Here is a 91,619-nt window from a genome sequence, read left to right as displayed (position 1 = left end):
TGGCGAGGTCGATCGCCAAAATATGCACGTCTGACATAGTGTCCTCCTTCGAATGTGCCGCAGCGGCGAAGATGGCATCATACGACGCCGCTCGAAGGGGCATCCACCGCATCAGTTCACCATCACCGCGAGCCGAGAACCACAGCCATGCAAATGTGGAGTGAGATCACTTTCCTACGAACCGCGCAACCGAAAGAAGAGGGCGAAGCCCTTCACCCGTATTCGTTGAGTTGCAACGCAGTCTGGACCTATGCCGGAGCGATGGCCTCTGAGGAGAAGAGATAGCCGTCGAATTCCGGATCATCGACGTCAGAGAGCGCCATAAGAGTGAGGCGGACGTTCTCCAGATGCTGCCACATTGCCTGACGCGCCGCCGGGGCGTCCTTCATCTGCAGGGCATTCAGGATCGCGTGGTGATCCGACAGCCAGTTGGAACGGTAGGTCTTATCGAAAATTCGATTGTGCAGCCGCGCCCACATCCGGCTTTGCGCGCGTTTGCGCCACAGCTCCTCGACCATGTCGACGAGAACGGCGTTCTGGGTAGCTTCGGCAATCAGTCGATGAAAAAGTTCATCACCAGAATAATCGTCGTCGCCAGCTTCAATGGCCTTGTTCTCTAAAGCGAGCGCCTGCCGCATCTGCATGATGTCCGCCTTGGTGACGGTGACGGCGGCAAGCGCTGCGATGCTGCTTTCCAATAGCTGGCGGGCTTGCAGCAGTTCAAAGGGGCCAAAGTCGACCGCCGTTTCATTAGGGCACGCATGGGGCAGGCGCGCCAGATAGATGCCGGAGCCCTTGCGTACCTCGACCAGCCCTTCGATCTCCAGCATGATGACGGCTTCGCGGACGACGGAACGGCTGACGCCCATGTCTTCGGAAATCTGGCGTTCCGTGCGCAGGCGGTCGCCCACCGCACAGCCGCGCGCGACGATGTCCTGCTTCAGTGCTTCGGCCACATCCTGATAGCGTCGTTTGGCCGTTGCAGCCATTTCTAGTCCTCCTCGCGTTCTCCGGCTGCCAGCTCATGATACCAGGCCGCCAGAATGGAAAACGCCTCCTTGCGCGTTTCCTTGTCCGCGTGGATCAGCCCTTTCCGGTTGAAGCCAGCCTGATAGATATTCTGCCGCCGCTCAATGCGGAAATCATAGAGTATCCACGGGGATATGCCCTTCACATAGGGAAGGCGACGCAGCATCGCGATCTGGTCGCGATAGACGTCAGCCATGTAGCTTTCGCTGAAGAAGCCCTTCTTCGGCGCCCCTTCGCCGATGGCAGCATCGGCGCCTGTCTCGGAAATGACAACCGGACGGTCGGGCGCGGAGTTGCGGCCGATCACTTCCAGGTCGTCGATATTCTCATCGTACCAGCCGTAATATTCGTTGATGCCGATCACGTCGATGTGGTCGGCGAGGCGATCCTCGATCTTGCGCCTGGCGTGATTGATGAGGCAGGCCGCGGAAGTGAGGCGCGTCGGATCTGCCTCCTTGGCGGTCTCGGCGAGCCGGCGCATGAAGGACAGCCGCGCATCGGTGTCGGGGTTCTCATTGCCGACCGACCAGATGATGACGCTGGCGCGGTTGCGGTCGCGCTTGATCAGTTCGAGAAGTTGGTTCTGCGCATCCTTGAAGGTTGCTGGGTTCTCGAAATCGATTGCCCAGTAGACGGGGATCTCCTCCCAGAGCATGAAGCCGAGCTCGTCGGCCATCTGTGCTGCGCGCTCGTGATGGGGATAATGCGCAAGGCGCAGATAGTTGCAGCCCAGTTCACGCGCATGTTCGAAACGGCGGCGCAGGTCGTCCTCACCCGTCACCTTGCCGTGCTTCAGATCATCTTCGTGTACGGAGATGCCGCGCAGGAAAACCGGCTTTCCGTTGAGCAGGATGTCGGTTCCGCTGCGCTCGATGCGCCGGAAGCCCACACGGTCCTGGACGAGGTCACCGCCCGCTTCCAGCGTCACATCGTAGAGACGGGGCGAGGCGGGCGACCAGAGTTCCGGTCGGGCGTCGAGAAGCGCGTGGAAACGGCTATCCTGAATTGGCAGGGTCGCATCAATGCCGAGTGCGGGAATGGTCAGCCGCGCGCTTTGGGCGTTGCCATCGACGTCGCCCGACACCTCGATGCGTTCGTAACCCGCGTCGCCGGCAAGGCGCACGAACAGGTCGCGAATGACGGTCTTCGGCGTTTCGTAGAGCTCCACTTCGCGGTAGATGCCGCCATAGTTGAACCAGTCGGTGTTGCGCATCGGTACGCGGTCCAGCGTACGGGTGTTGTTGACGCAGAACATCAGCCAGTTGCGGCCTTCGCGCAGATGACCGGTCAGTTCCAGGAAAAAGGGTGTCGATCCACCGTAATGATTGCCGAGGAATTCGCCGTTGAGGAACACCTTGCAGTCGTATTGTGCCGCGCCGACGCGCAGGAAGTAACGGCGATCGGCGCTCAGCTCTTCCATGTCGAGCGGGCGCGTGTACCAGGCGCTGCCCTCAAAGAAGTACCACTTCTCCTTGAGCATTGCCCAGCATGAGGGAACCGGAACCGTCTCGCCCTCATAGGGATCGTAATCCCAGGGCTCGGTTTTTTCCTCCTGGGGCTGCGGCAGCATGGAAAACCATTTCTGCCGCAGCCCCGTGTCGAGGAGATCGACGCAGAAATTATACGCGCCGTCGAGCGAGCGCGCCTGCCGCCCACCGGTGAAGATCATGGTGGTGTGGTTCAGCGATTGCGTATTGAAGGGGACGTCATAGTCCTCGTCATGCAGCGCTGTCAGCGCGTTTTCGGCAAGGTGAGATCGCTCGAGCACGTCTTTTCTCCGTCGGTCGGGTGTGGCTTATTCGCCGGCGGCCTTGATGCGGTCGATCAGGTCGGAGACCTTCTCGGACTTCGCGGCGGTTTCCTCGTGCATCGGCGCGACGGCTTCTGCGAAGGCAGCCTTGTCGACCTCGTGGAACTCGACATTGAGCTCCTTCTTGGCCTGCTCGATGGAGGCTTCGCTGGCCTTGTTCCACTGTTCGCGGTGGAACTGGGCGGATTCGGTCGCAGCCTGCTTGAGCGCCTTCTGCTGCTCTTCGCTCAGTTCGTCCCAGACCTTGGTGGAGATCACGACAATCGACGGGATCATGGTGTGCTCGTCGAAGGAGAAGTGCTTGGAGACTTCGCCGTGCCGGGCGCTCGTGAGCGCGGTCGGGTTGTTTTCCGCACCGTCGACGACGCCCTGCTGCAGCGCGCTGTAGAGCTCGCCCCAGCTGATCGGGGTCGGGTTGCCGCCAAGGAGCTCGACCATCCGGATCGCCGACGGGCTCGGCTGGACGCGAACCTTCATTCCCTTCAGGTCGGCCGGCGTCTTGACCGGCTTGTTGGCGTAGAAGGAGCGTGCGCCCTCGGTGTAGTAGGTCAGGCCGATGAAACCCTTGTCGCGCGACGCCATCAAAACCTCGTCGCCGATCTCGCCGAGCAGAACGTCGAAGAGATGATCTTCATCCTTGAAGATGTAGGGCAGGTTCAGCGCGCTGTAGGAGTCCTCGAAAGCCTCGAGCTCGCTGGCATTGGACTTGGCCATGTCGAGCTGGCCGTTCTGCACGAGCTCCATGGATTCGCGCTGGGTGCCGAGCTGGGCGTTGGCGTAGACCCGGATCTTGATCTCGCCGTCGGTCAGTTCTTCGACCCGGTCACCCATGAACTCCATGCTCTTGTGGAGCGGATGGTCGTCCGGGTTGTTGTGGTTGAGCTTGAGCGTCTTGGCATAAGCGGTCCCGGCCATGAGCATGGCGATTGCACCAGCAAGCGCGCCGATAGCGGACATCTTCTTCATCGAGGAAACCCTCCCTGTTGAAATTAGGTACGCAAGGGAGCAGCCGGCAAAATGGTGCGCCAATAGTTCTCCCTGGTCGCAAACTTTCCAAATTGGGCGACCAAAAGTCAATCCATAACTGAAATTTGGTTGACCAATTTTGCAAAACAGGGAATCCTGACCGGAAATGCGCCGCCGAGGCGCCGAAACTGTCGGGGAGGATTCATGAACGAGTCCGCTGGAAGGCCGGCCAGGACTGGTGGCCTGGAACGGATGCACCTTGTCGTCGACGCATCGCTGCGCGCGATCATCGGCATCATCTTTGCCGTTCTGGTCGTCTGTGTGGTCTGGCAGGTGGTCAGCCGCTACGTGTTCGGTACACCAAGCACGGTGACCGACGAACTGGCGCGGTTTCTGTTCATGTGGCTGGCGCTGATCGGCGGGGCTTACACGCTTGGCCTGAAACGGCATCTCGCCATCGACCTTCTGCCGCTCAGTCTGAAGGGCGCTGCGGAGCGCAACCTGCGCCTGGTGATCGTCGGCATGGTTGCCGCCTTCGCGGGGCTGGTCATGGTCTATGGCGGCGGGCAGCTTCTCCTGGGTGTGCTGCAGACGGGGCAGGTTTCGCCGGTGCTGCGGGTGCAGATGGGCTACGTCTATGGCGCCATACCCTTCTCCGGCCTGGTCATGCTGTTCTATTGCGCGCTGTCGGCGCGCGACATCCTGATGGGGCACGATGTTGCCCCGCTGATGGGCGACTAGGAGAGGATCATGGAAGACTATTTCAACGCCATCGTCCTGTTCGGTTCCTTCGCCTTCTTCATGGTGCTGGGCGTGCCCATTGCCTTTGCCATCGGCCTTGCGTCTGTGGTGACGTTCATGACGTTCATGACCTTCAACCAGTCGGTCTTCATCGTCGCCCAGCAGATCGCCTCGGGTCTAGACAGTTTCACGCTTCTGGCCATTCCCTTCTTTATCCTGGCGGGGCACATCATGAATCGCGGCGGCATTGCCATGCGACTCATCGATTTCGCCAAGGTGCTGGGCGGGCGGCTGCCCGGCGCGCTGGCACACTGCAATGTCCTGGCCAACATGATGTTCGGTTCGATCTCCGGCTCCGCCGTCGCGTCGGCTGCCGCCGTGGGCGGCGTCATGGCGCCGCTGCAGGAGAAGGAGGGTTATGACAAGTCGTTTTCGGCGGCGGTGAACATCGCCTCCTGCCCGACCGGCCTTCTGATTCCGCCAAGCGCGACCTTCATCGTCTATTCGCTGATCACCGGCGGCACGTCGATCGCCGCTCTCTTCGTGGCCGGCTATGTGCCCGGCATTCTGATGGGCCTTTCCCTGATGCTGGTTGCCGGCATCATCGCCAAGCGGCGGGGGTATCCGGTGGCCGAGCGGTCGTCCTGGCGCGAAGTCGTCGATACGGGGCTGCGCGCGCTTCCGCCGCTCGGACTTATCGTGATCGTCATGGGCGGCATCATCGCCGGCATCTTCACCGCCACGGAAGCGTCCGCCATCGCGGTCGTCTACACGCTGTTCCTGGCGCTGTTCTGGTATCGCGAAATCACCATTCGCGACCTGCCGTCCGTGCTCATCGAGGCGGCCGTCACCACCTCGATCGTCCTTTTGATGATTGGCGCGTCGATTGCCATGTCCAAGGCCATGGCCTTTGCCGACATTCCCTACATGATCTCGGATGCGCTTCTGGCGCTTTCGGAAAACCCGATCGTCATTCTGCTCATCATCAACCTGGCTCTGCTCGTCATCGGAACCTTCATGGACATGACGCCGGCACTGTTGATCTTCACGCCGATCTTCCTGCCGGTGGTGAAGGATCTCGGCATGGACCCGGTGCATTTCGGTGTGATGATGACCTTCAACCTGTGCATCGGCATCTGTACGCCGCCGGTCGGTTCGGCGCTTTTCGTCGGCTGCTCCGTCGGCAAGACGTCGATCGCCTCGGTGCTGCGGCCTCTTCTGCCCTTCTATGCCGTGCTTTTCGCCCTGCTGCTTGCCGTTACCTACATTCCCGCGCTCAGCCTGTGGCTGCCGCGTCTGCTTCTGAATTATTGAGCTCGCAAAGATGAAGACGCTGAAAAACTGGTCCTTCATCGAACGGAGTGAAACCGGCCTGACGCTTCTTGTCGATGGCCGGCATCACTTCAGGGTCGATGTGCTGGAAGAGGCGCTGTTCAGGATTTCGCTCAAGCGCGATGGCGGCTGGCGGCTCGACCGGAGCTGGAGCATCGCGCCCGGGGGCAAGGCCCCGTGGGAAGGGCGCAGACGCGATGATCTCTCCGGTTTCACTTGTCCGGGCTTCGTTTTCGAGGAGCGTGGAACAAGTCTGGTTCTCACCACGCCGCAACTGCGCCTGACCATTCGCCGGCCGCTGGCGCTGGAGTGGGAGGCGAGCGACGGGGCGGGCGGTTATCGCCCGCTTGCTGCCGATCGCGCCACCAGCGCCTACATGGCCGGTGTGCGTGACAGTCGCAACGCGCATTTCCTGGCCTACCGGCCGGAAGATCTCGTCTACGGCCTCGGCGAGAAGGCGGGTGACCTGAAGCGCAATGGACGCCGTTTCGAGATGCGCAATCTCGATGCCATGGGCTATGATGCCAAGAGTACGGATCCGCTTTACAAGGTTCTGCCCTTTACAGTGACACGCACGCCGGAGGCCGGTTCCTACGGTCTGTTCTATGACAATCTGGCGGGCAGCTGGTTCGACATTGGCAATGAGTACGACAATTACCATGGTCGCTTCCGCGCCTACCGCGCTCTTGATGGCGATCTGGATTTCTATTTTAGCTGGGCACCGACCGTCCTCGACGTGGTCAAGACGCAGAACTGGCTGACCGGTGGCACGGCGTTTCCGCCGCGCTGGACGCTTGGCTATTCCGGGTCGACCATGTCCTATACGGATGCCGAGAATGCGCAGGAGCAGCTTCAGGGGTTCGTGGACCTGTGCGCTGAACACGAGATCCCCTGCGATAGTTTCCAGATGTCATCCGGCTACACGGCCATTGGTCACAAGCGCTACGTGTTCAACTGGAATCATGACCGCGTGCCCGAGCCGAAACGGCTTTCGAAACATTTCCGCGATGCGGGCATGCACTTGGCGGCCAACATCAAGCCGTGTCTTCTTCAGGATCACCCGCTTTACGAGGATGTCGCCGCCCGCGGACTGTTCATCCGCGACAGCGAAAGCGATGCGCCGGAGCGCTCCAGCTTCTGGGACGACGAGGGCTCGCATCTCGATTTCACCAACCCGGCGACCATCGACTGGTGGAAGGAAAACGTCACCACAAAACTGCTCGACCAGGGCATCGAATGCACCTGGAACGACAACAACGAATACGAAATCTGGGACGATGAAGCGCGCTGCCACGGTTTTGGTGAACCGATACCGGTCGGTCTGATCCGCCCGCTCTTTTCACTTCTGATGACGCGCGCTTCTTTCGAGGCCCAGCTTGAACACAGGCCGCACGAGCGCCCCTATCTTATTTGCCGGGCCGGCGCTCCGGGCCTGCAGCGTTACGCGCAGACCTGGTCGGGTGACAATTACACATCCTGGGAGACGCTGCGCTACAACATCTCCATGGGACTCGGCATGAGCCTTAGCGGGTTCTACAATATCGGTCACGATGTGGGCGGTTTTGCCGGCCCGCGGCCCGAACCCGAACTGTTCGTGCGCTGGGTCCAGAACGGCATCTTCCATCCGCGTTTCACGATCCATTCGTGGAATGACGATGGCACCGTCAACGAGCCGTGGATGTACCCTGAGGTTACACCGCTCATTCGCGCGGCGATCCGTTTTCGCTATCGGCTTTTGCCTTATCTTTACACGCTGTTGCGTGCGGCGGTGGCATTGCGCGAACCGATCATCCGGCCAACCTTTCTCGACCATGAACACGATGCACGCTGCTTTGAGGAGACGTCCGATTTCATGCTCGGACGCGATCTTCTCGTTGCAGGCGTGGTAGAGCCGGGCGCGTGCGAACGCTGCATCTACCTGCCGGACAATGGCGCTGGCTGGTGGGATTTCTGGACCGGAAACTGGCATGCGGGCGGGCAGGAAATCACCATTCCCGTAACACTGGAAAGCATGCCGCTCTTCGTGCGCGCCGGATGCGTTCTTCCGCTCGGCGATGCCGTCGACCGCGCCGACGCCGCCAGCGACACGGCGCGAACGCTGGCTGTTTTTCCGTCGAGGGGCGAGGGGGAAGGCGAAAGCTGCGAATATGAGGATGACGGTATTGGCATCGACGCGGCGCAAAACGCCTTCCGTATCAGCACCTACCGGCTGAAATGCACCGGGGCGCAGATCGCGCTTTCCATAAGCAGCGAAGGTGCTTTCGAGCCCCATTATGACAGGCTGCGCATAACATTGCCCGCGGGCGAGACGCGCCCGCTTACGGTGAATGGCAGACCGTTCGCCCCGGGCGACTATCTGGAGAAAGACTGACGCATGGCCGAAATCGTTCGTGAACGCTACGCCTACGACCGTTCGAAGCTGAAGCCGCGTGTGCTTCATATCGGCTTTGGCGCGTTCTCGCGGGCGCACACGCTGCGCTATCTCGATGACGCGCTGGACACGGCGGGCGGTGACTTCGGCGCGGTGGTCGCGCGTCTCAATTCCGGCGCCGACGAACTCAGCGAACTCGACGCGCAGGGCCGCGAATATCTGGTTATCGAGGCCGATGACACAGCTATGCGCGCACGCACTATCGGTTGTGTCGTGGGTACGTTGAACCCGCAGCGCGACGGTGTAGACGCGGTACCGGACCTGATCGCCAGCGCGGCGCTCTGCCTCGTGACGCTCACCATCACCGAGAAGGGCTATTGCCTGCGCAACGGACAGCTTGACCGGAGCAATCCAGCCATCAGCGTCGATCTGGAGAATGCGCGCGCCCCGCGTTCGGCAATTGGTGTTCTGGTGGAAGGTCTGCGGCGCAGGCGCGAGGCGGGAGCTGGCGGGCTGACTCTGATGGCCTGCGATAACCTTCCGGAAAACGGGACGGCCCTGCGCGCAGCCGTCATTGCCTACGCCGGGGCGGTCGAGAACGATCTGGCGGACTGGATCGTCGGCAATGTTGCATTCCCCTCCACCATGGTGGATCGCATCGTGCCGGCGCTCGACGCTGCGGGGCGGGAACTGGTGACGAAAGCTGCCGGGGATGAGAACGCGATGGGCATCGTTTGCGAGCCCTTCCGCCAGTGGGTGATTGAAAACAGTTTTTCTGCCGCCCATCCCGATTTTGCTGCGGCCGGTGCGATGCTGGTCGAGGATGTGCGGCCCTATGAGGAAATGAAGCTGCGCATGCTCAATGGCAGCCATTCCTTTCTCGCCTATCTCGGTGCGCTTGCCGGGCACGAGACCGTGGCCGACTGCATGGCGGACCCCGTGTTCGGCCGTGCTGCACAGATGCTGATGCTGCAGGAGCAGGCACCGACCCTGTCGGTGCCTGCCGATGTAGATCTTGGCGCTTATGCGAAGGCGTTGATGCAGCGTTTCTCCAATTCGCGCCTTGGCCATCGCACGCAGCAGATCGCCATGGACGGCAGCCAAAAGCTGCCGCAGCGTCTTCTCGCGCCCATCGCCGCGCACCTGCAAACAGGCGCGCCATGGCCTCTGTCGGCGCTCGGCGTTGCCGGCTGGATGGCCTATCTGCGCGGCAAAAGCGAAACGGGCGAAGCGCTGTCGCTTTCAGATCCGCTTGCCGGGCGTCTCCTGGAAATCGCTGGCGGCGAAGACGGCGCGGCCTATGTCGACGCTCTTCTCGGCGTGGAGGCGGTTTTCCCGCAGCCACTGGCGAAAGATCCACGTTTCAGACAGGCGATCCATGAAGCGTACCGCGCCCTTCGCGGAACAGGTGTCCGCGCTGCCATCGGCGCGGCTTGCGACAGACACGATCTGGCCAACGGGTAAAACGGGTAGAAAAATGCAGCCTTTTCTCGGACCGGACTTCCTGCTGCCGAACGAGCCGGCGCGGCGGCTTTATCACGAAGTGGCGGCGGATCTTCCGATCATCGATTATCACAATCATCTGCCGCCGCAGGAGATTGCGGAGAACCGCACCTGGGACAATATCGGCGAGCTCTGGCTCGGACATGACCACTACAAGTGGCGGCTCATGCGCTGGGCGGGCATTGAGGAAGAGCGCATCACGGGCAAGGCCGGATGGCGCGCAAAGTTTGATGCGTTCGCCGAAACCATGCCGCAATGCATCGGCAACCCGATGTACCACTGGTCGCACCTGGAGCTCTGGCGCTATTTCGGCCTTGAGGGCACGGTGTTTTCGCCCGCCACTGCAGATGAATGCTGGGAAGCGGCCAATGCGCAGCTTTCGAGGCCCGCGTTTTCGGCGCGCGGTCTTCTGGAGCGGATGAAGGTCGAACTGGTCGGCACCACCGACGACCCGACCGACACGCTGGAACATCACGAGGCGATGCTCGACGCGGGATTGCCTTTCAAGGTGGTTCCGAGCTTTCGTCCCGACAGGGCAATCAAGATCGAGGCGGAAGGCTTTGCGACCTATGTCGAAAAGCTGGCCACCGTGAGCGGGACGCCGGTAAGGCGCTTTGACGATCTCGTGGGCGCGCTGAACAATCGGCTCACGCGTTTCGTGGCGCTTGGTTGCCGCGCGAGCGATCACGGGCTTGAGGTTTTGCGGGCCGGACAGTGCGCGACGGCCGCACGTCTCGACGCCATCCTGCGGAAGCGCCTGGATGGCGGAACCCTGGATGAGGATGAGATTGCCGATTTCCAGACCGCGCTGCTCGTTGAGCTTGGCCGTGCCTATGCGAAGCACGACCTTGTGATGCAGCTCCACATCGGACCGTTGCGCAACACGCGCACGCGTCTGTTCGACGCGCTGGGGGCGGATTCGGGCGGCGATTCCATGAACGATCTGGCCGTTGCTGGCGCTCTCAACGCGTTTCTTGACCGGCTCGACCGGACGGATGAGCTGCCGCGCACCATCCTCTACTGCCTCGACCCCACGAAAAACGCGATGATCGCCGCGACTGCCGGCAATTTTCAGGACGGCAGCACGGCGGGCAAGGTGCAGGCGGGCGCGGCCTGGTGGTTCAACGATCAGCTGGACGGCATGGAGCATCAGCTGACGCAGCTCGCACAGATGGGCCTTCTGTCGCGTTTTGTCGGAATGCTGACAGACAGCCGCTCCTTCCTGTCTTTTCCACGGCACGAATACTACCGGCGGCTTGTCTGCCGCATGGTGGGCGGCTGGATGGAAGAGGGGGCCATGCCCCCGGACCATGACCTCGCCGCGGGGATCATTGAAGACATCTGTTACCGCAATGCGCGGCGGTGGTTTCTCTAGAGCTCTTCCCGAGCATTGATCGGTTTTCCGGCGGGAATTGCGTGAACAAGAACTCCTGGATCGCTTCACCGCATGCGTGAAACGATGAAGCGGTCCAGCATTTGCATGCGGCGCTCCACTGGCGCTGCGACAGGGTGACGAGGATAGTATGCGACAGACATGGCGATGGTTCGGGCCGAATGATCTGGTTTCGACGGACGACATGCTACAGGCCGGGGTGGAGGGCGTGGTTTCCGCGCTCCATCAGGTGCCGACCGGTGACGTCTGGACCCCCGAGGCCATTGCCGCGCGGCAAGGGGAGATCGGAACGCGCCGTGACGGCTCTCCGTCCGGCCTGTGCTGGGAGGTCGTGGAAAGTCTGCCGGTCTCCGAGGCCATCAAGAAGCGGAAGGGCGACTGGCGCCAGCATATCGAGAACTACAGGCAGAGCCTGCGCCATCTGGCCGGGGCCGGCATCGAGATCGTCTGCTACAATTTCATGCCGATCCTTGACTGGACGCGCACCGATCTCGCCTACCGGGTGTCTCATGGCGGCACCTGCATGCGTTTCGACATCGTGGATTTCGCGGCTTTCGACATCCACATCCTGAGGCGCCCGGGCGCGGTTGAAGACTTTCCGGAAGACGTGGTCGCCGCTGCGGCAGAGCGCTTTTCCGGTATGGGCGCGAAGCGGCGGGAAGAGCTGACCCGCAATGTGATTTCGGGTCTTCCCGGCGCAACGGAGAGTTTGACGCTGGACGGTCTCCAGGCGCACCTCGACGAATACGGGACGATCTCGCCGGATGAGCTTCGCGGCAATTTCATTGCATTTCTGGAAGAAGTCGTGCCGCTGGCGCAGGAGTTGGGTATCCGCATGTGTTGTCATCCGGACGATCCGCCGTTCCCTCTGCTCGGCCTGCCGCGGATCATGTCGACGGAAGCTGATTACAAGGCGATGATGGATGCGGTGGATGTACCGGAAAACGGCATCACCCTTTGCTCTGGTTCGCTCGGTGTCAGACCAGATAACGACCTGCCCGGCATGATGCGCCGGCTCGGCGAGCGGGTGCACTTCCTGCATCTGCGCAATGTGCAGCGTGAGAGCGACCAGGTCGCCTGTTCTTTCCATGAGGCCGAACATCTTGGCGGGTGCACGGACATGGTCGATCTTGTCGCTGCCGTGGTGGAGGAAGAAGCGCGCCGCCGGGCCGCCGGGCGCACGGATGTGTCTATTCCGTTCCGTCCCGATCACGGGCAGGACATTCTCGACGATCTCGGACGTCGCTCCCAGCCGGGGTACCCGGCAATCGGTCGCCTGAAGGGGCTGGCGGAGCTGCGCGGCATCATCGCCACGCTGGAGCACCGCACGCATGGTCTGGGGGCAAGCTAAACGGGGCATTGTAAACTGACCTGCTCCCCGGAAAGCGGACACTGACGTAAGCTGCGATTTGTTGTCTGCTGGTCTTCGAGAACAGGAGATCAGAGATGCAGAAACGCAAGCAGCGCTCGCCGGAATTTACGGCGACAGTCGCTCTTGAAGCGTTGAAGGGCGAGATGAACCTCGCCCTGATGCGTCAGACCGATCAACAGCTTCAGGAGACGCCGTTTTTCGATGTGCGCAGATGATTTTGCACCTGAAGAACGAAGGTCATCCGGTGAACGAGAAGCGGATAGGGCGAGTGATGCCAGCCTGCCATAGGCCCAATGCAAGCAAGCCTGCCAAGGGGCAGAAGATCTGGCCATAAGTGCTCAAGGATTGGCGGCCGTCGGCGCAGGAAACCTATGTCCCGATGAACCAAAGACCGGTCATGCACGAACAATCAAACTGGGCCACTCATGTGGTGCTGATCACTCGGCAATTGAAAACAGCATCACAATTCCATCTGCATTCACACGCCCATTGCCTGACATGATGTCATCGCACATCGATGGATCCTTAAAATGGATCCATGCACCAGAGTCATCCTACTAATCGTACTGCGGTGGAACCGGGGCTATCACAGGTTTCTCGAATGTTCGATGCAGCTTGCCCCAGCCGGGCTCGTGCATGTGGTCTTGCAGTCCCGCCCGCTCGACCAGTGCGCGGGCTTCCTTTTCGCCTTCATCGAGCGCCGACTGCACATCTGCCGTCAGAACGCGGCCACCTTCCATGAGCACTTTTCCATCCACGATCACCGTGTCCACATCACTGCCCAGAACCTGATGAGCCAGTCTGTGGACGGGCATCCAGTTGGGTGTGAGATGCGGCTTGCGCATGTCGATCACGGCAATATCGGCTTTCTTGCCGATCTCCAGCGAGCCAATTTCATGATCCATGCCGATGGCGCGCGCGGCATCGATGGTAATCATCTCGAACAATTTGCCGGGTGGCAGCAGATAGCGGTCGTGATTATGCAATATGTGCTGGGTCTGCTGCGCAATGCGCGCCACCTGGAACATATCGAAATGGCGGCTGGGCGCTGCGCCGTCCGAGGTGATTGCGACCGGCACCCCGCGCGCCATCATGTCCATGATCGGGGTGGAGCGTCCGGGCGGTGCGTGGGTGACGAAGGTTCCCGTCTCCGCCAGAATGTCGATCTCTTCATGCGAAATACCCCAGCAGTGCTGCAGGTGGACGTCTGGTCCCAGAAGCGCGTTCTCCTTGTCTTGAAACGCCATCCGTATTTGCCCTGCGAAAGCGTCTGAATGAATGCGAACGCCCCATTTCCGGGCTGTTTCGCGAACGCGTCGCGCTTGCATGCGGTCGTCCGCCGTCAGGTTGACAGCCATGTCGGGGGACGATGCGTTGGAGGGCTCGACCGAGGGCACGATCGTGAATGGCGTGAGAAAGACGTTGATGCGACCGTCTCCGCTGCCATTGACTGCGTCGATGACGGCCTCGGCTCCTTCGATCATTTCCTCAAAGGAGATCTGGCGTCGTTCCGGCTGGCCGCTCTCCCAGCGCGTAACGGTTTGCGGCCAGGGCAATCCCGCCGGGCCGACACAAACGATCTCCCGAAGGCCGATTTCATCATAGGCGCGCGCATGATTGATGGCGAAGGCCGGATCGTCGCTGCGCGGCATGGAGGTGATGATGCTCGCTCCTGTCGTCACGCCGGCGCGCAGTCGCTCAAGGCCGGAAACGAGCCCGTCCGCATACCAGTAGTCGCGTGTCACATAATGATAATAGGCAGGTGTGACGATGCGCATCCACAAGGCGTTGGTGTCGGCGCCGATGCTGCGGATCAGCGCATGACCGGCATGGCCATGCGCGTCGATCAGGCCGGGGACCAGCATCTTGCCCTTGCAGTCCAGCACCTTCTTGCCTTCGTGTCGCTGCGCCAGCTCGTCGGCGGCGCCGATGTCGACGATTCTGTCGTCAACAATGGCGAGGCCGCCATCCTCGATGATGCGGCGGGTTCCGTCGACGGTGACGATTGTCCCGTGCAGTAGAAGAAGCTCACTCATATCTCACTCCCGGCTTGGTTGCGCGGCAATCTACCCGCCGCATTGGCTGACATTTTTTACAATAATTGCCGACAATATAATTGACAATTGCTGTTTTGGCCGTGAGTGTTCCATCAACTCGTTCCTGAAAGCGACCAAGCGGGAGGCATCAGCATGCGCTTCAAACGAACAATCCTATCGGCCTTGATGGTGACGGCGCTTGCGCTGCCCGCCGGTGCGGCAACCCTTAAATGGGGCAGCCGCGCCGACATCTATTCGCTCGACCCCGTCTCGGTGGCGTCGACATCGAACCTTGCATTTCTCAATCACATTTATGAAGGGCTGGTCCGCTATGGTCCGGACTTCCAGATCGAGCCGGCACTTGCGACCAAGTGGGAGCTCATTGACGATAAATACTGGCGCTTCACGCTCCGCGAAGGTGTGAAATTCCATGACGGAGACGCGTTCAATGCGGATGATGTGATCGCTTCGCTCAAGCGCGTGAGCGATCCGGAATCGCCCCTGCGCGGCAACATCCCGCTTTATGCTGGCATCAAGAAAGTCGACGATTACACGGTTGATATCGAAGTCTCTGCGCCGACATCCCTGTTCCTGAACGACATGACGAACATCTTCATGTTCAGTGGCGAATGGCTGAAGGAGCATAATAGCGAAAAGCCCACGAACCTCGCATCCAATGTCGAAGGTTATGCCACGCACAACACAAATGGCACGGGGCCGTTCAAACTGGAAAGCCGGGTGCCGGACAGCCAGACGATCCTGGTCGTCAACGATCAGTGGTGGGATGAGAAGAAGCACAATCTCGACCGCATCGAGTTCATGCCCATTGCATCGCCGGCCACCCGAGTTGCCGCGCTCCTTTCGGGTGAGGTCGATCTGGTCGATTCTGCACCAATCCAGGATCTGCCGCGTCTTGAGGCTGCGCCGGACATTCAGGTTAACAAGCGAACCGAGCTGCGCACCGTTTTTGTCGGGTTCAACCGCCGCGAAACGCTGGAAGATGGCCGCCCGAACCCGTTCAACGACATCCGCGTCCGTCAGGCTGTGGAAGCGGCAATCGATCGTGACCTGATTAATGCCAAGGTGATGCGAAAGCTGGCGCGTCCTTCCGGTTCCCTGATCGCACCGGAGGTCGCTGGCTATGCCAAGGCGCTCGATGTTTACGAGCCGGCAGACCCGGAAAAGGCGAAGGCGCTTCTTGCCGAAGCGGGGCAGGAAGGACTGTCGTTCAACTATATGTGCATGAACGATGAGAGCATCAACGAAGAGGAATTCTGCACCGGCATCGCGAATATGCTGGAGCGCGTGGGGTTCAAGCCGACCATTGATATGGGGCCGCGTGCGGTGCAGTCTCCCAAAAGAACCAACGGCAAGGCGGACATGTTCAATATGAGTTGGGCAAACGAGCCGACGCTGGATGCCTACTCCTTGCTTTCTCAGATTCTTTCCACGCGTAGCGAGTCGACCGGCGTATCTAACTACGGTGGCTGGAGCTATCCCGAGATCGACGAGCTGGTCGGTAAGGCGGCACAGGAACCGGACAATGAGAAACGTCTCGCCTTGGAAGAGGCAGCTTTGAAGATCGCAAAGGATGATACTCTTCTCATACCGCTTCATCAGCAGCCCATCGCCTGGGCCATGATGGACACGGTGCAGGACGTCGACTTCCGGGCCGACAACAAAGCGCGCCATTGGCTGACACGCATGGCCGAGTAACGGCCCCAGGCACAGCGCAAGAAGAAGGGCGTTTCATCTCTCCGATGAAGCGCCCTTCTTCTTGCGCTGTGCCGCCCGGCTTCGAGGGTTTGGTTGCATGTTTGTCGACATTTTCAATCTTAGATTCGGGAAAAATTGTAGACAATATAGTTGACACAATTCTGGCCTCCTCCATAATGCCTATGGGTCTGACGGGAGGCAATGCGTTCAGACGGGAGAGTAACGTGGCGGCCGCAGAAGAGGCCCCCCAAGTGGGGTTTTCTGGACTGCCGGGGCGTTCAACCGGTCGCATGCGCGGCAGTCGCTTCCTGAAATTCCTGTCCTGCCGGATTGCGCTTTCGCAATCGTGAGACGCATCCCTCGTGGTTGGCCACGATTTCCGGTGGGTTGAAGCGAAGCAGACCTCCGTCAAGGAGGCGCAACTCTCTAGGAGTGGAACAAACCAATGTTGAAGCAAATCGGAGTGGCGGCGACCATTGCCCTGGGCTTGAGCGGAGCCTTGACCGGAGTGGCGTCGGCGGAGACCCTGAAATGGGGCGCCGCGCGGGATATCTATTCGCTGGACCCATATTCCTATGGCGACAGCTACACGCTTTCCTTTCTGAATCACGTATATGAGGGGCTGGTTCGCTACGACGCCGATCTTCAGATCGAGCCCGCACTGGCCGCGTCCTGGGAGCAGGTTTCGGACACGGTTTGGCGTTTTCATCTGCGCGAGGGCGTGACATTTCACGATGGCGCTGAATTCACGGCCGACGACGTTCTGGCCTCGCTGAAGCGTGTCAGTGATCCGGTTTCGCCGCTGCGCGGAAATCTGCCAGCCTATAAGTCGTCGAAAAAGGTGGACGATTACACGGTCGATATCGAAATGACCGGCCCGTATCCGCTCCTGCTCAACGACCTGACAAACATTCACATCTTCGATGCGGGCTGGCTGGTCGACAACGATTCCGAAAAGCCAACGGATGTCGGCGCACAGATCGAGGGCTACGCCACTTATCATACCAACGGCACCGGTCCCTTCAGGCTGGAAAGCCGTGTTCCGGATAGCAAAACGGTCCTTCTCGTGAACGAAAACTGGTGGGATGAGGCGGCCCACAACATCGATCGCATCGAGTTCGTGCCGATCACCTCTGCCGCGACCCGCGTGGCCGCACTTCTCTCCGGCGAGATCGACTTCAGCGAGGAAGCGCCGGCGCAGGATGTGCCGCGCCTTTCCGCGCAGCCCGAACTGAAGGTCATGGAGCGCACAAACCTTCGCACGGTCATGCTCGGCTTCAACCGCAAGCCGACCCTGGACAATGGTTCGGAGAACAAGTTCAACGACCTGCGCGTGCGCCAGGCGTTCGCCCACGCGCTTGATCCGAAACTCATCCAGCAGCGCATCATGCGCGGCAAGTCGCGGACTGCCGGAACGATCGTAGCGCCGGACATTCCTGGTTACTCCACTGAACTGGACACGCCCTACCTGTATGATCCAGAGCAATCCCGCAGGCTCCTGCAGGAGGCCGGTGCAGCCGATTACCCGTTCACGCTGGTTTGCACGACCGACGCCTACGTTAACGAGGAAGAGCTTTGCCAGGGCATTGTCAACATGCTCAGCCGTGGCGGGTTCAAGCCTCAGCTCGACATCGCACCGACCGCCGCTCAGGCGCCGAAGCGTACCGGTGGCAAGGCTGATGTCTATCTGATCGGCTGGGCCAATGAGCCGATGCTGGACAGCTATTCGATCCTCGTTCAGATGATCAAGTCCAGGTCTGACACCGCCGGCGTGTTCAACTGGGGCGGCTGGAGCTACCCGGAAATCGATAGCCTGATCGAACAGGCATCGACTGAAATGGATCGGGAAAAGCGGCTTGATCTACAGACCCGCGCGCTTGAATTGGTCAAGGAAGAGATCGTTATGCTCCCGCTGCACCAGCAGCCCATGGCGTGGGTGATGGACAAGAAGATCGACAAGATCGCGCAGGCTGCGGACAACAAGGTCCGCCACTGGCTGACGCACGTCTCCGAGTAACAGCCACGACAGCTGGCCCGGAGCAAGCCTCCGGGCCGCGATCTAGCCAAAGGTTACCTGAATGCTGGTTTTTATCATCAAGCGCACGGCCAACGCCATCATGGTCATGCTTGCCGTCGCCATGCTCGCCTTCCTCATCTTCCGGCTGGCGGGCGACCCGGTCGAGATGATGGCCAACGAACAGATGACCCAGGCCGACCGGGACGAACTGCGCGAGCGGCTTGGCCTCAACGACGGCGTCCTGACGCAATACACACGCTTTGTGGTCAACGCGGCACAGGGCAATTTCGGCATTTCCTACCGCAACGGGCAGGATGTCCTGAAGCTCATTGCCGAACGCTTTCCGGCCACGCTCGAACTCGTTTTTCTTGCGACGCTGATTTCCCTGCTCGTGGGCATACCCCTTGGCGTTTTGACGGCGATCAAACGCGGGCAATGGTATTCGGAGAGTTTGCAGTTCGTGTCCATCATCGGGGTGTCGTTGCCAAGCTTCGTGGTTGGCATCGTCCTGATCCTGGTGTTCTCGGTCGTTCTTGGCTGGCTGCCCGCCTTCGGGCGCGGCGAGGTTGTGCAGATCGGGTGGTGGTCCACGGGCCTGCTCACGCCTTCGGGCCGTGCCGCGCTGTTGCTGCCGGCGCTTTCCCTTTCGCTTTATCAGGTCACACTGGTGATGCGCCTCGTGCGCGCCGAAATGCTGGAAGTGCTGCGCTCCGACTATGTCAAATTCGCCCGCGCCCGCGGCATTCCACGCTGGCGCATCTATTTTCGCCACGCGCTGCGCAATTGCCTGATGCCAGTGGTGACGATGACGGCCATGAACATCGGTTCGCTGATCGCTTTCGCGCTCATCACCGAGACTGTCTTCCAGTGGCCGGGAATGGGGCTCCTGTTCATCCAGGCGGTGACATTCCTCGATATCCCCGTGATGGCCGCGTATCTGTGCATCATCGCCTTCATCTTTGTCCTCCTGAACACCGCAGTGGACATTGCCTATGCGGTAATCGACCCACGCCTGCGCACCGCGCAGTGAACGAACGAAGAGATGAGTTCGATGTCCACACAGCAGATTTCCGAAGTATCGAAACCAGTGGCGCCGGTTAAGACAGCGCGACGCTCAATGTTCTCGCGCATGCGTGACAGCGCGGTCTGGTGGTCCTTCACTCACAGCAAGGCGGCTATGGTCAGCGCCGCGCTTCTGGCGATCCTTGTGCTGACGGCCGTTTTCGCGCCGCTCATCGCGCCGCAGAACCCCTATGATGGTGCCCAGCTCGACATGTGGAAAGCAGAGCTTCCGCCGATCTGGGAGGCGGGCAGCGAGTGGCCCTACCTTCTCGGAACGGATACGCAGGGGCGCGACATGCTCTCGGCGATCCTTTACGGAACGCGCATCTCGATCATCATCGGCGTCGGCTCCGTTGCGCTGTCGCTCCTGATCGGAATGAGCGCTGGTCTGATTTCCGGCTATTTCGGTGGCTTCATCGACAATCTGCTGATGCGGTTCGGCGACATAACGCTTTCGCTGCCCACAATCCTGGTCGCCATTCTGGTCTCGGCCGTGATCCGGCAGATGTTGCCGCTTTCTCTGCGCGAGATCGGCGCGTCTGCGGTGCTCATCTTCGCAATCGCACTGTCCGCCTGGGTACAGTATGCGCGCACGGCGCGCGCTCAGGCCATCGTCGAGGCGGGCAAGGATTATGTGCAGGCGGCCAGGCTGATCGGTGTTCCCGCCCGCCGCATCATGGTCAAACACATCCTGCCCAACACACTTACCCCCATTCTGGTCGCGGCGACGCTTAACTTCGGCATGGCGATCCTGACCGAAGCGACTCTTTCTTTCCTCGGCATCGGCATGCCACCCAGCCAGCCTTCGCTGGGCACACTGATCCGTATCGGCAACCAGTACCTGTTCTCCGGTTCCTGGTGGATCGTGCTGTTCCCCGTGGTCCAGCTCTGTCTTCTGGTCGTCTCGGTCAACGTGCTCGGCGACTGGCTCCGTGACGCCCTCAATCCAAAACTCAGGTAGCATCCATGACCAACCTTCTCCTTCGCAATGTTCGCCCGCTGGCTGACGAAGCGTGCGACATCCTCATCGAGAACGGCAGGATCGCCGGTTTCGGCCAGTTCGAGCCTGTGGCCGGGATGCCTGTAGAAGAGGGTGGCGGCGCCATCGTCATTCCGGGACTGATCGATGCGCACACCCATCTGGACAAGACCACATGGGGCATGCCCTGGCACGTCAACAACCGCGCCGCCATCCTGCGCGAGCGCATCGATTTCGAGCGGGAAAACCGCAAGGAAATCGGCATCGACCCCCATCGCCAGTCAATGCGCCATGCAATTGGCCTTGTCGCGCACGGCAGCACGCACATCCGTAGCCATGTGGACATTGACCCAACCCACGGCCTGTCTCTGGTCGAGGGCATCTGGGAGACCCGTGAGAAGCTCCGCGGCGTGATTGACATCGAAGTGGTCGCTTTCCCGCAATCGGGGCTCATGGTCATGCCGGGAACGGCCGAACTGCTCGACGAAGCCCTGAAGCAGGGTTGCGAAGTGCTGGGCGGGATCGATCCCTGCGGCATCGACCGCGACCCGAAAGGGCAGCTTGATCTTCTTTTCGCACTCGCCGTCAGACATGGGGTGCCAATCGACATCCATCTGCACGAAGCCGGAGAGCTCGGCGCTTTCACCATGGAGCTTATTTTCGAACGGGTACGCGCCAACGGCATGGAAGGCCAGGTTGCGATCAGCCACGCCTTCGCACTGGGCATGAACGATCATCTGCGCGTCGGCCGCCTGATAGAGGAGATCGCAGCGCTCGATGTCGCCATCGTCACCACCGGCGCGCCATCCGCCACGGTGCCCTCAATTCGTCAGCTCAAGGCGGCCGGGGTGCGCGTTGCCGCCGGTTGCGACGGCATTCGCGACACCTGGGGGCCATGGGGGCAACCCGACATGATGGACCGCGCGCGGGTGATCGGCATGAAAAACGGCGTGCGCTCCGACATTGAACTGGAGCATGTACTGCACATCGTCTCGCAGGGCGGGGCCGATGTGATGGGCATCGACGGGTATGGCCTTGCCGAAGGCTGCGTTGCGGATTTCACGCTCGTTGCCGGCGAAACGCTCGCTCATGCGGTTGTGGAAACCGCGCCGCGCCCGATGGTGGTGAAAGGCGGTCGCGTAACCGCGCGTGATGGTAAAGCGCTGGTGGAGATGCCTTGATGAGCCCCACGTCTCAAGAACGGCCTGAAGGTCTGCCCCAGGATTTGCCGTTGGGCCACCGGCCTGAAGGTCCAACGCTTCTCACCGCGCGGTGGGTCGTCGGGCACAGGGATGGTAGCCACCGTCTTCTGCGCGATGGCGAAGTGGTGATCGAAGGCGGCAAGATACTCTTTGTCGGGCATGGATTTCCCGGTACGGTCGCCCGCCGGATCGATTTCGGCGAGGCGCTCATCAGCCCTGGTTTCATCGATCTCGATGCGCTTTCGGATCTCGACACGACGATCCTGGGCATCGATCATCATCCCGGCTGGGCAAAGGGCCGCGTCTGGCCTCGGTCCTATGTGGAAGCCGGGCCTTATGAGATGTACTCAGCCGAAGAACTGGCGTTTCAGAAGCGCTTTGCATTCGGGCAGCTTCTCCAGAACGGCATAACCACGGCTGCACCCATCGCCTCGCTCTTCTACCGTGAATGGGGCGAGACCGTCGCCGAGTTCGATGCCGCGGCAGACGCCGCCGGCGATCTTGGCATGCGCGTCTATCTGAGCCCCGCATATCGCTCCGGCGGCATGGTTCTTGAAAGCCCGGACAAGATCGTTCCCGTCTTCGACGAGGAGCGCGGCTTTCAGGGACTGCGCGACGCAATCGCCTATATCGAACGCCAGAACGGGCGTCATGGCGATCTGGTTCGCGGCATGCTTGCGCCTGATCGCGTGGAAACCTGCACACTCGACCTGTTGAAGCGGACGGATGCTGCCGCACGCGATCTGGATTGCCGGTTCCGCCTGCACATGGCGCAGGGCACGATGGAGGTCGACACGGTGCGGGCGCTGCATGGCAGCACGGCGCCGGTCTGGCTGGCGAAGGTCGGTCTCTTGAGTGAAAGAATGATCGCACCGCATGCCACAAACGCCACCGATGAGGATCTGGCGCTCTACACGGACAACGGCGTTTCCATCGTCCATTGCCCGCTGGTTTCCGGCCGCAGCGGTGGCGCGCTCAACTCATTCTCGAAGTGCCGCGCGCGCGGCATCAACATCGCCATGGGAACCGACACTGCCCCGCCCGACATGCTGATGAATCTCCTGGTCGGCCTCATCACCTGCCGAATGAGTGACGGTGCGCCTGATCGGGTGCGCTGCGCGGACCTTTTCGACGCTGCGACACTCGGCGGTGCAAAAGCGCTTGGCCGCGACGACATCGGGCATCTCTCGGCCGGCGCACGCGCGGATATCGCCGTCTTCCGGCTTGACGACACGGCCATGGCGCCCTCGGTCGACCCGATCACAACCCTTGTGACCGGCGGTTCGGGCAAGGTCACGCAGGCGGTCTTCGTGGACGGGCGTGTCTCCATGTGGAACCGCGCCGTTGCCGGGATCGACATGCAGGCGGCGCGCGCCCGTGCGCAGGCGCAGTACGACGGGCTCATCGCCAAATATCCGGAGCGAAGCTGGGGGCATCCAGCGGTCTCCGAGATATTTCCCCCTAGCTATCCGATAGAGGTGGAAGATCATGGGTGAAGCGGACAAACCAGTCATCGATGTTCGCGAGTTGCGGGTCGAGTTTCCTGGCCGCCGGGGAAGCGTAACCGCATTGTCGGACGTTTCGCTTTCCATCAAGGCGGGTGAGATATTGGGCGTGGTCGGTGAATCGGGTGCCGGCAAGTCCATGACGGGCCTGGCGATCCAGGGGCTGCTGGAACGTCCCGGTCATATTTCCGGCGGGGAAATCTGGCTCGCAGGACGGCGCATTGATCAGTTGAACGACCAGGCGATGGAGCAGATACGCGGCCGTGAAATCGGTGCGATCTTCCAGGATCCCCTGACCTCGCTCAACCCGCTGTTCACCGTTGGCGCGCAACTGGGGGAGACGATCCGCCAGCATCTGCCTGTTTCGAAGCGTGAGGCGAAACTGCGTGCAATCCAGCTTCTGCGGGATGTCGGCATCCCCTCACCGGAAGAGCGGGTCAAGCAGTATCCGCATCAGTTCTCCGGGGGCATGCGGCAGCGTGTCGTTATTGCGCTTGCATTGGCGGCGTCGCCGAAGCTGGTGATCGCCGATGAGCCGACGACGGCGCTCGATGTTTCCATCCAGGCGCAGGTGATTTCCCTTTTGCGCAAGCTCTGCAAGGAGAAGCAGACGGCCGTGATGCTCGTGACCCATGATATGGGCGTCATCGCCGAGGCGGCAGACCGTGTTGCGGTCATGTATGCCGGGCGTCTCATCGAGCTTGGCCCGGTGGAGCAGGTGCTCCACGCTCCGCGTCACCCTTATACGCAGGGCCTGATGGCGTCGATCCCCTCTCTTGACGGTCGCGTGGAGAAACTGAGCCAGATCGACGGCTCCATGCCGCGTCTGGATGCGATCCCGATCGGCTGTGCCTTCAGCCCGCGCTGCAGCCATGCCGGCCCGCGTTGCCTGAAGGAACGGCCCGAACTCACTTTTGCAGGCGAAGGCGCAAGCGCCTGCTGGCTCAACGCGGGAGGAACCGCATGACGATGCAAACGGGCGAAACGGCCGCACTGACGGTCTCGCGGCTGACCAAAACCTTCGATGTTTCGGCTCCCTGGCTCAACCGGGTTGTGGAGCGCAAGCCACGGCAATTGCTACAGGCGGTCGATGATGTGAGTTTCAGTGTGCCCGCCGGCGGCTGCCTTGCGATTGTTGGCGAAAGCGGGTGCGGAAAGTCGACGGTCGCCCGTCTGGTCACCGGTCTTTACAGACCGAGCGCCGGCGATCTGAACTTTGCCAATGGGCGCGATGGAAAGACCCTCAGAGCGCAGATGATCTTTCAGGATCCCTACGCCTCGCTCAATCCACGCTGGTCGGTGAAGAACATCATTGCGGAGCCGTTGCGGGAACTGAAGCTGCGCACCGGCGCTGCGGAAATCACCGAGCGTGTTGAGGAACTCCTGCGGATTGTCGGTCTTTCACCGTCGGATGGCGAAAAGTACCCGCATGAGTTTTCCGGCGGCCAGCGGCAGCGCATCTCCATTGCACGTGCGCTTGCAAGTGAGCCCGAATTTCTGGTCTGCGACGAGCCGACATCGGCACTCGATGTTTCGGTGCAGGCGCAGGTTCTGAACCTGATGCGCGAGTTGCAGGATCGGCTGGGGCTGACTTACCTGTTCATCAGCCACGATATGAGTGTGGTCCATCATATGTCCGACCGGGTGGCCGTGATGTATCTGGGGCGCATCGTGGAGGAGGGCGATACGGAAGAAATTTTCGCGCGCCCCCTGCATCCCTACACGCAGCTTCTGTTGCAGACGATCCCGAACGTGCGAACCCCGAACCGGGATCGCGAGCCGGCCAATGGCGAGGTGCCAAGCCCTCTCAACCCGCCGTCCGGCTGCACGTTTCACCCGCGCTGCCCGCTTGCGACCGCCCGGTGCTCAAGCGAGGCCCCGAAGATCAGGACCTCTTCGAGCGGAGCGCGCATAGCCTGCCATATGGTCGATGTTGAGGAGTAGAGGGGAAGCCCCTGCTGCGCGGTCCGCGGGAGCAGGGCGATCCGTGCGGTGAATTATGAAAGGGCAGCTTTCAGATCGTGTGACAGGTCGCGGATCTCAGTCAGGTCGAGTTCGGATTCGACGTGTTCCAGATGATGCCCCATCAGGTCAGAGGCCTTGCGGGTGTCACCTTTCGAAATGGCCTTCACGATCTCGATATGTTCGTCCGGGCCGCAATTGAAACGGGAGGTGTTGCGGTAGACGGCAGTTATCAGCGAGGACCGAGCAATGAGGTCCCGCATGGTCGTGAAGAGAAAGTCAGAGCCGGTGATTTCGGCAAGCAGCAAGTGAAAGCCGCCAGACAGTTTGATGATATCCGTCGTCTGGTCCTTTGCATTCGCTTCGCGCTCCAGGGCGACGTGGTCGCGCAGGCGCTTGGTGTCGGCCTTGCTGATGTGGCTGCAAAGCCGTTCGACGATCCGGTGCTCGACGGTGCGGCGTATGAAGAAGACGTCTTTGGCTTCGTCTACGGTCGGTTTGTAGACGAACGCCCCCCGGTTGGGGATGATCGTCACAAGCCCGTCACGCTCCAGAAGCGTCAACGCCTGGCGAATGCGGGCACGGCTTACGCTGAAGATCGAAGCCAGTTGACCTTCTTTCAACTGAACGCCGGGCCGCAGTCTGCGCTCGGCGATCGACAGCCAGATCCGTTCAACGATCTGATGCGTCGATACTCCAGTCTGCTCACTCATGCCGCTCCCTCCATTGTGCGGGTAGACAAGCGTGATGCGGAGCAAAAAGTCAACTTGTGAGCGTGTTTTTCATTGCAATATTGTCAACAATGTTGGATGATATTGTAGATTATAATGACACCCATCGAGAACGGTATGGAATTTGATTTCGAGCAGTTGGAGCCGCAGAGCCGTTACCGGCTGCTGACGAATTTCATTGGGCCGCGACCGATCGCGCTGGTCTCGACCCGCTCTGAAACGGGGCGCAACAATGCCGCTCCCATGAGCTTCTTCAATGTCTTCTCGCACGATCCGGCCATTGTCGTGCTGGGCATTCAGCCGCGCCTTGGCGGGGCGGAGAAGGACACGATGGTCAACATCCGCCGCACCGGCGCTTTTGCTGTCAATATGGTGGATATGGCCATTTCCCGGCAGATGCTGGTCTGTGGCCTGGGCTTTGAAAGCGGGGTGGATGAGCTGGAGGTCTCCGGGCTTACGGCGGTTGAATGCCGCAAGGTGGAGGCGAGCTACGCGCAGGAGGCGCCGTGCGTTTTCGAATGCCGGGTGGAGCGTCTGATCGACTATCCCCGGCGTACGCTCGTTCTGGGCGAGGTTGTTCACATGCATGTGCGCCAGGACTGTCTCGACGCCGAAAGCCGCTATGTGGACCCGGAACGATATCAACCCATCGCCCGCCTCCATGCCGATAATTACATCGTTTCCGATCGTCAGTTCGTTTTGAAGGCGCCAGACATTGACGACTTTTCAAAACCGCCTTGCGATTAATCCCTTCCGAAGGTTGCCGTAATGCATATTCGCATCATCAATCCAAACTCCACGGCGTCGATGACCAGACAGGCTCTGGAGCGCGCGCTGGTCGTCAAGAATGCGGATACGCAGGTTTCCGCCGTCAACCCGCTCGATACGCCATTGAGCATCGAGGGCGGCGCCGACGAGGCCATGGCCGTTCCCGGTCTGCTGTCCGAAATTATCAGGGGCGAGGCTTTGGGGGTGGATGCCTACATAATCGCCTGTTTCGACGATCCGGGCCTGCATGCAGCCCGTGAAGTTGCGCGAGGCCCGGTCCTGGGCATCTGTCAGGCTGCGGTGCAGGTCGCGATGACCATCAGCAGGCGCTTCTCGGTCATCACCACTTTGCCGCGCTCAGTTCCCATTATTGAGGAACTGGTCAGCGCATACGGTGCTGATCGCCATTGCCGCAAGGTGCGATCCATAAACTTGCCGGTCCTGAGCCTGGAGGAAAGTCCGGTTGAGGCAGAAGCGCTGCTCCTCCGGGAGATTGAGCGATCCACCCTGGAGGATGGTGCCGAAGCGGTTATCCTGGGTTGTGCTGGCATGAGCACACTTTGTGACCGGCTGACGGAGGTATCGGGCGTGCCCGTGATCGATGGTGTGACGGCGGCAATGAAGCTTGCCGAAGCGCTTGTCGTTGCAGGTTACACGACGTCGAAAGTGAATTCCTACAACTACCCTCGCGAAAAGAGTGCCGGCTGCGTGGTTTGCGCCTGAAGACAGCGGAGTTTGTCGGCTTCCACCTGCGTGTTTGGCGATGCCTCCCGTGTTCTTAATACGGTGTTGTCATGTCTGGATGGCGCCGTTGGGCAGTGCTACCTGTTCGGCGGTTCGCCCCCGAGGTCTTCTCGCCACCGAAGTTGGACCTCGTGGCCTGATACTGCGGCACGGTTATTCCTCTTTTCTCACGACAACTGGAATTCCATTCCTAGGCCTCCCCGGTATGCGGTGCGATAAGCACGGGGCAAGTTGTCATGCCGCAGCAGGCAAGGGTTTGATCAGGTGAATGTAAAGATGCTAATGCGGTGCCAAACCGTCCGAATGTGGACTTTGAGCTGACTTACCGGCGCTTGTGCGTCGTCTCCGCATGTGCGGCATTCACCACAGAGAATTAAATGACCTACCCGCTCACACCCCGTGAAGCTTCCCTGCGAGGCCTCCGATGAACCGCGTCGCCCCCCCTCAGACTCCGGTTGCCGTTCCCATGGTCACGTTCGAGAACGTCATCAAGCGCTTCGGCGGAACGGGGAAGCAGCCCGAATTTACCGCGCTTGACGGCGTGAACATGGTTGCCCCCCGTGGCGCGATCACCGGCATCATCGGCAGGTCGGGCGCTGGCAAGTCGACGCTTATCCGGCTGGTCAATGGTCTGGAGAAAACGACTTCGGGACGGGTCGTCGTTGACGGCGTCGACGTGGGCGATCTTCCCGAAACGGGCCTGCGCGATCTGCGCCGCCAGGTTGGAATGATCTTCCAGCACTTCAATCTTCTCTCGTCGCGTACCGCCTTCGACAATGTGTCGCTGCCGCTCGAGATCGCGGGGATGGACCGCAAGACGATCCGCAATCGCGTCGCACCGCTGCTCGACCTCGTCGGTCTTGGTGACAAATCCGACCGCTATCCGGCAGAGCTTTCCGGTGGACAGAAACAGCGTATCGGAATTGCCCGGGCGCTCGCGACGGAACCGAAGCTCCTGCTGTCGGATGAGGCAACATCAGCTCTCGACCCGGAGACGACGCAGTCGATCCTCGAGCTCCTCAAGACAATCAATCGTGACCTCGGCCTCACCGTTCTCCTCATCACACATGAGATGGAGGTGGTGAAGACGATTGCCTCGCAGGTCGCGGTGATCGACAAGGGCAAGATTGTCGAAAATGGCAGCACATTCGACGTGTTCACCGCGCCCAAACACGAGACCACCCGTTCGCTCCTGTCGGCTGTGATCGGCGCCAAGCTGCCGGAATGGATCAGCGCCGATCTGAAGCAGGCGCCGGCTGAAGGTGCGCGCGCGCTGGTGCGGCTGGTCTTCTTCGGGGACACGGCCTTCCAGCCGCTGACCGCGCGTCTGGTGGCCGAGATCGGACCGGACGTGAACATCCTGGCCGGCGCGATCGACGAGATCGCCGGTGAGCCCTACGGATCTCTTGTCGTTTCCTATCCCGCCGATCCGGATACGCTCAGAAGGGCCGACGACTTCTATCGGCAGACCGGACTTTACACGGAGGTGCTCGGCTATGGCGCCTGACATGCTCGTTTCCCTTCTCTGGAAGGCTTTCCTGCAGACCATGTACATGGTGGCTGCTGCGGGTTTCATCGGTTCGCTCATTGGCCTGCCGATCGGCATCTTCCTCGCGACCAGCGGGAAGGGCGAATTGTTCCCTGCGCCGACCGTCAACAAGATCGTCGGCGCGACCGTCAACGCTGCACGGTCCACGCCGTTCATTATTCTCGTTGTGGCGATCATTCCCTTCACGCGACTGATCGCCGGGACCTCGATCGGAACCGCTGCAGCAATCGTGCCGCTGACGATTGCGACCATTCCCTTCGTCGCGCGGCTGATCGAAACCTCGATCCGCGAAGTCGACAAGGGCTTGATCGAGGCGGCAAGGGCCATGGGCGCGACGCCGTTCCAGATCGTCACAAAGGTCCTTTTGGCGGAAGCTCGCCCGGGAATTATCCTCGGCCTTACGCTGACGCTCGTAAGCCTTGTGGGCTATTCCGCCATGGTCGGTGCGGTTGGCGGTGGTGGTCTCGGTGACCTCGGCATCCGCTACGGTTACCAGCGCTTCATGCCGGAAGTCATGCTTGCTGTCGTGGTCGTGCTGATCGTGGTCGTCCAGGCGATCCAGAGCGCAGGCGACATGCTCGCACGCCACTTCGACAAACGGACCCGCAAAAACTGAATTTCGTGTACTTTGAGAAGGAAAGAACCATGAAGAAGATCATACTTGCGGCTGCGCTCACAGTCTTTGCCGCCGGCTCAGCGCTTGCAGAGGACATCAAGGTCGGCGTCACCCCCGGCCCGCATGCCCAGATCATGGAGAAGGTCAAGGAAATCGCCGCGACCAAGGGTCTGAACATCGAGATCCTCGAATTTTCCGACTATGTCGTGCCGAACCAGGCCCTGGCCGATGGCGACCTCCACGCCAATTCCTTCCAGCACCAGCCCTATCTCGACAATCAGGTCACTGATCGCGGCTTCGGCATCGTCAGCGTCGCCTCGAACGTCAATTTCCCGATGGGCATCTATTCCAAGAAGGTGAAGAGCCTCGACGAACTTGAGGATGGCGCCTCAGTCGCCATTCCGAACGACCCGACGAACGGTGGGCGCGCGCTGCTGCTGCTCGCGGACAAGGGGCTCATCAAGGTCGACGAGGCCAAGGGCGTTAAGGTCACCATTGCCGACGTGACCGAAAACCCCAAGAACATCCAGATCATCGAACTGGACGCCGCCCAACTGCCGCGCTCTCTCGATGATGTCGACGCGTCTGCCATCAACACCAACTACGCCATCGAAGCCGGGATGAACCCGAAGACGGACTCGATTGCGCTGGAAGGCGAGAAGGCTCCCTACGTGAACGTCATCGCCGTTCGCCTGGAAGACCAGGATACCGAGTGGCTGAAGACGCTGATCGCTTCCTACCACAATGACGACGTGAAGGCCTTCATCGCCGAAGAGTTCAAGGGCGCTGTGATCCCCAGTTGGTGATACCTGCTGAGGAAATTTAAAGGAGGCCGCGTTCCCTGAGCGCGGCCTTATGGCCTTGTCGGGTGTCAGGTCGGCAACGATCTTCCTCACCCGGTTGTTCTCATCCTAAAGCTGACCCAGGCGTTTGACCTCCGACGGTGTCAACCCGCCATAACGCTTGCGCCAGTTGTAGAAGGTCGCGTCACTGATGTCCGCCTTTCGGCACACCTCCGCGACCGACGCGCCTTCATCCGCCTGACGCAGAATGAAAGCGATCGGCGCCTCCGAAAACTTCGACTTCTTCATGGAACTCTCCTTCTCCCAGAGCAGGGATCATAATTGGAAAATTCCAGATCAGAACGCTCCGAAAATCGGGGAGCAGCTCAGACCCTACGCGCCGTCAACATTCGAAGGCCGGGCGGAAATCGCAAGCACAGGCAAACGGCGTGGGGCATGCCCCAGAATTGAGCAGGGATGCCGCCACACCACTTTCCGATCGAAATCGTAGTCCGGGCGTGCGGCATCCGCCGGAGGACGGGAGCCTGACGCCGGCAGGAGAGCGGATCGATCCATTCAAGACTCCAATCTTGAAGATGGTTAGAACCGTTTGCCGACTTTCAGCCCGAACGTGTGATCCTGGCGCGCATTTCCGAAGGCGGTTCGATAGTCGAAGCCAAGCGTCCACGCCTGCGGAAGCTCCGCATCGAGTGACAGGCCCAGCGTCACGTAACTCCTGTTGGAGGCTTCGACGTCGAGCCAGTAGGGCAGGTGATCCAGGTCGATATAGCCCAGGTGCGCCCGGCTCGACCCGGCGAAGTCGTGAGTGTATTCGACCCGCGCTCCTGGTGTCAGCGTGCCCCAGCTCCTTTTGAACGCATATTCTGCACGAAGACCGATCACGCCGGAAACCGTGTCGATGGTCTGGTCTCCGTAGCGTAGGCCGAAAGCGCCTCCGCCTTCCTCAGCGAAGCCGTCGAGCCATGTCCGGGACATCTCGATGCGGCCGTAGGGCGAAAGGAGCCATGTTTCGTCGCGTAACTCGTAAGCTGCGCTCAACGATCCGAAGACCTGTTGCCCTGACCTGCTGCCGGTGGCGAAATCGCCGGTGGCGGTGACATAGCGTTGGCTGTCGAAGTCGAGCCAGCTTGCACCGATGAGCCCGTCGATGAAAAAATTGTTGGCAGGCTTGTAGCTTCCATAGAGTGCGGCGCTGTAGGCGAGCCCCGTATTTTCGGTGCCGTTTCCGCCGATATCGGTATGATCACGGCCGAACCCGACCCCGAACCCGGCGATGAACCTGTCGGAAAAGCGGTAATCGATGCCGGCGCTCACCCCAACGAGCGTGCCGTCGAGATCAATGCCGCCCTTGTCGCTTTGGCTGAAATCGACGAAGCCGCCGGTCCAGATTGCATAGGGTCCGAGATCCATGCCACGGCCATCCGAAGCGCCCGGTCCATTCGACTGGCCCTTGGCCAGCGCCCCATTGCCAGACCCGCCGGAAGATTGCGGAGTATAGCCGAGAAGACCGGGCACATCGGCTCCTGCCTCGTTCAGTGCGCGGGCCGCTTGGTCGCCGCGCTGCCCGTTTTCATTATAGCCCAACCGCACGTTCAGGCTGTTCCTGCGACGGTCGCCTTCGTCGTGCAACTGCTCGAGCCGGCCGTTGAAATTATGTGTCTGCACCCGCGCGAAGCGCTTCGCGGTATCGGTCTGCGCCCTCAGCAGCCCGAGGACTTCCGCGTCCAGCGTGGGGTCGGGCCGTGCAAGAACGGTGAAGGAGATCGTTCCGGGAGCCGAAGTGCCGTGTACGCTTGAAAGTGTGAACCGGATGTCTGCGCCACCCGAAAAGGTCGGGCTGGATGCGAAGACGAGCAGGAAACTCTGCCCGTTCTGTTCGATATGCGCGGAACCGGCGCTGCTGTCGGATATGTCGATCATCGCCGCGCCGGTAAACGGACCTCCGGTCGCGCCGTCCGTGAGTTCGACGGACGCCGTCTGGCCCGCGTTGATCGCGACGGTGCGGGACATCACGGTCGGGGCAGAAGACGCCCGCGTGACCGTGACCGTATAGGTGCGTGTGGTTGTGCCGTCCTGTGCCATGACCACGACAGGTATCGCTGTTGCTCCGACTGCGAGGGCGAGCGGCTGGCTGGTGCTGCCGGATGCAACCGTCGTGCCGTTAACGGTGATCGTCGCATTGGCGTTGTCGGCGGTCGGGGTCAGGGTGAGGTTGGTAACGGAATTGGCGACCGCAACGGCATAGTCGAACGTGGCCGCATCGAAAGCGGGATCGAGGGCGCCGGCGCTCGGCGCAAGGCCGGCCAGCGACGCGTTGGAGGATCCGCTGCGCACCCAGGGCGTTCCGGCGGCGTAGGCTGCGGTCAGCGGATTGCCGGGTGTATCGGTGATCGACCCGTCCGCCAGAACATCGAGCCGCAACGAGCCGGTTCCGGAAATACCGGTGACGCTGACCGTATATGTCACGTTGTCCGAGGTGGCGACGCCAGAAATCGCACCCATGGCGCTCCCCGTGGTCGTCAGGACGAAATCCGATGAGTCGACGCCATTCACCGGCTTCGAGAATGTCACCAGGAAATCAATGGCGACCGCATCCGGCGCCGGACTGGCGCTCACAGCGCTGGAGGTTACCGTTGGCGCTATTGTGTCAACGAGGACACCGGTGGTGCTGCCTACGCCGTTGAGAGCCGGGTCGGCAGGCGTGCTGAAGGCGTTTGTAATTATGCCGCCGTTGAGACCGATGGCACTGCCGACCTGAATGCCGTTCAGGTCCAGATCGCCCGGATTGACGGCATATTGGAAGACAAGCGCATTCGATCCGCTTCCGGACACATAGCCGGCATCGACCGTTGCTGCACCGATCACCACCGGAAGACCCGGTGAACCGCCAGATGTGTCGACCAGAACGGTTTCATTGAAGTTGACAGTGAAGGAAAGAACCTCCCCCGCGCGATAATATCCGTTGGCGGGAACACTCACGGAACCGACCACCGGCGGAGCAACGGCGCTTATCTGAAACGAATAGGCCTGGCTGTCGCTGTAGGGGCCGCTGCCAGTGCTGCTATCGGTGGCGGTGACGGTGAAGTTGAATGTTCCGTTTACCGTCGGCGAGCCGGAGAGCACACCAGAGCTGCTCAGGTTGATTCCTGAAGGCAAGGCACCGGCGGTAGTCGAGTAAGTATAAGGCGCGGTGCCGCCGCTGGCGGTTATGGTCTGGGCGTAGGGGACGCCCTGGGTGGCGGGTGGCAGCGTGGCGGGGCTCAATGCGATGACGGGCGCGGCAACGGTAAGCGTATAGGCCCTGCTTCCGCTGTATGGCCCGGTTCCGCCGCTGCTGTCGGTGGCGCTGATGGTGAAATTGAACGTGCCCTCATCCGTTGGCGTTCCGGAAAGCACGCCTGAAGAAGTCAACGTCAGGCCGTCAGGCAACACGCCGGCGGTGGCGGCATAGGTGTATGGACCCGTCCCGCCGCTGGCGGTCAGGGTTTCACTATAGGACGCCCCGACTGTTGTCGCGGAAAGGCTGGCAGGAGCCAGGGTGACCGTGGGTACGGGGTCGTCGTTGACGATGGTGCCCACGCCCTGGCCATCGCCCAAGATAGCGTTTGTTACGTTGGTGATGCTGACGAAAAACCACTCATTGGGTTCGTTGGACGTATCACCGTAGACATTAACAGAGAAGAAATAAGTGCTCTCCCCTGGCGCGATGGTGGCGCCCACGATGCTTTTCGCTTGATAGTCCTCGCCTGCCGTCGATGTGCCATTGGCGGTTGCGATGTCGAACGTTACACCACCGGGTCCGGCAGGCTGGCTGAGCGATATTGTGAACGATATCGCTTGAGTTCCGGAGCCACCCTCGGGAAAGGTGACGTCGTTGATCGTCAGAACCCCAAGGTCGTCGTTCAGGATGGTGCCCGTGGCAGAGGAAGGCACACCGATGGTATAGCCTGAGCCGCTCTGTATGCTAACGATTACAGTCTCGTCCGCCTCCACGGTGACATCGGCAGACGGGTTTATCTCCACGATGCCGCTGGTCGAGCCGGACGGAATGGTCACGGTCAAGGTCTCACCGGTATAGTCGCTGGCATCCGCGCTGCCCGTGTAACCGAGATTGACGATCGTGGATGACGACAGGTTCTGGCTGCGCGTGACCGTGTAAACCAAATTGCCTGCGCTGTCCTCACTCATCGAGGCCGGGCTGACGCTGATGGACACCGACGGTGCGGCGAAAGCCGTCGCTGGCCAGACCAGCACGCCGATCAGAAGCGCAAGACCTGACAGGATGAGCCGGCTCACGGCGAACATCCGCGTAAACCAAGTTTGAGCCTTGGTCCGTAGATGCTGCCATCGAAAATGATCGGGGCGGGTGGGCAGTTTGGAACTGGTGCCGAGCGCCGTCTTCTGGATCACGGCCAAAAGGACGAGCAGGGAAGAGCCTACGAACAGACCTAATCGATACACCAATAGCGTAAAATCTGCCATCGCGGGTTTTCCCCTCGTCTGGCGAATGCATCCATTTGGATACTATCGCTCTGCATTATCCCCCGCCCGTTTGGAAGGGGGCATCTATCCAACCCTTCCTCTAATAAAGAAAGTTGTGCAGTAGATTCCATCATTCAATTCTGATGAATTCTGACGGTTCTTGTGAAAATATTCGAATAGGCGACATGCATCGTTCCGCTGGGCGGGTTTCAGCTCGAACTATTCCGTGAGTGATGGGGCCGGGTTGTTGGCAAAGCCGGCTTGGCAATTACGCTTCATGTGAGCCATTTCGATGCCAGCCAGAGTGACGGTGGCCGAACAGAATGCCTTGAAATCCAGCATCGTCCGCACCCTCCGTGTGATGCGGCGATGATCCTGCCCGGTTCGCTTGGTAAGGTATTGGCTCTTACCGATATGGATCGCCTTCACTGCTCGGCGGGACTGATCCTTAAAGAGGTTCTCGGCGTTGCAGCAAGCGAAAAGTTTGCAACAGAACCGACCAGATATGAGGTCAACGCCACTGCCGCTTACACGGATCAGAGCGCCCAAATAGCCTGGCAATACCGGCCTCTCACGACAAGGCCCCATAGGAGAATGAAAAAAGGGGCGGGAATATCCCGCCCCCTCTGCCTTGAAGAGCCTACTGCCAGGAGGCGACGAGCTCGTCATAAGAGACGGTCTTGGGCGCTTCGCGCTCGTTCTCGATAGCCGGCTTCGGCGCGCCTTCTGCCGCAATCCAATCCGCAGCGTCGGTTTCTTCGTTCATGACCGGGCCAAGGTCGCCCTGGATGCCAGCGCGTTCCAGACGCTCCATCACACGCTCCATATCGGCACAGAGGCTGTCGAGCGCATCTTGAGCCGACTTCGCGCCGGACATGGCATCACCGATGTTCTGCCACCACAGCTGAGCGAGCTTCGGGTAATCCGGGACATTGGTGCCTGTGGGCGACCAACGCACACGGTCCGGGGAGCGGTAGAACTCGACGAGACCGCCAAGTTTCGGCGCACGATCCGTAAAGCTCTCATGCTGGATGGAGGATTCTCGGGTGAACGTCAGGCCAACGTGGGATTTCTTCACGTCGACGGTCTTGGAACCCACGAATTGCGCGTAGAGCCAGGCGGCTTTGGCGCGGTCCTCTGGGGTGGATTTCATCAGCGTCCAGGAGCCCACATCCTGATAGCCGACCTTCATGCCATCTTCCCAGTAAACCCCATGCGGGCTGGGTGCGAGACGCCATTTCGGCGTGCCGTCCTCGTTCATCACCGCCGGGCTGTCGACCAGAGGCGCCACGAAGGTGGTATACATGAACATCTGCTGAGCGATGTTGCCCTGACCCGGAACCGGGCCAGCCTCGGAGAAGGTCATGCCCATGGCGGATGGCGGGGAGTATTTGTTCAGCCAGTCGATGGCTTTCTCCACCGCATAGACTGCCGCCGGAGAGTTCGCCGCCCCGCCACGCGCCATGCAGGCGCCGACCGGCTGGGAGTTCTCGTTCACGCGGATGCCCCATTCATCAACCGGAAGGCCGTTGGGTTCGCCCTTGTCGCCCATACCCGCCATGGACATCCATGCGTCGGTGTAACGCCAGCCGAGCGAGGGGTCTTTCTTGCCGTAATCCATCGAACCGTAGACTTTGACACCGTCGATCTCGCGCCCGGTGAAAAATTCGGCGATGTCCTCATAGGCCGACCAGTTGACCGGAACACCGAGATCGTACCCGTATTTCTCTTTGAACTCGGCCATGATCGCGGGATCGTTGAACCAGTCGTAGCGGAACCAGTATAGGTTCGCGAACTGCTGGTCGGGAAGCTGATAGAGCTTGCCATCGGGCGCGGTGGTGAACTGGGTGCCAATGTAATCATCGAGATCGAGACCAGGATTGGTCACATCCGCACCTTCGTTCGCCATAAAGTCAGTCAGGTTGCGCACCTGTTGATAGCGCCAGTGCGTGCCGATCAGGTCGGAGTCGTTGACATAGGCGTCATAAATATTCTCGCCCGACTGCATCTGGGTCTGAAGCTTCTCGACGACGTCGCCTTCGCCGATCAGATCGTGCGTGATCTTGATGCCGGTGATGGCCTCGAACGCCGGCGCAAGCACCTGAGATTCATATTCATGCGTGGTGATGGTCTCGGAGACCACTTTGATCTCCATGCCCGCAAAGGGCTGGGCCGCGTCGATGAACCACTGCATTTCGGCTTCTTGATCAGCGCGAGACAGCGCGGACATATCGCCGATTTCAGCATCCAGGAAGGCCTTCGCGGCATCCATGTCGGCAGAAGCCGGCGCCGACCAAAGGCCGAGGCACAGCGCCAGTGCGGTGGTTGTCTTGAGACGTTGGTTCATTGGTTTCCTCCCTAAGTGAACCTCTGGTTTTGGGTTTCGATCAGTCGCGGGGCCTCCTCAGACCCAGCGAAATACGACGGCTGCAAAAATCAGGCAGACGACAAGCGCGAGCGCCTGGTTCGCGCTGACCAGGCCGAGCCACGCAAGATTGATGAAGGCTGAGCCAAGAAGGGTGATGAACAAACGATCCCCCCGCGTGGTCTCAATGCCCAGAACACCAACCCGCGGCGTTTCGGGGAATTTGATCGCCAGAATGGTGAAGATCACCAAAAGCGTTGCAATGGTTCCGAAAAAGGCGGCAGTCGGCCACGTCCATGCCATCCAGTCCATGTCTAGATCCTCCTGTCAGACCCGGCCGAGCGCGAAGCCCTTGGCGATGTAGTTGCGCACGAAGTAGATAACGAGCGCGCCCGGTACGATGGTGAGCACGCCTGCGGCGGCCAACACGCCCCAGTCCACACCTGCCGCACCCACCGTGCGGGTCATGGTGGCGGCGATGGGCTTGGCTTCCACAGAGGTCAGCGTACGTGACAGCAAGAGCTCGACCCACGAAAACATGAAGCAAAAGAATGCGGCCACACCGATCCCGCTGGCGATCAGCGGCATGAAGATTTTCACGAAAAAATGCCCAAAGCTGTAGCCGTCGATATAGGCGGTCTCGTCGATCTCTTTCGGCACACCACGCATGAAACCTTCGAGGATCCAAACGGCGAGCGGCACGTTGAAGAGACAATGCGCCAATGCCACGGCGATATGCGTGTCAAAGAGCCCGATCGAGGAGTAGAGCTGAAAGAATGGCAGCGCGAATACCGCAGGCGGCGCCATTCGGTTGGTCAAAAGCCAGAAGAAAAGATGCTTGTCGCCCAGGAAGTTGTAGCGCGAAAACGCATAGGCGGCAGGCAAAGCCACGGCGAGCGAGATCACCGTGTTCATCACCACGTAGATCATCGAATTGACATAGCCCATATACCACGCCTCATCGGTGAGGATCGTGATGTAGTTGGCAAATGTCAGATCGCGCGGCCAAAGCGAGAAGCCCCCAAGAATTTCTGCGTTGGTCTTGAGGCTCATGCTCAACAGCCAGTAGATCGGCAACATGAGGAACAGAAGATAGAGCGTCATCACCACGGTGCCGCCCTTCACCCTCGGGAAGCTGCGGGATTTGACGGCGGCGGGGGACTGTGCGGCTGCATCCGTCATCTCAGGCGCCCTTTTTGTCGAGGTTGACCATCACGGTGTAGAAGACCCAGGAGATCGACAGGATCACGAGGAAGTACATCAGCGAGAAGGCCGCAGCTGGTCCAAGATCGAACTGGCCCAGAGCCATCTTCACGAGGTCGATGGACAAAAGCGTCGTCGCATTTCCCGGACCACCGCCCGTCACCACGAAGGGTTCGGTATAGATCATGAAACTGTCCATGAAGCGCAGCAAGATCGCGATCATCAACACGCCCGTCATCTTGGGCAGTTCGATGAACCGGAACACTTTCCAGCGGCTGGCCTGATCGATCCGAGCGGCCTGATAATAGGCGTCGGGGATGGATTTAAGACCGGCAAAGGCCAAGAGCGCTACAAGCGAGGTCCAGTGCCAGACATCCATCACGATGATGGTGATCCACGCAGAAATCGTGTCCTGGGTGTAATTGTAATGAATGCCCAGCGCGTCGAGCGTGTAGCCCAGAAGACCGATGTCGACGCGACCGAATATCTGCCAGATCGTGCCGACCACGTTCCAGGGGATCAGCAGAGGCAGGGACATGACCACGAGGCAGAAAGAGGACCAAAAGCCCGATTTCGGCATGTTCAGAGCCACGAGAATGCCCAGCGGAATTTCGATGGCAAGGATGATGCCTGAGAACATCAACTGACGTTGCAGCGCATTCCACATGCGCTCGTCGGAGAGCATTTCCTCGAACCACTCGAGCCCCGCCCAGAAGAACTGGTTGTTGCCGAACGTGTCCTGTACAGAATAGTTGACCACCGTCATGAGCGGGATCACGGCCGAAAAGGCAACGAGCACCAGCATCGGCAGCACAAGGAACCATGCTTTGTGATTGGTTGTTTTCTGTTGCATCACGCGGCCTCTGCGCTTTCGGGCGCCACGCGCCAATCATTCGCATAGACATTCACCCGCGATGGGTCGAAGGTGATGCGTGTCATGTCCGCGCGCACCGGATCGTCCTCGTCCGCGATGATGTTGATGTCCTGTCCAAAGAACTCGGCGCGTATGATCTTGTGACGCCCCGCATCCTCTACGCGGCGCACTCTCACAGGAAGGCCGTCCGTCTCGCTAAGCCGCGCGAACTCGGGTCGCACGCCGATCTCCACCTTGCCGTCCATGGGCGCATAACCTGCGCCAAGCGCGATTTCGCAGCCGTTGATATAGGCTTTCGCGCCCTCGACCTTGGCCGGGATGACATTCATGCCTGGCGAGCCGATGAAATAGCCCACAAAGGTATGCGCGGGACGTTCGAACAGCTCCTCTGGCGTGCCGATCTGAACCACGCGGCCGTCATACATCACCACCACTTTGTCAGCGAAGGTCAGCGCCTCCGTCTGGTCATGGGTCACGTAAATCATGGTGTGACCGAAATCGTGATGCAGTTTCTTCAGCTGGGTGCGCAGCTCCCACTTCATATGGGGGTCGATGACGGTCAGAGGCTCATCGAACAAGAGTGCGTTCACGTCCTTGCGCACCATGCCGCGGCCCAGAGAAATCTTTTGCTTGGCGTCAGCGCCAAGTCCCCGTGCCTTTTTGCGCAGCATGTCCTCCATGCCGATCATCCGCGCGATTTCCTGTACGCGCTCTGCAACATAGGTCTCATTATGGCCCCGATTCCTGAGCGGAAAGGCCAGATTGTCATGCACGGTCATCGTGTCGTAGACCACCGGGAACTGGAAAACCTGCGCGATGTTGCGCTCTGCCGTGGGGGCGCCGGTGACGTCGATGCCATCGAACAAGATACGCCCCTGTGACGGCATCAACAGACCCGAAATGATATTGAGAAGCGTGGACTTGCCGCAGCCCGACGAGCCCAGAAGCGCATAGGCCGCGCCGTCTTCCCATTCGTAATTGAGTTCCTTGAGCGCATAGTCACGTTCCGAAGCGGCATTCGGATTGTAGGAATGCGCAAGGTTATCGAGTGTAATCCTGGCCATGATCGCGCCTCCTCACGCCGCCGCTGCGTAGGCAGCAGGCGCAACAAGCCCGCCGTCTTCGCTGAATACATAGACATGACGGGGATCAAGCCAGACATCGAGCGCGGCGCCGATCTCAAGATCATGCACGCCGTGAATCAACCCCACCCAACGCGCGCGATCGTGGTCGAGATGGACAAAGGTTTCCGAACCGGTCAGCTCTGTCACATGCAGCTGTGTGGTGAATTTCATCGCGTTTTCGGAATGCTGCACGATTTCGAGATGGTTGGGACGGAATCCCGCCGTGTAACGCCCATCCGCCAGTTCAGCGAGCTTGCCGGTCGCAACGGCGCTTTGTCCGTCGCCGAACATCAATCGATCACCGGTCTTGGAGATCTGCAGGAAATTCATCGGTGGATCGGAGAAAACCCGCGCCGTTGTCGCATCGACTGGCTTGCGATAGACCTCGGGCGTTGGCCCAAATTGGGTGATTTGGCCCTCCCAAAGCGTCGCAGTGTTGCCCCCCAGCAAGAGCGCTTCTTCGGGTTCCGTCGTCGCATAGACGAAGATCGATCCGGACGCCGCGAAAATCTTCGGGATCTCCACCCGCAGCTCTTCGCGCAGTTTGTAGTCAAGGTTCGCCAAAGGCTCATCCAGCAGCACAAGCCCGGCGTTCTTGACCAAAGCCCGTGCCAGAGCACAGCGCTGTTGCTGCCCGCCCGAGAGTTCCAGAGGCTTGCGGTCCAGCATCGGCGTCAGCTTCATCAACTCCGCCGTTTCCCGCACCCGGCGGTCGATCTCCGCCTTGTCCACTCCCATGAGCTTTATCGGAGAGGCGATGTTTTCATAAACGCTCATCGACGGGTAGTTGATGAATTGCTGGTACACCATCGCGACCTTGCGATCCTGCACCCGCATCCCGGTCACGTCTTTGCTGTCCCAGAAAATCCGCCCTGTGCTCGGTTGATCGAGCCCTGCCATCAGACGCATCAGCGAGGTCTTGCCCGACAGGGTCGGCCCCAGCAGAACGTTCATGGTCGCCTTTTCGAGCGTCAGATCGGTCGTGGCAATATGGGTCTGCCCCTCCACGATCTTCGACACGCCCTTCAGTTCCAGCGTCATAAGGTCCTCCTCCCCGCGCTTTATTGAATTTGGCCACTGGCTTTATTCAGCTGCGGTATTCTCCCGCACGGTGGTTGTTCATCCAGTCACCCAGGCGCAGCCTGCCATAGAACCGTTTCGAAGAGAAAGAAGGGGACGCAAACGCAAGGTCGCCCTTTTCAGCAAACGTTACGAAATGGCCGCATCCCGTTGTGTCATGCACAATCCGGCAGCCATGGATGCCGCCGCCGGTCGCAAAAAGAGCGACCGGATAAACACTCTCGTTTCCGCGCACAGACAACCTCCCGAGTTATCGTCCCAACGTAAAAACGAAACAAAGCGAAAATCAAGCGAATTATGTTCGAATATTCAAAATCAGTGACTTAGCCTGCGATTTTCTGCCGCTTTGGAAAAATGCTCACGACACAAGAACGGTAATCGCGATAATTATTCAGGATTTGACGCGTGTTTTGGTGTTTTTCGGGGGGGCGCGAAAAAACGAAGAAAACCGAACATCGTGACCAACACCTTTTCGTCGCGCCCGTGTCTGAACTGGTCGAGAGGGGCGTCTGGAGCGGGTTGCGGATTGGTCGGGACGTTGGCCGCAGAGGCCATTCGTAAGTTCAAATTCGATCTGGCCGTGATCGGCTGTTCCGCGCTCGAGCGCGACGACGACCTGCTCGATTTCGACACTCAGGAAGTCTGCGTGAGTGATGAGATACTGGATCAATCCCGCAAGACGTTTCTCACTGCGGATCACACCAAGTCCTCCCTCAGGGCTATTCCAGGTCCGCGCTGAATGCCGGACTGAGCCGGGTTGAAGAAAATCCAACCCTCGCACACCTGCTGCTGGTGAACATCAAGGACGGACTGAAGATGACTTCGGTCATTCTGCCGACCGGTGTGTCGGTTGGCCTGCTCGGTCTTCTGCTCAGTGCGTATACGCCTGTCTTCGATTGGCTGGGCATGATTTTCTACCCGCTGCTTGCCGTTCTGCAGGTGCCAGAGGCGATGCTGACGGCCAAAGCCATGGCGGCAGCGCTTGCCGAGATGTTCTTTCCTACCGGCATGCTGGGCGATGCGCCGATGCTATCCCGCTACATCTTCGGTGTAACATCGGTCTCGGGTGTCTTGTTCTTTGCAGGTTCCATCCCCTGCATTCTGGCCACCGAGATCCCGGTGAAAGTTCCGCATCTGGTGCTCATCTGGATCATCCGCGTTCTTCTGAGCATCCCACTTGCAGTACTGGTGGCTCATCTCGGACAAATTGTCTGAACGTCAGAGGCAGGGCCCGCCAAACCTGTCCGATTGGTGAACGATGGGCACAGAGATGCAACGAGATACGTGCCGGGCGGTCTTTTGCCCGGCAAAGCGGCCTGAAGAGCCGCGAAGGCCTTTCTTGCTTATGACTATCCGTCTTCCAGTCGGCGTACCCCGTGTGGATCGCAAAGTCCGACGAGGACTTCGTGAAGGCGGGCGACGACTTCAGCACGCGGTGAGACGATCCGCTCAACGATCCCGATCTGCCGCGTAACCTGCGGATTGCCAAAGGCCAACTTCAGCTGCTTTAGTTCATCGGGTTTTCATCGAAACAAGACGGGTGGAAGCGTCTGAGTGATACACCATGGCAGCGCCACGTCCATGCACGCAAACCCGCCTGACGCTTCTCTGTGTCACCAGCCCTTCTCGATGTGAATTACTTCACAAGGGTGGCCTGTTTTTAGAAAAATTGCACTGTCACGCGAGTTTTGGTGTCGACCCGACTAAACGAACGGGGCGGCGTACCAGAACCGGTGTTAGAGCCTTCCGTCACGAACACTGGCATCAGAAGGGCAGCGACGATGAGTTCATCGCAAAGAGCGTTCGGGCGGTTTGCCTGTACTTTTTTTACAGCTCTTTTTCTTTCAGGCGCGGCGTGGGCCCAGACTACGGTGCCGATCGGTACGGTCGAGGCCAACATCGATGGCGCGTCCTATCGCGGGGAAACGTTGCATGTGCCCTCGGAGGGGACGGCTACTGCGGAGGTGCGCGACTTTGGCCCCCTCCGCATGGTGGATATCCAGGCGCATGACCCCGACGCCGCGAGTATTATGCGCGGCGTGCTGAGTGTGGAGTTTGGTATCATCAGCGGCGCAGATGCATCAGCCACCGACGCGTCGGTGAGTTATTTTCCCGAAGGGATGCGGAACTTCTATGTCAGCGATGAAGAGCCCGCTCATGCCTCGGTTACCCTGGAGACCCTGCACATCGACGGCGCGCAGGGAAATGCACGCGGCACGTTCTCTTCGCTTCTGTGCAAGCGCGAAGGCATGATGTCGAAGATCGATACCGAAGATTGCATCACTGTCGAAGGAACCTTCGATACCGTGCTTCATCTCGCGGACTGAGCTGCATCAGGAGACACAAGCGAAGCGATGCAATCGGTTCGGTGTGGTCGCTGTGACGTGACTGGTGCAACTCCATTTCGAGATCACAGAGAGCCGCGCGCCCAGCTTCGAATGGGAAACTCAAGGAACACTCGTTGGCTCGGGGAGGGCGCCCTTCAGCGTCTTCTGCCGGCAACGAGCCAGCAAAAGCAAAATCGGGGAACCAATATGAAAGCGCTAATGGCTGTTTCGGCTCTGGGCATCTCGCTTCTGGCCACCACAACACTGCAAGCCGGCGATGTGATGGTCGTCTATGATGCCTCGGGTTCCATGTGGGGCCAGATCGACGGCGTGCCCAAGATCGAGATCGCCCGGGAGGCGATGAGCGATTTGCTGGCGACCTGGCCAGCTTCCACAAATCTGGGGCTTGTCGCCTATGGCCATCGTGAGAAGGGCCTCTGCTCGGACATCGAAACGGCGATGCCTGTGGGCCCGGTGGATCGCGATGCTTTCCAGCAGGTCGTCAACGGGATCATGCCCTTGGGACGCACGCCTCTTTCGGCAGCGGTGCAGCACGCTGCCGAGGAACTCTCGTGGCGTGACACGCCAGCGACCGTGGTTCTGATTTCTGATGGGGTCGAAAACTGTGACGCAGATCCGTGCGCGTTGTCGGAGCAGCTTGCCAGGCAGGGCGTGGCGTTCACCACCCATGTCATCGGCTTCGATCTGGCCACTGACGAGCACCAACACCTCGCCTGCATCGCCAAGAATACGGGAGGAATGTTCCTGCCTGCTCAAGATGCCGCCCAACTCGCCGCCGCCGTCAAGCAGGTTGGAGAAACCATAGCGAAACCGGTCCCTGAACCGGAGCCGCTCCCCGAACCGGAAGCCGAATTGCCGGCAATGTCGATCAGCGCGCCCGAAACGGCGATGGCGGGCAGCAGCTTCGCCGTGTCCTGGTCTGACCCTGTTCATCCGCGCGACTGGGTGACCATTGTTCCCGTGGGCGCTGATGAGGGCACTTATACGGCTTTCCATCGCGTCGGTTCGGACGGTGGGCGTGACATTGTAGCCCCGGCCGAACCGGGTCTCTACGAGGTGCGCTATGTGCTGAACGATGGGGATGTCACGCTTGCCCGTGCGCCGATCGAAGTCATGGCGGCTGAGGCGTCGATAAGCGCGCCGGAAACGGCGATGGCGGGCAGCAGCTTTGGCGTCACCTGGTCCGACCCCGTTCATCCGCGCGACTGGGTGACCATTGTTCCGGTGGGCGCCGATGAGGGCACCTACACGGTCTTCCATCGCGTTGGCTCGGACGATGGGCGTGACCTTGTAGCGCCGGCTGAACCGGGTCTCTACGAGGTGCGCTACGTTCTCAATGAAGGCGGTGTCACGCTGGCCCGCGCGCCGATCGAAGTCATGGGGGCTGAGGCGTCGATAAGCGCGCCGGAAACGGCGATGGCGGGCAGCAGCTTTGGTGTCACCTGGTCCGACCCCGTTCATCCGCGCGACTGGGTGACCATTGTTCCGGTGGGGGCCGATGAGGGGACCTACACGGCTTTCCATCGGGTGGGCTCGGACGATGGGCGTGACCTTGTAGCGCCGGCCGAACCAGGTCTCTACGAGGTGCGCTACGTTCTCAATGAAGGCGGTGTCACGCTGGCTCGCGCTCCGATAGAAATCACCGGTGCCGAGGCATCCATCACGGGGCCGGAAAGGGTTCGCGCCGGGAACACTCTGCGGTTCTCCTGGTCTGTTCCTGTCCATCCACGTGACTGGGTGACCATTGTTCCGGTGGGCGCCGATGAGGGGGCCTATACGATTTTCCACCGCGTGGGCGCAGATACGCAGCGCGACATAGCTGCTCCCGATGAGCCGGGTCTCTATGAATTGCGCTATGTGCTCAATGAAGGTGGGGTCACGCTCGGTCGGCATGTCGTTGAGGTGGTTGAAGCCACGGCCAGCCTCGATGAAGGGGCGGGCCTGTCGGCCCCTCGGGCTGCCGCACCGGGCGAAACCGTGACTGTTACATGGACCGGAGGTTCGGACGGCGCGGATCAGCGTATTGCGCTGGCTCGGGAAGATCAGGCGCTGTTTGCGTGGATCTCCGCACAACCGATCGATCCGGAGGGGGCATTGACCTTCGTCATGCCCGAGCAGCCCGGTCGCTACGAGTTCCGTTATCTTGACATCTCTGGCCAGGCGGTGCTCGGTCGCGCCATCATTGATGTGGAGTAAGCGAAGCAATGCAGCAAGCTGACCTATCTTCGCGCAGTTCCGGAGGCACGATGAAAACCACAATCGCAATTGCCCTTTTCTCGGCGGCAATGATGACGGGCCTTGTTCCGCATGCCGTACATGCGGATCCACATGCGCAGTTCGTAAACGAGAGCGGCTACACTGCAGTTGACCCGGACCGGTTGCGGGACGAAATCAACGGGGCTCTTTCCCCTGCCAATCCGCGATCTGCCTTTTTGCCCGCCGCTGATATTGGCCCGATACCCCTGTCTGTTTTTGCTCTTGAGATATCTGAACAAGCGCTGGAAAGAGTGCGCTATCGGCTTCGTTACGCGACGAACTGGATTGAGGCGGAGCCGGGCGGCGCACCTCTTCCCATCAGCTATATCGAAGTGGTTCGCTTCAATCTCGGACCAGCCATTCACCAAAACCTCGTTGACACGCTGGGTCGTGAAAACGTGGCGAATGCCAGTGAATTCGGTGTTGGCCCACATTCGGGGTGGCGGTTGATTACCAGGCCGGTGATGGGCAGCAGGGCCATGATTTTGGCCGCCGGGCGTATGGAAATGGACGCGAAGCTCGCACAGGACGAGATTTGCTTTGGTGCCCCCTGCCTCGACCTTGGTTCGCCGATCGAGACGGCAGCCGCGTGGGGAGAAATGGAGCCTGTCAGCGCCGTTTCCGAAAACCCATGGCCGGTTTCCTCGGACAATGTCGTGACTTCGGTGGTGGCCACCGATCTGCTGCTGGGCGAGATCGACAGTATTGAGTCAGACATGGCTCCTTCCGACCCGCAGATTCCCGAGTGGGCGATTGAAGCCGTCATCGATGTGAACCTCGGGCAGGATGAAGGTCTGGATGCCGCCTATCGCTGGGGTGGATTGCTCGATGACTCGGTTGCCGCAATCTGGAAAAGGCTGGCGTCGTTTTCGGGGATCGACGGGCAACCGGCAGTGTTTGGGGCCAGCGCTTACGAATGTGCGCGCGGGCCGGAATTTGCTGCACCGGGCGAGTTTTGCCCCTGAGTCTAAGCAATGCGGCGCGAGGCAAATCTTCCCTTGGCGAGAAAACCGTTCTGGATGGGCTGGACGCACAGGTTCGCGCGCTTGAGGCGACACAGTCCGGCGCTTTGATCGATGTTGCCCTCAAGGCTGCGAAGGATACGGTTGAAGAGTTCACGCAAAAGCCAAATCAGGCGGGGCGCGCGCGCAACTTTGCGGAAAAATCCTTAGGCCTTCCTGACCCCGGACAACTGGCGCTCGTGGTTATCACGGAGGGGCTGCGCTGAGGCGGATCTGCGCACCCCGCTCCATCTGATGTCACGAAGCGATCAGCCCGGGTCGTGACTTACTTCGCCACTTCGTGCTGCTTCGAGGGCATCGATTTGATCTGTCGACGTTCGAATGCGGCTTGCGGGATGAGTGGCGGAGCGAAGCTGTCTGCGTTGGCGCGCTCCCAACGGCTATACCATTCGGCAAGTTCTGGAATTTCCGTTTGAGCAGAAAGGAACCCCTCTGGAAGGTAGGGATAGACCTCATTGCCATCGAGGAACTCATTGTCTTTCTGCCGGAACATGAAGTGGTAGGGCATGAAGTTGCTGGGGTGGCTCAGGCCCGCTGCCCCCGCAAGTTCACCCAGCGCCTTCATGGAGTTTTTGTGGAAGCGGGCTACGCGTTCGCTCTTGTCGGCAACATCGACGCCGCGCTGACGCACCGGGTCCTGGGTGGCGATGCCAACGGGGCACTTGTTGGTGTGGCATGCCTGTGCCTGGATACATCCAACGGCAAACATGAAGCCGCGGGCGGCGTTGCACCAGTCCGCACCGAGCGCAATGGCGCGGGCAATATCGAATGCGGAGATGATCTTGCCAGCAGCACCGATCTTGACCTGATCGCGAATGCCGGCGCCGCGCAGCGTATTGTGCACAAACGTCAAGCCTTCCAGCATCGGCATGCCGACCCGGTTGGCAAATTCTACCGGAGCGGCCCCCGTTCCTCCCTCTGCACCGTCCACAACGATGAAATCGGGAACAATGCCGGTCTTCAGCATTGCCTTGACCATGCTCATGAATTCGCGGCGGTGCCCTATGCAGAGCTTGAAACCAACGGGTTTTCCTCCGGAAAGCTCGCGTAGCTGACCGAGGAACTCCATCAGGCCGGTGGGGGTGGAGAATGTGGAGTGCGCAGGAGGCGACACGCAGTCAATGCCCATGGGAATGCCGCGAGCCTCGGCGATCTCCGGGGAAATCTTCGACGCCGGCAGCATGCCGCCGTGACCGGGCTTGGCGCCCTGGCTTAGCTTGACCTCGATCATCTTGATCTGTGGGTCGGCGGCAAGCTCTGCGAACTTCTCCGGCGAGAAACTGCCATCATCCGAGCGGCATCCAAAATATCCGGATGCAACCTGAAAAACGAGATCGCCTCCACCCTGGCGGTGATAGCGGCTGATGCTGCCTTCGCCGGTGTCGTGGGCAAAGCCGCCTTTCCGTGCGCCTGTGTTTAGCGCGAGGATGGCATTGGCCGACAGCGAACCGAAGCTCATGGCTGAAATATTGTACAGGCTGGAGTTATACGGCTGGCGGCAGGCGGGACCACCGATGCGAACACGGAAGTCGGTATCAGCAATGGTGACGGGGGTGGCCGAGTGCGTCAGCCATGCATAGCCTGAACCATAGACGTTCTCGATCGTACCGAAGGGGCGCTTGTCTTCCTCACCTTTGGCCCGCTGGTAGACAAGTGCGCGGGCCTCGCGGCTAAACGGCACCTCTTCATGATCGCTTTCGATGATGTACTGCCGGATTTCGGGCCGGAAGCCTTCAAGCAGGAATCGCAGATGCCCGACCACCGGATAGTTGCGCAGGATGGAATGCCGCCTCTGGCGAACATCATGGACGCCTACCAGAAACAGCGCGGTCGAGATGACGGCGGGTAGCAGAAACCAGGGGGTGTAAAGCACCGTGCCAACCAGTGCAGCCAGGGCTATGAGCCCGCATAAGACAAACACCGTGTAACGTTGGCTTGAGATCAGTTTGTTGAGCATTTCGAACAGGTCCAGGAAGTGCGCAAGGTAACAAGAGCGGGGGACGTGACAGAAGCCGCTGTTTGAGTTTTTCCGTAGCACCAGCTGATAGCACAGGATTGATGGCCTGCGGTGATCATTTGTATGCACTGGTGCATGGCCGACCGGATTGCCGCCGGAAAACCCGGCGGCCCCGGCTGGAGCTTGCCCTGAATTCTTACCGAACGGCGGTGAAGTGTTGTGCGCTGCCAATCAGGCCCAACCCAGCTCTCCCTTCGGAGCGGAAATCGCCCCCTGTGTCACAGAGTTTCTGATCGAAATGAACATCAAGACCGAGCTCGATGAGTATGGCTGCGACCTCGTTCTGCGTTGCGGCCATGCGCAATTGATGCCTGAGCGGGCCTTGCTGCGCCAGTCTGCCGAGCCGCAGCAGGGCTGCGCGCAGCCACTTGATGTCATGTTTGCCACCCATCAGGGCGACGAGTGTGTCGACGGCCATGCCGTCTGGAGCATCAAACTCCACCGGCCTCTCGAGACGCCGCACCACAATCATTGAGGCGTCTTCATCAGTGAGCACCGTATGCGGCAGGGCGACACCGCCGCCCATGGCAGTGGTTCCCAGCCTTTCGCGCGCGTAGAGGGCACTTGCAATATCGAGTTTGCTGGCCTCTGGCAGCAAATCTGCGACCCGGGCGGCGAGAGACCACAAGGCCGCCTTGCGGGTGTTTGATGTTCTATCAGTTGAAAAATCGACAGCGAAGGAAACACGAACGGGTATCATCGCACGCCCTCCTTTCATCCCATTTAGAAGGATTGTGGGTCCGCCTTTGGCAGGACCGGACGGATTGTTCCTGTAGGCAGAGCGCAGACCCACCCTGCCACAGCCACAGGGCGGGTCTGCGAGCTTCTCTGCGCTGAATGAGTGAGCGCGCCTACTTGCGTTTTGCGGGCATCAGCTGATCGGCCACTGGATCGGGCTGGTTGAGGTTGCTCTTCTTCTTGCCCTTTGGCTGCTTCCGCTTTTGGTCGCCTTTTCTCTTGGCCATGTCTCTTCTCCATAATTCTGAACCTTAGTCTTTGCAGAACATCTCCCTGGCGCCGTTAGGCCAGCGCCAGGGTCACGATCCGATTTGGATGCGCACACGTTCGATTGGAGATGAGATTGATAACGCCATGGCGTTTTGGCTCCTGCGAAACCATTGTGAATTCTGGACAGTCCTGACTGTCAGACCAAAGAGGCGGCTGCGACCAACAGGCCGCAGGCTGTCATCTCCCGCCAGCCCTCAGACCGTGCACTTTGCTGCCAGGCCGGATTTGCCCGCAGCCGCGAAGGCGCGCCTTGTAATCGGCAAACGGAACGCCGCCGGAGAGGGTATTTACCAGGGTTGAGCACCAAGGGCACCGGACCGCAGCGCGGGGCAGACTGGCAGTACAGCCATGGCATAGGGACAGCGTGGAACGGATGGACATGTCGAACTCCAGATACACAGTCAAAACTGCGCAAAAGAACAGGCGATCTCTCTTTCAAGAAAACGACCCGGAGCCGAACTAATAAGGTTACATCACTTATATAGATCCGCCCCGGGCGATGACATGCATCATCCGGCAACCGCGACGGAATATAAGGAATGACTTTTTATCCATGCCTTCTACATAGTTGAAATAAAAACAAAAACAACTCTCGGCGCGCCGCTGTGCCCTTACGCCGCATGGTGTCGAAACCGGCCCTCCATTCCGAGCAACTTGGCGGTTTCAAAGGCCCACTTCAGATTGGATGTGATCGAACTATCAACATGCCCTCGCAGCCTGCGACTGGCGTTCCACTGGGTTTCCCCGTGCCGGACGAACATTAGCTTTTTTAGGGCAGACGTTCCCGTTCGAGTGAGAAAATATCCGTCGGAGTTCCGGGCGGAGAACAGTAGACAGGGCTGCCGGGAGAAAATCTGGGGACCCGTTAGCCGCCAATCGCAAGTCACTGCGCCTCCCGGTCACCATTTTGCCTCCGGCAACCGGGCTGGTATCTGCAAACTCTATCGCGATTGTGCGGGGCATTCTTTGATGCGGTGAATGCCTGGAATACGTGCCGCTATTTTGCGGCGACGGAGCCGCTGAGCCTGATGAGCGCTGACAGCATCAGCTGTGTGCCTTTTTCTATGGCTTCCCAGTCGGTCCACTCTTCCGGCGCATGGCTGACGCCATTGTGGCTCGGTACGAAGATGAGGCCGGAGGGGCACAGGGTCTGCATCGTCTGGGCGTCGTGGCCTGCGCCGGATGGCATGGTGAGGGCTTTGAGCCCGAGCCGGTCCGCTTCCCCGTTCAACAGTGAGACGAGTGTGCCGTCGAGACGGACCGGTTCCATCTGGCTCTGCTCCTCGATGGAAAAGCTGAGGCCGTTTACCTGCGCTGCATCGCGCACGGCCTGTTCCATGGCCTGGGCGAGAGCCGCCATCGTGCCGGGATCGGTGTCACGGATGTTGATGATGAAATCGGCGCAGCCCGGCACGGTGTGAATGAAATTGGGCTGAAGCGCCACCTTGCCGATGGTGATGCGGCTGCGCTCTCCGCCGTGTTCGGCAATCACGCCACGCACCGCCTGGCCGACCGCCGAGAGACCGGCGAAGGCGTCGGCGCGGAGCGCCATCGGCGTGGTGCCTGAATGGTTGGCGCGGCCGACCAGCGACACGGCGAGATTGATGACGCCGGCGACACTGTCGGCGATCCCGACGGGGATGCCAGCCTGTTCCAGTACCGGACCCTGTTCGATGTGAAGTTCGAGGAAGGCTTTGACGTCGCGGGGCGGGCGGGCGGCGTCGAGCGCCTCACGGATGTTCAGGCCCTGATCGCCCATTGCGTCGGCAAGTCGGATACCGTCGGCGTCGCGGGCTTCATCCAGCCATTTACCGGTCACCAGGCCGGCAATGGTCTGCGAGCCCAGCATGCCGCCGAACCGTCCTTCCTCCTCGGCGGTGGCGACCACTTCTATGGCGGTCGTCGGCGTGAAGCCGGCGTCCTTCATGGCGCGCACGCATTCGAGCGCCACACAGACGCCGAGCGCTCCGTCGAAGGCGCCGCCCTCGGGCACGGTGTCGAGATGCGAACCGGCCATGATGCATGGACCGTCCGCCGGGCCGTATCTTCCGAACAGGTTGGCGACCGGGTCGCGATGCACGGTCAGCCCATCAGCGCGCATCTGTTCCAGAAACCAGTTTCGCACGGCCATGTCCGCGTCGCTGAAGCCGACGCGGTTGAAGCCGCCGGTCTGCGGATTGCGACCGAAGGTGTTGACCCCGTCGAGCAGGGCGCGCAGGCGCTGTGAATTTATGACGGGTGTGTTGGCCATGAGACGTGCCTGTTTTTCAAACGTTTATTCGGCGTCGATGAGCCCGGAGAAATGACGCACCGTCTATTTATTATAATAAATGCTTGCCAATGGATAGATTGTTAGGATTAATTATGGGCAACAGAGGGAGGAACCTCCATGAGGAAACTGATTGCAGCCGCCATGACTGCCGGTACGATGTTCTTCGCATCGCCGGTTTTTGCGCAGACCCCGCCCAACGTTCTGGTTGTGGGGCAGATCGCGGAGCCGAAGTCGCTTGATCCCCATGCGGTGACAGCCGTGAACGATTTCCGCATCCTGATGAACGTCTATGACGGCCTGACCCGTTACAAGGACGGCACGCTGGAGCCGGAACCGGCGCTGGCGGAGAGCTGGGAGATTTCCGATGACGGGATCACCTACACCTTCAAGCTGCGCGAAGGGGTGACGTTTCATGACGGCACGCCGCTTAACGCGGAGGCGGTGAAGTTCAACTTCGACCGCATGCTGAACGAAGATCACCCCTATCACGACACGGGACCGTTCCCGCTCGCCTTCTATTTCTCGTCTGTGGACGCGGTGAAGGCGGTGGACGACCTGACTGTCGAGTTCACGCTGAAAGAGCCTTTCGCGCCCTTCCTGTCGAACCTGTCCTATCCGACAGGTCTGATCGTTTCGCCCGAGGCGGTGAAGGAACACGGCAAGGACTACGGCCGCAGCCCGGTCGGAACCGGGGCCTTCAGGTTCGAGGAATGGCAGGCCAATTCCCGCGTCGTCATTACACGCAACGAAGACTATTGGGATGGCGCGCCGCCGCTGGAGGCCGTGATCTACCGTCCGATTACCGACACCAACACCCGCATTGCCGAAATGCTCTCCGGTGGTCTGGACGTGATGGTGGAGGTGCCGCCGGACAGCCTGCAGCAGTTCCGCGATGACGCGAATTTCAGCGTTTACGAGCAGGCGGGCCCGCATGTCTGGTTCCTCATCCTCAACATGAAGGAGGGGCCGTTCACCGAAAAGGCGGTGCGTCAGGCTGCCAATTACGCCATCAACAAGAAGGCGCTGGTCGAGAACATCCTGCAGGGCACGGCAGACGTGGCCGCGGGCCCGACGCCGCCGGCCTTCGCATGGGCCTACAATGAAGAGCTGCAGCCCTATCCCTATGATCCGGACAAGGCCCGACAGCTTCTGGAAGAGGCCGGTTATGGTGGTGAGGAACTGACCTTCTACGTCACCGAGGGCGGCTCGGGCATGCTCGACCCCATCGCCATGGGCACGGCCATTCAGGCCGATCTGCAGGCCGTGGGCATGAAGGTCAACATCGAGACCTATGAGTGGAACACGTTCCTTGGAAAGGTGAATCCGGGCCTCGAAGGCAAGGCGGACATGGCCGAAATGGCATGGATGACCAACTCGCCGGACACGCTGCCCTTCCTGGCGCTGCGCTCGGAAGCCTGGCCCGAAAAGGGCGGGTTCAACTCCGGCTACTACGCCAATGAGAAGGTGGATGAACTGCTGAACAAGGCCCGCACCTCAACCGATCAGGACGAACGCGCTGCGCTCTACAAGGAGATGCAGGAGATCGTTCAGGACGACGCACCGTGGGTCTTCGTCGCCAACTGGAAGCAGAATGCGGTGACCGGCGCGAATGTCGAGAACTTCAAGCTCCAGCCGTCCTTCTTCCTCATGCTGCAGGACGTGGCCAAGCCCTAGGGGTGTGGACGTGGTTCCCGCCCTCGTCCTTCGCCTTTCGACAAGCTCAAGAGGCTCAGGATGAGGGTGGGGCGACGGCGCACATGCAAGATGTTCAAACGACGCACTGCGCATCCACAGCCCTCATCCCGAGCCTCTTGAGCTTGTCGAAAGGCGAAGGGCGAGGGTGGCATGCAGGGCACCGGACCAAAGGCGAACCGCGCCCATAACCGAATCTGAAACGAGGCCCCAGCCATGGCAGCCTACATAGCCAAGCGCCTCCTTGCCGCCATCCCTGTCCTGTTCGGACTTTCGATCATCGTCTTCCTGATCATGGCGATGATCCCCGGCGACCCGGCAACGGCCATTCTCGGTTCCTATGCGACGCCGGAGAACGTGGCCAGGATCAATGCCGATCTCGGCCTCGACAAGCCACTGCCCCAGCAATATCTGATCTGGCTCGGGAACCTTCTTCAGGGCGATCTCGGACGCTCCTATGCGCTCAACCGACCGGTGCTGGACGAGGTGCTTGAGCGTTTCTCGGCCACGCTGATCCTGGCCGGCACGGCGCTGGTGCTGTGCTCGATCCTTGGGCTTCTGGCGGGCGTCGTCTCGGCCGTGCGCCAGTATGGTCTGGCAGACAAGGTGATCACGGTTCTGGTGCTGATCGGCATTTCGATACCGTCCTTCTGGCTCGGCCTGCTTCTCATCCTGGCGTTCGCCGTCAAGATCCGGCTGTTCCCCGCCAGTGGCATGTACGCCATTTATGGTGGCGGCGATCTACCGGACCTGCTTCATCACCTGTTTTTGCCGGCGCTGACGCTGGCGGTCGTCGCCACCGGCGTTATCGCGCGGCTGACCCGCACGGCCATGCTTGAAGTGCTGCGGCAGGACTACATTCGCACCGCGCGCGCCAAGGGGCTGAGCGAAAGGCGCGTGATTTACCGTCACGCCTTCAAGGCCGCACTTGTCAGTGTCATTCCGGTAATCGGCATTCAGGCCGGGTTCGTGCTCGGCGGTGCGGTCTATATCGAAACCGTGTTCCAGTGGCCGGGCATCGGTTCGATGCTGGTCAACGCCATTTCCACCCGCGATCTGCTTCTGGTGCAGGGCGGGGTTCTGGTGGTGGCCGCCGCCTATGTTCTCTTCAATCTGGCTGCCGATGTGGTGCAGACGCTTCTTGATCCGAGGTTGCGCTGATGAGTGAAGCCGTTTCCACCGCAGCGAAGGGCAGGGCGCGCGGGGCAGGCCGTCCTGGTCCGATCCGTCTGCTTCTCAACAACACGCTTGCGGCTTCCGGGCTGGTGCTGCTGGTGTTGATCATCGCGGCCGCGCTTCTGGCGCCGCTCCTGCCGCTGCCCGACCCCGACGCGACAGCGCCTGCCGACAGGCTGTTGCGCCCGCTCACGGAAGGGCACCTGCTTGGCACGGATGCGCTCGGGCGCGATATCCTCTCGCGGCTTGTCTGGGGCACGCGCGTCAGCCTTGCCGTGGGCATCTCGGCCACACTGATCGCCGCCTTCTTCGGTTCGCTCATCGGGCTTGTTGCAGGCTATGCGGGCGGGCGCGTGGACGCCTTCCTGATGCGCGGCATCGACATGGTGATGGCGTTTCCCTACATCCTGCTGGCACTTGCCATCGTGGCGGCGCTCGGGCCGGGTCTGCTCAATGCGCTCTACGCCATCGCTGTGGTGAACATCCCTTTCTTCGCGCGCAACATTCGCGGCATCACCATCGGCCTGTCGCGGCGCGAATTCGTCGATGCAGCGCGTCTTTCGGGCAAGTCGAATGCGGGCATTCTGTTTGGCGAGATCCTGCCCAACGTGCTGCCGGTGATCATCATCACCATGTCGACCACCATTGGCTGGATGATCCTCGAAACGGCCGGCCTGTCCTTCCTCGGGCTCGGCGCGCAGCCGCCGCAGGCCGATCTCGGCTCGATGCTGGGCGAGGGCCGCAAGATCCTCTTCACCGCGCCGCATGTGTCGATCATTCCCGGCCTGATGATTTTTGCGCTGGTCATGAGCATCAATCTGCTGGGCGATGGCGTGCGTGACGTGCTCGACCCGCGGCTGAAATCGGGTGCGCTCACGCGGCCCGTGGCCCGCACAGCCGTTGAGCGCCGCACGGTGCCCGAAACCCGGACCCATGGCGACAGCGTTTTGGAAGTGGCGGATCTGAACACGGAGTTTCACATCGGCGGCGACGTCTATCGCGCGGTGGGCGGCATCGATCTGCACCTGAAGCAGGGCGAATGCCTTGGCATTGTCGGTGAATCCGGTTCGGGCAAATCGGTGACGGCCATGTCGCTCATGGGGCTGGTGCCGACACCGCCCGGCCGCATCACGGGCGGGGCCGCCTGGCTCGACGGTGAAGATCTTTTCGCCGTCAGCGATGAGCGCATCCGCGCGTTGCGCGGCGCGGATGTCTCCCATGTGTTTCAGGACCCGCTGTCCACCCTGCACCCGCTGTTCACCATTGGCGACCAGCTTACGGAGGCGATCATGGCGCACCGGCCGATCCGGCGGTCGGAGGCGGATGCGCGCGCCGAGGAGCTGCTGCGTCTGGTGCGCATCACCAATCCGGCGGAGCGACTGAAGGTCTATCCGCATGAGCTTTCCGGCGGCATGCGGCAGCGCGTCTGCATTGCCATGGCGCTCGCCAATGACGCCAAGATCATCATCGCCGACGAGCCGACAACGGCGCTGGACGTGACCGTGCAGGCGCAGATCCTCTCGCTGATGGACACGCTGAGGCGGGAAAGCAACGCGGCGATCCTGTTCATCACCCATGATTTCGGGGTCGTGTCGGCCGTCTGCGACCGGGTTGCCGTCATGTATGCGGGACGCATCGTCGAAACGGGCACGACGGAAGAGGTGCTCAATGCGCCGGCGCATCCCTACACCCGCAAGCTGATCGACTGCGTGCCGGTTCTGGGCGAGCCCGGCCGGAGGCTCGACGCGATCGAGGGGCGCCCGCCGGTGGTCAACGATCTGCCGCCGGGCTGTGCCTTCGCAGCACGCTGCCCCCGGGTGAAGCCCGATTGCCGCAGGGGGCACATCGCACTTTCCAGCCTTGGCGATACGCAGGCCGTGCGCTGCCTCTACCCACTTACCGGGGAGACCGCCGATGACTGACACGCCCCTTCTGGAAATCGACACTGCGGAGCGGGTTTTTGGCGGTGGCCGCACGTTGTTCGGAAAATCCCTGCCGGCGGTGCATGCGGTGCAGGGCATATCGTTCGATGTGCGCAGGGGCGAGACGCTCGGCATTGTCGGGGAATCTGGTTGCGGCAAGTCCACACTCGCGCGTCTGATCGTCGGTCTCGATACGCCCACCAGCGGTGCGATCACCTTCGACGGGATGGATCTGGTTGCCGAAGCCAGACGCGATCCGCAGAAGCTTGCGCAGCGCGTGCAGTATGTCTTTCAGGACCCCGTCGCATCGCTCAATCCGCGCAAGACGATCCGCACCATTCTGGAAGCGCCGCTCAAACACCTGCTCGGACTGGACCGCGGGGCGCGCGAAAAGCGCCTGCGTGAGCTGATGGAAGCGGTCAATCTCGCGCCGGAGTTTCTGGAGCGCTACCCGCACGAGTTTTCAGGCGGGCAGGCGCAGCGTATCGGCATCGCCCGTGCGCTGGCCGCCGACCCCGAACTGATCGTCCTTGATGAGCCGGTTTCCGCGCTTGACGTTTCGGTGCAGGCGCAGGTTCTGAACATCCTCGACGACCTCAAGAAGACGTTCGGCCTCACCTATGTCTTCATCAGTCACGATCTTTCGGTGATCGAAAGCGTCAGTGACCGGGTGGCGGTGCTCTATTTCGGCCGGCTTGCCGAACTCGGGGCGTCAGAGCGCATCTTTTCGGCACCACGGCATCCCTATACGCATCTTCTGTTGAAATCGGCACCGGTTCCGGGAAAGCGGTCGCTCATCCCGGAAGATGCGAATACAGAATTGCCGGATCCGTATGATCCACCGCAGGGCTGTGCGTTCTTTGCCCGTTGCCCGCGCGGAACCGACCGATGCAAATCGGAGCAACCACCACTCGAGGCCGCGCCCGGTCATCCGGGGCATATGGCGGCGTGCCATCACCCCGTCGAAGAGAACGAGGATGCCTGACCGCAGCAGTCCGCCACCGGCTCCAGAGGCGTCGCAGCTTTCAACGGTGCTCAAACGCCGCAAGCGACCGGACATCATCGCCGACCGCATACGCGAGATGATCGTCACGCATGGGCTCCGACCCGGCGACCGCATCCCGCATGAATGGCTGTTGCCGGAAACGCAGGAAGCATCACGCGGAACGCTGCGCGAAGCCCAGAAGATACTTGAGTTTCAGGGGCTCGTTGTCAGCAAGACTGGACCGGGCGGCGGCGTGTTTGTCTCCACTGTCGGCGCCGATCAGGCAATCCGGCTACTCGACAATCTCTTCCTGTTCAAGCCACCGTCCATCGCGGAGATCTATGCGATCCGCAAGGTTCTTGAACCGCAGCTTGCAGCGAGTGTCGCCGGGCGTCTTTCGCCCGAGGCGTTCACCGCGCTGCAGGCCAAGATCCGACTCTATGAGGCGGAACCGGAGACGGCGGAAGAGGAATACCGGCAGCGTCTCGCCGAACTCGACTTTCACGTCGAGCTTGCGCGCCACGCAGAAAACGCGCTGCTCGGCTTCAATTGCATTTTCCTTGTCAGCCTTCTGCGCGACATGACCGTGTGCCGGGCGATCTACAAGGAGCCGAACCCGGCGCTGCGCGAGGCGGGCCTGCATTATCAGATTAGCCTGATGCGGGCGATCAAGGCCGGCGACGGCGAGCGGGCCGCGCAGATCATGCGCGACCACATGGAAGCAGCGGAGTGCTACATGCTGGAACGGGCCGAAATTCGCCGGAAGGGGTAGCGGCCAAGGGGTTCGTTGTACCAATGTCTGGAAGGCTCAGGGCAATTCACGCCTATAAGTCTGCCGCCATCGATACTGAGCTCAAAAGCGGTTTTCAAGTAATGCGGCAGTAGAGCCCAACGGTGCGCCGTGGTGGTGCCACCGGAACTCCAAATCCGCGAATGTCGGGACTGGTTATGAAGTCCCATGGACAGAGCCACCCGACCCAATGGGTTGGGATGCTCCAACTGCGGTCCCCCCCCTATATACGGGAATTGAAGCCGACCTTCTTTCTGCGGCAGTAACGCTGACGGTGCTGATTGGAAGTACCAGGCATTGATGCGGAAAATCATGCCGTGCATGGCATTGAGGGAAGGAAATCCGGTGTACGAGGGACAGGCGCGGAAGGAATTCGGTTGCAGAGTCTTGCGGGGACTGCGCCCTTCTCTTTATCTGTCGACAGCGCTGTGCAGCATTCTTGCCGTGCTGAGCGCAACCGGGGCCGCTCAGGCTCAGTTCGTCTCAACCACCGGCAGCGTTAATCCCTCTATCCCAGTACCTGTCGGCTCCTGGGGAATCGCCGGCGACATCCATGTCGGATGGACTGGTACTGGTTCGCTGAATATTCTGAATGGTGGCTCGGTCATAAACGACGGCGGCTTTATCGGTTTCGGCACGGCCGCAACTGGAAGCAGTGTTCGTGTATCGGGAGAAAGCCCTATCACAGGCAGCCGATCCAAGTGGAAGAACAATGACGACCTCTATGTTGGTTTCAACAGTAGGGGAATGCTGACGGTTGAGGACGGTGGTACGGTTTCAAGTGAACGCGGCGTGATCGGTTTCGCTTCTGGCGTGTCGGGTAGCGCTGAAGTGTCCGGAAAGAGTTCCGGCGGCCCGGCATCGACCTGGACAATGACAGACAGGCTTTTTGTCGGCGAAGCGGGCACCGGGACGCTGACCATTGAGGACGGTGGGATCGTCAAGAACACACTCGGTGAAATCGGTAAAAGCACCGGCTCCGAGGGAACCGCTACCGTGTCCGGGGATGGCTCCATCTGGAAGAACAGCGACGAACTCTATGTCGGTTTCGATGGCAATGGAACGCTGGACATAGATCTCGGCGGTGCCGTTGAAAACACAAACGGCTACATCGGAACCAGCTTCGGCTCTGAGAGCATTGTCACTGTGTCTGGGGCGGGCTCCCGGTGGGTGAACGACGGCAGCCTCGATATCGGTCTGCGCGGTAAGGGTACGCTGACCGTTAAGGACGGCGGGACGGTTTCGGCCAACACTGGATCAGGTGGAAGTGGACCAGGTGTGGTTTACCTGGGTTCTGATCTGTCTGCTGACGGTGTCATCAATGTCGGCGCTGCTTTGGGCAGTCAGGCGGAGGCCGCCGGCACTCTGCAGACGGATGACATCATTTTCGGGGATGGCAGCGGGACGCTCAACTTCAAGCATACCGGTGCAACCACCTTTTCTGCCGCACTGGAAAGCTCTGGTGCGGGCACGCACACCGTGAACCATGCTGCCGGCACGACCATGCTGACCGGCGATTCTTCTGCCTTCACGGGCACAACGACAGTCTCCGGCGGCACGCTGCTGATCGGTGACGCCGCCGGCAATGGCACGCTCGGCGGTGTCGTCAATGTCGGGATGAATGGGGCGCTGGGCGGCTCGGGCACGTTGAATGGAGCCGTCACCATTGACGGTACGCTGGCAGCCGGCAACAGCCCCGGCACCCTGACCTTCAACAACGATCTGACCCTCAATGCAGGCTCGACTTCCGTGTTCGAGCTCAACAGCCCGGGCGTTGCCGGTGGTGCGGGGAATGATCTGGTCAGAGTGAATGGCGCTCTTGCGCTTAACGGAACTCTGGATGCCCGCGTGGCTGCGGCAGGCTATTATCGCCTGTTCGAATATGTCGGCCCGCAATCGGGCGCATTCGTCGACGGAACGGTGACGGGTACGGGCGGGTTTGCCGCGGCAGACCCTAACAATCCCGACATCCGCTATGACATTCCCGGTCAGGTCAACCTGTCGGTTCTTGGCACAGGCCAGACCATGCAGTTCTGGGACGGCGCAGGGACGGCGGCCAATGGCGCGGTCGATGGCGGGAGCGGCGTCTGGCAATCCTTCGCGACCAACTGGACCGATGCCACGGGCAGCGCCAATGCCGGCTGGGGCGGTTCAGTCGGCGTTTTTGCCGGCTCAGCCGGGACGGTCACCGTTCAGGGCGCGCAGGTATTCGATACGTTGCAGTTCTCCACGGATGACTACCGCATCCAGGGCGATGCGCTCTCCATCGGCGCTGCCGGTGGCGGCACATTCAACATCGATGGTGGTGTGACGACGACGGTTGCTTCGATCATTGAGGACGGAGCGGGCAAGGTTGTTCGCAAGGCCGGGGGCGGCACGCTGGTTCTGAGTGGCGCCAACACCCATTCGGGTGGCGTCGATCTTCTGGGCGGTGTCCTTTCGGTGGCGTCCGACCAGAACCTTGGCGCTGCCCCGGGCGGGCTGAGGTTTGACGGCGGCGTGCTGAAAGTGACGGGAACGGGCTACACCGGCACCGCGCGCGACATCCTGATTGGCGGTGATGGCGGCGGTTTCGACATCGCGGATGCAGACAACACGTTCAGCCTGTCCCAGGACATCACCGGTACAGGCGACCTTCTCAAAAAGGGCGACGGCACTCTGGTTTTGGGTGGAACCAATGGCTACCGCGACACGCTGGTCGAGGCCGGAACGCTGGCCGGAAACGCGGGCTCGATCTCCGGCGATATCGGCAACGGCGCGACCGTGGTGTTCGACCAGGCGGGCGATGCAAGCTTTTCGGGGAACATCGGCAGCCTGAACGGCACAGAGGGCGCGATGATCAAGCGTGGCGCGGGTGTTCTGACGCTGTCCGGCGCTTCCACGCTCGGCTGGTCTGTCGAGACTGGCGGGCTGGTGACGGATGCCGGCCGCTTTGCAGGAGACGTCGATATTGCGAGCGGCGCATCGCTGAACTTTGATCAGAATACGGCGACCAACTATGCTGGTGTTCTGTCTGGCGCAGGCGGTTTCAGCGTCATCGGGTCCGGTGCCGTGACACTGATCGGCGACAGCTCGGGCTTTACCGGATTGACGTCATTCTCTAACGGGTCGCTGATCGTTGGTACTGCTGCGGGTGGTGCGCTCGGCGGCTCGATCATGCTTGGTCCGGACAGCCAGCTCGGTGGAACGGGCACCATTGGCGCTGCTGGATCAACGGTGACGATTACCGCCGGCGGCACGCATGCACCCGGCAACTCCATCGGTGTACAGACCATTACCGGCAACTATGTCAATCACGGGATGCTGGCCATTGAGGTGACTCCGACAGCAGCGGACAAGGTGATCGTGCAGGGCACGGTGGACATTTCCGGCGCAACGCTTGCGTTGACAGGAACGCCGCTCACCGCGGCGGACTGGCCGATCCTCAACGGCCCCTACATCATTCTCGACAATCAGGGCGCAGGCGCGGTGGCCGGCACGTTCGCCAGCGTCACCAACAATCTTCTGTTTCTTGACGAAACGGTCGATTACGCCGGCGGAGATGGCAATGACATCTCGCTGGAACTCACACGCAATGACACGTCATTTGCCGATGTCGCCCAGACACGGAACCAGCGCGCGACGGCTGCAGCCGCAGACACGCTGCCCACGAGCAACGCCATCTGGCAGGCCCTCATCGGCATGACCGACGAGGACACGGTGCGTGCAAGCTTCGACGCTCTGTCAGGCGAGATCCACGCTTCGGCAAAGTCCGCTCTGATCGAAGACAGCCGCTTTGTTCGCAATGCCATAAACGACCGCATCCGCGCGGCCTTTGGCGATGTGGGCGCATCAGTGACGCCGGTTCTGGTCTATGGTTCGGGTGGCCCGGCGACGCTGGTTGCCGCCGATCATGCCGGCCCTGCGCTCTGGAGCCAGGGGTTCGGTTCGTGGGGATCGACCGACAGCGATGGGAACGCTGCATCGCTTCACCGCAAGAGCGGTGGCCTGCTGATTGGCACGGATGGCCGTCTCGGTGACTGGCGGGTCGGCCTTCTTGCTGGTTACAGCCATTCCTCGTTCGATGTCGCAGACCGTGCCTCGTCTGGCTCGAGCGAGAATTATCATCTCGGCCTTTATGGCGGTACGCAATGGGGAGACTTCGCCTTCCGTACCGGCGCAGCCTATAGCTGGCACGAGATCGACACCCAACGCTCGGTTGCCATTCCGGGACTTCGCGAAAGCCTGAGTGCAGGCTATTCGGCCGGAACCGTTCAGGCGTTCGGTGAACTCGGCTACGGTTTCGACATGGGCAATGGCGCGCGCTATGAGCCCTTTGCAAATCTCGCTCATGTCAGCCTGCGCACCAACGGTTTTTCCGAAACGGGCGGTAATGCTGCGCTCACCGGCCAGCATGTCAGCAGCGATGTGACCTTTACGACGCTTGGCCTTCGCGGCGAATATGCGGTGACGCTTGGCGCGATGGATGCCACGTTCAATGGCATGCTCGGCTGGCGCCATGCCTTTGGAGACACGACACCGACTAGTGTCCATGCCTTTTCGGAGAGCGATGCCTTCTCCATTGCCGGCGCACCAATTGCCCGCAACAGCGCTGTCATCGAGGCCGGGCTTGATCTCGATCTGACATCCGACGCCACACTGGGGCTGTCCTACACGGGCCAGATCGCGGCCGGCGCTCAGGATCACGGGTTCAAGGCGAATCTGAATGTTCGGTTCTGACGAGGAGACGCTCTTATGGATCGATGGAGAGCCAGTAAGCGCAGACCCGTCAGGTGTAAACGCAATCACTTCGCGGGCTAAAACCCTCCGGCGATAGCAGTTTTTAGCCGACGATCTAGCGATGAATGGTCGCGCATGGGCGGTAATGCCCATAAGTGTAGTGCTGCCTGGGGGCGCGCGGAATACTGGCTCTTTATTTTGGCTCGAAAACAATCGGGACCTTGGCTATTGGGTATATCAGTTCTGATTGTGACGAGTGAAATGCATGCATACGGGTTCACGGTGGCTGTTTTGGGGTTTCGGGATTTTCTTCGTCATTGTTCAGGCCTTGTCCGAACCTGTGGTTCAGCCTTCGCATGCCGGGGGTATTGGCAGCCTTTCGGTCGTTTCCCCAGATGGTCAGGAAACGATCTTTTCGGAAAGTGAATTCCTCGCCCTGCCGAAAAGCCGAACCATCACCAGAACGGCCTGGACCGAAGATCTTCACGTGTTTGAAGGGGTGGCACTTGGAAAGGTACTCGAAACAGCTGGCATCGATCCGCAGGACCATCAAAATGCGACGGTCAGGGCGATTGCGCTCAATGATTACGTTGTCGAGTTTCCGCTGGCCGACGCCACGCGTTATGGCGTGCTGATTGCTGCGTTTATGGATGGCAGACGGCTAAGCGTGAGTGACAAGGGGCCTTATTGGATCGTCTATCCGCGTGACGATTTTCGCGAACTTCGCGATTCCCGCTTCGATCACCGATGGGCGTGGCAACTCCGGGAACTGCAAATCAGATGAAGGTGAAGCGCGGCTATGTTGCGGTGGGGCTGGTCATACTCGGCTTTGCGCTTACGCTGTCCTATGCCTTCTTCAAGCTGATGAGCATCCAGCGTGATCTTGCGGACTATACCGGCGAGAGCATGCTCTGGAGCGTGATGCAGGCTGAGCGCGAAGCGCGAAAATTGGCCAGCCATATGTTATTGCCGCACGATGAGCGCGACGAGGATGCGGTGCTGCTGCAGCTGGATATTCTCAACAGCCGGCTCAGTCTTTTGAAGGACAATCCCCAACATGATTATCTTGTCGCCCTAGAGGGGGCTGAACAGACCTTTAGCCGCCTGATTGAAAATCTCTCAGGGCTTGAGCGGTCGCGTGTTGCCGATCCGACTGTGGGCCCGGAAAACCACGCCGATATCCTGACATCGCTCAATGATTTTGTGCGTCTCAGCAACACGGTGCTGCTGGCCCAGCGCGAACAGGATGGCGCGCGGCGCGACCGCCAGCTGGAGACGATTTATCTCACTATGAGCCTCGTTATCGGCATTCTGCTGGTAGGCGGCTACATGGCGTGGCAGCTACTTTCCAATTTACGCGCCCTCGACCGCGCGAACCTGGCTCTGGCCGAACATTCGCAGCGGTTGGAAGAGACGGTGGACAAGCGCACCGCCGCGTTGCGGACCGCGCTGGAAAACGAGCAGCACACCAACGCTATCTACAAGAACTTTCTCACCACCATCTCCCACCAGTTCCGCACGCCGATCACCATTATCGACATGATTGCTCAGCGCTTCATCCGCCGCGCGCAACATATCGATCCGGCGGTTCTGGTGGAGCGTTCGCAGAGAATTCGTCACGCGGCGCAGCGCCTGACGATGATGATTTCAAGCACGATCACCAACGATATGCTCAATGAGCAGGGAGCTCCCCTGAAGAAAGAGAATTTTGATCTGCGCGGGTTGGTCGAAAATGTCTGTGCCGATCATCGGGAGCTCTTTCCTGCGCGTGCTCTTGAGGTGACGCTTCCAGACGGGGCGCTGCACTTCGAGGGCGATGAGGTGCTGATCGAGCAGATTTTGTCCAACTTCCTCGCCAATGCGGAGAAATACTCACCTTCCTCTCAGCCGATCAAGGTGAGGCTGGAGCGGCAGGAAGATGAGCTCGTCTGTGCGGTCAGTGATCATGGCATCGGCATTCCGGCGGCAGAGCGGGGCCGAATTTTTGACCGCTTCTTCCGCGCGAGCAATGTTGCCCATCTTGAAGGAACCGGGCTCGGACTGAGCCTGTCGCGGACGCTTGCCCGGCTGCATGGCGGCGACATTGAGTTCGAGCCGGTTGAGCCGGCGGGGACGGTCTTTGCCCTGAAACTTCCATGGAGTGCCCGGCGTGACGCCTGAGAATGCCCGAACGGAGAAGATACTTTGCATCGAGGACGAACAAGACATCCGCATCGAGATTGGGGAGGAGCTTTCGCATTCGGGCTTTGATGTGCTTCTGGCAGCCGACGCCGATGAAGCGCTGGATATTCTCAAGGCTGAAACGCCGGCTCTCATCATCTGCGACGTTCTGATGCCGGGGCAGAATGGGCTTGACCTCTTCCGCACGATCCGTGCCCGTTTCAGGCATCTGGACGGAACACCGTTTCTGTTTCTGAGCGCCCTGGCTGATCGGTCCCACGTTCTGGACGGGTTGCGGCTTGGGGCAGATGACTATCTGACCAAGCCGGTCGATTTTGAACTGTTGCAGATGAGGGTGCGCTCGAAGCTCAGTCTTGTCAGCCGCGTCCGGTTACGAGAAGACATTCTTGAATACGGTGGGAGCGAAGGCGTGGAGGCGCGCGCCAATATGAGCAGCAGCATTCATTTCAGTCCCCGCGAAAGACAGGTGCTGGCGGAACTGGTCAATGGTCACACCAATATGCGTATCGCCGAGATCGTCGGTCTGTCGGAGCATACGGTCGGCGATTACGTCAAAAGCATCTACAAAAAGCTGCAGGTGACATCACGCGCCCAGGCAACGCGCATCGCGTTGGAGACAGGTCTGGTGCGTTCGGGCTCTCGCTGAGCATTTCTCTTCCGCCGGTGCACGCTTAATCTTGGGCCACCCTGCCAGGGGGGTATTCAGCCGCCTTATTCACGATCATCCGCCGCGATACTCGTAGCCGTCCGCATTTGAGGCTTTCGAATGCAGATGCTTTTTAAGCGCATCTATCTCTTCAGAACTCCAGTTTTCCACTCCTGTCACCTCAAGCCAGGCATCCAGATAATGATCCGGCGCATAGACATGGCCATACCCCATCGGCACACCATCGGATAACGGCATGTCGACCAGCAATTGAAGCATGCTGACAATCGGATACCAACTCAGCAAAGGAGAAACATCTGGACCTCTTGGAGCCTTCATCCAGTCGGCTTCTCTGTAGAGCAGGTGTTTGTCGAAGAACGTGATCGCATCACTGGCATACTGCAAATAGACAATGCGAACATTGCCCCAGGGTGCAGTGTTGCCCTCGGGGACCCCATTCTGGTTCATGAAGCGGACAAAGCGTCCACCCTGATAAACCGGTAGCCACTGTGTGGAACCTGCATCGCGGTCTGCGGTGATTGTCTGCCATTTCTCGCTTGGAAAAGGCGTTCCGCTCCAGACAGCACCGTCGATCGGGTCTCCGAGGAGGTCAAGGAACGTTATGGAACGCTGGGAATTGAACGCACCGAGGCTGAGCCCGTGCAGGAAAAGCTTGGGCCTCTGACCGGCAGGGAGTTTCTGCCAGTATCTATAGATGGTTCGAAAAAGGCTTTGCGACGATTCAAGGCCGTTTTCAGACTGGAACACCAATGAGAGCGGGCTGTTCAGATAGGAGTACTGCAGAGCGACACTGGCAGTGTCGCCATCATACAGATACTCCAGACCATCGATGGCAGACGGATCAACCCAACCTGTGCCAGTCGGCGTAACGACAACCAGGGCGGCCCGATCAAAGGCATTAAGCTCAATGAGCTCATCAAGCAGGAGCTGTGAGCGCTCATCGGGTGTCTCTGCGACTTGCAAACCGGCATACAGACGGATGGGCTCAACTGCGGCTCTTTGGGTAACCTGGCTGATATCTGCCGCCGTCGGGCCCGATGCGACAAACTCTCTCCCAGCCCGACCCAGTTTTGGCCATTCCAGCCGCGAAGACGGATTGCCTGCGCGCTCGACGATTGAAGGCTGCGGGCGTTCAGGTTCGTGTAGTGCGTCGAGTTCCGCAAATGACTTGTCCAGAAGACGAAACGTGTACTCGATCAAAAGGCCGTTCGCGAGTGTGGCAACGACGATGAGCGTCACTGCTGCACCAGCGATGATTGAAACCCGTCGCGGGAGAAATTTATCAAGCCTGTTTGCTACGGCGCGACCCAGCGCAATGATACCGCGCGCCAAGAGAAACAGGAAAGCGAATGTGAGAATGGCGATGATGATGACGCTTACAGGATAGGCGCTATCCACCGGCTCCATGTTCAGAACACCGCGAACCGAATTTTGCCAAGCGGCAGAATTATACAAGCCGACGACTATGACGATCAATGAAATCAGGGAAAGAACTAATCTTGTGAGCCTCAGAAGCCCTTTATCAACCGACGGCAACTGCAGATAGCGCCACGTGGCGACAAGAAGAACACCGATGCCATAGCCTGCACTGAATGCCACGCCGCCAAGGATACCCTGCACCTCGAAGCTGCGCGGAATGAGGCTGGGGGTCAGTGAAGCAAAGAAGAACAAAACTCCAAGAACCATTCCGGCACCACTAAAATGGCGCTGAAATGCAGAATACAGCCTACCCATCAAAAACCCCAAAACTTAGATCCGAGCCGAAGCCAATGATTTTCACATTTCAAGTGAATTGAAATGTTCTCTACCGATTAACCGCCAGCGGGAAGCTCAGAGAGAGGAAGACTGAATCACCCTCAAGGTGATTTTTTGCGCTGAACTGATGGTAATACCTCAGGCGGGTCGAGACGGGTGCTTCGCCAATCTGGAAGTTATAACCAACCTGGACACCCACACCTGCTATCTCGCCCTTGAAATCGCCAAGAACCGCGGCGATTGGCGGGGGCGCCTTATCGGCGGTGAGCTGCTTGTAGTAATACCCGACGAGCCCTGCCGAGAAACGCTCGGTCAGCTGCTTGGTAATCGCGCCTTCCCAGTGGAATTCAATTCCGGTCTTGTAATTGGTCGCCTGGTTTTTCGCATTGAAGGTGATCCCGATCGTGTTCGAGATATCAATGCCCCATTCGGGATCGAGCCAGGTGATGGCCGTATAGACGTCTGCCGCCAGCCTGTGGCGAGCAACATTCGCCAGTGCGGCTTCCCTGTAGTCACCAATCGGGAAATACCCGGTGACGCCAGACTGTATGTGGAAGTTGCCAACGTTCCAGCCAAGGAAGGTGGTCAGGGCAGGGTCTCCGAACGTCAACACACTGTCGCTCGTCCTCCCAAACGGGTTCACGAACCCGCTGACACTGGTGCGGCCAAACGGCGTTGTTACCGAGAAACCAAGCCGCCCTCCGAATATCTCGGCCTCGGTCACCCAAAGCGCCGTTGGAATGTTAATGATGAGGTCAGCGTCGACGCCACCGGCCAGCACGCCGCCGGCCAGCTCAACACGCCCTTCAAGCGACCCGTTATACATGAAGAGCTGATCCGAAAAGAACAGCCCCGGAGGCGGAGTGAAACCAGCGCCGCTGCTGCGCAACCCCAACAGATAAACACCAGCGCCACCTTCAGCGGCATGGAGGTCACCCACCGGATAGAGACAGCCAAGAGCAAGGGAAATCGCACAACCGAAACGGAACTTCATATTATCAGCCTAAACTCCCAGCGCATCTGCCTTGACCATTGCGGCTCGATGGCTGATCCAACGATCAAAAAAACGGCCCTGAACACCGGCCTGAAAAGAACCCCGCGAGCAACACCAGGGCTGCCCGACCGGCTTTGTCAGTTCTCCGCGACGATGTTCTTTTCGATACGACCGTCCTTCATGATGACCAGCAGATTCTTGGCGGGATCTGCAAACAGGTCGATCTGAGCGATTGGATCACCATCGACCAGAAGCAGGTCGGCAAGCGCCCCGACTTCAACGACGCCCAGCTTTCCCGGATAGGGATTACGCCTGTCAGACAGGGCCAACAGCTCAGCATTGTCTGCCGTCGCCATCTTCAGCACCTCTGCCGGAGTGTACCACCGCGTCATTGTCTCAAGCTGCGCGCCCTGTCTTGCGGCGCGTGCGGCATCAAACAGGATATCCGTGCCGAAGGCGACCTTAACGCCATATTTGCGCGCCAGCTCATATGCCCTGTCGGTGCCGGCGTGAATCTCGGCTGAGGCGGCCTGACGTTCGGCATCCGCATGCTGGTTTGCATTCTCATCGCCAACGAAGGGTTGAAGGCTCCACCACGTACCGTTTTCAGCCATCATCTTGACGGTGGCCTCATCAGCCAGCTGGCCGTGGTCGATGACTTTTGCGCCAGCCTCGATGGCGTTGCGTATGGCTTCTGGCGTGTAGGCGTGCACTGTTACATAAGTGCCCCAGTTTGCAGCGGCTTCGACCGCTGTCCGGATTTCGTCAACACTCAACTGGATTGTGTCGATTGGCCCATAGGGGGACGAGACCCCACCGCTAACGGTTAATTTGAGCTGGCTGGCGCCCTGCAGCAATTGCTCCCGACTGCGCTTGCGAACCTCGTCCGGCGAGTCAACGATGGCGGACATGCCCATACGTTCAGGATAGCTCAAGGTGTCCGGTGTGGCCGGAATTTCGGAAAGCATCCGGAAATCACCGTGCCCGCCAGTCTGCGAGATCATGGCCCCGGACGGCCAGATCCGCGGCCCGCGGGTCACGCCTCTGTCAATAGCCATCTTCAGGCCGAATGCGGGCCCACCCAAATCACGAACACTTGTGAAGCCGCGCATGAGCGTTGCCTCAGCCTCGGCGCCCGCAAGCAGGGTGATAAAGGGAAATGGTGCAGTTGACGCAACCATCATCGAGGGGCGGACCATGAACGTATGCCAGTGGGCGTCGATCAGCCCTGGCATCAGCGTCCGACCATCGCCCGCGATCCGTGTGGTGGCCGCGTCCGTACTGATCGGGTCAGCTGATATCTCTGCGATCTGATTTCCTTCGACCAGCACGTTCATTGGCTCGGTCAAGGCAGCCCCGTCGAAAATGCGAACATTTTCAAAAACGACTGCGTTCGAAGAGATATTTTGTGCCTGAAGGGGGCTGGCTACAAACAGCGCCAACATGGCGCTCGCGAATAAATTGCCAAGTTTGCCGATCATTTTTCTTTCGCCCGCCCATTCTATGCAGCCAATTTCAACACAATTTCCAGACACTTAAATGATCAGGATAAGCGCAGCAATACAATGAATATGCAAATATTAAATAGGGGATAAATCAGAATATCTTAGAGAATGGGGATTTCTGGGCAGGTTTTATCTAATTTATTCTTGATGGTGGTTATCATAATAAATGGCGGCGATTTGCATGGCTTGTCTGCGCGGCGTCAGCCTGCGCGCTGGAACGCAGCCGCAGGCATTTCCGCAAAGCTGCCTCGTGGCCCGCTCTAGCCCTGACGTGCGGGAACGCGCACCACCAGGCCATCAAGCGCGTCGGTTACCGTCAACTGGCAGGAGAGGCGCGAGTTGGCCGATGGCTCCCAGGCAAAATCGAGCATATCGGTTTCCATGCCGTCAGCTTCGCCAACCGTGTTCATGAATTCCGGCTCTACGTAGACGTGGCAGGTTGCGCAGGCGCAGGCCCCGCCGCATTCAGCCTCGATGCCGGGAACGCCGGCACGCACGGCGGCTTCCATGACTGAGGACCCGTTTTCAGCATCATGCTCGAAACGCTGGTTGTCGTGGGTCACATAGATGATGCGTGCCATGGGAGTGATCTTTCGGGTCTTGTGTGATTAAGGGCGCGGCCGTTTTGACTGCTGCGGCCCGGATTGTTTTGTCTGCAGGGTGGGAAGAGGAAGGCTATTCGATGCCTAGTGCGCGCAGGAAAAGGGACGTGACCTCTTTTTCGATCTGCCCGTAGTCCGGCTCCTCGCCCTCATCCAGATTCATCATGTTGCGGACCTGAACATCAAAATCCGCATAATGCTGGGTAACCGCCCAGATATGCATCTGGAACAGCAGAGGGTCGACCGCTCTGACCAGCCCCTGATCGACCCAGGACTGGATCAGCCCGACCGCTTCGCGGGTTGAGGCCTGATAGGGGGCCCAGTGACGGCCCAGCACGGGCGCGCCATTGGCTATCTCGGTGGTGAAGAGACGCGACGCGTTGGGGTTCCTGCGTCCATATTCGAGCTTCTTGTGCACATAGGCGCGGATCACGTCTGCAGGCGTGTCACCGGTGGAGGCGCTGAGAAACAGCTCCTGCCATTCGTCGAGGATATAGACCAGTATGTCCTCATACAGCTCTTCCTTGCTGGAGATGTAGTAATGCAGTTGGGGTTTCGTCAGCCCGGCACGCTGGGCAATAGCCTGCGTGGAGGCGCCGATGAGACCCTTGCTGGCAAACTCATCGATTGCTGCATCGCGAATGGTTGCAAGGATCATGCGCCGCCGCTCGAGAACCTTGTCCCTGGCGCGCGACGTCTGAGTTTCCTGATTTTCAGCGTTTTGCTGCGTCATTGCCTTTGCACAAAGGTGATGGGCAGAACGGCTGCCCATCACTCCACTTTCCGTTTTGCGTTTATGGGTTGAGCTGCTTCTTCACATCGAGCCCGACGCCCTTGTTGACGAATGCGTCGGTTGCAACTTCCGAAATGTCGATCTTGCCATCCTCGACGATACCCGATTTGACTGCAAGTTCGTAGAACTGCTTCACACGGTCAAGCGACATCGCGCCGATGCCTTTTTCCAGCGTGTCGCCACTGTCGATCATCTCCAGCTTTTTGAGCATCTCGATCTCGCCATCGAGCGTCTCGGCGCTCATGTCGGGATTGTCCTGCATGATCAGCTCATAGGCCTTGCTGCGATCACCATAGAGGAAGTTGTTCCAGCCGATGATGCTCGCATCCACGAAGCGCTGAACAAGATCAGGATTGTTCTCGACCAGATCCGTACGGGTTTCGATCGTGTTGGCGTAAGTGCTGTAGCCATAGTCGGCCAGCAGATAGGTGGCGACGTCAGCCCCTTCCTTCTTGGCATAAAGCGGTTCGGCGGTGGCGTAGGCCTGCTGAACCATTTTTGGGTCGCTCAGGAACTGGGCGAGGCTGTAGCCATAGGGGCGGATCTGCTCGTCCTTGAAGCCGAAATCGCTGACCAGCCAGCGCCACAGACCATACTGGGTGTCCTTGGCGATCAGCACGGAAGGCGCATTGGTGAGGTCTTCAAAGTCCTTGTAAGCGCCTTCATGCGCCATCAGCGCCTGCGGATCCTTCTGATAGAAGGAAGCGATGACGGTGGTGGGAATGTCATTGGCGTTGTTGTGGAAGGACAAAAGCAGGTTGCCGGTGAGCAGGAAGTCCAGCCGGCCGGCGGCGAGCATCGGCCGGTTGTTGACCTGCGGGCCACCCATCTCGATGGTGACGTCGAGACCGTATTTCTCGTAAGTGCCGTCGGCCACGGCCTGATAGAAACCGCCATGGCCGGCCTGAGCCAGCCAGTTGGTGCCGAACGTAACCTTGTCCAGCGCCATGGCGAATTGCGTGGAGACCACAAGAGCTGCTGCGGTCATTGCGACTTTGTGCATGCTTTTCATAAGAACTTCACTCCCATTCGTTCTTCGGTTCAGTCTTTGGCGGCCATGTCGGCCGTCCAGCCACGGGTCTTGCCAGGGTTGAGCAGGCCAAAGGGATCGGCCAGTTTCTTGAATTCGATCTGCATGGTGTCGATCTGCTTCATTCCACCATCCTCAATGGTGAAAGCGTGCGGATCGTAGATGTCGCAACCGTCCAGCTCTTCGAGTTCGCGGATAACCTGATAGGTGTCATCGCGGTCCTTGTAGCGGACCAGCGGCAGGCCGAAGATCTGCACTTCGCCTTCCAGCCGCGCCATTTCATGATGCATGTACTGGTCGTCGCCATAGCGCTCCATCTGGCGCATGACGGTCTCGGGATCGAAGGGGCGCGGGTAGGCGACCTGCAGGTAGGTCCAGCCTTCCTCGGCTTTCAGCGCCTGCAGGGTGGTGTGGTTCCAGCCGCATTCATATGCAGGTTGCAGCCCGTTTGCGTGAAGCTCGTCCTGCGTCATGCTGAAGGAAACGCGCCCGCCGAACGATGCCGCCAGTTCGGCAAAGCGCTCCTGCTCTTCGGGCGCGATCATCGCGAACACCGCGTCGCGGTCTGCCGGGAACAGGTCTCCGAACTTGGTGTAGAAGCGCGAGAAGCGGCGATCCACGGTGGTCAGCAGATAGCAGTCGAGTTTCTCTTCCAGCGCCTTGAGGCAGAAGCGAAGCGTTGCATCATAGCTGTCGAAGAGGGCGGCGGTGTGAATCCAGTCCGTCTTCTCGGTCAGGCCGATCTCCAGTTCCATGACAATGCCGTTGGTGCCATAGGCATGCTGCACCTTCTGGATGTCGTGGCCGTGCAGCTCGATGATTTTCGGTTCTGGCTCCAGCGTCATGACCTTCACCGAATAGATGTTGCCATCGTCGCGCAGCATGCCATGACGCAGCGAACCGATGCCGCCCGAGCCGCCGGTGAAGAAGCCGCCAATGGTGGCGATGCGCCGTGTCGACGGGTACATCAGAAGTTCCTGGCCTGTTTCGCGCACCGCGTCGTCCAGCCGGGCGATGCGCGCACCAGCCTGAACCCGCACACGGCCCGGCTCTATCGACAGCACCCTGTCGATTTTGGTCATGTCGAGAATGATGCCGCCTTCCAGCGGAACGCACTGGCCGTAATTGCCGGTTCCGCCGCCACGGATGGTGATCGGGATGCGCAGCCGGGCCGCCGCTGCCGCCACGCGGCGCACCTCTTCCTCATCTGCGGGGATGACGACGAGATCGCCGACGAAATGGCCGATATCCTCGCTGAGGATGGGGCTGTACCAGAAGTAATCGCGGGAGCGCAGCTCGACCTGTTTCGGATCGTCATAGACGCGAATGCCATCGATCTCGCTGCGGAAAGCGGCCCAGTCATAGGCGCGCGCGGGCTTGGTCGCGAGGTTCATGTGTTTCTCCAGTCGTTGGTTGCCGTCGGCAGCGGCGTACCGCTCCGATAGACAATGCGTTCGCTGCGGGGCCGGCTGATGAGGTCGCCCATGTCTGTTGCGGCATGCCAGATGAAGTCGGCCGGCATGCCCTTTTCGATGAGCCCTGAAATGCTGCTTCCGCATTTGCGGGAGGGCAGTGAGGTAATGCTGTCCAGCCAGGCGTCCGTTTCCAGATGCGCGGCTGGCACGGCCAGCCGCAGAACGGACAGCGGGTCGTAATCGCCGTAGGGGTAGAAGGCGTCGCCGACATTGTCGGAAGCGATCATCACTTCCATGCCCGCCGCGCGTGCTTCCTTCAGCGGCGCGAGGCCGCGAAGATTTGGCGTGCGGCCGTTTCCGCGATCCTGCAGGTAGAGGTTTGTGGAGGGCAGGGTAACGAGCGCCACGCCTGCGCGCGCGCCAGCCGCCAAAATCCGCTCCAGTTCGTCTGCCGGTCGCAGCGACAGGGAGCAGGCATGGCCGCACAGAACGCGACCGGCCATGCCGAAACGCGCTGTGGCGTCGATCACGAGCGACAGCCCGTCGGCTTCCGGCTCCAGCCCTTCATCGATGTGGAAATCGAGGTCGAGGTCATGGCGCGCGGCAAGGGTGAACATGGTTTCAACCTTCGCCGCCAGATCTGCGTTGCGGTAGAAGAAGGCACCGAACACGCCGCCGTCATCCGCGACCCGCGCCGCAATGGCGCTTCCGGCCTCCGGTACGATATCTCCCAGAACGAGGGCTGCCGGTTGCAGGTCGATCCGGCCTTTCCATTCTTCGCGCAATTCGCAAATGATGGGCCATGCGTCAGGCACTTCCGGCGTTACCCAGTCCACATGGCTGCGCAGGGCGCCGACCCCATGGGCGAAGGCCGCTTCGAGCGCGCGCAAGGCCCGCGCGCGGATATCGGCTGCCGACCAGTTCGGCCTGTCTTCTTCCATCAGCGCAATGGCGTCGAACAGGGACTGGATCGGGGCCGGACTGCCGGCCCTGATCCTTGCGATGGTGTGGGTCTTGTCGAGGTGAACATGCACATCGGCCAGAAGCGGCGTGATGAAGCCGCCGTGTGCCTTTTCGGCCTCGCCGGGGGGCACCGTAACGATATCGGCGATAACCCCATCCTTCACCACGACATCGTGGCGTCCGGGAAGTCCGGCCACGCCCACGCCTGACAGGCGCAATGTCCCATCCGGCGCAGAAACGTGTGGAATGTCGTGGCCTTTGTACACGCTCAGGCCTCCCGGCGGATTTCGCTTTCATGCCACCGACCAAGCACGAGGCGCGACAGCCAGCTCGTTGCAAGGAAGATGACAATGCCGAGAACCGAGACGAGGAACAGCGCGGCAAACATGCGCGGTATCTCGTTGCGGAAGCTGGATTCCAGAATGCGCGAGGCGAGCCCCGTGTTCTGACCGGCGGTGCCCGCGACGAACTCCGCCACCACGGCCCCGATCAGAGCCAGACCGCCGGCGATTTTCAGCGCTGCCATGAAATAGGGCAGGGCGCTGGGCGCGAGCAGAAAGCGCAGGCGCTGCAGGGGCGTGGCGCGATAGAGCTTGAACAGGTCGCGCAGGTTGTGATCGGCGCTGCGCAGGCCGATCACGGTGTTCGACAGGATCGGGAAGAAGGCCACGATCCAGGCGCAGATGAGCAGCGCTGTGAAGGTGTCATGCACATAGATGAGGATCAGCGGCGCAATCGCCACGACCGGCGTGACCTGAAGGATCACCGCAAAGGGAAAGAAGCTCATTTCCACGGTGCGCGATAGAGCGAAGATCATGCCCATCAGAACGCCGCCGGCAATGGCGCAGAGCAGAGAAAGCATGGTCAGCTTCACCGTGAACATCATCGAGCTCATCAGCGAAGACCAGTCCTTCACCAGCGTCTGCGCGATCAGCGACGGTGCGGGGATGATGTAGTGAGGGACCTCATGGTAGCGCACCAGCCCTTCCCACACGAGAAGCGCGATGATGATGGCCATTGTCGGCATGATGACCGCCTTGCGGCGCTCGATGCGGGCGCGGCGGTTCTGTTCTGAATTGAGTACTGGCGTCTCGGTTGTCATGGCGCGGCCCTCAATGGTTGATGTCGTCATTGCCGAGCGTCTGGTTGAGCGCGTCAGAGACGATTTCACAGCTTTCGGTGTATTCGCGGGTGGCGCGGAAATTGTCCGCACGGGGGTAGCTTCCCGGAATGGCGATATCGTCGACCACGCGCCCGGGCCTTGCGGCCATCACCACGACGCGGTTGGACAGATAGACCGACTCATAAACGCTGTGGGTCACGAAGATGACCGTCAGCCCGTGCTCCTGCCACAGACGCAGAACGTCGTTGTTGAGCTTGAAGCGGGTCATTTCATCGAGCGCGGCGAACGGCTCGTCCATCAGCAGAAGGCGGGGCTTGGTCACGATTGCGCGCGCAATCGAGACACGCATCTTCATGCCGCCCGAAAGTTCGCGCGGATAGGCTTTCGCAAACTTGCTCAGCCCCACCTGCGCCAGCACCTCCTCGACGCGCGGCGCTGCCTGCGCACGCGACATGCCGCCAAGACGCAGCGGCAGGTAAACATTGTCGAACACCGATGCCCAGGGCATGAGCGTCGGCTCCTGAAACACGAACGCGACGTCCTGCGGCCCGGAACTGCTTCCCGGCGCATGGCCGTTCACCGTGATCGACCCGGCGGACACTTCGGACAGGCCGGCGATCATGCGCAGTGCAGTGCTCTTGCCGCAGCCGGAGGGGCCAAGGAAGCTGACGAACTGACCGTCCTCAATGGAGAGTGACATGTCGCTGACAGCCACAATGCCCGTTCCATACTGCTTGTAGACGTTCTTGATTTCGATCAGTGGCTGCGAGCCGGTCGTAGCTGCTGCTCTCATTGTGCTTCCTCACCCCAGGCAGGATTGTTGTCGAGCCAGGTCAAAGGCGCGCGCTCCACCTCGGCGAGCACTTCGACGAGACGGTCGGCTGCATAATCGATTGTCTGGTGACCTTTCTCTGCGGTCGCCGCCGTGGCGTTGCCGGCAGCTCCGAAGGGATTGATGTCATGCATCTGCCAGCCGGGCTTTGCGCCCGCCAGCGAGATGTGGCGATATTCGCTGGCGAAGGTTTCGGTAAGGGCGGCGAAGTTCTGCGCCTTGCTCATCACGACCAGATCGGGATGCATGGCAAGCATCACCGATGTCTCCATGTCGCCGGCATGAATGCCGTGCAGCGTTTCATGCGCGTCATAAAGGCCGTCCGGCAGGCCATGTCCGAACCAGTTGACGGAAAACACCATCATGCCGTGGCGCTGGCGCAGTTCGCGCGCAACGATGTCCATGACGCTGATCTGCCCGCCATGGCTGTTGAGCAGCACCATCTTGCGCACACCGCTGGCGGCGACGCAGGCTCCAATCTCGCACCACATGGAAATGAGTGTCTGTGCCGAAAAGGTCAGCGTGCCGGGATAACGCGCATGCTCATTGCTTTTGCCGATCGGCTGGGTTGGCAGAAACAGGGTCCGGCTTGTTTCCGGTAATCGCTCGACGATGGCCGAAACCATTCCGCTGACGATCGCGGCATCCACCGACAGGGGCAGATGGGGTCCATGCTGCTCTGTCGCGCCGACAGGCAGAACCGCCACCATGTTGCCTCGATCAAGCCGGGAAAACTCTTCGCTCGTATAGTCCGACCAATATCTCTTCAAAATCAGTATTCCTCCCTCATGTTCCGTGCAGTCTCGCCACGGCAAGACGCCAAGCCGCCCCACATGGCGGTGTGCCTCCACACACCGCCGAAGCGACTTCCCCATCTCTGAAACTGAAGGCTTCCTCCCTGCGTTCCATGGGGGTTGGAACGATGTTCTGAGCAATATTACTAACTGATCTGACCGATCGGTCAAACTAATTGTTTAAATGACGTTGGAAATATGCAACGAAATGTCCTGCGGCCCCTCGAGGGAGAGCGAAACGTGCAAATAGCGCGGTAAGCGGGCTGCTTGAGATTGCTCTGGCGCGGGTCTTTGTGCCGGAGCTTTCAGCGGAGGTGTTTATGGTTGAGAGATGCATCATCGTGGGCGGCGGGCACGGTGGCTCGCAGGCTGCTGTCAGTCTGCGCCAGGAGGGATATTCCGGCGAGATCGTGCTGGTCAGCGATGAAAAGGATCTGCCTTACCACCGTCCGCCGCTGTCGAAATCCTACCTGAAAACGCCCGATGGAGAAGGGTTGGTGCTGCGCACCGAAGCCGTCTATCGCGACAATGCCGTCGAACTGGAGCTCGGCGTGCATGCCGAGCGGATCGACGTGGATGGCAAGCGCCTGATCGTTGCAGATGGACGAGAGCTCGCGTTTACCGATCTCGTTCTGGCGACGGGCGCACGCGCTCGCATGCCACAGCTTCCCGGAATGGAATTTGACGGCATCGTCACGCTGCGCACCATGGAAGACGCCCGCCGCATCCGCGCGGCAATGCCGATGGTTGAAAATGTCGTGATCGTCGGTGGCGGCTTCATCGGCATGGAAATGGCGCATAGCTGCATCGGCCTTGGCAAGTCGGTCACCCTCATCGAGGCTGCACCGCGCGTGCTTGCCCGCTCTGTCGCGCCGGTCGTTTCCGCTCACGTGGAAGAGCGCAGCCGCTCCGCCGGTATCGATCTGATCACCTCTGCGCAGCTTGCCGCTATCCATGGCGAGGGTGGAAAGGTCGTTGCAGTTTCCACCGCAGATGGCCGCCGCTTCGACGCTGATATGGTCGTGATGGGCATCGGTGCCGTGCCCAATGTGGAACTTGCCGCCGAGGCGGGGCTTGAGGTTGCGAATGGCGTCGTTGTCGATCCGAACCTGCGCAGTTCAGCACCGCATATCTACGCCATTGGCGATTGCGTGAGTTTTGATCACCATCAGCTTGGTGAGCGGGTGCGGCTGGAATCGGTGCAGAACGCCACCGACCATGCGCGGCACATCGCTCGGGTTCTCACCGGCGGTGGCCGGCCCTATGCCGAGGTTGCCTGGTTCTGGTCCGATCAGGGGGACATGAAGATCCAGACCGCGGGGCTGGCGGCGGGCGCAGACAGTCTCATCGTTTCCGGCGCTTCCGAAGACAATGCCTTCTCCGTCTATCATTTCAGGGGTGAGAAACTGGTCGCCGTCGATTCCATCAACAGGCCAGCCGACCACATGATCGCGCGCCGACTTCTTGGAGCTGGCATCAACCCTTCGGCTGCGGATATCGCGGAGGGCGCCCAGCGCCTCAAGCAACTGATCAGCGCCTTCAAGGCGAACTAAGCCCTTCACACATTGCGCGGCTGAGGCGACAGTCGCACAAAATCATCCGGAGTTCTGTGAAATGCTTCACTGCCTTATCATCGGCGCGGCCGGCATGCTCGGCGACGGGCTGGCAAAGCGCCTCGTAAAGGATGGCGAAATCGGAGGCCGCAAAATCGGACGGCTGACGCTGTTCGATATCGTACCAGCCCATGCGCCTCACGTGGAAGAGATAAGTGTCACGGTTGAGGCGGGCGATATCTCGGCCGTGGAAACGGCGGAGCAGCTCGTTGCTTCCCGTCCTGACGTGATCTTCCATCTGGCGGCCATTGTATCGGGCGAGGCGGAGCGGGATTTCGAAAAGGGCTACCGCATCAATCTGGATGGCACCCGCAATCTGTTCGAGGCGATACGCAAGGCCAATGAAGAAGACGGATACTGCCCGCGCGTGGTCTTCACCTCGTCGCTGGCGGTTTTCGGATCGCCACTGCCCGATGTGATTGGCGATGACCACATCATCACGCCGCACTCCAGCTATGGCACCCAGAAGGCCATCGGCGAACTTCTCCTTGCAGACTACAGCCGGCGCGGCTTCTTCGACGGCATCGGCATCCGCCTGCCGACCATCTGCATTCGACCGGGAAAGCCGAATGCTGCAGCTTCCAGCTTCTATTCCGGCATTCTGCGTGAACCGCTGGCCGGACTACCGGCCATCCTTCCGGTCGATACATCCATGCGGCACTGGTTCGCCAGCCCCCGCGCGGCAATCGGCTTCATGGCCCATGCGGCAGCAGTCAGCAGCGAATTGCTCGCCGGGCGGCGCAACATGACCATGCCCGGCGTTTCGGCAACCGTGGCCGATGAGATCGAGGCGTTGCGCGCCATAGCCGGCGATGCCGCCGTTGCCCTCATCCGTCACGAAAAAGACCCGGCCATTGAGGCGATCCTCTCCACATGGCCCCAGGCGTTTGAAGCCGACCGGGCGCTCAAACTCGGTTTTGAGGCCGACGAGTCGTTTGAAGCGATCGTGCGCGCCTATCTCGAAGATTACGCAACAGATGCGGAGCAGGCATGATGAACACAGCAGTGCAGGACAACGCCGCCGGAAACTTCCTTCTGATCGGTCTCGGCGCGATGGGCTATGGCATGGGCAGTTCGCTGCTGCGCGCCGGTCTGGGCGCGGATGGTTTCGATTTGAATGGTGATACGCAGGCGCGCTTCCGGGCTGAGGCCGGGCGAGACCGCCCGCTGGTGGTGGCTGCCGGCGAAGCCGATGGCGCCATTCTCGTCGTCGTTAACGCCGCGCAGACGCGTGAGGCCCTGTTCGGTGCGAACGGTCTTGCCGCAATGCTGAAGCCGGGTGCGGTGGTGATCAGTTGCGCCACCATTGACCCGCAGCAGGCCATTGCGTTCGAGCAGGAGCTCGCGGAAAAGGGCATTCTTTATCTCGACGCCCCGATCTCGGGCGGCTCCGCGCGCGCGGCGCAGGGCAAGCTTTCGGTCATGGCCTCAGGCTCGGCGGAAGCCTTTGAGAAAGCACAACCAGCGCTGGACGCCATGGCTGAAACAGTCTTCCGGCTGGGCGACCGGGCCGGGCCGGGGTCGGCGATGAAAAGCGTCAACCAGCTTCTGGCCGGCATTCATATCGCCGCCGCAGCGGAAGCATTTTCCTTCGGCATCGCGCAGGGGCTGGATGCGGATCAGATCATGCAGGTCATTCCCGCCTGCGCCGGCTCGTCGTGGATGTTCGAGAACCGGGGGCCGTACATCACAGATGGCGATTACCGACCGCATTCGGCGATCGACATTTTCGTCAAGGATCTGGGCATTGTCACCGATGCGGCATCCGGCGCGAAACTCGACCTGCCGGTTTCGCAGGCGGCACTTGAACGCTACCGCGCGGCTTCTGCCGAGGGCATGGGGCGCGAGGGGGATATTGCGCTCATGAAGCTCTATGCTGCCCAAAGCGGCATCGACCTGCCGCCGAAGCGCTACGAGGACAAATAGAGTTGCTGCCCGGCTACAGGTTCAGCTGATCAAAGCGGTTTCGCCGCAGGGGAGCCTGCGGCGAAACTGTCTTGGAGCGACACGCTCACAGCGCCAGGCAGCAATATTTCATTTCCAGATAGTCCTCGATCCCGTGGCGGGAGCCTTCCCGGCCGAGACCCGATTGCTTGATGCCCCCGAACGGCGCGACTTCCGTTGAAATCAGGCCGGTGTTCACGCCGACCATGCCGTATTCGAGTTCTTCCATCATTCTCCAGACGCGGCTGAGGTCGCGGCTGTAAACATAGGATGCGAGACCGAATTCCGTATCATTGGCAGCCTCCACCACCTCTTCCAGAGTGGAGAAGCGGAAGACCGGCGCCAGAGGCCCAAACGTCTCTTCTTTTGCAACGGCCATCTGAGGTGTGGCGTCCCGCAGGACGGTCGGCTGGAAGAACGTGCCGCCGAGGTCATGCGGCGCGCCGCCCAGAACCACCGTGCCCCCTTTTTCCAGCGCGTCGTCGATATGGGCGCGAACCTTGTCCATCGCAGAATGGCTCACCAGCGGGCCGACCGCGCAGCCTTCCAGGAAACCATCGCCAACCTGCAGGCTGGATACGGCTTTGCTCAATCTCTCGACAAACGCATCGTAGACGGCATCCTGAACATAGATGCGGTTTGTGCAAACGCAGGTCTGTCCTGCATTGCGGAATTTTGAGGTGACGCAGCCTTCCACGGCGGCGTCGAGGTCGGCATCGTCAAACACGATGAATGGCGCATTGCCGCCGAGCTCAAGCGACAGTTTCTTGATCTGGTCTGCCCCGTTGCGCATCAGAATGCGCCCCACATTGGTCGAGCCGGTGAAGCTGATCTTGCGAATGGTCGGGTTTTCCGTGAACTCCAGTCCCACGCCGACACTGTCTGTCGACGGGAGAACGGAAAGAAGTCCCCGAGGCAGGCCTGCTTGTTCGGCCAGCTTTGCGAGCGCGAGGGCGGAAAGCGGTGTTTCGGTTGCCGGTTTGACCAGAATGGCGCAGCCGGCGGCAAGCGCTGGCGCGACTTTGCGCGTGATCATCGCATTGGGGAAGTTCCAGGGGGTGATTGCGCCAACCACGCCAACAGGCTGCCTGATCACCATCAGCCTCTTGTCTTCATGATGCCCCGGTATGGTTTCCCCGTAGATGCGTTTGGCTTCTTCTGAGAACCACTCGACAAAGCTTGCGCCATAGAGAATCTCGCCGCGCGCTTCAGCCAGCGGCTTTCCCATTTCAGCCGTCAGGATGGCCGCCAGGTCGTCGGCATGATCGACGATCAGGTCAAACCAGCGGCGCAGGATGCCGGCGCGCTCTTTTGCGGTGCAACGCGCCCAGACTTTCTGCGCTGGCGCGGCCGCCGATATGGCGCGGCGAACATCGTCGCGTGTGCAATCCGCGACATCGGCCAGCTTTGCTCCCGTGGAAGGGTTCGTCACCGGAAAAGCCCGGTCGGTGCGGCGCCAGTCTCCGGCGATGAACGCATCCGAAATGAGAAGGTCGGGTCGATCAAGGGGGATCATCGTTTCTCTCGCAATCTTGGGAAAGGGACGTTGCGGCCGTGCTCTGTTTCGAAGAACACGGCCTTTCTCTTGTACGCCTTGATCAACGCTTTGCGGTGAGTGTGCGGATCAGGCTGTGCGGCTCAATGCGCAAGGGATGCTGAGCCAGGTTTCCAGCTCGTGGTTCACGGTATCCACCGCTGTCAGGTTCACCATGTGGCGATGCCCGGCAACGATAACCGCGTGACCGTTTTGTGCTGCCTGCGCCATGGCGCGCGACATCGCCGGTGTGGAGTTTGGATCACCTTCACCGGTGAGCGCCAGCAACGGACATTCAATGCCTGAGACGTGATCGGCATAGTATGTATCGCCACGGGAGAAGGCCGTGTAGGCCGTTGCATAGCCCGCATGATCGACACTGCCGAGCCATTCGGCCACCTGATCGCGCGCTTCCTGCTCGGCAGGGCTGTCACCGAACCAGCGGCCCAATGGGGTGGCGACATCAAAGGCGCCAGCCCGGATTTGCGCGGCACGGTCTTCGACGGCGGCACGCGCGTCAGGATCCCGGCGGAACACGCCGTTCAACAGTGCAACGCGCTCAACCAATTCGGGATAGGTGACCGTGAAGCCAACGGCGATCAGGGCGCCCATGGAGTGACCCGCCAGACTGATCTTCTGCAGGTTGAGTGCGTGCAGCGCCGTGCGCAGCCAGCGCACATAGTCGCACACCTGCGCGCCTTCGGGCAGGTGGCTGGTGAGGCCGTGCCCGGGCATGTCCAGAGCAAAGACATGATGCGTCTTTGAAAGTGCATCGATCTGCGGCCCCCAGGCCGCAGACTGCATGCCGACGCCATGGATGAGGACGACAATGTCGCCCTCTCCAGCCTCGCGATACCCCAGTTGGCCGTAACCCTCAGACAGCTGCAGGGTTTTCAACGTCATGCCCGAGCTCCTTGAGGTCCTGATACCGGTCGCCGATGCGGTGGTGCGGCCGTCCGCCAATCGAAGCACCAAGCGCGATCACGATTTCATCCGCTGCCGGTGCGTCTGCTATTGAAAGCTGGATGGTGAGATAATGACTGCGCTTTCCGCCGTCATTCTTGTCCATGAGCGGGATCATGAGCGGAGCGTTCGCCGGACCGCGCGTGTTGCAGAAAGCGAGGTATGACTTGGCGCCCACCGCCTCACGGTAATGGTTGCCGAAACGGAGCGTGTGGATCAGAGCCGAAGCGTGCTCGACTTCGCCGGACAGGCCGACGATTGCCGATTTTCCGTAACCCTCGACCTTGTCGCCGCCGCCTGCTGCTTCCAGAATCATTTCGGTGAGGAGTTCGCCCAGTCCGGGGGCGCAATCCATGATCTCGGGCCTCAGATCCTCGACAAAACCCCGTCCTGCCCACGGGTTCCGGATGACGGCCACTGCCGCGATCATTTTCAGGGGCGTTGGTGCAGCTTTCCCGCCTTCGATGAGCGTTTCCTCGACGTGTAGTAGTGTTTTGCGGATCTCAGCAGGCATTCGCAGCTCCCGGTTGATTCGAACGGTTGGTGTTGATTATGGTATACCGTAATACAATCATTCAAACAACCTTGCTTGCGGGAATCGACGCTGCTATCTCGTCGGCATGACAAATCTTGGCCTGAATAAAATTGAGCAGCAGCCCACCACCCTGCGAGACATGGTTCTTGAACGCCTGCGCGATGCGATAATCGACGGCGTGTTCAAGCCGGGCGACCGACTGGTTGAGCGCGTGCTCTGCGAGCAACTGGGCGTCAGCCGTACGGTGGTTCGAGAAACGCTGCGCTATCTCGATGCGGAAGGTCTGGTGGAGCATCTGCCCAATCGCGGGCCGATCGTCGCCAGGATGGACTGGGACGATGCACGGCAGATCTACGATATCAGGCTGAAGCTTGAAACGGCGGCTGCCGAGGCCTGCGCAAGGAACATGACACCGGATCTTGAGCGGCGTCTGCGCGAAGCGCTTGTCGATCTGGAAGCCGCTGCCGCAAAGGAAACACCCGGTGCGCTCTTCAAGGCCACGACGCGGTTTTATGCTCTCATCTTCGAGGGGGCAGGGCACAACATCGCCTGGGAAGTCGTGCAGCGCCTGAACGGCCGTATTTCCCGCCTGCGCGTGATGACGCTGACCAGCGAAAACAGAAAAGTGTCTGGCCCGACCCATATGCGCAACATCTGCGAAGCGATTGCTGCGCGCGACCCGGACGCGGCCCTGGCTGCCGTTGAAGCCCACCTGACGGACGCCACGTCCATCGCACAGAAACTCCTGGCCGGAGACAAGGAAAAATCATGAGCGCATTCGACGAAGACCTCTTCCTCAAGGGGCTGGAGAAACGAAAGTCCACGCTTGGGGCCGAGTATGTCGAAAGCAATCTGGCAAAGGCTGATGAATTCACACGCCCTTTTCAGGAAGCGATGACGGCCTGGTGCTGGGGCTTCGGCTGGGGCGATGAGGTCATCGACGCGAAAACGCGGTCGATGATGAACCTCTCGATGATTGGCGCGCTCGGCAAGATGCACGAGTGGGAGCTGCATTGTCGCGGGGCCATTCGCAATGGCGTGACCCAGGACGAACTGCGCGCCATCATTCATGTGATCGGCATCTATTGCGGCGTGCCGCAGGCGCTGGAGTGCTTTCGCGCCGCGCGCAAGGTTCTGGAAGAGGTGGAAGCGGAGTAGCAGGCCGATCACCGGCGGCGACTGCTCTGCCTTTTTAGATGTGCTTTCACGACTGGAAAGAAAACGGGCCGGTCTTGGACCGGCCCGGAAGCATCAATCGGCAATCGCGCCGATTTCCTTGAAGTAACGCTCCGCGCCGGGGTGCATCGGAACGGTCCGCTTCTGCGCCCCAAGCTCTACGGTCAGTCCCTTGAAGCTCGTGTTGCTCTCGCCGAGCGCCTGCAGGTTTTCCCAGAAGGCCTTCGTGAATTCGTAGATCATGTCCTCGTCGGCTTCCGCGTCGGTGTAGATCACCTGCGCCAGACCGAAGGTGGAGACCGGCTCATCCTGCCCGCGATAGGTGCCTGCCGGCACTTCGAACGGTACGAGGAGGTCGTAGTAGACTTCGTTGAGGCGTTCGATCAACTCGGGGTCGAGGTTCAGATAGCGCATCGGTACGGTGGACGAAAGCTGCTGTGCGTTTGCCAACCCCACCTGGAAGACATGCATGCCGCCGTCGAAGACGCCATTGCGGATTTCATCGAAAACCTGCCCGGTGGAAACCGTTCCTGCCTTGATATCGTCCGTGGAAAGGCCGGCTGCCTTGAGCAGCTCCAGATTAAGCCCGTAGGTGAAGCTCGACGGCGTGTTGAGGTTGATCGCATGTCCCTTGATGCCCTCAAGCGATGTGATCCCTGAATCTTCGCGCACAAAGACATTTTCCGGCACGACACTGAAGATGAACAGCTGTCGCAGGTTCTTGAACTCGTCCGCGATGGGGATGTTGGCGAAGTCATTGCGCTTGTTGTAGGCGAATTCCAGATCGATCAGCGTGTTGAGAGCGATGTCGAGTTCGCTGTTCAGCACCAGACCGAGATTGTCGCGGTAGCCGCCGGTGGTCTGAACGGACAGTTTGTACTTGTCCTGCGCGTTGTTGAACACTTCCGAGATGGTTGCGCCGTTGATGTAGGGGCCGGAGCCGGAGCTGCTGGTTCCGATGGAAAGCTGCTCCTGAGCCGAGGCGGCGGACGAAACCATGATCGAGGCGGCGGCAAAGAGTGCTGCATGCCGGATTTTGGACGGTATCTTGAACATTTACTTCTCCCTTTTGATTACGTGTTCTGGTGTTTTGCGCCGGTTGCCGGGGCGCTCTGGATTCCATCGAGTCTGGCGCGGCGCAGATAGATCAGGGCGACGACGGCGACGCCTGCGATGTCGGTGAGGTAGCCGGGGTTGATGAGCGAGATGGCCGCTGCCGCCAGCAATGCGCGTTCGATCCAGTTGATCCGTCCGGCGCACCAGCCCTGCACCGCGGCTGCCATGGCAAAGACGCCGATCGCAGCCGAGCAGGCCGAAAGCGCGACCGTCATGGCATCACCCTGAAGCAGCAGGGCCGGTGAGAACAGGAACATGAACGCGACAATGAAGCCCGGCAGCGAGTGAACGAATGCGGTGACTGCCGTGCTCCACCAGTTCGCGCGTGCAATGCCGGCAGCCACCACGGCCACGAGGGCCACCGGAGGTGTGGAGCCGGATTTGATCGCGAAGTAGAAGAGGAACAGATGCGCGCCGAGCAGCGGTGCGCCGGCGGCGGTCAGAGCCGGAGCCGTGAACATCGCCAGAAGCAGGTAGGCGATGGGCGTGGGCATTCCCATGCCGAGCAGCGTTGCCGCAACCACAGCGAGGATGGCGGTCATCAGCAGCGAGCCGTCGCTGACCGAGAGGATGATGTCGGCAATGCGCGGTCCAAGGCCCGTTGTCACGATCGCCGCCTGAAGGAGGCCGATTGAGACGATCAGGGCCGTGATCGCGGCCGCCTGGCGCGCGCCACTGTCGAACTGGTCGAGAATGGCCCGGAAAGGCATGCGCGAAACGCTTCGTGCGAGACCGCACACCATTGCGATGCCGATGGCGATGAGGCTGGCGTAAGACGGTGTGTAGGACTCGACGATCAGCAGATAGAAGAGCACGGCGGGCGCGACCAGAAGATGCCATCCATCGGCAAAGCTCTGTCGCAGGCTGGGGATCTCGTCTTCCGGAATGCCTGCAAGGCCGGCCTTGCGCGCCTCGAAATGCACCACGCAGTAGAGCGAGAGATAGTAGAGAACGGCGGGCAGAATGGCGGCAACTGCAATCGTTGCGTAGGGGATGCCGGTGAGCTGCGCCATGATGAAAGCGGCCGCGCCCAGAATTGGCGGAACGAGCTGTGCGCCTTCCGAGGTGTTGGTTTCCACGGCGGCTGCCACATGCGGCCGGAAGCCGGTGCGGATCATCAGCGGGATCGTGAACGTTCCCGTGGTGACGACGTTGCCGACAGAGCTTCCCACCATGGTGCCGAGACCGGCGCTGGCGACCATCGCGCTCTTGGCCGCGCCGCCGACCTGCCGGCCGGTGGTGGCGTTTGCGACCTTCATGATGAAGTCGCCCGTGCGCGTTGCCTGCAGGGCCGAACCCAGCATCATGAACATGAACAGATAGGATGCCGCGACGCTCAGGCCGGTGCCGAAAAAGCCTTCGGTTGTATAGGCGGTCAGGTAGATGATCCGCTTGAGGTCCATGCCCGCATGCTGCATGACGCCGGGAAAGTAGGACCCGTAGAGCATGTAGACGACACCGAACACGCCAAGTGCGAACAGTATGGTGGAGTGCCGGCGCGCGGCCTCCAGCGAAATGACGATGATCGCGACGCCGATGGCGACATCCGTGCCTGTGAGGTAGCTGGAGCCCCAGAGATTGATCAGGCGTTCGAAATTGACGATCACATAGCCCATGGTCACGATGGTGGCCGCGGCAAATGTGGCGTCCAGACCCCATTGAACGCTTCGCATGACCTGCTGATCGGCCCGCGTCCGGTCAAGGAAGGCGATGCAGAGCATGGCGCAGGCAAACAGCGCGAGGTGAACGATGGTTGTCTTGTACGGTCCGAAAAGCGTCGCGTATGCCATATATGCGAATATGAGCATCCCGACCGCTGTCAGCACCCAGTCGACGCCGGAGCGACGCTCTCGCGTGGGTTCTGTCATTTCAACTGATCTCCTTGTGGGGTGGAGCCCTGCGGCGCCTTTTTCAGGTGGCGCAGGGCCGCGTCACACGCTGCAGCGACGTGGACGAAACTTGCTTTTTCGGCGGCGGCGGTGTCGCGGGCAATCAGGGCAGAAGCGATTGCCTGCATCTCCGAATGGCTTGCGTCATGACGTTCCGGGTCGGACATGGACTGCGTCCGCAGAAAGTAGACGCGTTCGATGATCGCGTTCAGGGAACGCTGGATTTCCCCGTTTCCGGACCCTTCGATCATGATGTCATAGAATGTCGTGGTCGCTTCCCTGATCGCTGCGAGTTCGCCGGCTCTGAAGGCGTTCTTCAGCCTCTCGGCGGCCCCGGCGATGTCGTTGATCGTGTCACTGGAGGCGCGCTGGGTGAAAAGTCGCGCCGCCAGAGCTTCCAGGCTGGCGCGTACTTCGTAGATGTCCCGGATCTCGCGTGCGCTCATCAGAACGACAATTAGATTGTTGTTGGCGTCGCGACCGACCAGCCCTTTCTCTTCAAGCCGGGCAAGGGCCTCGCGAACAATGGTCCGGCTCACGCCGGTTGCTTCGCAGAGTTCGCGTTCGACGATCTTCTGGCCGGGAGCGAGCTTCCCATCAAGGATTGCACCCTGAATGGTGTCCTGAACCCGCGACCGCAATGTCGGCGTGGTCCGGTCGATGCGCAGCATCTCCATAGTGTGAACGCTCATCAGCCACCTCCCATGCCTGAGACCCGTCATCTGTTCCTGCCCAAAGCGGGCGGGCCAGCGAATGCCTCGCCGCCTGAACATCGGTATACAATAATACCGTATTACAGAATACTCAACCCGTTTTCTGTTTCGGGGCGGAATCCGGGCGCAGGAGTGGCTAAAGCGGCTCGCCGATAGCCCGAATGTCGTCCGCATCGTTGAAGCAATGCGAGGTTTGCTGCTCGTTAAGGGAGAAAATCAGTCGTTTGTCCGCTCAACCGAGCTGATCGAACGCAAGGCCGCATCAAAGGAGCAGGCCGAAATCTGGTCTAGGGTGATCCAAAGACGGGGCGCTCAGGCGTGGCGGAGAAGAGCTCCGAGTGTCACTGGCTTTGAACCTTGATGGTCAAAAGCGTTTGACGCCGGTCGATGGAGGCAGTTGCCGACATAGCCCACGGCGCGGTTTCGCGCGGGATCCCGGAGGAACGGGAGTGGAGAGCTGAGTGGCGCTCGCAATAGCCTCTGCGCTGCCCGATTTTTCAATCGAGGGGAGCCGCAAGGCGTACCATGATCTGAATATAGGAAGATGGTCGGGCGGCCTGTCAGCCGCATAAGTTTGCAGGCCCGCAATCGTAACGGTTTCAAGCAGTCACGATTGCGGGCTTTTGCAAGGTTGGTTGCTAGGATTCCTGCGCCTTCTTGGCGACAGAGGCGTGCCAGGGGGTCAGCCAGCCGCGCAGTTGAGCGATCAGCGTGTAGAGCGTCAGTCCAATCAGCGTCAGAAGCACGATCACGGCGAAAAGGCCCGGGACCTGCAGCTCCTGCAACATGGCGACGGCGAGATAGCCGAGGCCTTCATTGCCACCGATGAACTCGCCGACGATGGCGCCGATCATCGACATCACTACGGCCACTTCCATGCCGGCCAGAACCACGGGCAACGCGGTGGGCAGGTCGAGCATTGTGAAGCGCTGTAGCGGGTTTGCCTGCAGCATGACGAACACGTCGCGGTCGCCCGGCTCAACGGAACGGAACGCGATCAGCGAGTTCGAGAAGACCGGGAAGAATGACAAAGCTGCGGCTATGACGATCTTCGATTCCAGCCCAAAGCCAAACCACAGGATGAAGAGCGGTGCGAGCGCGATTTTTGGAATGAGCTGCAGGCACACAATGAAGGGCTTGAACGCCCATTCAAGCATCTGCACCCGAGCCATTGCCATGCCAAGCGTGATGCCGAGAAGGACTGCGATCAGAAAGCCGGAGACAGCCTCGATCACGGTGACAAGCGCATGACGCCAGACCTCGGCGTCGCTCACCAGTTCGATAAAAGCGACGACGATCTGATACGGCGTCGGCAGGATGAAGGCAGAGACATCGGCAGTGTGCACATACACTGTCCACGCGATCAGAAAGGCTGCAACGGTTGCTGTCGGAAGCGCTATGCGGATGAAACGATCTGTGCCCATCAGTGGCCTCCTGTCAGGCTGGCGCGAAGATGCACGAGCATGTCCTGGAATTCGGGTTTGCGTTGCAGATCAAGCGTGCGGGGGCGCTCGAAAGGCATCTCGATGACCTCGGTAATGCGGGCCGGTCGGGCGGCGAGCACCACGACGCGGTCCGACAGGAATGCGGCCTCGGTGATCGAGTGCGTAACGAGGATGGTCGTGACATGCGCCTTCGCGCAGACCGACATCAGCTCCATGTTCAGCGTGTCACGTGTCATCGCATCGAGTGCGCCGAAGGGCTCGTCGAGCAGCAGAACCTGAGGTTCGGTGATCAGCGCGCGCGCCAGCGAGGCGCGCTGGCGCATGCCGCCGGAAAGTGCAGAAGGCCGCGCTTTCTCGAAACCCTTGAGGCCCACGGTGAGAACGGCGGTGGAAAACTAGACCACGGTAGCGGCTGGATTGTCCTGCTGCGGGCGGCTGAAAAGTCGTCCACTTTTTCCCTTTTCTGCTTGGCGCAGGGAGGGACGAGGGATCTAC

At 60.3% G+C, this 91,619-nt stretch carries 75 protein-coding genes and 2 pseudogenes; 40 read left to right on the top strand and 37 right to left on the bottom strand.

All coding sequences use genetic code 11. The annotated features are described in order from the left end of the window. Positions 1 to 248: 248 nt before the first annotated feature. From JYP46_RS20750 to JYP46_RS20740, 3 genes are read right to left on the bottom strand one after another with little or no spacing between them, the layout of a single operon-like run. A complete protein-coding gene (locus tag JYP46_RS20750; RefSeq protein ID WP_113156511.1) occupies positions 249 to 989 on the bottom strand; it encodes an FCD domain-containing protein in 741 nt (246 codons plus the stop codon). A 2-nt stretch (positions 990 to 991) separates the two neighbouring features. Then, complete coding sequence (locus tag JYP46_RS20745) at positions 992 to 2,797, bottom strand: glycoside hydrolase family 2 TIM barrel-domain containing protein (RefSeq protein WP_206549192.1); 1,806 nt, start codon at positions 2,795 to 2,797, stop codon at positions 992 to 994. A gap of 27 nt (positions 2,798 to 2,824) precedes the next feature. Next, entirely contained in the window at positions 2,825 to 3,805 is a 981-nt protein-coding gene (locus tag JYP46_RS20740; RefSeq protein ID WP_206545156.1) for a TRAP transporter substrate-binding protein, read from the bottom strand. A gap of 204 nt (positions 3,806 to 4,009) precedes the next feature. Here JYP46_RS20740 and JYP46_RS20735 point away from each other — a divergent pair, with 204 nt between their 5' ends. The 7 genes from JYP46_RS20735 (at position 4,010) to JYP46_RS20705 (ending at position 12,732) form a co-directional block, all read left to right on the top strand. Then, the gene (locus JYP46_RS20735; protein ID WP_206549191.1) at positions 4,010 to 4,546 is read left to right on the top strand and encodes a TRAP transporter small permease; all 537 of its coding nucleotides are present in this window, start codon (positions 4,010 to 4,012) and stop codon (positions 4,544 to 4,546) included. Positions 4,547 to 4,555: 9 nt separating this feature from the next. Continuing rightward, on the top strand, positions 4,556 to 5,860 hold the full coding sequence (locus JYP46_RS20730) for a TRAP transporter large permease (protein ID WP_113156514.1): 1,305 nt from the start codon (positions 4,556 to 4,558) through the stop codon (positions 5,858 to 5,860). A 10-nt stretch (positions 5,861 to 5,870) separates the two neighbouring features. Continuing rightward, a complete protein-coding gene (locus tag JYP46_RS20725) occupies positions 5,871 to 8,249 on the top strand; it encodes a glycoside hydrolase family 31 protein (protein ID WP_206549190.1) in 2,379 nt (792 codons plus the stop codon). A 3-nt stretch (positions 8,250 to 8,252) separates the two neighbouring features. Continuing rightward, positions 8,253 to 9,713 (top strand): mannitol dehydrogenase family protein, encoded by a 1,461-nt coding sequence (locus JYP46_RS20720; RefSeq protein WP_206549189.1) that lies wholly within the window; start codon positions 8,253 to 8,255, stop codon positions 9,711 to 9,713. A 13-nt stretch (positions 9,714 to 9,726) separates the two neighbouring features. Next, positions 9,727 to 11,127: a glucuronate isomerase gene (gene uxaC, locus JYP46_RS20715; RefSeq protein ID WP_206549188.1), complete on the top strand. Its 1,401-nt coding sequence runs from the start codon at positions 9,727 to 9,729 to the stop codon at positions 11,125 to 11,127. Between the two features lie 148 nt (positions 11,128 to 11,275). Then, a complete protein-coding gene (uxuA, locus tag JYP46_RS20710) occupies positions 11,276 to 12,496 on the top strand; it encodes a mannonate dehydratase (RefSeq protein ID WP_206549187.1) in 1,221 nt (406 codons plus the stop codon). 95 nt (positions 12,497 to 12,591) lie between these two features. Next, entirely contained in the window at positions 12,592 to 12,732 is a 141-nt protein-coding gene (locus tag JYP46_RS20705) for a hypothetical protein (RefSeq protein WP_206549186.1), read from the top strand. Positions 12,733 to 13,074: 342 nt separating this feature from the next. On the opposite strand, the gene JYP46_RS20700 is transcribed toward JYP46_RS20705, so the two are convergent. Continuing rightward, positions 13,075 to 14,553 carry an amidohydrolase family protein gene (locus JYP46_RS20700; protein WP_206549185.1) on the bottom strand — a complete coding sequence of 493 codons (1,479 nt, stop codon included), beginning with the start codon at positions 14,551 to 14,553 and terminating at the stop codon, positions 13,075 to 13,077. Between the two features lie 153 nt (positions 14,554 to 14,706). Between JYP46_RS20700 and JYP46_RS20695 the strand changes: the two genes are divergently transcribed. The 8 genes from JYP46_RS20695 to JYP46_RS20660 all read left to right on the top strand — a co-directional run bounded on the left by JYP46_RS20695 (position 14,707) and on the right by JYP46_RS20660 (position 24,978). After that, a complete protein-coding gene (locus tag JYP46_RS20695; protein ID WP_206549184.1) occupies positions 14,707 to 16,269 on the top strand; it encodes an ABC transporter substrate-binding protein in 1,563 nt (520 codons plus the stop codon). Between the two features lie 445 nt (positions 16,270 to 16,714). Beyond that, positions 16,715 to 18,286, top strand: a complete 1,572-nt coding sequence (locus tag JYP46_RS20690) for an ABC transporter substrate-binding protein (protein ID WP_206549183.1) — start codon at positions 16,715 to 16,717, stop codon at positions 18,284 to 18,286. Positions 18,287 to 18,347: 61 nt separating this feature from the next. Beyond that, on the top strand, positions 18,348 to 19,316 hold the full coding sequence (locus JYP46_RS20685) for an ABC transporter permease (protein ID WP_113156522.1): 969 nt from the start codon (positions 18,348 to 18,350) through the stop codon (positions 19,314 to 19,316). Between the two features lie 21 nt (positions 19,317 to 19,337). Next, positions 19,338 to 20,309: an ABC transporter permease gene (locus JYP46_RS20680; protein ID WP_162742401.1), complete on the top strand. Its 972-nt coding sequence runs from the start codon at positions 19,338 to 19,340 to the stop codon at positions 20,307 to 20,309. A gap of 5 nt (positions 20,310 to 20,314) precedes the next feature. Continuing rightward, positions 20,315 to 21,508 carry an amidohydrolase family protein gene (locus JYP46_RS20675; protein WP_206549182.1) on the top strand — a complete coding sequence of 398 codons (1,194 nt, stop codon included), beginning with the start codon at positions 20,315 to 20,317 and terminating at the stop codon, positions 21,506 to 21,508. Further along, entirely contained in the window at positions 21,508 to 23,025 is a 1,518-nt protein-coding gene (locus tag JYP46_RS20670) for an amidohydrolase family protein (protein WP_206549181.1), read from the top strand. Before JYP46_RS20675 ends, JYP46_RS20670 begins: the two co-directional genes overlap by 1 nt. Continuing rightward, complete coding sequence (locus tag JYP46_RS20665) at positions 23,018 to 24,001, top strand: ABC transporter ATP-binding protein (protein WP_206545146.1); 984 nt, start codon at positions 23,018 to 23,020, stop codon at positions 23,999 to 24,001. Before JYP46_RS20670 ends, JYP46_RS20665 begins: the two co-directional genes overlap by 8 nt. Then, a complete protein-coding gene (locus JYP46_RS20660; protein ID WP_113156527.1) occupies positions 23,998 to 24,978 on the top strand; it encodes an ABC transporter ATP-binding protein in 981 nt (326 codons plus the stop codon). Before JYP46_RS20665 ends, JYP46_RS20660 begins: the two co-directional genes overlap by 4 nt. Before the next feature lie 53 nt (positions 24,979 to 25,031). Here the strand turns inward: JYP46_RS20660 and JYP46_RS20655 are convergent, their stop codons facing one another. After that, entirely contained in the window at positions 25,032 to 25,709 is a 678-nt protein-coding gene (locus JYP46_RS20655) for a GntR family transcriptional regulator (protein ID WP_113157101.1), read from the bottom strand. A gap of 135 nt (positions 25,710 to 25,844) precedes the next feature. On the opposite strand from JYP46_RS20655, the gene JYP46_RS20650 reads away from it, so the two are divergent. The 5 genes from JYP46_RS20650 to JYP46_RS20630 all read left to right on the top strand — a co-directional run bounded on the left by JYP46_RS20650 (position 25,845) and on the right by JYP46_RS20630 (position 30,210). Then, positions 25,845 to 26,474, top strand: coding sequence for a flavin reductase family protein (locus JYP46_RS20650; protein ID WP_206545144.1), 630 nt, complete (start codon positions 25,845 to 25,847; stop codon positions 26,472 to 26,474). A 21-nt stretch (positions 26,475 to 26,495) separates the two neighbouring features. Beyond that, complete coding sequence (locus tag JYP46_RS20645) at positions 26,496 to 27,218, top strand: aspartate/glutamate racemase family protein (protein WP_113156528.1); 723 nt, start codon at positions 26,496 to 26,498, stop codon at positions 27,216 to 27,218. Between the two features lie 487 nt (positions 27,219 to 27,705). Then, positions 27,706 to 28,746 carry a methionine ABC transporter ATP-binding protein gene (locus JYP46_RS20640; RefSeq protein WP_206549196.1) on the top strand — a complete coding sequence of 347 codons (1,041 nt, stop codon included), beginning with the start codon at positions 27,706 to 27,708 and terminating at the stop codon, positions 28,744 to 28,746. After that, the gene (locus JYP46_RS20635) at positions 28,736 to 29,404 is read left to right on the top strand and encodes a methionine ABC transporter permease (protein WP_206549180.1); all 669 of its coding nucleotides are present in this window, start codon (positions 28,736 to 28,738) and stop codon (positions 29,402 to 29,404) included. Before JYP46_RS20640 ends, JYP46_RS20635 begins: the two co-directional genes overlap by 11 nt. Before the next feature lie 29 nt (positions 29,405 to 29,433). Continuing rightward, positions 29,434 to 30,210 carry a MetQ/NlpA family ABC transporter substrate-binding protein gene (locus JYP46_RS20630; RefSeq protein ID WP_206545142.1) on the top strand — a complete coding sequence of 259 codons (777 nt, stop codon included), beginning with the start codon at positions 29,434 to 29,436 and terminating at the stop codon, positions 30,208 to 30,210. Between the two features lie 108 nt (positions 30,211 to 30,318). Here JYP46_RS20630 and JYP46_RS20625 read toward each other — a convergent pair. From JYP46_RS20625 to JYP46_RS20590, 9 genes and pseudogenes are all read right to left on the bottom strand, one after another. Next, a pseudogene (locus JYP46_RS20625) lies at positions 30,319 to 30,495 on the bottom strand (transposase); the annotation flags it as partial. A 291-nt stretch (positions 30,496 to 30,786) separates the two neighbouring features. Further along, entirely contained in the window at positions 30,787 to 34,689 is a 3,903-nt protein-coding gene (locus JYP46_RS20620) for an autotransporter domain-containing protein (RefSeq protein WP_206549178.1), read from the bottom strand. A gap of 219 nt (positions 34,690 to 34,908) precedes the next feature. Then, a pseudogene (locus JYP46_RS22330) lies at positions 34,909 to 35,160 on the bottom strand (IS6 family transposase); the annotation flags it as partial. Positions 35,161 to 35,329: 169 nt separating this feature from the next. Further along, on the bottom strand, positions 35,330 to 37,036 hold the full coding sequence (locus JYP46_RS20615; protein WP_206549177.1) for an ABC transporter substrate-binding protein: 1,707 nt from the start codon (positions 37,034 to 37,036) through the stop codon (positions 35,330 to 35,332). 57 nt (positions 37,037 to 37,093) lie between these two features. Beyond that, a complete protein-coding gene (locus JYP46_RS20610) occupies positions 37,094 to 37,366 on the bottom strand; it encodes a DUF2160 domain-containing protein (protein ID WP_113156545.1) in 273 nt (90 codons plus the stop codon). A 15-nt stretch (positions 37,367 to 37,381) separates the two neighbouring features. Beyond that, positions 37,382 to 38,158 carry a carbohydrate ABC transporter permease gene (locus tag JYP46_RS20605; protein ID WP_206545135.1) on the bottom strand — a complete coding sequence of 259 codons (777 nt, stop codon included), beginning with the start codon at positions 38,156 to 38,158 and terminating at the stop codon, positions 37,382 to 37,384. A gap of 79 nt (positions 38,159 to 38,237) precedes the next feature. Continuing rightward, entirely contained in the window at positions 38,238 to 39,110 is an 873-nt protein-coding gene (locus tag JYP46_RS20600) for a carbohydrate ABC transporter permease (RefSeq protein ID WP_206545134.1), read from the bottom strand. Beyond that, a complete protein-coding gene (locus JYP46_RS20595; RefSeq protein ID WP_206549176.1) occupies positions 39,110 to 40,195 on the bottom strand; it encodes an ABC transporter ATP-binding protein in 1,086 nt (361 codons plus the stop codon). Before JYP46_RS20595 ends, JYP46_RS20600 begins: the two co-directional genes overlap by 1 nt. Positions 40,196 to 40,207: 12 nt before the next feature. Beyond that, positions 40,208 to 41,296 (bottom strand): ABC transporter ATP-binding protein, encoded by a 1,089-nt coding sequence (locus JYP46_RS20590; RefSeq protein WP_206545132.1) that lies wholly within the window; start codon positions 41,294 to 41,296, stop codon positions 40,208 to 40,210. Positions 41,297 to 41,792: 496 nt separating this feature from the next. Here JYP46_RS20590 and JYP46_RS22165 point away from each other — a divergent pair, with 496 nt between their 5' ends. The 6 genes from JYP46_RS22165 to JYP46_RS20560 all read left to right on the top strand — a co-directional run bounded on the left by JYP46_RS22165 (position 41,793) and on the right by JYP46_RS20560 (position 47,167). Continuing rightward, entirely contained in the window at positions 41,793 to 42,074 is a 282-nt protein-coding gene (locus JYP46_RS22165; protein ID WP_328851012.1) for a DeoR/GlpR family DNA-binding transcription regulator, read from the top strand. A gap of 77 nt (positions 42,075 to 42,151) precedes the next feature. Beyond that, positions 42,152 to 42,550, top strand: coding sequence for a hypothetical protein (locus JYP46_RS20580; protein ID WP_206549175.1), 399 nt, complete (start codon positions 42,152 to 42,154; stop codon positions 42,548 to 42,550). 566 nt (positions 42,551 to 43,116) lie between these two features. Continuing rightward, a complete protein-coding gene (locus JYP46_RS20575) occupies positions 43,117 to 43,662 on the top strand; it encodes a hypothetical protein (protein WP_206549174.1) in 546 nt (181 codons plus the stop codon). Positions 43,663 to 43,869: 207 nt separating this feature from the next. Beyond that, positions 43,870 to 45,879 (top strand): vWA domain-containing protein, encoded by a 2,010-nt coding sequence (locus JYP46_RS20570; RefSeq protein WP_206549173.1) that lies wholly within the window; start codon positions 43,870 to 43,872, stop codon positions 45,877 to 45,879. Between the two features lie 50 nt (positions 45,880 to 45,929). Next, the gene (locus JYP46_RS20565) at positions 45,930 to 46,904 is read left to right on the top strand and encodes a hypothetical protein (protein ID WP_206549172.1); all 975 of its coding nucleotides are present in this window, start codon (positions 45,930 to 45,932) and stop codon (positions 46,902 to 46,904) included. Beyond that, complete coding sequence (locus tag JYP46_RS20560; RefSeq protein WP_222474319.1) at positions 46,856 to 47,167, top strand: DAK2 domain-containing protein; 312 nt, start codon at positions 46,856 to 46,858, stop codon at positions 47,165 to 47,167. Before JYP46_RS20565 ends, JYP46_RS20560 begins: the two co-directional genes overlap by 49 nt. 59 nt (positions 47,168 to 47,226) lie before the next feature. On the opposite strand, the gene JYP46_RS20555 is transcribed toward JYP46_RS20560, so the two are convergent. The 4 genes from JYP46_RS20555 to JYP46_RS20540 form a co-directional block, all read right to left on the bottom strand. Next, positions 47,227 to 48,918: an FMN-binding glutamate synthase family protein gene (locus JYP46_RS20555; protein ID WP_206549171.1), complete on the bottom strand. Its 1,692-nt coding sequence runs from the start codon at positions 48,916 to 48,918 to the stop codon at positions 47,227 to 47,229. Positions 48,919 to 49,114: 196 nt separating this feature from the next. Beyond that, positions 49,115 to 49,678 carry a PTS sugar transporter subunit IIA gene (locus JYP46_RS20550; RefSeq protein ID WP_206549170.1) on the bottom strand — a complete coding sequence of 188 codons (564 nt, stop codon included), beginning with the start codon at positions 49,676 to 49,678 and terminating at the stop codon, positions 49,115 to 49,117. 919 nt (positions 49,679 to 50,597) lie between these two features. Further along, on the bottom strand, positions 50,598 to 50,747 hold the full coding sequence (locus JYP46_RS20545) for a histidine phosphatase family protein (protein WP_206549169.1): 150 nt from the start codon (positions 50,745 to 50,747) through the stop codon (positions 50,598 to 50,600). A gap of 236 nt (positions 50,748 to 50,983) precedes the next feature. After that, the gene (locus JYP46_RS20540) at positions 50,984 to 52,237 is read right to left on the bottom strand and encodes a Zn-dependent hydrolase (protein WP_206549168.1); all 1,254 of its coding nucleotides are present in this window, start codon (positions 52,235 to 52,237) and stop codon (positions 50,984 to 50,986) included. Between the two features lie 138 nt (positions 52,238 to 52,375). Between JYP46_RS20540 and JYP46_RS20535 the strand changes: the two genes are divergently transcribed. From JYP46_RS20535 to JYP46_RS22290, 9 genes are all read left to right on the top strand, one after another. Then, positions 52,376 to 53,932: an ABC transporter substrate-binding protein gene (locus JYP46_RS20535; protein WP_206549167.1), complete on the top strand. Its 1,557-nt coding sequence runs from the start codon at positions 52,376 to 52,378 to the stop codon at positions 53,930 to 53,932. Positions 53,933 to 54,166: 234 nt separating this feature from the next. After that, complete coding sequence (locus tag JYP46_RS20530) at positions 54,167 to 55,111, top strand: ABC transporter permease (protein WP_113156568.1); 945 nt, start codon at positions 54,167 to 54,169, stop codon at positions 55,109 to 55,111. After that, positions 55,111 to 57,048 carry a dipeptide/oligopeptide/nickel ABC transporter permease/ATP-binding protein gene (locus tag JYP46_RS20525; protein WP_113156569.1) on the top strand — a complete coding sequence of 646 codons (1,938 nt, stop codon included), beginning with the start codon at positions 55,111 to 55,113 and terminating at the stop codon, positions 57,046 to 57,048. The genes JYP46_RS20530 and JYP46_RS20525 overlap by 1 nt, the downstream gene beginning before the upstream one ends. Beyond that, positions 57,041 to 58,033, top strand: coding sequence for an ABC transporter ATP-binding protein (locus JYP46_RS20520; RefSeq protein ID WP_206549166.1), 993 nt, complete (start codon positions 57,041 to 57,043; stop codon positions 58,031 to 58,033). Before JYP46_RS20525 ends, JYP46_RS20520 begins: the two co-directional genes overlap by 8 nt. After that, complete coding sequence (locus JYP46_RS20515) at positions 58,026 to 58,805, top strand: FadR/GntR family transcriptional regulator (protein ID WP_113156571.1); 780 nt, start codon at positions 58,026 to 58,028, stop codon at positions 58,803 to 58,805. The genes JYP46_RS20520 and JYP46_RS20515 overlap by 8 nt, the downstream gene beginning before the upstream one ends. A 318-nt stretch (positions 58,806 to 59,123) precedes the next feature. Next, on the top strand, positions 59,124 to 63,542 hold the full coding sequence (locus JYP46_RS20510) for an autotransporter outer membrane beta-barrel domain-containing protein (RefSeq protein WP_342357341.1): 4,419 nt from the start codon (positions 59,124 to 59,126) through the stop codon (positions 63,540 to 63,542). A 265-nt stretch (positions 63,543 to 63,807) separates the two neighbouring features. After that, positions 63,808 to 64,326, top strand: a complete 519-nt coding sequence (locus JYP46_RS20505; protein ID WP_206549164.1) for a putative pterin-binding protein — start codon at positions 63,808 to 63,810, stop codon at positions 64,324 to 64,326. Further along, a complete protein-coding gene (locus JYP46_RS20500; protein ID WP_206549163.1) occupies positions 64,323 to 65,702 on the top strand; it encodes a sensor histidine kinase in 1,380 nt (459 codons plus the stop codon). Before JYP46_RS20505 ends, JYP46_RS20500 begins: the two co-directional genes overlap by 4 nt. After that, entirely contained in the window at positions 65,692 to 66,369 is a 678-nt protein-coding gene (locus JYP46_RS22290) for a response regulator transcription factor (protein WP_113157109.1), read from the top strand. Before JYP46_RS20500 ends, JYP46_RS22290 begins: the two co-directional genes overlap by 11 nt. Before the next feature lie 75 nt (positions 66,370 to 66,444). Here the strand turns inward: JYP46_RS22290 and JYP46_RS20490 are convergent, their stop codons facing one another. The 11 genes from JYP46_RS20490 to JYP46_RS20440 form a co-directional block, all read right to left on the bottom strand. Then, on the bottom strand, positions 66,445 to 68,124 hold the full coding sequence (locus tag JYP46_RS20490; protein ID WP_206549162.1) for an alpha/beta hydrolase: 1,680 nt from the start codon (positions 68,122 to 68,124) through the stop codon (positions 66,445 to 66,447). 70 nt (positions 68,125 to 68,194) lie between these two features. Next, positions 68,195 to 69,139, bottom strand: a complete 945-nt coding sequence (locus JYP46_RS20485; protein WP_113156585.1) for a SphA family protein — start codon at positions 69,137 to 69,139, stop codon at positions 68,195 to 68,197. 137 nt (positions 69,140 to 69,276) lie between these two features. Beyond that, positions 69,277 to 70,620, bottom strand: a complete 1,344-nt coding sequence (locus JYP46_RS20480; protein WP_206549161.1) for a metal-dependent hydrolase family protein — start codon at positions 70,618 to 70,620, stop codon at positions 69,277 to 69,279. Between the two features lie 284 nt (positions 70,621 to 70,904). Then, on the bottom strand, positions 70,905 to 71,225 hold the full coding sequence (locus JYP46_RS20475) for a 2Fe-2S iron-sulfur cluster-binding protein (RefSeq protein ID WP_113156587.1): 321 nt from the start codon (positions 71,223 to 71,225) through the stop codon (positions 70,905 to 70,907). Between the two features lie 94 nt (positions 71,226 to 71,319). Continuing rightward, positions 71,320 to 71,979, bottom strand: coding sequence for a TetR family transcriptional regulator C-terminal domain-containing protein (locus JYP46_RS20470; RefSeq protein ID WP_113156588.1), 660 nt, complete (start codon positions 71,977 to 71,979; stop codon positions 71,320 to 71,322). A 61-nt stretch (positions 71,980 to 72,040) separates the two neighbouring features. Beyond that, positions 72,041 to 73,027, bottom strand: coding sequence for an ABC transporter substrate-binding protein (locus JYP46_RS20465; protein WP_222474321.1), 987 nt, complete (start codon positions 73,025 to 73,027; stop codon positions 72,041 to 72,043). Between the two features lie 53 nt (positions 73,028 to 73,080). After that, positions 73,081 to 74,463, bottom strand: coding sequence for an FAD-binding oxidoreductase (locus tag JYP46_RS20460; protein WP_206549160.1), 1,383 nt, complete (start codon positions 74,461 to 74,463; stop codon positions 73,081 to 73,083). Next, positions 74,460 to 75,665, bottom strand: coding sequence for an amidohydrolase family protein (locus JYP46_RS20455; RefSeq protein ID WP_222474322.1), 1,206 nt, complete (start codon positions 75,663 to 75,665; stop codon positions 74,460 to 74,462). Before JYP46_RS20455 ends, JYP46_RS20460 begins: the two co-directional genes overlap by 4 nt. 50 nt (positions 75,666 to 75,715) lie before the next feature. Then, on the bottom strand, positions 75,716 to 76,549 hold the full coding sequence (locus JYP46_RS20450; protein WP_206545208.1) for an ABC transporter permease: 834 nt from the start codon (positions 76,547 to 76,549) through the stop codon (positions 75,716 to 75,718). Between the two features lie 10 nt (positions 76,550 to 76,559). Beyond that, on the bottom strand, positions 76,560 to 77,363 hold the full coding sequence (locus JYP46_RS20445) for an ABC transporter ATP-binding protein (protein ID WP_113156592.1): 804 nt from the start codon (positions 77,361 to 77,363) through the stop codon (positions 76,560 to 76,562). Beyond that, a complete protein-coding gene (locus tag JYP46_RS20440) occupies positions 77,360 to 78,172 on the bottom strand; it encodes a creatininase family protein (protein WP_206549159.1) in 813 nt (270 codons plus the stop codon). The genes JYP46_RS20445 and JYP46_RS20440 overlap by 4 nt, the downstream gene beginning before the upstream one ends. Before the next feature lie 344 nt (positions 78,173 to 78,516). Here JYP46_RS20440 and JYP46_RS20435 point away from each other — a divergent pair, with 344 nt between their 5' ends. The 3 genes from JYP46_RS20435 (at position 78,517) to ltnD (ending at position 81,735) form a co-directional block, all read left to right on the top strand. Next, on the top strand, positions 78,517 to 79,749 hold the full coding sequence (locus JYP46_RS20435) for an NAD(P)/FAD-dependent oxidoreductase (protein ID WP_206549158.1): 1,233 nt from the start codon (positions 78,517 to 78,519) through the stop codon (positions 79,747 to 79,749). 61 nt (positions 79,750 to 79,810) lie between these two features. Continuing rightward, positions 79,811 to 80,803: a D-erythronate dehydrogenase gene (gene denD / locus JYP46_RS20430; RefSeq protein ID WP_206549157.1), complete on the top strand. Its 993-nt coding sequence runs from the start codon at positions 79,811 to 79,813 to the stop codon at positions 80,801 to 80,803. Beyond that, on the top strand, positions 80,800 to 81,735 hold the full coding sequence (gene ltnD / locus JYP46_RS20425) for an L-threonate dehydrogenase (RefSeq protein WP_236042304.1): 936 nt from the start codon (positions 80,800 to 80,802) through the stop codon (positions 81,733 to 81,735). The genes denD and ltnD overlap by 4 nt, the downstream gene beginning before the upstream one ends. Positions 81,736 to 81,820: 85 nt before the next feature. Here the strand turns inward: ltnD and JYP46_RS20420 are convergent, their stop codons facing one another. The 3 genes from JYP46_RS20420 to JYP46_RS20410 form a co-directional block, all read right to left on the bottom strand. Continuing rightward, the gene (locus JYP46_RS20420) at positions 81,821 to 83,269 is read right to left on the bottom strand and encodes an NAD-dependent succinate-semialdehyde dehydrogenase (protein ID WP_206549156.1); all 1,449 of its coding nucleotides are present in this window, start codon (positions 83,267 to 83,269) and stop codon (positions 81,821 to 81,823) included. Positions 83,270 to 83,377: 108 nt separating this feature from the next. Next, positions 83,378 to 84,190, bottom strand: coding sequence for an alpha/beta fold hydrolase (locus tag JYP46_RS20415; protein WP_206549155.1), 813 nt, complete (start codon positions 84,188 to 84,190; stop codon positions 83,378 to 83,380). Then, positions 84,162 to 84,764, bottom strand: coding sequence for an amino acid synthesis family protein (locus JYP46_RS20410; protein WP_113156598.1), 603 nt, complete (start codon positions 84,762 to 84,764; stop codon positions 84,162 to 84,164). The genes JYP46_RS20415 and JYP46_RS20410 overlap by 29 nt, the downstream gene beginning before the upstream one ends. 160 nt (positions 84,765 to 84,924) lie before the next feature. On the opposite strand from JYP46_RS20410, the gene JYP46_RS20405 reads away from it, so the two are divergent. Both JYP46_RS20405 and JYP46_RS20400 read left to right on the top strand, forming a co-directional pair. Next, the gene (locus JYP46_RS20405; RefSeq protein WP_236042305.1) at positions 84,925 to 85,557 is read left to right on the top strand and encodes a GntR family transcriptional regulator; all 633 of its coding nucleotides are present in this window, start codon (positions 84,925 to 84,927) and stop codon (positions 85,555 to 85,557) included. Continuing rightward, a complete protein-coding gene (locus JYP46_RS20400) occupies positions 85,554 to 85,943 on the top strand; it encodes a carboxymuconolactone decarboxylase family protein (RefSeq protein ID WP_206549154.1) in 390 nt (129 codons plus the stop codon). The genes JYP46_RS20405 and JYP46_RS20400 overlap by 4 nt, the downstream gene beginning before the upstream one ends. Before the next feature lie 93 nt (positions 85,944 to 86,036). Here JYP46_RS20400 and JYP46_RS20395 read toward each other — a convergent pair whose 3' ends face one another. The 5 genes from JYP46_RS20395 to JYP46_RS20375 all read right to left on the bottom strand — a co-directional run bounded on the left by JYP46_RS20395 (position 86,037) and on the right by JYP46_RS20375 (position 91,498). Then, positions 86,037 to 87,017, bottom strand: a complete 981-nt coding sequence (locus JYP46_RS20395; protein ID WP_206549153.1) for a TAXI family TRAP transporter solute-binding subunit — start codon at positions 87,015 to 87,017, stop codon at positions 86,037 to 86,039. Positions 87,018 to 87,034: 17 nt separating this feature from the next. Beyond that, positions 87,035 to 88,945 carry a TRAP transporter permease gene (locus JYP46_RS20390; protein ID WP_206549152.1) on the bottom strand — a complete coding sequence of 637 codons (1,911 nt, stop codon included), beginning with the start codon at positions 88,943 to 88,945 and terminating at the stop codon, positions 87,035 to 87,037. Beyond that, the gene (locus JYP46_RS20385; protein ID WP_162742413.1) at positions 88,942 to 89,658 is read right to left on the bottom strand and encodes a GntR family transcriptional regulator; all 717 of its coding nucleotides are present in this window, start codon (positions 89,656 to 89,658) and stop codon (positions 88,942 to 88,944) included. Before JYP46_RS20385 ends, JYP46_RS20390 begins: the two co-directional genes overlap by 4 nt. 659 nt (positions 89,659 to 90,317) lie before the next feature. Next, the gene (locus JYP46_RS20380; protein WP_206549151.1) at positions 90,318 to 91,103 is read right to left on the bottom strand and encodes an ABC transporter permease; all 786 of its coding nucleotides are present in this window, start codon (positions 91,101 to 91,103) and stop codon (positions 90,318 to 90,320) included. Next, positions 91,103 to 91,498, bottom strand: coding sequence for an ABC transporter ATP-binding protein (locus tag JYP46_RS20375; protein WP_222474324.1), 396 nt, complete (start codon positions 91,496 to 91,498; stop codon positions 91,103 to 91,105). The genes JYP46_RS20380 and JYP46_RS20375 overlap by 1 nt, the downstream gene beginning before the upstream one ends. Positions 91,499 to 91,619 lie beyond the last annotated feature (121 nt).

The sequence above is a fragment of the Nitratireductor aquimarinus genome, from assembly GCF_017255295.1.
Lineage (GTDB): Bacteria > Pseudomonadota > Alphaproteobacteria > Rhizobiales > Rhizobiaceae > Nitratireductor > Nitratireductor aquimarinus.
This window is presented reverse-complemented; position numbering and strand designations above follow the sequence as displayed.

What these genes read in the sequence shown, in the direction of transcription:
- JYP46_RS20645 (WP_113156528.1), top strand. Translation starts at nt 26,496, where the DNA reads ATGCATATTCGCATCATCAATCCAAACTCCACGGCGTCGATGACCAGA.
- JYP46_RS20615 (WP_206549177.1), bottom strand. Translation starts at nt 37,036, where the DNA reads ATGAACCAACGTCTCAAGACAACCACCGCACTGGCGCTGTGCCTCGGC.
- JYP46_RS20500 (WP_206549163.1), top strand. Translation starts at nt 64,323, where the DNA reads ATGAAGGTGAAGCGCGGCTATGTTGCGGTGGGGCTGGTCATACTCGGC.
- JYP46_RS20445 (WP_113156592.1), bottom strand. Translation starts at nt 77,363, where the DNA reads ATGAGAGCAGCAGCTACGACCGGCTCGCAGCCACTGATCGAAATCAAG.
- JYP46_RS20630 (WP_206545142.1), top strand. Translation starts at nt 29,434, where the DNA reads ATGAAGAAGATCATACTTGCGGCTGCGCTCACAGTCTTTGCCGCCGGC.
- JYP46_RS20720 (WP_206549189.1), top strand. Translation starts at nt 8,253, where the DNA reads ATGGCCGAAATCGTTCGTGAACGCTACGCCTACGACCGTTCGAAGCTG.
- JYP46_RS20380 (WP_206549151.1), bottom strand. Translation starts at nt 91,103, where the DNA reads ATGGGCACAGATCGTTTCATCCGCATAGCGCTTCCGACAGCAACCGTT.
- JYP46_RS20560 (WP_222474319.1), top strand. Translation starts at nt 46,856, where the DNA reads ATGTGCGCGCGGGCCGGAATTTGCTGCACCGGGCGAGTTTTGCCCCTG.
- JYP46_RS20725 (WP_206549190.1), top strand. Translation starts at nt 5,871, where the DNA reads ATGAAGACGCTGAAAAACTGGTCCTTCATCGAACGGAGTGAAACCGGC.
- uxaC (WP_206549188.1), top strand. Translation starts at nt 9,727, where the DNA reads ATGCAGCCTTTTCTCGGACCGGACTTCCTGCTGCCGAACGAGCCGGCG.
- JYP46_RS20515 (WP_113156571.1), top strand. Translation starts at nt 58,026, where the DNA reads ATGCCTGACCGCAGCAGTCCGCCACCGGCTCCAGAGGCGTCGCAGCTT.
- JYP46_RS20740 (WP_206545156.1), bottom strand. Translation starts at nt 3,805, where the DNA reads ATGAAGAAGATGTCCGCTATCGGCGCGCTTGCTGGTGCAATCGCCATG.
- JYP46_RS20465 (WP_222474321.1), bottom strand. Translation starts at nt 73,027, where the DNA reads ATGACCGCAGCAGCTCTTGTGGTCTCCACGCAATTCGCCATGGCGCTG.
- JYP46_RS20655 (WP_113157101.1), bottom strand. Translation starts at nt 25,709, where the DNA reads ATGAGTGAGCAGACTGGAGTATCGACGCATCAGATCGTTGAACGGATC.
- denD (WP_206549157.1), top strand. Translation starts at nt 79,811, where the DNA reads ATGCTTCACTGCCTTATCATCGGCGCGGCCGGCATGCTCGGCGACGGG.
- JYP46_RS20580 (WP_206549175.1), top strand. Translation starts at nt 42,152, where the DNA reads ATGACTTCGGTCATTCTGCCGACCGGTGTGTCGGTTGGCCTGCTCGGT.
- JYP46_RS20545 (WP_206549169.1), bottom strand. Translation starts at nt 50,747, where the DNA reads ATGTTCGTCCGGCACGGGGAAACCCAGTGGAACGCCAGTCGCAGGCTG.
- JYP46_RS20685 (WP_113156522.1), top strand. Translation starts at nt 18,348, where the DNA reads ATGCTGGTTTTTATCATCAAGCGCACGGCCAACGCCATCATGGTCATG.
- JYP46_RS20660 (WP_113156527.1), top strand. Translation starts at nt 23,998, where the DNA reads ATGACGATGCAAACGGGCGAAACGGCCGCACTGACGGTCTCGCGGCTG.
- JYP46_RS20555 (WP_206549171.1), bottom strand. Translation starts at nt 48,918, where the DNA reads ATGCTCAACAAACTGATCTCAAGCCAACGTTACACGGTGTTTGTCTTA.
- JYP46_RS20680 (WP_162742401.1), top strand. Translation starts at nt 19,338, where the DNA reads ATGTCCACACAGCAGATTTCCGAAGTATCGAAACCAGTGGCGCCGGTT.
- JYP46_RS20700 (WP_206549185.1), bottom strand. Translation starts at nt 14,553, where the DNA reads ATGAGTGAGCTTCTTCTACTGCACGGGACAATCGTCACCGTCGACGGA.
- JYP46_RS20565 (WP_206549172.1), top strand. Translation starts at nt 45,930, where the DNA reads ATGAAAACCACAATCGCAATTGCCCTTTTCTCGGCGGCAATGATGACG.
- JYP46_RS20605 (WP_206545135.1), bottom strand. Translation starts at nt 38,158, where the DNA reads ATGACGCTCTATCTTCTGTTCCTCATGTTGCCGATCTACTGGCTGTTG.
- JYP46_RS20620 (WP_206549178.1), bottom strand. Translation starts at nt 34,689, where the DNA reads ATGGCAGATTTTACGCTATTGGTGTATCGATTAGGTCTGTTCGTAGGC.
- JYP46_RS20750 (WP_113156511.1), bottom strand. Translation starts at nt 989, where the DNA reads ATGGCTGCAACGGCCAAACGACGCTATCAGGATGTGGCCGAAGCACTG.
- JYP46_RS20480 (WP_206549161.1), bottom strand. Translation starts at nt 70,620, where the DNA reads ATGATCGGCAAACTTGGCAATTTATTCGCGAGCGCCATGTTGGCGCTG.
- JYP46_RS20635 (WP_206549180.1), top strand. Translation starts at nt 28,736, where the DNA reads ATGGCGCCTGACATGCTCGTTTCCCTTCTCTGGAAGGCTTTCCTGCAG.
- JYP46_RS20475 (WP_113156587.1), bottom strand. Translation starts at nt 71,225, where the DNA reads ATGGCACGCATCATCTATGTGACCCACGACAACCAGCGTTTCGAGCAT.
- JYP46_RS20410 (WP_113156598.1), bottom strand. Translation starts at nt 84,764, where the DNA reads ATGCCTGCTGAGATCCGCAAAACACTACTACACGTCGAGGAAACGCTC.
- JYP46_RS20530 (WP_113156568.1), top strand. Translation starts at nt 54,167, where the DNA reads ATGGCAGCCTACATAGCCAAGCGCCTCCTTGCCGCCATCCCTGTCCTG.
- JYP46_RS20435 (WP_206549158.1), top strand. Translation starts at nt 78,517, where the DNA reads ATGGTTGAGAGATGCATCATCGTGGGCGGCGGGCACGGTGGCTCGCAG.
- JYP46_RS20470 (WP_113156588.1), bottom strand. Translation starts at nt 71,979, where the DNA reads ATGACGCAGCAAAACGCTGAAAATCAGGAAACTCAGACGTCGCGCGCC.
- JYP46_RS20535 (WP_206549167.1), top strand. Translation starts at nt 52,376, where the DNA reads ATGAGGAAACTGATTGCAGCCGCCATGACTGCCGGTACGATGTTCTTC.
- JYP46_RS20540 (WP_206549168.1), bottom strand. Translation starts at nt 52,237, where the DNA reads ATGGCCAACACACCCGTCATAAATTCACAGCGCCTGCGCGCCCTGCTC.
- JYP46_RS20730 (WP_113156514.1), top strand. Translation starts at nt 4,556, where the DNA reads ATGGAAGACTATTTCAACGCCATCGTCCTGTTCGGTTCCTTCGCCTTC.
- JYP46_RS20690 (WP_206549183.1), top strand. Translation starts at nt 16,715, where the DNA reads ATGTTGAAGCAAATCGGAGTGGCGGCGACCATTGCCCTGGGCTTGAGC.
- JYP46_RS20675 (WP_206549182.1), top strand. Translation starts at nt 20,315, where the DNA reads ATGACCAACCTTCTCCTTCGCAATGTTCGCCCGCTGGCTGACGAAGCG.
- JYP46_RS20400 (WP_206549154.1), top strand. Translation starts at nt 85,554, where the DNA reads ATGAGCGCATTCGACGAAGACCTCTTCCTCAAGGGGCTGGAGAAACGA.
- JYP46_RS20510 (WP_342357341.1), top strand. Translation starts at nt 59,124, where the DNA reads ATGCGGAAAATCATGCCGTGCATGGCATTGAGGGAAGGAAATCCGGTG.
- JYP46_RS20665 (WP_206545146.1), top strand. Translation starts at nt 23,018, where the DNA reads ATGGGTGAAGCGGACAAACCAGTCATCGATGTTCGCGAGTTGCGGGTC.
- uxuA (WP_206549187.1), top strand. Translation starts at nt 11,276, where the DNA reads ATGCGACAGACATGGCGATGGTTCGGGCCGAATGATCTGGTTTCGACG.
- JYP46_RS20395 (WP_206549153.1), bottom strand. Translation starts at nt 87,017, where the DNA reads ATGTTCAAGATACCGTCCAAAATCCGGCATGCAGCACTCTTTGCCGCC.
- JYP46_RS20390 (WP_206549152.1), bottom strand. Translation starts at nt 88,945, where the DNA reads ATGACAGAACCCACGCGAGAGCGTCGCTCCGGCGTCGACTGGGTGCTG.
- JYP46_RS20485 (WP_113156585.1), bottom strand. Translation starts at nt 69,139, where the DNA reads ATGAAGTTCCGTTTCGGTTGTGCGATTTCCCTTGCTCTTGGCTGTCTC.
- ltnD (WP_236042304.1), top strand. Translation starts at nt 80,800, where the DNA reads ATGATGAACACAGCAGTGCAGGACAACGCCGCCGGAAACTTCCTTCTG.
- JYP46_RS20505 (WP_206549164.1), top strand. Translation starts at nt 63,808, where the DNA reads ATGCATACGGGTTCACGGTGGCTGTTTTGGGGTTTCGGGATTTTCTTC.
- JYP46_RS20695 (WP_206549184.1), top strand. Translation starts at nt 14,707, where the DNA reads ATGCGCTTCAAACGAACAATCCTATCGGCCTTGATGGTGACGGCGCTT.
- JYP46_RS20550 (WP_206549170.1), bottom strand. Translation starts at nt 49,678, where the DNA reads ATGATACCCGTTCGTGTTTCCTTCGCTGTCGATTTTTCAACTGATAGA.
- JYP46_RS20705 (WP_206549186.1), top strand. Translation starts at nt 12,592, where the DNA reads ATGCAGAAACGCAAGCAGCGCTCGCCGGAATTTACGGCGACAGTCGCT.
- JYP46_RS20640 (WP_206549196.1), top strand. Translation starts at nt 27,706, where the DNA reads ATGGTCACGTTCGAGAACGTCATCAAGCGCTTCGGCGGAACGGGGAAG.
- JYP46_RS20610 (WP_113156545.1), bottom strand. Translation starts at nt 37,366, where the DNA reads ATGGACTGGATGGCATGGACGTGGCCGACTGCCGCCTTTTTCGGAACC.
- JYP46_RS20420 (WP_206549156.1), bottom strand. Translation starts at nt 83,269, where the DNA reads ATGATCCCCCTTGATCGACCCGACCTTCTCATTTCGGATGCGTTCATC.
- JYP46_RS20460 (WP_206549160.1), bottom strand. Translation starts at nt 74,463, where the DNA reads ATGAACCTCGCGACCAAGCCCGCGCGCGCCTATGACTGGGCCGCTTTC.
- JYP46_RS20520 (WP_206549166.1), top strand. Translation starts at nt 57,041, where the DNA reads ATGACTGACACGCCCCTTCTGGAAATCGACACTGCGGAGCGGGTTTTT.
- JYP46_RS20490 (WP_206549162.1), bottom strand. Translation starts at nt 68,124, where the DNA reads ATGGGTAGGCTGTATTCTGCATTTCAGCGCCATTTTAGTGGTGCCGGA.
- JYP46_RS20525 (WP_113156569.1), top strand. Translation starts at nt 55,111, where the DNA reads ATGAGTGAAGCCGTTTCCACCGCAGCGAAGGGCAGGGCGCGCGGGGCA.
- JYP46_RS20595 (WP_206549176.1), bottom strand. Translation starts at nt 40,195, where the DNA reads ATGGCCAGGATTACACTCGATAACCTTGCGCATTCCTACAATCCGAAT.
- JYP46_RS20385 (WP_162742413.1), bottom strand. Translation starts at nt 89,658, where the DNA reads ATGAGCGTTCACACTATGGAGATGCTGCGCATCGACCGGACCACGCCG.
- JYP46_RS20735 (WP_206549191.1), top strand. Translation starts at nt 4,010, where the DNA reads ATGAACGAGTCCGCTGGAAGGCCGGCCAGGACTGGTGGCCTGGAACGG.
- JYP46_RS20650 (WP_206545144.1), top strand. Translation starts at nt 25,845, where the DNA reads ATGGAATTTGATTTCGAGCAGTTGGAGCCGCAGAGCCGTTACCGGCTG.
- JYP46_RS20570 (WP_206549173.1), top strand. Translation starts at nt 43,870, where the DNA reads ATGAAAGCGCTAATGGCTGTTTCGGCTCTGGGCATCTCGCTTCTGGCC.
- JYP46_RS20405 (WP_236042305.1), top strand. Translation starts at nt 84,925, where the DNA reads ATGGTTCTTGAACGCCTGCGCGATGCGATAATCGACGGCGTGTTCAAG.
- JYP46_RS20575 (WP_206549174.1), top strand. Translation starts at nt 43,117, where the DNA reads ATGAGTTCATCGCAAAGAGCGTTCGGGCGGTTTGCCTGTACTTTTTTT.
- JYP46_RS20450 (WP_206545208.1), bottom strand. Translation starts at nt 76,549, where the DNA reads ATGACAACCGAGACGCCAGTACTCAATTCAGAACAGAACCGCCGCGCC.
- JYP46_RS20670 (WP_206549181.1), top strand. Translation starts at nt 21,508, where the DNA reads ATGAGCCCCACGTCTCAAGAACGGCCTGAAGGTCTGCCCCAGGATTTG.
- JYP46_RS20415 (WP_206549155.1), bottom strand. Translation starts at nt 84,190, where the DNA reads ATGACGTTGAAAACCCTGCAGCTGTCTGAGGGTTACGGCCAACTGGGG.
- JYP46_RS20600 (WP_206545134.1), bottom strand. Translation starts at nt 39,110, where the DNA reads ATGCAACAGAAAACAACCAATCACAAAGCATGGTTCCTTGTGCTGCCG.
- JYP46_RS20590 (WP_206545132.1), bottom strand. Translation starts at nt 41,296, where the DNA reads ATGACGCTGGAACTGAAGGGCGTGTCGAAGATCGTGGAGGGGCAGACC.